Consider the following 99,105-nt stretch of genomic DNA (forward strand, 5'->3'; position numbering starts at 1 on the left):
TTGCCAATTGGTTCATCACCAGTCTGGTCCCCATAATCCCCAAATTGACTGTAGAGAAAAGACTCAAACAAAAGCCCCATCATCAAATACTTTACGACCTGTTCTATGCTTAAGTTAACGGATATGGTACAGCTGTCGGGAGCGAGTGGGCGAGGGGCTCTGCGGGGAGAAGCTTATTTTTGCCTTGACTTTTTTCGTTCTTTTTGTGTCAAAGCCTGCCCCGACCAGCGCAGCATATCGGGGACAAAAAGTACAGAAGAGTAAGAGGATAATTAAAAACAACCACTTACCCTAAAAGATAAGCAATCATTATCTCCCTGGTGTAGTAGGCGTTGTAACTCCGCCTTTCTATCCCTCTGAATTTGCAACTTCATTTTTCCAATTGTAAATTAAAAATACTATCAGGTAAATTACAGCTTAAATTCCAACACAAAATCCTCCATCCAATATCCCTGGCCGATGGGGATGTTTTCTTCTGCGACGGTTACAAAACCCGAACGATGGTAAAACCGGAGAGCCGCTTCATTGTAACGGTTCACATTGAGCACCAGAGAGCCGTTATTGGATTTCAATGCTTCCCCGCCGATATATTGGATGAGCGCTTTTCCCACGCCCTTTCCCTGGGCTTCCGGAAGGATGTAGATTTTATGGATTTTGGTTTTATCCGAATGCTGATGGTTGGTTTCAAAAGAGGCGAAACCCAGCGTCCTTGCGCCTTCCATGGCCAGGATAAATATGTGGTTTTTAGGCCCCATTTGTTTTTCCAGTGAAGGTGTGCTGTACATCATTTCCAGCATGTATGAAATCTGGACTTTGGAAAGGATATGGCCAAAGGTAGTGGGCCAGGTCTTCTGTGCGACTTCCTGGATAAGGGGGATGTGTTGGGTGCCGGCTTTGATGATGTCAACCACTTATTCGGTGAATTAAAAGCAGAGAAGGCCGTTTTCAACCTGACTTTGACATCGATAGGAAAACGGCCTGGAATGTGTTTCTTTACGTTATTATTTTCTGGCCTGCCTTTATTTTGATGGCGTAAGCACGATTTTTCTGAATTCCACCGCTCCGTGGTCTCCCTGAAGCATAAGGGGACCAGGTTCGCCTTCATTGCTGTCAAGTGCCCCCCCGGTGATGCCCGGAATGATCTGGTCACAGACAATGGTCTTGCCATTGGCCACGATGGTCACTCTTCTGCCGACAAGGGTAATCTCAAAAGTCTGCCATTCGCCCGGCTTTCCGGCCACCATTTCATTCGGCGTTACAAATCCGTACACGCCACCGAAATACACAGAAGAGGGAGGCGTGCCTTTATTGTCCTCAATTTGTACTTCATAGCGTCCCCTCAGGTATATCCCACTATTGCTTCCTTCGGGATAACGGAATTCTGCCTGAAGCTTGAAGTCTTCATATTTTTCATCCGTAATAAGGTTGGCCCCGGCTTTCGGATTGGTGAGAATCCCGTTTTTGACTACCCACTGGTTTTCAGCGGCATCAGGATGCCATCCGGAAAGATCTCTTCCGTTAAAAATCTCAATGGGTTCTCCCCAAGCAACTTCTTTTTCCCGTACCAAAGATGGCGCGGGTTCCCCTGTAAACTTGTATTTTTTGCCCATGGGGTGGTGGATGGTCCCTTCCAGCTTTCCCCCTTTTAAAGATCCTTCAAATCCCAGTTCGGTATCGGTGTCTTCCCACTGAGGAGGAATACGGAAAGATATTTTGCCGTTCTGGAAATTTATCTTTGAAACGGGACGGACACTTCCATTATCCCCCACATAATACCCTACGAGGGTACGGATACCGGACTGCTTTACTTCCAGCCAGGATGGAGCAGATTTACCGTCCATCTCCACCGTGAGGTTCCACCTACCAATAAGGTCATCGGTTGACTGGGCCTTTAGCGTACCCGGAACCAAAAGGAATGTACAGATTACCATAAACAGGGTCGATCTGCCCCATATCGTATTTGCCGAAAAGAAGGAATAACCAATATTTTTCATCATGTTTGATTTGTTGTTGAATAATTTTTAAAAATACAGGATTTTTGGGAGGAATGACAATGGATTTTCTAAAAGTTAATTTCGTTGTAAAGAAAATGGAATATTGGGAAACAGTTTTTATAAATAGTGTTTTTTTTAGGATGTTGGTGTTAACATAATGGATAAAAATTTGTAATATCGGTTAAAAGCAATAGGATTATGTTACACTTGGTTCAAATGTTTCTCTGTGCATTCGCGGTAGTGACGGGATTTGCATCAACAGAACTGCCAATATCTGTTCTGTTGATTACAGGGGGGCATGATTTTGAGAGGGAGCGTTTTTTCGAAATGATGGATGCTTTGGAGAATATCCAATATGTCGAGGTGAAGCATCCGAAGGCAAATGATCATTTTGTCGGTGAGGATATAGAAAAATATGATCTGATCCTGTTCTATGATATGGTGCAGGAGATTACCGCGGATCAAAAACAGGGATTGGAAAGATGGGTGGATAAAGGGATTGGACTGGTATTTCTCCACCATTCTATTGTATCTTACCAAAATTGGGATTATTACAGGGGATTGGTTGGCGGGCGATACCTGGAAAATGATTCAGGTTACCAACATGATGTCGCATTCAGGGCCCACATCATGGAGAAAGGACATCCCATTGTGAAAGGCCTGTCCAATTTCGAAGTCTATGATGAGATTTATAAAGACGTTGACATTTCGGATAATGTCCAGCCTTTAATTTCCACTGATCATCCCGAAAGCATGCCTCTGTTGGCCTGGTGTCAACAACTATCCCCTTCCACCAGAACCGTCTATATCCAACCTGGCCATGGTCCCGAGGTGTATGCCCTACCCGCATACAGAAAACTGCTGCAGCAGGCGATCCAGTGGGCTGCGGGCCGGTAGTTTCTTAAATGCTTCTCTGATTTTTTCGCTGGAAAAGTATTTTTTCTTTTACCTGCAGGTTTCCAGGAGGATATGCCATCTCCGGATATAAATGTCATCCGGACGGGTCTGTCCAATGAAAGCGTAAGTCCACTTGAACGAAATAATTTCGGGAAGACTTGTTCTGATTTCAGATTTTGGAACAGAAAATGTGCGTGATTATACCCTAAGTGAAGAAAGATAGGATTGAACAACCTTTTCTATTGACCTTCAGGATATTCAGTAATAACTCCAACCTTGAAAAGCAATGAATACAAAACTTGATAAAATCCAAGAATGGCTGGGCAAAGATGCCGGGTATCTCATGGATCACAAGAGCCAAACTTTCGACAAAAATCTGTTACATGCCCCCTCCCCGGATTTTGTGGACAAAGAATTTGTGCACAGCAACAGAAATTCACAATTCTTACGCAATATGGCCACATTATTCAACACCGGCAGGCTGGGAGGAACGGGATACCTTTCCATACTCCCCATTGATCAGGGGATAGAGCATTCAGCGGGGAGTGCATTTGCTCCTAATCCCATTTACTTTGATCCTGAGAATATCATCAAACTTGCCTTAGAGGCGGAATGCAATGCCGTGGCCACCACCATTGGGTCTTTTGGCATTCTTTCGAGAAAATACGCCCATAAAATACCTTTCATAGTTAAACTGAATCATAATGAACTGCTCTCCTATCCCAACAAACACAATCAGATCATGTTTGGGTCAGTAGACGATGCTTGGAATCTGGGGGCGATAGCTGTAGGGGCAACCATCTATTTCGGCTCGGAAGAATCCAACCGCCAGATCATTGAGGTTTCGGAGGCTTTTGAGCGTGCCCATGAATTGGGCATGGTCACCATTTTGTGGTGTTATGTAAGGAACAACGGTTTTCAAAAGGATGGTGTCAATTATGAAACCGCAGCGGACCTCACCGGGCAGGCCAACCATCTGGGGGTAACCATCCAGGCGGATATCATTAAACAGAAATTACCGACCAACAACGGTGGTTTTACCCGCATTGGCTTTGGCAAGTCCCACCCTGAAATGTACAATAAGCTCAGCAGCGACCATCCGATTGATTTATGCCGGTATCAGGTAGCCAACTGTTACATGGGCCGGATAGGACTGATCAATTCAGGAGGAGAATCCCAGGGAGAGGGGGATCTGGAAGAGGCCGTCAAAACCGCTGTGATCAACAAACGCGCAGGCGGAATGGGTTTAATCATGGGCAGAAAGGCCTTTCAAAGGCCTATGGAAGAAGGGGTTCAACTATTAAACCATATTCAGGATGTATACCTTAATCCGGAAATAGATCTGGCCTGAAAAATCCATCAGGGATGATGAATCAATGGGGCAACTGATTTGCAGTCATTGAATCCACACCTGTATAAATCCTGCCGTCGCCCTGCAAAAAGCCAGTTCCTCCATGTATCCGATGCCTCTGCGAGGAAGCATTTTTCAACCGCTGATCATGGGGTTTCAGAGGGATTCAAGGGCATATTCTTGCTTTTTTGGAGCGAAATTTTTTAAAGTACCCTGTTTACGGTGGGTTTCTGAAAATAATTATGTATTATAGGTTCCGTAAATAACATTTGGTCCAATATAAACCCCATTATGTATCTTTTTCTGGTTATCCTGTTGTCGCTCGCACTCATTATCATCGCCATCATCAAATTCGAAATCCACCCGTTTCTGGCCTTATTTGTAGTGGCCATTATCTATGGTTTGATTTCGGGCATGCCTGCTGAACTGATCATCCAATCGATTTCAGAGGGTTTTGGGGGCGTGTTGGGGAGGATAGGGCTGCTGATTTTGTTTGGGGTCATCATCGGGACCTTTCTGGAAAAGACGGGAGGAGCGTTTGTCATTGCGCAGAAGGTGCTTTCCTGGATAGGGAAAAAGGCCGTCATGCTCGGTATGATGGTTACAGGTGCCATTTTGTCGATCCCCGTGTTTGGAGACAGTGCATTCATCATGATGAATCCCATCAACAAGTCCCTCTCCTTTAAGGGGAAACTGCCTTTTGCCGCCACCACGGTGGCATTGACCCTAGGCATTACCGCCACCCATTCCCTGGTACCGCCTACTCCTGGACCGATAGCAGCCGCGGGGATTTTGGGCGCCGATCTGGGCATGATCATTTTTTGGGGCGCCATCATCAGCGTCGTGGCTTTGGTACCTTGTTACTTCTTTTGTAAACATATCGTTTCCAAAATACCTTTGACCCCGGACTTTGCGGAAATGGAAGCAGTGGGGGAAAAGAAGAAATACCCTTCTATTGGAAAATCATTTATGCCTATTTTCATTCCTTTGGGTCTGATTGTGCTGGCCTCAATAGCTGCCTATCCGACACGGCCATTTGGGGAGAACCTATTTACTTCCGTGATATTATTTGTAGGAAATCCCATCATTGCCCTTTTGTTAGGTGTGTTTTTGTCTTTTACGCTTCCCGAAAAATTGGACAGAAAACTTTTGTCATCCACCGGTTGGTTTGGTGAGGCTTTGTTGATCGCGGCTCCGGTGATCCTGATTACCGGGGCAGGAGGCGTGTTCGGGAAGATGCTGGAGAATTCCGGTGTGGCGGATCATGTAAGTGCCACACTGATGGTAGGAAATTACAGTTTGCTGCTGCCGTTTTTTATGGGTTTTGCGTTAAAATCGGCCCAGGGATCTTCCACCGTGGCCTTGGTTACCACGGCTTCCATCATGGTGCCTTTGATGGGTACATTGGGGCTGGATTCTGAGTCGATGAGGGTGATGACGGTATTGGCTACCGGTGCGGGAGCCATAGCCGTTTCCCATGCCAATGACAGTTTTTTCTGGGCCATGACGCAACTATCCGGCATGAATATCAAACAAGGCTACCAATCCCACAGCATAGGCACCGTGATCCTGTCCTTTACCGCGATGGGTTTGATTTTGATCATAGCCGGTTTTATGCGGTAAAGTTGATGTGGCCGCCGGCTTTTCCAACACCGGCTGTCCGTAATCTGCATGCCGGATCTTTCTTTGGGAAAAACACCTTTTTAATTTTGGTGCATTTTTTGCCGAAAATTTCCGTATGGGAAGATTCAAATTCAACCACATCAAACCGATCATGGTGGAAACGGCCAAGAGATGGATGAGGGCTGAACCGTTCAGGCAAAGTGCCACCATCTCCTACTATGCCATATTTTCCATCCCCGGTCTGTTGATCATCGTCATCTGGGCAGCCGGCATCTTTTTCGGACAGGAAGCTGTACAAGGGGAGATAAGTAATCAGATCGGTACCATGATGGGAGAAGAAACCGCAGAAAGTGTGGAAGACCTGATTTCCAACGCATACATCAGTTCCACGGGCTGGGTGATGAAAGCAATAGGTATCATCGCTTTGGTATTTGGGGCCACCACACTTTTTTTTCAGCTTCAAAAGTCCCTGAACTTTCTATGGGATGTAGAACCCGATCCCGAAAATAACCTCAAAAAAATGATCATTGACCGAGCCAGCTCCTTTGGGCTGATTTTGGTCATCGCCTTCCTGCTCCTGATTTCCCTGGTATTGAGTTCCATTTTATCCATTCTGAGTAATTGGATAGCGGGCCGCTTCGGCGAGGAAATCTATTATCTGACGGAGATTGTGGATTTCCTGCTGAGCTTTGGGATAATTACCCTTCTTTTTGCCATCATGTATAAGTTTCTACCGGATGTGGAGATCGGGTGGAAATCTGTTTGGGTGGGTGCCATGGTCACCGCGTTTCTTTTTACACTTGGTAAGACTTTATTGGGTCTGTATTTTGGAATGGCGGATCCCACCTCCGGATTTGGAGCTGCCGGAACCATCATTTTGGTGATGGTTTGGGTGAACTATACCTGCCTTATTCTTTTCTTCGGGGCCGAATTTACCCATGTGTTTGCCAAAAATTACGGCCATCAAATCCAGCCTTCCGAACATGCCAAATGGACCGCCGCTTATCTGCACCGGAAAGAGGAAGGAGAACACGAAGATCCCATTGAATCCAGAACAAGAGAATAATGTTTCAAGGATCAATTTTAGGCGTACTGAATTTATTGTCCACGCCGGCCCCGGACCCGGACGAAGAGATTCGGGAATTCCACGGATTGACGCGGATTTGATATGATTATAATTTTTGACTTGACAATGCCGGCTTATTTGGCCGTCCAGCCACCGTCTACGGTAAGCATAGCACCCACCATATAACTGGCCGCTTCGCTGGCCAGGAAAATGGCAGCGCCTTGGATTTCCCGCAACTCACCCCAGCGGGCCAGGGCAGTGGCTCCTACGATGAAATTTTTAGCCTCATCCGTATTGGCAATGGGAATGTTCATTTCGGTTAGAAATGGACCCGGACATATGGCATTGACGTTGATATTGAAAGGAGCCAGTTCCAGTCCCAAGGCCCTTGTCATTTGCACCACCGCTCCCTTGCTGGCCGTGTAAGGGGTCCTGTTGGCAAGCCCCACCAGCCCTAGGGTACTGGCCAAATTGATGATGCTTCCTCTTTTTTGTGCTTTCATATAAGGGGTGACCGCTCTGCAACAGAGCCAGGTACCGTTGACATTCACATCCATCACCTGGTCAAATTCCTCCGGCGTCACTTCATCTATAGGGCCCCGGATGTTGATCCCCGCGCTATTGATCAGGATATCTATCCGTCCAAAAGCCGCCATGGCATGCTTGGCCATGGCTTCTGTCTCCTCTTTTTTGGTGATGTCTGCCCCAAAAGAAATGGCTTCGGTTTTAAAATCGCTGGAAATCTCCTGGGCGGCTTTTGCTCCTTGAGCCGCGTTTCTATTTACCAGCATCACTTTGGCACCCGCAGAAGCCAAACCTGCGGCCATGGCCAGTCCCAAGCCTTTTGAACCGCCTGTAATGATGGCTGCTTTTCCGCTCAAATCAAATTGTTTTATTCCGGGTAGGATTTCTTTTATCATGAATCAAAATTTTTTTTAGTTAAAAATCAGTGTGTTTTTGCTGAAGTCCAAAGACAAGGTCACGTTTTTTTCCTCTTCTGCCAGCAATTCCTCCGCGTTCAGCTTGTCTATCCTGGGGAGCGTGGTCTTTTTCTCCCTGACCAATTTCAAAACAGGAGCCAATTCCATTCCGGAAACACCTTCAAAAGTGGTCCAATAACCATGGGTGAGACAAGGTATTTCCAGAGGATTACGGGTGATCATTTCGAGGTTAAAGGTGACTTTGGGATTATGCTGCCTGCACAAGCGGGCGATGGCCTGGAGATCCAATATACCTTGGCCCAGTGGAACTTCAGACAGGAGAAAACCTTTTTCATATTGGTCCACCGCCATGTCTTTGATATGGGTGCTGAAAACAAAGGGCGCCAGGGTGTTTGCGGTATACAACGGGTCTTCCAATAGCGCCAGGCTATTCCCGAAATCCAAAGTGACGCCTATCCATTCGCTGTCAACTTTTTTGAGGATGTCTACCAATTCCTGAGCCCGCCAGTCTTTATGGTTTTCCACGGCCAATCTCACCCGGTATTTTTTTAACACCGGTTCGACTAATTGCAAAGCTGTCAACGCATTATTTTGGAATTCCTGGAACTCATGGTAACTGTGGAGCGCCTCGTATCTCCTGGGCCCCAGACTCACGGTTCGAAGTACACTGGCACCGGCCTCCCTGGCGCTTTTTACCTCATGATCAAATGAAGCCACGTCCCCCTGCTTTTTGGGCAAGGCAATGGAGCCCTCCAAATAAAGCCCCAACCTCTCGCGGTGGTCCCGCACTTTTTTGGCAAAATCCTCCTTCCAGTCCCTTACACCCACCTGAATACCGCCAGCACCTATGGCATGGCAATGTTTCATAAAATCGATGGCATCCATAAAGGCGGGATATTTGTCGCTGGCCGTTTTGGATTGCCATCTGACGCCATAAGAATGTACCACTATGCCCATTTTTTCTTGTTTGAAAAAATCAGGTAAATGGGCGAAGCTCATTGCCAACGCGCCGAAGGACGCCGCTTTCAAAAACTTTCTCCTGTCCAGTGGGGGTGGGGTCGGGTTTGATGGGTTGCTGTTTGTCATTCCAAGGGTCAGATTAGTTGGAGGAAAGATTGCGTTTGTCTTCCAGTATGTATTTTTTAAGTTCCTCCGCTTTCCAGGGATAAACCCTGCCCTGCAGGGTGTTCCTGTTCAGCGCGATGTTCCTTCTGCTCACTGCGCCGGCATCATTTCCCCATTCATTGCGGATATAGGTCATGATGGCAGCGATGGTGGCATCATCCAGATTGGAATGGGCCGGCATCACAGGGAGTATTTCGGGTTCATCATAGAGCTTACCGCCCACTTCCACAGGACCTTCCATGCCATGCAATATGATCAGGGATAACTGCTTTTCATCACCAATGACCCATTCAGAATTGGCAAGGGGCGGACCCATGCGGTTCGAGCCGCTTCCGTCGGTCCCGTGACAACCCGAACAGGTACTCAGATAATACTGTCTTCCCAACCCAAACTGCTTGAATTGTTCTTCGATAAGCTCGTGTTTTTTGGTACTTGTCCATTGCTGGCCTTCATGGCCCGGCCATTCGAAAAGCACGGCAAGTGCTTGAAGTTTCCTTGGATCGATGTTCAGGTCATCCTGGGACAATAAACCCGGGGCCGAATCGAGCGTTACCGGTATGTGATCTTTGGTGATGCCATGCATAGACATCCCTGTTAAAATGGCTTGTTGTTGCCAGCCAAAGGATGCCTTATTCACATCCAGCGCAGCAAGAAGGCGCTTCAGTTCAGTGGGTTCCCCTTTTTTTGCCACGGCTGTGGAAATCATTTCGAGGAAAATCTCCTTTTCCGGAGAAAAACGCTTCCAGTCTTCCAATTTCAGGAGGTTTTGTAAAAAAGCATACTCTTTGTTTTCCAGGCTGCTTAAAACAGCATCACGGATCAGAGGAATGGATGCGTACCGGGTGGTAATACCTGTTAAAAGCTCATGGGCATAGTCGGTTTCCAGTACGCCTGCGGAAAGCGCTGTCTGAAGGACAAACTCAATCGGTGCGTCTTCCCACGCTTCAGATAACATTTGTCCTAATTTATTTTTCACAGCAGTTTCTTTTGCCGCAAAAGGTTCCAATAGCCGAAGGGAAGTCGCCCTTACCCCTGGGTCGGGATCAGATAAAGTGGTAAACAACAAGTCTGTATCCAGCATTCCAAGGCCTTCCAAAGTCCATAAGGCGTGGATTCTACCGTAGGGGTCTTTGCCGCGGGAGACGGCATTTCGTAAAAAAGATTGGCTTTCAGGATCACCCCTTTCTACCAGCAATCGCTGCGCCATGTCACGCTGCCATCCGTTTTCGTTGAATAATTCGCGGGCCAAGGCTTCTGGGGAAAATGCGGACAGCTTTTTGACTTTTGCCGGAGTCCAGCCTTTGGGAACAATCCTCCATATCCGTCCCATGTTGACCGGAAGCACCAGGTTTCTGCTCAGTGTTTGTTCTCTCAGGTAGGGTGAGATGTAGGCGCCGTGCTGAACAAGACCACGGTACATGTCCGCCATATAAAGGGCCCCGTCGGGTCCTGAGGCCAGGAAGACAGGTCTGAACCGTTCATCGGTTGAAGCAAGAAATTCCACACCGGGATGGGGATCCTCAGCGGTAAGATATAAGCCTTCGGCACTTACCACGTTCCTTTTGATGAGGTTTCCTGAAGGTTCACAAACAAAGACGTTTCCATAATACCTGGAAGGAAGGGTTTGGCTTCGGTAATAAAAGGGCGCACAGGCAGAGGTAAACTCCATTAGCCGTCCCTGTTCATCCAGAATGCCGGGGATATAGCCTCTGTTTACAGCCGGATTGGTGCGGATGGGATAAATTCTCCTGTCTACGGTAAGACCGTGGTCTATGCCTGTAGTAGGCGTATGATGTTTGTTTCGGGACAGGTAATTGGGAGGTACCAGGTCGCCGTGGAGCTGAGACCAGTTGTAATTATAAATCAAGCGGCCATAGTCATCATGGCTGATGCCCCATTGGCCGCGGTATTCGGTGCTGTCACGTATCCACTGGTCATCTGCCATCCGGTACCTGAAATTCGATTTGGCATTGTAGTACCAATTGTCCATTCCCCTCCAAAGCCCGTTTCCGGAGTGTTCGGGCAGGTTGCTTCCCGCATAGTCAGGGTCAATAAGGACTTTGGTGTCGGCTGTTAAGTCGCCATCCAGGTCCCGGGTCCACCATAATGCCATGTTTTCGACTACCAACGCCCCGTCCTTCACGACAGCCAGCGCCCTTGGCATGATGAGGCTATCCAGATAGATCGTACTCATGTCCATAATTCCGTCGCCGTCGGTGTCCTCCAGCACATTAATTCTGCCTACAGGCTCATTTTCTCCTTTCCCGTCAATATCAGGCATAAACCCGCGCATCTCCACTACCCAAAGCCTGCCATCTTCGTCAAAGCTGATAACGACAGGGTCTTGGACCAGGGGTTCCGAGGCCACAAGCTGAATATCCAGACCTTCTTCAATTTGAAAAGTTGCCCATTCCTCACCTGGTGATTTTGGGGGAGAGGGGTTCTTATCTGTTTGGGATTTAGATTTCATCATGTAAAACAGCAAGCCGAACAGACCTGCAGTCAGAAGTAATATCCAGCGTAAGTTTTTCAAAATGCATGAATTTGCTCCTTTTAAAAATAAAGGGATTTTTTTTGAAATGAAAGGTGGACTTGATAAATAACTTGAATTTGGGTTTTGTGGCGTTCTTATATACCAAGTTATGGGTTGAATGTAAGATTAAATTTGGTTAAACCGGTGGTGATTGGCAGGAGGCCTTTCCTGATCCGAGAACCACACTGCCGGAATTGCCACCAAAACCGGCTGCATTGACCATGATGGATTGGATTGGATTTTTTTGTTGAGCCATGGGGGTGGGATAGGGAAAGGAAGGGCAGCTTCCCAAGGCCAAAATATCCAGGGCATTTTGAATGCTCAACGCAGCGGAAGCCCCGAGGGTATGGCCAATCTGCCATTTGTTGGAATACAGATCGGGGGTATTGTCGGCAAAAACAGTATTTATTGCATGAAGTTCAGAAGCATCGCCCTTAGCAGTGCCAGGGGCATGAAGAAGAATAAGGTCAGGAGGGGAACAGCCTTGTAAAGCCATTTTCATGGATTTTTGAAAATGCTCTCCCCCGGAACTGATGTTGGTCAAACTATGAATGGCTTCATTGCCATATCCAAAACCTTTGATAATGGCCAGTACCTTTCTGGTCTCCAGTTCCTCTTCGGAGATCTTTTCCAACAGGAACAAAGAAGCGCCTTCCCCTAATACCATGCTGTTTTGGTTGGGGTGTCCGGCCGCAAGAGGCATACAGGGGAAATTCTGCATTCCCTCTGAGGCGTAGACATTCATGGATTGCATTTGGGCAATGGTGAAAGGAGTAAGCGGGGCTTCTGTGCCTCCGACAATAAACATGTCCGCCATATCCGCCTTTAGCCAAGCTATCCCATTGATGAGGGCCTGCATGGCCGTGCTGCAGGTGATGGAGTGACTGATGATGGGACCGTGTAACTCCAGGTGCTGCATGACCCAGCTTGAAAGATTCCCTAAAGTGGTTGTAGGTGAAGTATAGGCGGAGGTTTTCATCGTCTTGTCCGATGAGAAGCTGTCATAATCTTTTTCGAATAGACCTGTAGCCCCTCTTGACGAGCCGATGTTCACACCGATTCTGAGGTTTCTTTTTAATTCAATGTGCGGCTTCAACTCCTCGGCAGCCAGTAAGGCCAGCAGCACAGAGCGGTCGAGATGGGAAAATGCTTTCTTTTTCCCCTTTAGTTCTTCCATCCGTATTTCAGCCTCTTCCGGCAGGGCAGCAGCATATGCATTTCCGAAGCGTTCATGTTTTTTGATCCGTGTTTGGCCATCATACCAGCTTTCTCCCGTTCCGGAGGCGTGCAGACCCAAAGGGGAAACCGTACCTGAAGCGGTGATGGCGATATATTCCTTGCCGCTACGCATCTGACTGTAGTTGGTTTAAGAAGGCCTTGATTTCCGAATAGATGGTGTTGAGTTGTTCCGTTTCAATGCAATAGGGGGGCAGTAAATAAATCACATTTCCCAATGGCCGGATCAATATACCCTTCTCTATAAAAAAGCGGTAAGCCCGGTCTCTAATGCTGTTGAAATAGCTTGTGCCTGAGTCCGTGCTGATTTCAAAAGCGAGGATGGTTCCCCTTAGTCGGAGGTTGGCAACAAGCGGATGTAACCGGATCTCCTCCATAAATGTTTTATGGGCTTCCCCGATCCTTTCTATCCGCTGTTGTGTCTCTCCTGAACTCACAAGATCCAGACTTGCCAGCGCTGCGGCACATCCCAGGGGATTGGCCGTATAGGAGTGGCCATGGAAAAAAGTCTTCTTTTTGTCATCGGACAAAAACGCATCGTAGATTTTTGAACTGCAAGTGGTCACTCCCATGGCCATGGTGCCACCTGTCAGGCCTTTGGAAAGACAGATCACGTCCGGTTTGTGTACGCAATAATCGCTTGCAAAATGCTTTCCTGTTCTTCCAAAACCCGTCATGACTTCGTCGGCAATGGCAATGATGCCGTTTTTCAGGCAAATGGCGAGAAGCTTGTCGAGCACTTCAGGTTCATACATCACCATTCCGGCAGTTCCCAGAACCAGCGGTTCATAGATAAAGGCGGCTATCTGATGTTTATCCAGGGCATCCTGAAATTGGGCCAATGTCTCCTCTTCCTTGCCGGGAACGGGTGTGTCGATAAAGACCGTTTCAAATAAAAGAGGATGAAAGGGTTGGGTAAATGCCCCTCTCTCACTCACGGACATGGCACCGAAAGTATCGCCGTGATAGGAATTTTTGAAGGCGATGATCTTGTTCCGCGGCTTCCCTGTGTTGGCCCAAAACTGTATGGCCATTTTCAGCGCCACTTCCACGGCGGTGGAGCCGTTGTCTGAATAAAACACCTTTTCCTGTCCATCCGGAAGCACATCCAATAGACGGGAGGCCAGTTCTACCGCAGGTGGATGGGTGAAGCCGGCAAAGATCACATGTTCAAGTGTGCTCAGTTGCTTGCTTACTCTTTGGGCAATATGAGGGTGGGAATGGCCATGTAGATTCACCCACCAGGAAGAGATGGCATCAATATAGCGCTTCCCTTTGTCATCATACAACATGGCTTTTTCTCCCCTGACAATGGGTATGGCCAAATCCGCTGTTTGCATCTGCGTGTAGGGGTGCCAGACAAATTGTTTGTCTTTTCGCGCCAAATCAGTAACCATTCCCGGTGAAGGAACATCGGATCTTAAGGTGGCGGAATTTTTCAACAGCTCTTTTGCATACCGCTTGACAGTCGTTTTATCAACAACCTGTTCATGTTGGATATGCAAAAGTCTTTTGTACCCGCTGTGTTTTAAAATGATCTCTTCACCTTGGGGGTATGGATCCCCATTAAAAATAATGCCTTTTACTTCAATGTTGCGCGCTTTTAGGATTTCGCAGCTCATTAAGGTATGGTTGATGCTGCCTAAATAATTTTGGGAAACCAACACCACTTTTGCATCCAGATGATGGATCAGGTCTAAAATCAGGTCTGTATCATTAAGCGGTACCATCAGCCCTCCGGCCCCTTCGATGATGAGCGGGTTTTCGGTTTTGGGAGCTTGGATATTTTTAAGTTCAATTTGTGTGTGTTCCCTTTGGGCGGCATCATGGGGACTAAGGGGGGCCTTCAATTTATAGGCCTCCGGATGGAACCTGGAGACGGTATTGCTTATCAGTTGCTTCACCGTTTCGGTATCGGAACCTTCGACATCACCCGCCTGGACAGGTTTCCAGTAATCTGCCTGCAGGGCTTCTGTCAATATCGCCGCCGCCACGGTTTTGCCGATTTCAGTACCTATTCCTGTGACAAAGATTCTTTCCATTGTATTGTTTTTTCAAATTCTTTGATACCCGCAACCAGCGTATCCACTTCTTCCGCTGTGTTAAAAGCATGGAGACAGATACGGATTCTCTCCTGTCCGACGGGCACTGTGGGGCTTAGGATGGGTTTTACGTCAAAACCTTTGGCTGCGAGAAAGGAACTCGCTTCTCTTGCATTTTCATTTCCGGGTATTATCAAACAGTTTACGGGGCCGCTGCCCTGAAATTTAAACCTGGAATTCCCATTTAATTCCCTTTTGAGTTTCTGATGCAAAGCAAAAACACAGGTTCTCTCTTTTTCCATTTCGGGAAGGAGGTGGTAAGCGGTCTGGACGCAGACCGTCATCGGCGGCGCCATGGCTGTGGAATAGATAAACGAAGGGCAATAGTTTATCAAATATTCGCGGAGGATTTCCGGCCCCACGATGATGGCGCCCTGAAGTCCCAAGGCTTTTCCAAAGGTATGGAGGCGGGCAAACACATCATCCTCCAATCCCAACCCGCAAACCAAACCTTCTCCCTTCGCCCCATACAGGCCGGTGGTATGGGCTTCATCCACGATTAAATTGAAATGATGGTTTTTACAAAACACGGCCAACTCAGGCAAAGGGGCCATATCCCCGTCCATGGAAAACAGGGATTCGGTGATCACATAGACGTGGCCCTCACCAAGCCGGGCTTTTCGCTTCAAGTCATCCACGTCATTGTGCTTAAAAGAATAGGCCCTGGCATGGCTTAGCCGGATGCCGTATTTTATGGAAGCATGACACAGTTGATCATAAAAAATGGTGTCTCCTTTTTGAGGCAATGAAGAGATCAGGCCGATATTGGCGAGATACCCTGAACTAAAGATCAACCCGGCTTCGGCTTTGTGAAAGCGGGCAATCTGCCTTTCCGCCTCCTCAAGCCATTCATGGTTACCGCTCAACAACCGGGACCCCGTTGCCCCTAAAGGAAGCCCGCTCTTTGTAAACGCCTGTACAGCCAGTTCTTTCAGTTTTTCGCTTCTGGATAATCCCAAAAAATCATTGGAAGTAAAATCACAGAGGTGGTTGCTTTTTGGCAGGGTCCTGTATGTGCCTGATGTTTTCCGCTTATCGAGCAATTGTAAGATTTGGGATCTGACATCTACCATTGCTGTTTATTTTTATCGGTTTGTGGGCACAGGCTATTCAAGGTTGGCTTGCAAAGGGCTCAGCCCAAATGACTTTAGCATCTCCAGGTCTTCTTCAAAATTGGCTGTGGGGGTCGTCAACAGCTTTTCTCCCGAATGTATGGAATTTGCACCTGCCATGAAGCAGATGAATTGCTCGGCCGTGCTCATTTCCTTCCTTCCCGCCGATAGGCGGACCATGCTTTGCGGCATTAAGATGCGGGCCGTGGCCACCATCCTTACCATGGATTCCATGGGGACCTCTTCCTGATCTGCTAAGGGGGTGCCTTTGATCCTTACCAGTTTGTTGATGGGGACTGACTCGGGGTGTTTTTTTAAAGTGGCCAATGTGTGCAGGAGTCCGATTCTGTCTTCGTCTGTTTCTCCCATGCCAATGATGCCGCCGGAACAGACGGTGATACCGGCATCCATGACATGGTTCAAGGTATTTAACCGGTCATCATATTTTCTTGTGGAGATGATTTCTCCATAATAGTCTTCGGAGGTGTCGATGTTGTGGTTGTATGCTTTACAGCCCGCTTCTTTGAGTTTTCTGGCCTGTGAATCCGTCAGCATGCCCAAGGTGCAACATACCTCCATATCCATTTTTTTCACCTCGGTCACCATCTCGAGTACTTTGTCAAAATCGCGGTTGTCCCGCACTTCCCTCCAGGCAGCTCCCATGCAAAACCTGCTGGCGCCCGCCTCTTTGGCTTTTTGGGCTGCTCCAATTACTGTATCCAGGTCCAGGAGTTTATTTACGTCAACATCCGTTTGATAACGCGCCGCCTGAGGGCAATAGGCGCAATCTTCAGGGCATCCGCCGGTCTTTATGGAAAGCAAAGACGCTATCTGCACTTTTTGAGGGTTGTGGAACTTACGGTGAACGGTCGCCGCTTCAAATACCAATTCAATCAATGGCTTAAAATAAATTTCCCTGATTTCCTCAGGCGTCCAGTCGTTTTTGATTGCTGTCATAGTTGAAATTATTCCTTGTATTGACAAAGCTATATAATCCCACTGAAATTTGTACTTTTATTATGGATAAAAACGCCGGTGAAAAGCCAGAATGTGGGTGCAGGTCAAAACCGGCTTTCCAAAGGCGATGGGGTCAGGGTTGGCATTCCGCGGTGTTTGCCGCATCGCAGGAATGTTGAACATATCGGGGTTAATCAACGGATTTATCGTCCACGAATTTCACGGATTGACACGGATTTTATATAGGGGTTCAGATTGTTGAATCGTTTTTTGCAAATAACTAAGTGTAACCAAATTATTCTCATCCTCGGTGCTTATTCCCCGGTATTGGAGGGGGCGGACTTCCCGGACTTGGTTCTCTCCCATGGGTTGTACCCATGGTGACTGAGAGGTTTGACCACTTCGTGGGCGGGATGATGGTTTAACTGGTTTATAATCAGATTGTTGAGTCCATGGTTGTTGGGGATTTTGGCCACTTTGTGGTCATTCTTGAGATAAGCCTTTATCTCCCCCCTTTGACAGCGAAGCGGTCGAACTTCTCATTAACCCCCTGTGCAACAGTGGGTTAAAAACCACTGATAACCTCTCTGTCCCAACCCTGAAAGGGTGGAACTGAATGCTGTTTAAAATCAAACTAAGGTAGATGCCAATCATGCTACCTCTTCTTTTTGGGATGCCATTTTGATACTTTTGGGGATTGGGAAATAGCAGTTGTTTCATTGGATACTCCAAGGGTTGAACCTGGCCCGGAATCCCAGCAGTCTGTGGATTCGGAGGATTTCGTTCCATTTCACCATGCGTTCACTGTGACGGAAAGAACCTACCTTGAGCTGGCCCGCATTGGTGGCGACTGCCAAATGGCTGATGAACGCATCTTCGGTTTCCCCACTGCGGGCTGAGACAACGGCTCTCCAGTTGGCTGCCTGTGTGATGCGGATCGCTTCCAGGGTTTCTGTCACGGTGCCGATTTGATTCAGTTTGATCAAGACCGCGTTGGCCAAATTATTCGCTATTCCTTCCCGGATGCGGGAAGGGTTGGTGGTAAACAAATCGTCTCCGATGATCTGGATTTGGTTTCCATGGTGTTTCATTATGGTTTTCCAGCCTTCTATATCGGTGTCTGCCAAAGGATCTTCAAGGGAAATGATAGGGTATTGATCAATCCATGTACTCAATAGCGATATAAACTCAGCCGATGTAAATGTCCGGTCATCCAAGCGAAACCGGTAAGTATTTGTGGTTTCGTCATAAAGATCACTTGCCGCAACATCAAGGGCAATGGAAGCGTCCTTGCCCGGTACATATCCTGCCGCTTTGATGCCTTCGGTCAGGGTATCCAGAATCTGCTCATGGCTATCAAATTCCGGCCAAAACCCACCTTCATCGGCCGCACCATAATACCTGCCCATTTTCTTCAGGAGTTTGCCTGTAGCATTGAACACCCGGAAAGTGATCTCCAGGGTTTCCTCATAATTGGAGGCACCGTTGGCTATGAGCAGAAAATCCTGGACATCCACCCGCCATTCGGCATGGGCGCCGCCCCCGATGATCTGGATCTCAGGAAAGGGCAGCAGGTTTCCTTCCGCACCACCCAACTGCTCAAATAAGGGAACCTGACGGGAATTGGCCACGGCAGCCAACACAGCGGTGGATACGGCCAATATGGCGTTTGCCCCTAAATTGGACTTATTCGGGGTTCCATCCAGGTCGATCATGGTTTGGTCGACGGCCTGCTGGTTTTCCGGGTCTTTGCCCAGCAAGGCAGGGGCAATGATCCCATTGACGTGGCTGATGGCTTTGTCCACCGATTTGCCGTTGAAATGTTCGGGGTTGCCATCCCGTAATTCATGTGCTTCATATTGCCCGGTGGAAGCACCGGATGGGGCGACTCCCCGGCCCAAAGCCCCATTGCTCAGGGCCACTTCTACCTCAACTGTGGGATTTCCCCTGGAATCAAAAATGGTGTAGGCTTCAATTGATTTTATTTTCACGGTATTCCAATTTATCGATTTGGTAAAACCAAAGCCTTATCAGGCTTTGGAGGTCATCATGTTTTTCTTTTATATGTTTCAGTGCGAATGTACGGACAAACGCACGCCTTTCTTCATCCAGGTATTCCACCTGAGATTTACCGTCTACCCTGGCCAGCAAAAGCATCGGGAGCAAACGGCTGACACGATGCGCCAAACCGGCGTATGAGAAACCATTGGGCGTCCTTTGGTTTTGGTAGCCAGTCCAAAAAGTCTCCGCTAAAACCATAGGTCCGGTTTTTTCAGGCGCGTGATACAAGCCTTTCAGCAATAAATGGCATAGCAAAAAACCTATATCAAAAGCCGGATCTCCATAATAAGCCACTTCACTGTCCACAAGTACCATCCTGTTTGGAGCGATCAGGATGTTTTTTGGACTGAAATCTCCATGTATCAGACATTCCCTGCACCGGGTCAAACGTTCTGCTTCTTCAAGGATGGTGTCGGACACATCCGGATGTCTTTCGGCTGTATAATCGAGATAAGGCGATACCCTGAGTTCCCTAAAATTGGCAGTGCCATCAAACTGCCTGGCTGCAATAGGATCAGCAAATGAATGGTGGTGAATTTGACCTAGCAGGATTCCCGCATGCCGGGCATGATCGGGGTTGAAGTTCTTTTCCAGCAATAAGTGCTTCCAGTCGCTGAAGCCGTTCAGGAATTCCATGACGAAATACCCATCCCCCTCTCCCAATAGATGGGGTACGGATTGGCGCATGAATGCACCAACATAGCGGAGGAAGGCGGCTTCGTAGCGATTACGGGAAACATCAGCATACCAATCCGCTTTTACCTTGAGTTTTTTCAGCGCCCTTTTTACCACAAAGGTCCGTCCGTCATCATCAACTCTGTAGATTTCGCTGGACACGCCACCGGTAAGGGGGAAAACTCCGGGGGATTTCGAACGGAATACACCGTCTTTTCGGAGCAAACTCAAAAATGCATTGTCTATCATAGAAACTGGTCTGATCGTTAAAACAGATTCCGCTTCGCCGGAAGATGATAAAGGTACTCAACATTTCTGAATGGGTGAAATAACGATCATGGCCGTTATTGCCCACAGATGTATGGAAAGATTGTAAAGTACAATAATGTTGTTTATTTTCAGGAGGAATAATTTTCTAAATGCCATACTGATGAAACCACTTACCACGCTGTTTTTTTGCATTTTGCTTAATTCTAATCTAGTTGGTCAAGAAAACCATATACAGTTACCGCCCCAGCTCTTGAGCGGTCCGATGGTAGGCCATACCACCTCCTCTCTGGCAAATATCTGGCTGGAAACGGACAAGGCCGCTGATGTGAAGGTACACTATTGGGTGGAGTCAGGATCCAGTCCCATTGTCAAGGGAGTGGCCGGGGGCCGGACCAGCGAAGAAGCCCCTCACGTGGGTACCGTGATTTTGGATAATCTGCCCGCCCGTGGGATCCTGCATTATGAACTGGAAATTGATGGGCAGGCTGTTCGGCCGCAGACCGTACAGTCGTTTATGCTAATGCCGGAGCCGGAAACGACGGCTGATTTCAAAGTGGCATTTGCTTCATGCATCAACCCGATCAGGGTGCCGCTGCAGCCTATATGGACCCAAGTGGCCATTTTTAATCCGGATGCACTTTTGCTCATCGGGGACAATAACTACATGCCTATGCGGCCAGGGGCTTATGAAGCGCCGGAAAGCACCGTCAGTTTTGCATTGACCAGGTATCACCGGTACCTGCGGGACATTCCGGGGCTCAGAACCGTGCTGGCTACCACACCCACTTATGCCATTTGGGACGACCATGATTTTGGCCCCAACAACTCTGACAGGACATTCCGGTGGCGGAACCTTACCCTGGACCTCTTTAAGAAATATTGGCCTAATCCATCGGCAGGTACCCCTGAAACACCGGGGATTTTCTATTCATTCAAAATAGCGGACGTGGAATTCTTCATGCTGGATGACCGCTATCACCGTGATCCAAATGAAGCGCCCGACAGGGCCACCATGCTGGGGTCCGGCCAGCTTTCCTGGCTTAGAGAAAAGCTAAAAGCAAGCACAGCCACCTTTAAGGTGATTGTGAACGGGCATACGATGACCATTGACCGGCAGGATGCAGGGGAGTATTGGGCGAATTTTGGTTCCGAGCGCGATGACTTCCTGAATTGGATGTTTTCTGAGGGTATAAACGGGGTGTTTTTTATCTCTGGTGACTGGCATGTCGGCTCCCTGAGCCGGATTGATTTTTCAAAGGAAGGCTACCCTCTCTATGAGTTGATCAGCTCCAATGCAGCGGTGCATCCGGTGGAAGCCGATGACCACCTTTATAGGCAGAACAGGCAAACCTCCGGTCACAACAGGCGGTTTGACGGGCCCATCATCAATGATATTCTGGATTACAATTTTGGCCTTTTGGAATTTTCGGGCAAGGAGGGGGACCGCGCTGTCACCTTAAAACTTATCGACCATCGCGGCGAAGTGCGGGCCGCCCATGTGCTCAGAGAGAAGGACCTGACAAGATGAAAATTGGAGGACATGAGGAACGGGGCGTTTTCATTGCCTTGTGGTTGTCGTGATTGTCATGGTTGGGGAGTGGAATAGGGTTGCGTCTTAGGTTTTTGCGGAAGTCTACAGTTTCAGGACCAAATATTTGTCCACTAACATTGAATAAAAGTCGGGACAAGCTATCCCGACCTGCCGTGCGGGACAAATTGTGGCCGATAAAAAAGCAATTATAAACATATGAAACCACCATGTCGAGTCTTGACACACAGGAAGATGATTATCAGTGGTGGTTCTCCCGAATCAGTTCGGGACAAGCTATATGGCCGATAAAAAAACAAATTATAAACATATGAAATCGAGCATGCCGTAAGCGACACACAGAGGGATGATTATAAGGCATGCGAGATTCCATATGACCTTTGAAAAAACAATTATAATCATATGAGATACACGGCATTACTGAATATGAATAAGCAAGGGGTTTTCCTGATCGTGCTTCTGGGCTTAATGGCTACCATTCCCGGGTTTTCACAGCATTATTTTCCGGATAAGGGTGTCTGGGAGGAAAAAGAACCTTCCGAAATGAAGGTAAACCCCGAAAAGCTAAAGGCGGCCGTGGCGTTCGCCGTCCGGGAGGAAAGTGATTCGGATAAAAACTTGAAAATGGCCCATTATCTGGGAGGGTTTGGCAGGGAACCTTTTGGCTTTCCGGTTGGCCCTATGAGGGACAGGGGAGAGGCTACCGGCCTGATTGTGTACCAGGGGTATGTCATTGCCAAATGGGGAAATCCCGAACGGGTGGACCTTACCTTCAGCGTGGCCAAAAGTATCCTGTCCACCACCGTTGGCCTGGCGGTGGACCAGGGTTTAATCAGGAGTGAAAAGGACCTGGTTTATCCCTACATGGCGCCGATCATTCCGTATGAACCCCAACGTCCGGCGGTCAACAAATCCGATCACCTGGATCAGGAGGATGTCTTTGATCTTTTTGATACGGAACACAACCGCAAAATTACATGGGAGCACTTGCTGAGACAGACCTCTGATTGGGAAGGGACTTTGTGGGGAAAGCCCGATTGGGCAGACAGACCGGAGGGAAACAGTAACGAATGGCTGACAAGAACCCGCCATGAACCGGGTACCGTGTACAAATACAATGACACCCGGGTGAACGTGTTGGCCCTGGCCGCCTTGAATGTATGGAGAAAACCCCTTCCCGTGGTGCTTAAGGAGCATATCATGGACAGAATCGGAGCCAGCGACACCTGGCGCTGGACGGGATATGAAAATTCCTTTGTGATCTTGGACGGCCAAATCATGCAATCCGTCAGTGGAGGCTCACACTGGGGAGGCGGGATGTTTATCAATGCGTATGATCAGGCACGGTTTGGCTACCTCACCCTTCGCAAAGGCAAATGGAAGGATCAGCAGGTGATATCCGAAGAATGGATCAACAAATCCAGGACGCCTACTTCTGTCCAAACCAATTATGGGTTTATGAATTATTTCCTCAACACCGATAGAAAAGAGATTCCCGCCGCACCAGAAAGTGCCTTTTTCCATTTGGGAGCCGGGACGAACATGATCTATGTGGATGAAGAAAACGATCTGGTCATTGTCAGCCGGTGGATCAAAAACGAGCAAAAAGCCGAGTTGGTGAAGTTGGTTTTGGAGAGCCTTCCTTAACTTTTTCTTGATTTCGGGTTAAGCAATGAATTTTTTTGTCCACCAATCCCGAAGCAAGTTCCCCGAAATCAGTTCCCCGAAACCAGTTCGGGGCAGGCTAGGGCAGGCTGGGACAGGTCTCCATGGATTGTCATGGATTTTATGAATGGTTTGGGTTGCGGAAACCAAATTGCCTTCATTTTTCGTGTGAGTCGTCCTGAAAATGGTTGGCAAGCTGAGGTCGACTGACGTTACTGCTTATGTTTTTCAATTCCGTTGGGATTTTGTCATGGTTTTTGCTTGGTTCCCCGCAAAAACGCACGCCAAAATCTTGTCAAATTTGCCCATAGGTTCCGGGGACTGTCATGCCCGGGTACAATATTTTTCACCCGCTACGCGGGTTTTGCTACGGTTTGAAAGCTTCGATAGTTGGCTTCAACTCAGGTTGACATTTTTATTTTTCCACTACTTTGATCAGCATACCTTTGGTGAGGGGGGCATCCAGGTCCATGCCGTTTAAAATCGCCAGTTCTTCCAGGCGCTCTTCCGGCATGTTAAAACCGGTCAGGGCGGCCTGTAAAGTCATCGGCTTATCTATGGTTTTTACCCTTACCACTTCAGGTTGCCGGTTAAGTTTTTTGGGATCTTTTAGCTCTTTGAAGTTCCTCATCGTGGAGAGAAAGGCAGGTTGATATTTTGAAAAGTTGCGCACATCCGATATGCCCATAAAGCTGTATATGTTGTTTTCAAACTGGATCAGATAAGAAAGTACCCGGACGGTGGCGTTTTCCTGCTTTTGGTCGGCTACTGTCCTTAGGGCGGAGAGGCCATGGATGGTTTCCTGTTGGGATTCTACCAGTTCAAGGTTGTATTGTTCAAGGATGTTGTTGGCGGCTTCTTTGAGGGAATTGCCTTTGGTCAGGGAGAGCATCATGACAGCCTCGCCGTTTTTCGGAGCCATCTGTACCTGCTGAGGTGTGTTTTGAAGATTCCAGGCATCGGGTGTGGGGAATTCAAACTTTAATACCGGATGATAAAAAGTACCCCTTTCTACAAAACCCTGCTTGGGGTCTTCCCCGTAAATCAGTCCGTCAATTCGCCTTAAATAACTTTCCCTGTTGATTTCCGCATTGGAAAGGTTCAATTTCTGCTGCCATTCTTCGGCCAACTGTGCCACAGCCACATTCCGGTCAGCCGGGGAAGGGTGAGTGGACAAAAACTCCGGGACAGGGCTGCCTCCGGCCCTTGCCTGTTGCCTTTCCAAGGTCTTGAAAAAGCCGGCCATCTCTTTTGCGTCGTAGCGGATCTTGGAGGAATATTCCACCCCCAGCCTGTCGGATTGCCGTTCTGCCTCCCGGCCGAAACTCAGAAAGGCCAGCTGCATGCCCTGGGACAGGGGTTCTACAAACTCAGACAGCTCAGGGACCAAAACGATGCCCGCTATGATGCCGATTTGGCCAAGTAAGGCATTTCTTTGCTGGATGACCGAGTGCCGGGCGGTGATATGGCCGATTTCATGGCCGAGAACACCGGCAAATTCCGCTTCATTGTTGAAGTGGGCCATGATCCCCCTGGTAAAGTAGACAAAGCCACCGGGCACAGCGAAAGCATTGATCACCGGGGAATCCACAATTTTGAATTCATAGGCCAATTTGGGGCGGTGGGATATGGCGGCCATTTCCAGCCCCTTTTCGGTGATGAATTTTTGCAGTTCGGGGTCTTCATAGAGTCCAAAAAAAGCTACGATTTCAGGGTCGGCCTGCTTTCCCATATTGATTTCCTGGGCTTCCGACATCAGGACCAACTGTTTCCGGCCGGTAACCGGATTGCGGGCACATCCCCAGAGAAACAGAAATGCAAAAAATATACTTATCTGAACCATCAAGACAGGCTTTTTTATGCTAACCGGCGCGGTAGGTGTTCGATGCCCCTTCTTCTTCTTCGGATAGCGCGTTGTTATGAAAAGGGAATTTTTATTTTCTGGCATAATTGGGTATAGATGGATTGTTGCTGTAAAGGTTGATTTATCAAAAATCATACAAATACATCCTTTTTATATTATCTTTTACGGTCATGCCTGGATGACTGGAAATATTTTTTATTAAATTGACAGGAAATTTTATAAATAAAAACCATCTAACACCTTCTACTAACATGGAACCCATAAAAAAAGAAGATTTAAATCAGGAGATTTTTGACATATATGATGAATATGTGCACAGCAAAATAGACCGCAGGGTTTTTGTAAACCGCTTGTCTGCTTATGCCGTGGGCGGGTTGACGGTTTCGGCCATCATGGGGTTTTTATTGCCCAATTATGCTAAAACCAAGCGGTTTCACCTTGACGATCCGCGTCTGATTTCGGAATATGTGGCGTATGATTCTCCCAAAGGAGCGGGAAAAATGCGAGGCTTGTTAACCAGACCGGCTGATAAGACCGGGAAACTGCCCGGAATAATCGTGGTGCATGAAAACCGGGGACTCAATCCCTACATAGAGGACACTGCTCACCAGGCAGCCATGGAAGGGTTTGTGGCATTTGCGCCGGACGCCCTTACGCCTTTTGGAGGGTATCCCGGTACGGATGATGAAGGAAGGACCCTGCAGGCAAAGCGCGACCGGGAGGACATGTTGGAGGATTTTATCGCTGCCTATGAGATGCTTAAAGGACATGAAACCTGTACTGGAAAGGTTGGTGTGGTGGGTTTTTGTTTCGGTGCCTGGATCACCAATATGATGGCTGTCCGTATTCCTGATTTGCTTGCCGCTGTCCCTTTTTATGGAGGACAGGCCCCCGCTGAGGAAGTTCCCGCGATTAAGGCTCCGTTACAGCTTCATTTTGCAGAACTGGATACGCGGGTAAATGAGGGATGGCCAGCGTATGAAGCCGCTTTGAAAGCCAACAACAAGGAATTTGAAGTTTATTTCTATCCCCAGGTCAATCATGGTTTCCACAACCATTCCACCCCCCGATACGATGAAGCCGCTGCGGAATTGGCCTGGGGAAGAGCCGTTGCTTTTTTTAATAAAAAACTAAAGTGAGGGTTTAGGCTACGAGTTTAGATTTTAACAGCGTAGAGGTTTCTGAAAAAGAGCTGGGATATTTAAATTCCAACCGTGCGCTGGGCGTAGTTTGTAACTACGCCTTTTTATCTTTCTGAATTTGTAATTCAATTATTTGATGTCGCTTATGATTTTGGGGAAAGGGTGTATTATTGATAATTATTTGGGGATAATTCCACATCACATCCACTCTTGAGGGTTTAGAAAGCCGGCATTGCAAATGGCTCTGTACCATTTTTCAAAAGGGATAGGAAAGGTTGTTTTATTGAATGTAATTAAGACCCGCCGATATCTGTGTTTTCTTTTTTTGTATATTTATTCCTAAACCCAACAGTTTGTTACCATGAAGCACCCCATTTTATCAGCGGTTTTATTTTTTATTTCTTCCATGGCAATTTCCCAGACCGGGGAATATCACCAGGCATTTGTCGAGGATTTTTCGGATTCGACTTCTGCCTACTTTCGGTATGGTTCTACCGGGAACAAAACCGATTTTAAATACAAGCTCGGGGAGAATTCTTCAATTGAGGAAGGGACTAAAGTTCTTTCCTTTAAGATAGATCCTCTGGACAGTGCCGGTGCGGGCCGGGGACCGGAAATTATCTCAAAGCGCTTTACCCATTTTGGTACCTATGCCGCCCGGCTGAAAGTTCCTCAGGTGACTGAAATCCAGCCAAACGTAGGTGCGGTAGTAGGCTATTTCACCTACCATGTAGATAGCGTACCCGGGCTGAGTGAGATCGATTTTGAGTGGCTCCTTGCCGATCCCACCGTCATCTACGTAGGTACATGGACCGGTCAGCCCGGCGAACTTAAAAGGGTTGGCAGAACCATCAATTTGGCCAAGGGAATTATCTACAACACCACCTATAGAGAGGGGCATGGAGGGGAAAGAACGCCTTTAACCGGTATGCAAAATCAGCCGGATACCATCGCGGCCATTGCAGATTATGATGCTTCGGCCCAATTTTACACCTATGGTTTTGATTGGCATGCAGACCGCATCCGCTGGTGGATGATTCATCCCACGAGTAATGAAAAAATAGTGTTGTGGGATTATCAGGGAACCACAACGGGAATACCCCAACACCGAAGCCTTTACCGGATGAACTTTTGGCATACCAAAGACTGGTCCGTGGAAACAAATCCGCTTTCTACTGAAAAGCCGCTACACCCTTATGAATTGGAGGTGGATTGGATGTCCTATGAACCTTTCGAAAGTGGCTCTAAGTGAGGCTTTTTGCCCTCAAGAAGGAGAGGGGCGCAGCCGGACCTTCCGAATGGTTATTTTTTTCAGGTGATGTATCCGCCGGCCATACTTTGGGGTGAGAGGGGTGCAGATACAACCTACACCGGTAGGAGGCCGTTTTCAATATTTGGTCGAACAACCAGTTCCTAACAGGATCCCTAATTCCCTACGCTGCCAATTATTGATGCATCAATTTAATGATTTCTGTTCTGTTCTGGTATTTTATTTCGATGAAAACCAGTCCCTTGGGAAATAAACTTACGGTGCTGCTCAAATCCACCAGATTACCTTCTAAAGCAAAATAACCATGGTGGGCAGCACTGGCTGAATAAATCCGGATATAGACCCTTTCCCCGGAAAGTCTGGCATCCCCCAGGTATTTTAAAAACAGGCTTTTTTCCTTAAAAGGATTGGGAAATACAGCCCATTCCCGCTGGAAGGGGAGAGGGGGGATGTCCACCCTCATCGTTTCGCTGACCATGGCCGCCCCGTTTAAGCCTACTTCTTTAATCCTATAATAAAGTTTACCGCCGTTCCTTGGCAAATTCCTGTCTTCAAATTGGTAATAAGTGATCTCTTCGCTCCATCCTGCGCTCTGCACCTGCCCTACGCTTTCGAAATTCCCGGGATCGATCGTCCTTTCGATTTCGAAATGACCCGATTCCCATTCCTTATGCGTGGACCAGCTTATGGTTACCGCCATTTTGCCCGGTTCAAAACGGGCCCCCGTTTTATCCCAGGAAATGGGAAGGGGGTTGAGGTACATGATTTCAAATTCCAGGGTTTTGGAACAGTCCCCATTGGTAACGGTGACTTCATAGATACCGGGGGAGAGACCGGAGAGATTCTGTTGGTCGCTGGTAAATCCATCCGGACCCGTCCAACTGAAGAAATGGGTCCCGGAGGAGTATACATCCAGGTCGATGGACCCGTTGTGGTTTTCTTCATCCGTGGAGTGGGTCGCGGTGCCCTGCACATCGATCTCCTCGGGTACGTCAAAGTCTACAGAGTAGGTGTTGACGGTGCCGTTGCCATCGGTAACCTCAAGGGTGGCGGATCCCGACCCGGGATAGAAATCAACGGAGGGATTTGGAGAGGTGGAGTTTTCGATGGTGGCATTGATAAAAGTCCATTCATAGGAATAAGGCTCCCTGCCGCCATTGGTGGTGCTGGTAAATTCCACCAGCGCCGTGCCGTCTACAGGACATAGCGGTTCATCATAAGTGAACTGCACGGCGAGGGGGGCATCAACTACAATATTTGATGGGAACTGACATTGCCCACCTGGATAATCTTCACATGTATAGCTGGAGGAAAGGTTTTTTGAAGAGCTTGTGGTCCAGGCTATCATTGGATTCTCCAAGGTAACTTTTTCCCCACAGGTCCAATTCATAGGAAACTGAGACAAAGTCAATTTTTTTGACGCCGTAGTGGCGGAGGGAATATTCCCAAAATAATAATTCAAAAATTGAACCTCGTCCCCAATTTTCAGATTCGCAAGCAGCCGTCCATTATGGACATCACTGGTTGAGTTTGTTTTATATTCCAGGGTGATGTAGGTGGTCTGTTCCACTCCCGGAGTACAAGTTAGCAACTGATTGGTGATAGGATTACCGTTGACATCACTCAAATAGACCTTTTCTATTGTATAATTACTGCCCGTACAACTTTTTCCACAGTCTCTTAAATCATCAAGATGCGGCTGGTTCTGGGAATGGGCTAAACCTGCCATTCCCACCAGTGAAAATACAAAAATCATTATCCTCCATAGGAAAAGCATTTTTCTAGTATTAAATTTTGCAAATTCCATTTTTCAACGATTTTTGAAGTATGATATGTAAATATATAGAATTTTATTTTATATTTCATATATACCAGCGTTCCGGATCAGAAAAAAATGCCGTTTTTTTCTGATCACTTTCGCCGATTTCAAAACTGATGCTCAATAATTTAAAGGAACCAAGACGGGGATTCCGACGCAGATCATAAACGGAATGCGAACTTGAAAAGTAGGGACATAAAGGACCGGCTTTGATTTAGACAGAGGCGATAATAAGTATATTTTTTCCGGTGCAATTTCTGGATTTAGGGCATTTTCAAGTATAGAATTCTCCTTGATTTTTTTAATGGTTCATTAGAGGATTAATTTTATTTTTTTTAAGTTAAAAAAGGGATCATTTGCTTTTATTGTTATTTTTATATAATATTAATTGCCGATAAAAAAACCGACAGCGTTTATTTTGTTGGTGAGATATAGTATTCATCCGGTCAATACCTGAAATATATTTGGTATCCATCAATGGTGCAATGGGTAATATGGGTGGAAGGGATATGTCTTTAGCATGGATCTCATTTTAACTATACTGCGGCATTTAAACCTTGTCCGCCCATGGTAAAACATGGCTGTCAAGACGTCCGTCGCCTTTCGAAAATACAGGTTCGGTTGAACGATGATTGTTTTGGTCCAAAAAATTAACAAAAAACCCATTATGAGAAAAAATCTACCAACCCACTGTTTGTCATGGTTTTCCGCTTTATGCTTAACGGTGCTCCTTGTGGGCCATGCGGGCGATCTTTTGGCAGGATCCCATCTCAGCCCGGCCGGCGGTTCCCCGCACACTATCCATGAACTACCTGTCCCCGCTTCCCTGAAAGGCGCTGGACCATCTTTTGATGCGGACGCATTCGACGTGACCATTACGGGAAAGGTAGTCGATAAAAACGGCGATCCGATTCCCGGTGCCACGGTCTCCGTGCCCGGAACAAACCTGGGTACGGCTACCGATATTGAGGGAAATTATGCCATTACTGTACCTGAAGGTGTTTCATTGGTCTTTTCGTTTATCGGTTATGAAAGCCAGACCATTGAAGTGGGCAACCAACAGGTAATTAATGTGACGTTGACGGATAGTGCGCAGGCCTTGGAGGAGGTGGTTGTTGTAGGATACGGAACCCAGAAGAAGGCCAACCTCACCGGCTCTGTGGCCAGTGTGGGGAACCGGGAAATAGAAAACCGGCCCATTACCAGTGCGGCAACAGCCCTTCAAGGCACGGTGTCCGGAGTCCATATCAACCAGAACTCCGGGCAAGCGGGTCGTGACCAGGTCCAGGTAAACATCAGGGGGATCGGTACCCTGAACAATTCCAACCCCTTGATTTTGGTGGATGGCATCGAGGCACCGCTCAATAACATCAACCCGGACGATATAGAAACCATAACCGTTTTGAAAGATGCCGCCTCCGCCGCCATATATGGATCGCGTGCCGCAAATGGCGTGGTATTGGTGACTACAAAGAGAGGCGCAGCCCAAGGTGAAAAAGTAACTTTCAATTATAATGGCTTTATGGGAACCTCAGAAGCCATCCGGCTGCCGGAAATGGTCACCAACTCCGTACAGTTTGCTGAACTGTGGAACGAGGGGGCTACCAATTTTGGAAATCCTGTGAAATATACCGATGCAGATATTGAGGGTTTTAGACAAAGGGGCATCAACACGGACTGGATCGATGTTGTTTTTAGAAGAGGCATGATGCAGCAGCACAATTTCAGCGCCTCAGGTGGGACGGAGAAAACAAATTTCCGGTATTCCCTCGGTTACCTGGACCAGGACGGAACAATCCCCAACTCCAACTTCAAACGGTTTAATACCCGCCTTAATCTCGACACGTATGTGAATGACAAGGTGCGGGTAGGAACAAGTTTATCTTTAACGAGAGGGGACATGAATTCTCCCGGCAGCAATGTTTTGGGCGACGGAAATGTGGCGGGGCTTGCCATTCAAGGCTTGCCGTTTAACACGCCTTATGACAGTCAGGGCAGGTTTGCCTCCCCCTTGGGATTGGCAGGAAGGGCCAATCCTATGGCCGTCGCCGCTTCCAGGGAATTCAGGGAACTGGACACCCATATCCTCGGCAACACCTATATCAACTATGAGGTGATAGATGGACTGAATCTGCGGGGAACCGCCGCAGTCAACTACCGGACAATCAACCGGGCCTCCTTTAACAACATGGTGGAGCATTTTGATATCGTTACCGGGAACCCCACCCAAATGGCACCGCTCCGTGGTAGGGACCGCTATAACGAACAGTCGCTCAACGTCACTACATGGCTGCAGGCCTCCTATGAGAAAAGTTTCGGTTCACACTATTTAAATGTGCTGATAGGTTTCAATCAGGAAGAGCATAACAGCGACAATTTTTCAGCCTTTAGGGCCGGCCAGATTTCCAATACGGTGCATACCCTCTCCTCGGGGGATGCCTCAACGTCCACCAACGCTGAAGGCGGCACGACCTGGGCTTTACAGTCTTATTTTGGGAGGGTCAATTACAACTATATGGAAAGGTATCTCCTTGAAGCGAACATGAGGTACGATGGTACCTCGCGGTTTCTCAACGATAAATGGGGGGCTTTTCCGTCGTTCTCTGCCGGCTGGGTAATCTCTGAAGAGGATTTCATGAAGAACATCGGATTTCTCGACTTTATGAAAATACGGGCTTCCTGGGGGCTTCTCGGCAATCAGAATATCGGTGATTTCCGGTTTGCCAGAAGTCTTTCCCTTACCCAATCCTATTCTTTTGGAGGCACTTTAGTGCCGGGAGTGGCCGTTACCGACTTGGGCAATCCGGACCTCAGTTGGGAATCCACGGAAATGACCAACATCGGGATTGACCTTGGACTTTTTGAATCACGGCTTACTTTGGAAGCGGAATATTTTAACAGGTATACTTCAGGCATATTGTATGACCTTCCCTCAGAGATCACCACAGGTTTCAGCACCCAGATATCCAATGCCGCGGAAGTGAGAAACGAAGGTTGGGAGCTCAATCTGAATTATAACGATAATTTTGGGCAGGTACGGTTCTCTTTTGGGGGAAATCTCACGCATGTGAAAAGCACGGTGATGGAATTGAATCCCAATATTCCGAGTGAAGCGGACCGGGCCATTCAGGGAAGGATGATCATTCAGCCCGGTTCCCCCATCAACAGTTATTTTGGGTATCAGTCCCTGGGGATTTTCAGGACCCAGGAAGAATTTGACAGCGCACCCGACCATTCCCTTTTGGATCCCAATTATGGAGTGGGTGATGTGAGGTTGGCGGATATCAGCGGCCCTGACGGGGTACCCGACGGGATCATAGACCAAAACGACCGGGTCGTGATGGGTTGGCAAAACCCGGAATGGTTGTTTGGATTCAACACCAGGGTATCCTATAAAGGGTTTGACATCTTTGCGCTGTTTCAGGGCGCGGGCGGTTATCATGGTTATTCAAGCGAGGAACTGGCGGCTCCCTTCTTTAACACCGCGGGGTTGGTTGGTTTATGGGAAGACCGGTGGACGCCGGAAAATCCGGACGCCTCCATGCCCAGAATTTTTGTCTCCAACGGTCCCAGCAACAGTACCAACAACTCTTTCTGGCTATATGACCGGACCTTTTTACGGATGAAGAATCTCCAGATCGGATATACGATACCGCAGCCCTTGCTGGAAAGAACCTTCATACAGACCCTGAGGGTGTTTGTCAACGGGAGTAATTTATTCACCATCACGGAATTCCCCTATCTGGATCCGGAAAGGCCTCCTGGAGCGGACAGGGGGACAAATTCCTATCCAAACCTCAGGGTATTTACAGGGGGACTGAATATTAATTTTTAATAAAATGCAAACAACCATGATAAAAGATAAATTCTATAAATTAGGACTTACCTGTGTGCTTGTTCTCTTGATGGATGGATGCAGTGAAGAGATTTTACACAAAGATCCTGTCGGTTTTGCTTCGGCAGAGGGGTTTTTTCAGACGGAGAATGATATTATGACAGGTGTGAATGGGATTTATCCCATATTCCAGGGAGATATTTGGGGAGGTGCTTTTGTACATGTGCAGCCCCATTTTGATGCCGCTACTGACAATGCTGTGCTTTGCTGTGATTGGGAACATGGGTTTACCGCCATTGCCAGGGGTACCATGAGTCCGACTTCCGGGGGGATAATTTCCTGGAAATACAATTTTGGTTATCAGGGGCTGGCAAGGATCAATAACATCCTGGAAATCATCGAATCCAACACCATCAGTGACCTTACCGCAGAAAGGGCGGCCAAATGGATGGGTGAACTGAGATTTCTCAGGGCATTTATTTACTCGGAAATGGTAACCGTGTTTGGAGGGGTACCCATTGTGACCAAAGTCATTTCAAACCAGGAAGCGGAAGCCCTTACCCGGAGCAGCAAAGAGGAAGTAATCCAGCTTATCCTGGATGATTTGGATTATGCGGCAGCCAATCTGGACTATACACCCAATAATAATCAAAACGGCCGGCCTACAAAACAGTCCGCCTTGGCCCTTAAGGGAAAAATCCTGTTGTATAATGAAAGGTGGACCGAAGCTGCCGCTACTTTAAAGGAGATCATTGATGCGGAAGGGGCTGAAATACGTCTTGATGCTGATTATGAAAGTCTTTTCCGTGGCACCAATGAGGAAAGCAAAGAAATATTTTTTGCCATCCAGTATTTGACGGATGCCGGTGGAGAAGGAAGTTTTCTCCAGGTGCATTATGCACCCTCCAACATTGTCATAGGCGGTGGCTGGGGTTCTTTTACTTACACTAAAAACCTGCTTGATGCTTATTATATGACCGACGGCCTTCCCATAAATTCCTCCCCGCTATATGATCCAAATAACGAATTGGCCAACCGTGACCCCCGTTTGCGGTGGACTTTCTTCTTTCCGGGAGACACCTATAGGGGCGAGGTGCTGGAGCACCCCACACATTTCCTTGTTAATGGTTCGGCCGTGACCAGTCCGGATGCAGCGGTGATGAGAAGTAAGAAATGGGTTTCCGAGACAGGCAATACCGGGGACAGCAACAGCCCGGTAAACCTGGTCCTTATGAGGTATGCAGATGTGCTGCTCATGTATGCTGAGGCACAGAATGAGGCAGTCGGGCCGGATGCCACGGTTTACGAAGCTGTCAACAAAGTAAGGAACAGGGCGAATATGCCTGATTTTCCCCCTGGATTGAGCCAATCCGAAATGAGGGAGGAAATCCGGCATGAACGCAGGATAGAGTTCGCCATGGAAGGCACCAGGTATTTTGACCTGCTTAGGTGGAAAACTGCACAAGATGTGATACCCTCCTTACCCTCATTGGAAAACCGGCAGTTTGATCCTTCCCGGAACTATCTGTGGCCCATTCCCCAGTCTGCCATAGATGGGTTTTCGGATATTGAACAAAACCCCGGTTATTAAGGTGTTGTGTATATAGACACCCGGTCGAAAGCCACGGAAAAAGGGGTTGACCTATGTGGTTGGGAGATTGCCAGGCAACATCCCTTTTCTAACCCATGGAGATGCCGGACCAACGGCCTTGATTAAACAGAATTTAGGTTGATAATATGCGAAATGTTCTTCTCCTTTTGATCATGTGGCTGATTGTGTTTGAAATATTTGCCCAGCGGCAATTCACAGATGTAACGGAAGAAGCCGGTATAGATCATTATTTTGAGGTGTTTCAAGGGATCTTTGGAGGGGGAGTGGCGGTATTGGATTACAATAATGATGGATGGGAAGACGTATTTATTACCGGTGGCCTTGGAAAAGATGCCCTGTACAGAAACAATGGGGACGGGACGTTTACCAACATTATTGATGAGGCGGGCTTTTCTGAATTAAAAAACGTAGTCACACAGGGCGTGGTTTGCGCCGATGTGAATAAGGACGGATTTGTCGATATCTTTATTACCACCATCGCAGCCATAGAAGGTGATCAATTCACGGCTTCTGCCAACTTTCTCTTTATCAATACGGGCGCTGGAAAATTCACCAATAAAACGAAAAGTTATGGGTTGGACCAAGTCACTTTTTCAACCGGGGCAGCTTTTGGAGATGTGAACAATGACGGTTTTCCCGATTTGTACGTGAGTAATTTTTTTAACCGGTTCAGTGGCCGATTGGATGACTACCTAGGGGTGATCGCGGAAGGCGACAGGGCTCCGGCGGTTGACTTGTTGTACATCAATAACGGGGGAGGCAGCTTTACAGAATCGGGAGCGCATTACGGCATGACCCATACGGGATTTGGTTTTGGGGGTGTATTTACAGACTTCGACAATGACGGTGATCTGGATCTGATGGTGATCAATGATTTCGGTTACCAAGCCACTCCCAACCTCCTTTATAGAAATGAATACCCGGATAATACCTTTACGGATATAAGCAAGAAAATGGGGTTCGACCAGGCAATCAACGCAATGGGGATAGGCATAGGTGACTATAATTTGGACGGCTGGTTGGATTACTTTATCTCCAATATATCGACAAGCCCTTTTTTGGAAAACCAGGGAAAGAAGGACATGCCTTTTGTCGAGAAAACACGGCAAATAGGAACTTCGCATCCCATTCTTTTTACAGAAGAAGGGCAGGAAGTAGTTGCCATCAGTTGGGGAGCCAACTTTTTTGATTATGACAATGACATGGATTTGGATCTCTTCGTGGCCAATGGCTGTCTCAATCCCAGCGTTTTACCCAATCCCAACGTTATTTTGGAAAATTTCAACGGTCAATTTGTCCTCAACGGTCCTTCCATGGGATTGTCGGACCCGTCTATTGGTAGGGGATCCGTCACTTTTGATTTTGATAATGACGGTAACCTGGATCTTTTGGTGGTCAATCAGACCCAGATTCCTCCCGGGGATGAAACATTTGAAAATAGAAGTGTGAGGCTTTATCGGAATGAGGGGTTTGGCAACAACTGGTTGAAGGTAAAATTGTATGGAGAAATGGCTGATAAAAACGGTATTGGTTCCAGGATAGAAGCATATGTGAATGGAAAGAAATTGATCCGGGAAATTGATGGGGGATCGAGCCACATCTCCCAGAACAGCACCATCGCTCACTTCGGGCTGGCCCAGGCCGCTGTTGTGGATTCTCTCATAGTACGGTGGATGGGAGGGGGTGAGGAAAAACGGTACGGATTGGATGCGAACCAACAGCTGGATATATACCAGGAAGCGCTGGTTACCGGTATACCAGAGCATACAGTGGCGGCTAAGGTTACTGTTTTCCCCAACCCTGCACAGAACCTGATCAACATACAGGTCGGTCAAATGAATGTTGCCAACGGCGTAGAACTTGAAATTTTTAACGCCATGGGAAAATCAGTGGCCAAAAGCGGGGTAAATAAGGAAAATGTCACCTATCAGATCATATCCTATGAGCTCCCGGTTCTTTTAGAACCGGGTATTTATCTTCTGAAGATAACAACCGGAACTTCAGTTGTGTCCATCAAATTCATGAAAGAATAGCATGCGGTAAAATGTTCAGCAAATCCATACTTGTGGTACTTCTGTTGGTGGCCAGCGAACTGGCCATGGGACAGCAAACTGCGGCACGCCACTGGAATGAAGCTTTGCTTAAAGCCATCCGAAATGACTTTGCAAGGCCCACCATACATGCCCGCAACCTCTTTCACATCGCTGCCGGGGTCTACGATGCCTGGGCGGTTTACTCCCCTGTCGCGTCCACCTATTTTCTGGGAAACGGGCATGGTGCCTATACCTTTGATTTTGAGGGTGTCGATCTGCCGTCTGAGGTGCAGGCGGCCAGAGAAGAGGCCATCAGTTATGTCAGCTACCGTCTTATCAGGTTCAGGTTTAGGAACAGTCCGGGCTGGGAAGATACCTATGCCCATATAGACAGCCTGATGGAGGCGTTGGGATATGATGCTGGATATTTGAGTGAAGATTATAAAAACGGCCCTCCTGCCGCCTTGGGCAACTATATAGCGGCCCGGATCATTGATTATGGACTCCAGGATGGGGCGAATGAGGGCGGCGTTTTTCAGAACCTGGCGTACGTACCGGTAAACAGTCCCTTGGTTTTGAGCAAGCCGGGAGACTTTTTTCTGGAAGATCCAAACCATTGGCAGCCTTTGACTTTTGAAACTTTTATCGATCAGTCCGGAAATGAGGTGTCCGCAGGTACTCCGCCGTTTTTGAGCGCCGAATGGGGTAAAGTCATTCCGTTTGCCTTGAAAGAAGAACAGCTTTCCATTAAAGAAGCTGATGGAAGAGAATGGTGGGTGTACCATGATCCGGGGGACCCCTGTTACCTGGACGCAGAGGAAGGTGAAGGGACCGGTGATTATCAGTGGAATTTCGGTTTGGTCGTTAACTGGTCATCCCATCTTGACCCCACGGACGGGGTTTTCTGGGATATTTCTCCCGGGGCTATGGGGAATTTGAACATTGAAAACCTTCCAAATGGTTTTGAAGAATTGAGGTCCTTTTATAAAAAGCTGGAAGGAGGTGATCCGGGGACGGGGTATACGGTAAATCCCAAATCCCAGCAACCCTATGAACCGCAGGTTGTCCCCAGAGGTGATTATACACGGGTGCTGGCAGAGTTCTGGGCAGATGGTCCCGATTCGGAAACACCCCCGGGCCATTGGTTTTTCATTTTGAACTATGTAACCGATCATCCCTTTTTTGAGAGAAAATTTGAGGGTAAAGGGGAGGAGATGGATCTATTGGAATGGGAGGTGAAAAGCTATTTTGCACTTGGCGGGGCGATGCATGACGCAGCGGTCACTGCTTGGGGCATCAAAGGATACTACGACTATGTAAGGCCCATTTCTGCCGTCCGCTTTATGGCAGCTAAAGGACAGTCCACAGATGAATCCCTTCCCAACTATCACCTCCACGGCCTGCAATTAGAGAATGGGTACGTGGAATTGGTAAATGAAGACGATCCACTGGCGGGTGCCGATGGAGAAAACGTGGGCAAAATTAAAGTATTTGCGTGGAGAGGGCATGATTATATCACCACTTCAGCCGACGTAGCCGGTGTGGGGTGGATTTTGGCGGAAAACTGGTGGCCGTACCAAAGACCCACCTTTGTAACTCCTCCTTTTGCAGGATATATTTCGGGCCATTCCACTTTTTCCAGGGCAGCCGCAAAAGTGCTTACACGCCTTACCGGCGATGAATATTTTCCAGGGGGCATGGCTGAGTTCGTGGCCAAAAAAAATGAGTTTCTGGTATTTGAAGAAGGCCCGAGCATGGACGTGGTGCTACAATGGGCCAGGTATTCCGACGCGTCCGACCAATGCAGTTTATCCAGGATATGGGGCGGTATACACCCTCCGGTAGATGATATTCCCGGCAGGGTGATTGGGGAGAAGGTAGGGGAGGAAGCTTTTCGGTTGGCAAAGAAATACTTCAAAAACATTGTCCTTGGAATACCAAAGAATGGTGAAACCGGGTCAGTTTCCGTTTTTCCCAACCCTGTGAAGACAGGGAATCCGCTGAGGATAAGGCTACCCGCTGACCGGCAGCATCTGACCGTCAGTCTCCGGTCCATGAGCGGAGCCTTGATACTGGAAGAGAAAGGCTTGGCCACGGAAAACAGGGAGGTAATTTTGGAAACATCCTTATTGCAACCCGGCGTCTATATTGTCTCGATTGAGGATAAGACATCATTTATCTCCAAAGTCATATTTGTCAAGTAGCGTTTAAATATTTCTTTAAAACCTTCGTGCCGAAACCCTATAAAACCCGCCTATGGGATTCCCGGATTTCCATCCTTGGGTACGTCATCTTGCCGCTGTTTAAAATTTCTAAAATTATCGTCAAGTTCAGGTTTAAAATAACATGAGATCGGAGTAAGAACGTCTAAAAAAGCCGTCTATCGTCACCGTCTATCGTCACGAGGCTTAACATTTAGAAAATGCACCAATCGGAATGACGGTGTAAACACGTCATCGGTAGGAGGGACAGCCTGTCCCGGTTGTCGGGAACGAAACAGTCTCTAAGATTTACGGTTCCGGCAAGAGATCGCGTCGTCGCGGATAAGGTCTCCGTCAATTAAACCGATAAGTTGCCGCTCCTCGCGAAGACGGGAAAGTTCGTCATCGGTATCCGCCGCGGCGGAAATGGCTGCTTTCCCCTTCATTTCCCCGGTCAATCATGGGGATGGAAAAAAATTATGGTTAAAAAAGAATTTTTTTTCCATTATCCCGAATGGATTTTTGAGGCAAAATACAAATTCTGTTCAATGACTTGCATTAATCCGATGGTATAAAAAATAAGGTGTTAATTATCTCATTTTCAGATAGTTTTATCGGCATAATCAAAGTTTGAATTTTAATTTTTTTGTTTCATCTTCGTGGGGAATTAAGGGAGTGGGTGCTGCGGCACCGGTTCCGTTATCATTCATTTTATCAAAAAATCTTTTATTAAGCAGTATGAAAAAAAGTACAAAATTGATTGTAGCCAACCTGTTTGCGCTGGTTGCTGTTGGTGTAATCCTTGGCGCCACCACTGGGCTGGGAATTGACCTTAAAGGCGGTTCGGAGGCAATCGTTGCCAAGGTTTTATTGGTATGCCTTCCCCAGGCAGGATTTGTTTACCTGTTATTGAAGTCTCTTCGACTTGAAAATCAAAAAGTACCTGCCTAATGGTATTTTGTTTTTTCCGTGTTATCTGTCTAACAGCATTTAAGCGCTTCTTTTAAAATAGAGGAATAAAACGAAAAAAAGAGCCATTGCCATGCCGCCTGCAATTATCCAAAAATGTAAGCTTTTGGCTGGCTCTTCCTGAATTACCAGTTTTTGGTTGGCCCGTTGGTTGAGCAATACCTGTTCGCTGCCGCCCAACCATCTTATCTTGACCGTATCCACCTGCGTGGCTGCACCTAGTCCGAAGTGGGCGATCACGGAGTTTTGGGAAAGGTGACTGCTTCCTCCGTCTATTTCCCGGATCATGGTGAGGTTGCCCATTGAGACCTCAACACGGGAGCCTATGCCATTGAGATCTGCTTTTACCCCCTTCAACTCCACCTTCAGCCAGTTGCCTGCTGCTGAGTCATTTCTAAACAATAAGGTAGGTGAGATTTCAGGCAAGCCGTCATTAACAGGACTTTGATTTACTACCAGAAGGTCCAAGTCCCCGTCATTATCATAATCAAAGACAACGGAACCGCGACTTAGTCCCCTGTCTCCAACGCCTTTTTGGGAGGCTTTATTGACATATTGGCCGTCGACTAGGTCAAAATAATAATTGGGCAGGGGAAATACTTCCGGATTCAGCGCCCCGTTGGCTACAAAAAGTTCCAGATCGGTATCGTGGTCAAAGTCGGCAAAATTTGCCCCCCAGCTGATCGGCAAATTGGGACGCCCTTCTTCTCTGATCATGTTGATTTTGATTCCCAGTTCCTCGTTTTTGTTTAAAAAAGGCTTTCCCGGCCCTTGGTTGACCATAAAGGGATTGGCCCTGATGTTGGTGAAATAATAATCCAGATAACCGTCGTTGTTATAATCCCCCACGGCTACGCCCATGCCATTGATAGGTAAATCCATATCCAGAGAATCCCCTATCTCCTGAAGGCGCGCTTTTGGATATTGATTATCCAACAACTGATTCGGGGTTGATTTGTATCCGAAGTCATGATTGACAAGGATGTCCAGATCTCCGTCGTTGTCATAATCGGTCAACACGCCACCAAAACCGAAACCTTTAAAATCCAGCCCATAGCTTGTATACCGGTCTTCAAATGATTTTCCTTTGTTGTTGATCAGCAATAGCCCTTCCGCCATTTGATTGGAGCCGACGATGATGGCATCGTTCATGATATGTAGTTTGCCATCAAACATTTTAAAATAATTTCCCACAAAAATATCAGGAAAGCCGTCTTGGTTCACATCCCCAAACATGGCCCCGGTGCTGAAAGTCAGGTGTTTGTCGAGCCCATATTCGGCAGTGGCGTCGCGAAATGTGCCGTCGCCATTGTTGATATACAGTAAGTTGGCGGCCCGTGGGATGGGGTCTTTGCTGTCTTTTAATTTGATTGTCGTTACAAACAGGTCCCGCCATCCATCCCTGTTTACGTCTGCGGATATGGCCCCTTGGGTAACGTATTTTTCTTTCGTCCTTAAACCGGATTTATCATAGACGTTTTCGAAAGTCCCATCGCCTTTGTTCATATAAAGTTGGTCATCTTCTATACCGCCGGTGATAAAGACATCCTCCCATCCGTCATTGTTATAATCGAAGACCACCGCGCCCCCTCCGAATGTGCCCTCAAAAACTTCAAAAATATGATTGATCCCTGCCTGCTCGGTCACATCCACAAAAGCGGTCTGGGCATGTAGCCCGCCCCCGAAAACCAAAGTAGAAGCGACAAGTAAACATAGTCTGAAAAACAGCTTATGGTTAAATCCGTTCAGTCTGTCTGCATGTTCCATTTAAGGTCGTTTATATGATTCCCGACTTTCATGCCTTCTTTAAGTCCCACCGCGTTGTCATAACGGGAATGTATGCCTCCCAGAAAACGCGAATAGGCGGTTTCTTCCGCTACCTCCCAAAATGAGGTGAAACGCCGCACTTTATATTCCACATTCCTTAATTTATCCCTTTTTCTTCCGGCGTGTGTATCATCCGTAAAGTGTATCTCTTCGCCAAAAAGATCCGCCAAGGCAGTAGCCACCGCGGCAGCCTGGGTGGCATGACCTGAAGGAAAGGCAGGGAAAGGCGGATCCGGCCAAAAAGGTTCCCATTCGTCATCGATGTTCTCAAAGACATAGGTTGAGGGTCTTTCCGTAAAATAATGATACTTCATTTTCCAGCACACAATGAAAGCATCGGCCACGGAAAGCCCTGCCCTGGCATAGGCTTCCGCCGCGGTAATCAGATCCGGCTTTTTTTCCTTCAATACGATACTCACCAAGTTATAGGAATGACCGGGAGGGGTGAATGTATCACCCGGATCATCGTTCCACCACATGGCAATCTCTTTTTGTTCCTGCGTCAGCTTTAAATTGCTTTCATATACGGCATGGAACTCCCGGTAATATTCAGAGTTTGTGTCGGAGTCGTAGGAAAGGAACGCCGGAATTTTCCAATCCGAGTTGGCTTTCAGGAAAGTCCTGTTTTCGCCCCATTGGGGGTGGAGGGGTAATCGGCTTATCGTTTGTGCAAAAAAAGGCGGTCTCCAGTAACCTCTTCCGGATTTTTGTGTCATGCCGGCATCGAAATTTTTCAAATAGCCCCTGTGCCCCCCGTCACTTTTGGACCATTCGAAAATTTGGGCAGCTATTCTTCTGCCGAACGTTATAGAACGTGTCACCACTTCGTTGTCAGGTTCCCTTTTCGAAAGGATTACTTCCATACTTTTTTCAAGGGAATCGATTTTCATTTTGTTTTCGTCGGAAGTCTGTTGGTAAATGTTTTTGATGATATAGGCTTGGGCGGCATTTAATGAGAGTGTCCAGTCATATAGCTCCCCTTTATTGGGTTCTGGGAGCGGCAGCATTTGGTTCAGCTGACCGGCGATTGAAAGTTTGTTTTCATATCCCTTTACGACGGACTCATACATGGTAAGGCCAAAATACCCAAAAGCGCGGCTGGCGAAGGTAGGCGAATTGGCGGGGGTGGTTTGGGTGATATACAAAGCCATATCGGCCCATAATAGGGGCAATTCAAATTCGGCGAGTTCGGGAGTTTCAGGTTCGTCCAGCGGCATTTTACGCTCATCGTACCGGCATCCCCATACCGCTGCCAGCATCCATAATGCCATTAAGGAAGGATAAACCGGAGTATTTTTAAGGGACATTTCCGAAGTTTTGAATCATTCAGATTGGCTGATATTGTTTTTATCTGTCAAAAGAGAACCCGATAATGTAACTTAATGGAGGATATCTTCTCTTTTAAATCGGGAAGTACCGATGAAGCAAACCCATTATGGTAAAAATAACAAAATTTTAATACAGCCTGTAACCGGCGGCTGGTTTTCTTTATTTGCCGAATGGTCTAGGGACGTGTTTTCTGATGATTCCGGTTGGGGATTTTGTCATGGTTTTTGCTTGGCTCCCCGCAAAAAACCACGCCAAAATCCTATAACATTCCTCCACAGGGTCCGGGGATTTCCGTCCCCGGGTACAGTAGTTCCACCCGCTATGCGGGTTTTATGCCGTTTAAATTTTTGATAATTTAGCGCTGAACCCAGGTTTCCACGTTTGAAAATAGCGGGCGGGCTTAATTCAGCCTTGCTGAAATCTTCTGCAAGGTCGCCACTACCTGTTGAAGATCGATCGGTTTTGAAATATAGTAATCCATACCCGCCTCAAAGCACGCTTGCTTGTCTTCAGCCATCGCGCTTGCGGTCATCGCTACAATGATGGGCTGATGCTTTTTCTCAGAACGGATGAGACGGGTGGCTTCCAGCCCATCCATTTCCGGCATCTGTACATCCATCAGGACCACATTGATGGAGCCCGTTTCCAATAAAGATAGCACCTCCGCGCCGTTATTTGCCACCAGCGGTTGGTAGCCCAATTTGGTGAGGACCATTAGAATAAGTTTTTGGTTGATGGGAGTGTCTTCCGCCACGAGTATCTTGAGGGGGTTTTGTGCGGCAAACCCATCATTGAGAATTTTTGCTGGTTTTGTCGTCTCCCTTTTTATATCCTGGCCTTGATTTATTCCGGAATAGACGATGTCCAACAGGTGTTTGTATTTTACCGGTTTGTTTAGAACCGAGAAAAACAGCCCTGGAAATTTACTTTTGGATTCATCACCTACGGAACTCAGCAATGCAATCGGAATCTGCGGATATTTTTCCTTTATGGTGCGGCTTAAAGCGATCCCGTTCATTTTAGGCATGTCCAAGTCGGAAATAATGAGATCAAACCCCGGGTTATCAGAAAGCAGATTCAAAGCCATGGCCCCGGAGGAAGCCAAAACCGGCTTTAACTTCAATTGTTTTAATTGAAGATTTAATATTTTGAGATTGGTGGCATTGTCGTCAACGATTAAGACCCTTTTGTTGACAAGCGTATTTAGATCCAGCTGGGACTCTTGCTGATACGTCTTATGGCTCACTTCACAGGGAAGGAAAAAATAGAAAGTTGTTCCGGAACCATAGACGCTCGAAACCCCCATACTGCCTCCCATAAGGGTAACCAGACGGTCACATATCGCCAACCCTAGGCCGGTACCGCCATACTTGCGGGTGGTGGAGACATCCACTTGGGAAAAGGATTTGAACAGCCTGGATATTTTGTCCTCAGGAATACCGATACCTGTGTCTCTTACTTCAAAATAAAGTTCTAGAGCATCTTTTTCCCCGTTTTCAACCGTTACCTTGACAAATACTTCCCCTTTTTGGGTAAATTTAAGGGCATTTCCCACCAAATTGATCAGCACCTGTCGCAAACGCATGCCATCGGCTATGATCATATCGGGAATCTGATTGTCTATTTGGTAGATGAGGTCTATGCCAATGTTCGCTGCTTTGCTGGAAAATAGATCAAGCACGTCTTCGATGCAGTTGCGAAGACTGAAATCGTGGGGGTCTATTTCAAGATCACCGGATTCCAGCCGGGAAAAATCAAGGATATCATTGATCACATTGAGCAGGGCCTCGCCGCTTACACAAATCGTTTCTGTGTACTCACGTTGCTCGGCATTGAGGTCCGTCTGGTTAAGTAACCCCGCCATCCCCAAGACACCGTTCATGGGTGTCCTGATTTCATGACTCATGATCGCCAGGAAGGTGCTTTTTGCCTGATTGGCCAAATCGGCCTCTTCTCTGGCTTTACGTTCTTGCTGTTTTTGTACCTCCAGCGCTCTATTTACTTCCTGTAATTCGCCTGTCTGCCTTATGAATGTTTTTGATTGCTTCTTAAGTTTTGAAATGACGTTTTTTAAGGCCTCGCCAATCAGATAAAGGGCAATGGCAATAAAAATAAAGAGATACGCCAATACCGTGGCAAAAACCAAGTCCCCGCCTTGATAACCAAAATAAAACAGATCACTAAATTCATTACTGTCATTATACAGTAGGCTGATGACAATGGGAACGCTGCTTAACAGCGAGTAAATCAACATCCAACGATGATTCAGAATAAAAATGCTAAAGATCAGGATATGGGAAAATGCGCCGACGTCCAAAATGATCAATTCCCGGTCTTGCATAAAAAGGCAGTTCAACCAAATAGGCGCCAGTAACAACCAAATTTTCACATGGGTAAGCGCACTTAGCCATTTTTTGTATACCAGCAAAAAAAACAGCAGCAAATGGAGAACGATATAAGGAATAAACTGATAGGTGAGGTCCTGTACCTCTCCTACAAAAAGCAAGAGAACAACGGAATGAAGGGTGCATAAGGCAATGGATAGAAACCCCCACGCAAGCAGGGTCATTCTGGCTTGAAAAATCGGGTCGTGCTCAAGATCCAATTTACGGAAAAAAAGTATTTGGTATAGTTTGTCTAAAGTCATGGCAAACATGTTAGATCAGGGACACTTGCCTGTATATCAACAGACAATAATACCATTGATCGACCTATTTACAAAGTATGTGATGAGAATTATCCGCGGCGGTATGAGGTTTTGGCATCACAATACGCGGTTTTTATCCTCGGTTTTCAGCCACTCTTCGCAAGGATATTACAAAATTTATGGTAGGAAGTCCACATAAGTATCGACAAGATGCTCATCGCTTAAAAAAATCATCTTTGAAAATTTTCAGTCTATGTCTTTAAAATTCATTCCCTCTTTTTTAATAAAAAAGGCCGGCTGGTATGTTTTTTTACTGAACGCCAAAATATTTGCCCTTAGGGCTGTTCCTTGGGAACAGGCCACGGATGGCCCCCGCCACATCAATAGGGAGATCCGATTCCAATACGTCCGCGCCGTCTTCAAAAACTTTTGTATAAGCCTTTATCCTTTCTTCATTGTTTTCCAACTTGTCGTATGAAGATGCCGCTGACACCATGACCATCACCCCTCTTTCATGGAGCATATCGTACAATTCCCGGTTTTCAGGTTTACTCAGCGGCCCTACATAGGCCATAACCTGCTTCCAGGGAATCTTTTCGCTCTCATAAGCCTCAAACTCTTCTTTGGACCTTATAAAAGCCGAAAACATAAAATCCTTGTTCCTGTTCAAATAGTACCTGGCCTCTGAGGGATGGTGTACCGTCAGCATTACGTGGGACAGCGCGTCGGTTTTCTCCAGCAAATCCGCCGTCATGTCCAATGGGACATCCTTTTTGTCCAAATTGAGAATGGTCTTTCCCCTGGCCCACTCGATAACCTGTTCGAGGCTTGGGATTTTATAGGTTGTTGCCTTCCCTTTGTGATCCACCAGGTTGAATTGTTGCACTTCTTTCCAGGTATAGTCAGCCAATTTACCCTCAGCATTGGTGGTCCTGTTCAGGGTGGCGTCATGCATAAGCACAATCACGCTGTCTTTGGTCAACCGGGGATCTATCTCAAAAAATGCAGGGGTATGACGCAAAGTGTTTTCCAAAGTTTCGATGCTGTTTTCAGGAAATCCTTCAACAATACCACCCCGGTGCCCGCTGATCACCGGGATGTTGTTTTCCCTGTGTTCAAAAAAATCATGAAGCTCCTGGGGAGAGGTTACTTTGATGACATGAATGTCCTGGGAAAGTACATTTACGGGAAGTGAACAGCAACCCACCATGAGTACGCCAACAATCCCAATAGTTTTGCGAATAGCTCCAACTGTATATATCATTGATCAAAACAGGGTTTATTTATTCGGGGTATTCTCCTCTATAATTTAACTTCATCAAGGAGAAACCTTCTTTGTCATTCCAATTTACGAGGGTCAAAGCACAGTTTTCCTGTACTATCCTCCGGTAATTTTTCAGTTCCATGCCCAGGTTCCAACACAAAAACAGCCGGTTGACGGTATTATGGGCCACCACCAAAATGTTACCGGATGTATGTTTTTCCCTGATTCCGGAAAAAAAATCCGCCACCCTCAGCACAACTTCCCTGGCTGTTTCCCCGGTACCGCCGGCACGGATATCGTCCGGTGCCGAGGACCATTTGGCCCAGAGATCGGGGTCTTCGGCTACAAATTCTTCACGGGTCTTGCCTTCCCACATTCCGAAATCCACTTCAATAAGCCTGTCGTCCGTTTGCACTTCCGCTTCCGGACTCACCATGCCGGCGGTTTCTGCCGCCCTCATCAATGGGGAGGCATACACACCGTCAAATTTGATTTTTTTAAGCATTCCGGACAGTTGCTTGGCCTGGTTCTTTCCTTTATCTGTCAATGCTGCGTCTGTTCTGCCACAATATCGGTTGCCATCCGCATTGAATGTGGTTTCTCCATGTCTTAACAGGAAGATTTTCAAATCAGCCATTTTTCTGAATATATCCTTTTTGGAGAAGTAATTCTATAAATTCTTGGTAACAATCCTCGTATCGATCTGTCAAGGCAGCTTCCGGAAAGATCTCCTCATCCGTCTGGATAAGCCCTTCCCCGGCTTCTGTCAAGTTAGTAAAATGGGTCTGGGATGCGGCCAATACCGCCGCCCCATAGGCGCCTGAGGTATGTTTCATTTTGTAAATAGGCAACCCCATGACATTGCTTCTTATTTTCAGCCAGCTCTTGTTTTGGCTTCCGCCTCCCGCCGTATAGACGGCGTTGACTTTTTCCCCCGAGAGTTGTGCCATCAGCTCAAAAGCGTATCTTTCCAAGTAAGCCACACCTTCCATATTGGAAACAAAGCGTTCCCGGAGGTCAAGCCCTTCAGGTTCAAAACCGGTCGCATCCGGTGAAATAAAGGGGAAGCGTTCGCCTTTTTGTCTCAATGGATAACTCAGATGGCCCGAAGGAACCCGCTTCATTGCTTCTTGTTCCAGTTGGTCCACCTTACCGCCAAAATCCTGGGTCACCCAGTCCGCTCCTGTGTTGCTGGCACCGCCGGGCATCCAATAGCCCTGCGGATGTCTGTGACTATAAACCCGGTTTTGACGGTCGATGATCTGACCTGTTGTCACCCCTTTTATCACCATCGTGGTGCCTATGGTGGTGTTCCAATCCCCAGGTTTTATGGCCCCCGACGCTATTTGGGAAGCACAACCATCTGTCATACCCAGCACTACCTTGGTAGCTGTGGACAGTCCGATATCCTCAGCAAGGGCACTTCTTATATGCCCGATCACCTTTCCCGAGGGATGCACCTGCGGCATCCAAGCCCTGTCCAAAGGCAACCTTTCAAACAGGTAACCGGGCCAGGTGCCCGTATGGACATCATATCCGGACTTCAATGCATTGGTATAGTCCGTCAAGCCCCATGTTCCGGATAACATACCGCTAATATAATCTGCGGCATGAATCCATTTGGCTATTTTTTCAGCCTTTTCAGGAAAGTTTTCCACAAACCAAACCATCTTGGAAAGTCCGCTTGATGAATTGAAGCCTTTGTACCCCTCATAGCCGGAAGCATCCACTTCCTTCATGATCCGCTCGGAAACTTCAGCGGAGCGCTTGTCACTGTACATCAATGCCGGATGCAAGGGCTGGTGGGATGCATCCATGGGAATAACCGTGCCGGATGTTGAAGTGACGGCTATGCCTTTGATTTTAGACGGGTGAAACTCCCCGTTTACCTGTCCAATCACCTTGGAAAGCACCTTTTTGCTGGCCTGCCACCAAGTATGGGGAGACTGTTCTTCCCTCATGTCTTCGTTCAAGGGAAAGTTCTCCTCAGCGTGCCCCAAGACATCACCCCTGGAATCCATCAAAACGGCCCTGGTTCCCTGGGTTCCCACATCCAATCCCAAAAAAAATACCTTGTCCATACGCACCCTAAATTTCTATTTGCCTCAAGTTTTTTCTCCACCGTTTCCAGGCCTCATATTGCTGCCCATCTCCGGTACCGGATTCTATTTCGACCACATTTTCATGGTCTTCAGGGGTGGGCGTGATGCCTAGCGCTTCATTACACACCAATGCCGCCCCGGTGACAGATGCCTGACTGAAATTTTCCCTTATCCTGATCTTTTTCTGAAGCAGCTCCCCTAAATAGGAAGAGAGCGTATGGCTTTGAAATCCACCCCCGCATCCCCAAACATAATCCCTGTCATAATCTTCTATTTCCACCAAAACATTATAATTCTCTTTGATGCTGCAGGCCATATCCCATAACGCAGCTTGAATAAAAGCAGCCCTACCTAAGTCTTGTCCAACCGGAACCTTGAAAAAGAAACCACCCGTGGTCAGGGGAGCGTCGCCCGCAATGAGTGAGCCTAAGGACGCCAGGCAATTATTTCCTTGATAAGCTTTTAATTCATTTTCTATTACCTCATACCCCTCATTGGGGTAAAATATTTCTTTTAGCCGTTGAAAGTTTAGCCCTGTAACACCTGCATTCGTTTCCAAGATAAACTGTCCACGCTCGATATGCCGGCCGGTCCACGACCGTTGCCTTTTGTCGAGCCGGTAGTGGTCCACAACCTTGACCACCGGCGTGGTGGTTCCCGACACCAATACAATATCCCCCGGCATGGGTCTGGTGCTTTTAATGGCCAATTGGGTATCTGCACCGCCTACCACCACAGGAACATTGTCATTCAAATCCCACTCGCTGGCCATTTGAGCGTTCAGTGTACCAAGGATTTCTCCTGAGTGGTGCAATGGCGGCATCATCCGAAGGTTTATGCCGAATATGCCGGCCAACTCATCCGACCAGACCATTTTTTCGACATCATATAGAAGTGTTTCGGAAGCCTGTGAATGTTCATAGCCCATCACCCCGCTTAGCTGGAATTGCACCCAATCACTTATGCTCAACACCTGGCTTACTTTGGAATATAGCCCTTGATACTTCTCCCGGGTTCCGATAAGCTTGAATGCTGAAAACAGCGATGAGGGGAAACGGCCTGTAAGCTCATATATCCTCTCCTTTTCTTTTACCGTATCTTCCCAGGCCCTCCCTCTGTGATCATGGTTAGGCAGACCAAGCAGCGAATTGCCGTCCTTGTCCATCAGCACGATACCCTCTCTCTGGCTGGAGGCGGTAATGGCCTTGATTTCCACTTGTCCGGCCGCCTTTTCCAAAACGAGCTTCACCATATTGCCGATCTTTTCCCAAAGTTCGCCGGGATTGAAATAGAAAGAGCTTTCAAATGCTTCATCACTTAGATAGCTCATACTCCTTCTTTCAAAGCTCAAGATCTTTCCGAGACGGTCTGTAATGGCAACCCGTACATTGCCGGTTCCCACATCCACCACGATGTATCCAGGTATTAAAGGCATGGTTCAGGGTTTTTGGGATAGATTGTTTTCTTCTACAAAATGGTCAAAGAGGACCTTGTTCATGATTTCCACATGGTGGTTTTCCACCTCATGCGTAGCACCGGCAATGTGTGGCGTGGCCAGGACACTGGGCAGGCGTATCAGTTCATAATCCAGTTCGTCAGGGGGTTCGTGGTCAAATACATCCAGTATCGCTCCCCTGATTTGTTTGGATTTGAGCGTTTCGAGCAGGTCTTCCCTTTTCACGACCACGGCTCTGGACATGTTCACAAAAACAGCGTCTTTTTTCATAAGATCAAACAGCTTTCGGTCAATCATTCCCCGGGTGCTTTCCACAGCAGGGAGGTTAATGGATACAATGTCACTTTTGGAAAAAACCTCTTCCAAGCCAACGCTTTTGTACAATTGCTGTTTTTCAATATACGGGTCAAAATAGATCACCTGGCAGGGGAAATGCCTGATGAGGTTGGCCATTCTCTGCCCGACAGCCCCGAATCCTACCATACCCACGGTTTTTCCGGCCAGTTCATTTCCCTTAAACTGGAGGTATGAAGTGTGGGAACCTTCGGCCCATCTGCCTTCTTCCAGCCACCCCATGGCAGCGGAAGTATTTCTTAAAAGCATGATCACATTTGAAACAAACAGTTCGGCGACCGCTTGGGCGTTTCTGGCGGGGGTGTTGAAAACAGGGATGCCATATTTTTTGGTCGTTTCTAAAGAAACATTGGATGGGGTGCCTCTGCAGACACCGATGAACTTCAAATGGGAGTTGTTTTCCACCACCCTTTGGCTGACCTCATCATGTTCTGTTATCAGCGCTTCTGCATCAGTTTCCCGCAATAAACGGATCAATTCGTCTTCATTGAACGCTCTTCCATGGGGCTTCCATGATTTGTACACTACTTCACCAAAGTAAGTTTCCAAATCTTTAAGGCCTTCCCTATGGTATGGAGCGGTAACTAATATTTTCATACTCTTTTTTATTCTTAATATTTCCCTTGCCTTCATTTCTATATCACATACCAAGCTATGGTATCCTGTTTGCCTTGGCAGTATCAAGTTTCTCCCCCAACGGGAGGATGTTTTTACTTTCCTTATCCAACGTAATAAAGCCGGTCATCATGGCGCTGATCAAATAAAGGATGGACAGTACCCATACCACTCCTTCATTTCCTAAAGTACCGATGAAGCCCCATACGATTGCGGGTCCCGCGAAGACCGCCAATCCCGCTCCAAAGTTCAACACCGCCATTGCCGCTCCCTTGTCGGTTTTTACCAATGACGGTACCAACGCTGACAAAGGCACATAGCCTGCCAAAAACGCTCCCCAAAGCACACCGCAGAGCATCACTACCCAATAATTCCCGTTAAACACCAAAGGGGAATAGTAAAACAAAAGGGTAGATAGGCTACATCCCACGCCCCCAAACCACATCACGGTATTTCTCCATCCCAATTTGTCTCCTACAAATCCAAAAATCAGGTTGAAGATAATGTTGGCCATAAAGATGGTCCCCCAGATCTGGAGCCAGGCTGTTGTGTCCAGTCCATAAGCAGCCATATAGACAGGCAGGAAAACGGGAAACGCAAATTGCGCCGTGGTGTTAATGACCCTTACAATTCCTCCCAACAGTACTTTGGGTTTGGTTTTCATGATGGTCAACCCTTTGAGCAATTCTTCCATTTTAGAGGCATTCCCCTTTGTGACGATCCGGTAGGCTCCTTTTTTGGTAAGGACCAGGGCAAAGAAAGCGCCCACCAATATCCAAAAAACCGCACTCCAGAGGGTATTGGTGTATCCGATCGCATGGATGGCCCAGGTGCTGTAATAGGCGCCCAAGACGTTCAATCCGCCTGTGAATACAAACCAAAACCACCCCACGGCTCTTCCCAATTTTTGTTTTGGACTTATATAGGTAAGCCAGACCAGAAAGGAATAGGCAAAAAGCGGATAACCGAAACCCCTTAAGGCATAGGTAGCGAGCATTACAGGATAATCCAATGTCTCAATGCCATAACCCACAAATCCGATGGTGCCCAGAATATACAAAAACGTCCCCATCAACATGGTTTTCCGGGGGCCGAAGCCCTCCGCCAACACGCCCGAAAACCAGGAAGAGATAGCGATCGTCACCCCATACACCGTAAAGAGTGTAGCGGACTGCTCCATGGTCATCCCCCTGTCAAGCAGATAGGGGCTTAGCCAGCCCTGTTCTATCCCATCTCCCATCATAAAAACAAGGACCCCCAGATACCCGAACACCGTTCCGTTGGGAATTCCGAGTTCTGAAAGCTTTTTCTTTTGTATTTGCATGTCAATTGGCCCTAAATGCGGACATCACTGGTGTACGAATGAGATATGCCAGTTTGGCAGGGGCAGGAATGTAATTGTAAGCCCATGGACGATACGAAGAAATACCAAGAAAACGGAATTGCATGATTAAATCGGGTAAATTATCCAATGAGGTAAAATTAAATCAAAATGAAATAAAATAAAACTTTTCGAAACTTATTTTAAATATATTGATAAGTACACCATACCTTTGAAATCAGGATTTTGGTATTCACATGGGTTTAAGAAGGCCCTCCCCCATAAGCAGGGGAGCAGCCTTAGTTATGAAACAAGTTATTGATCCGGTTTTCATTAAGCCCGTTTGTCGATAGAGCCAAGATGTCTATTCCCATCCGGGATTTTGTTCCAGATTGGGATTGAGGACAATTTCATCGAAGGGTATAGGATAGAAATATTGATGGTCTTCAAATCTTCTCACAAAATTATCCATGGCGATGATTTTGCCGTTGGACTGGCCGGTCAGCTTGTGTTGATTTCCGTCAATGATGAAATAATAAACACCTTCCGCAGGATTCTGTGGGGTTTGGGTGACAAACGCCACGTCCGGGTTGCCATCGCTATTCAGGTCATAAGCCGTATCCATTTCCGGTACATACATGCCGTCATGGGGCATTTCAAGCAACTCTCCTTTTCTCCACCGGACGAGGTCGTCAAAACGAAAGCCCTCAAGGCATAATTCAATGCCGCGTTCCCGTCTGACTTCCAATAAGAGCGGGTCACTGATCTCCGGAAAATAAGTTCCCATCAAATAGTTATCGGCAGAAGACGGCATTCCGGTGTCGGTTAACCCGGCCCTTTCCCTGAGCTTGCCTATCGTGAGTTCCCAAGCGGCCTGGGTAAGCGTGCCCAATTCAGCCCGGGCTTCTGCATAGTTCAGCAAAACCTCCGCATACCTCATAATGGGGAGGGAATTGTTGTTTTCTGCCACGCCGTCCGTGCGTCTTGAGTCCAACGTGAATTTCAGGGGGTGATAACCGGTATAAGTATAGGTGAAACTGGGCGGCGTGGGCACACCTTCTCTTTCATAGCCCCTCATTCTGATCACCTGTTGCAGCCTCAGGTCCCTGTCTTCCACTTCTTCCCAGAATGGCATTTCGTCATATCCACCCCGATCGGTAAACCTCGATCCATCCCTCATCAAAAAAGTGTTGATGAAGGATTTGATAAAGCTGTACCTGCCTCCATAGGTGGCGCTGGTCCAGTACCAATTGGCGTCATTGAACACCCTCAGGTCAAGGCTGTTTACTGCAGCCAACATTATTTCAGTGGTATTGGGGGTTTCGTGGATGAACAGGTTGCGATAGCTCAGCTCCAAGGGCCCCTGCATATTAAGTTGGTATTGCCCGTTTTCTATCACTTCCTGTGCTGCTTCAGCGGCTTGTTCCAGCCAGAAATCGGCTGTTTCCTGCAAGCCCAGTTCAGGATGGTACTTTCGAAGGGTTCCCTCAAACAGACATACCCTTGACTTGAACCCCAAAGCCACCCATTTGTTCACAAAAGAAGCGGTGTTGTCCTTATTGGGCCGGATATGTGTGCCAGCAAAATCGAGGTCGGCCAAAACCTGCTCCATTACCATTGACCTCGGATCTCTTGGTTTATAAAGGTCTTCATCCGCCACATCCAGTACCGTATCGTACCAGGGTACATCCCCAAATTGTTTGACTTTGTCATAGTAAAACCATGCCCTGAAAAACCTCGCCATACCTTCATAATGGTTCAATTCCTCTTCAGGAATTTCTGCCTTCCTGAAATGTTCCAGAAAGTAATTGATGTTGCGAAGTGCGCCCCATCCCCATCCGGTCGCCTGGGCCGCGTTAAAGGTGCCTGTTAGGTACTGACTGGGGCTTCTTCCCACTAAGTAATCACTTAAGGCGTCCCCTCTTACGATGGTGTTGCCGGTGGGCAGGTTGTTGTAAAACGAATTCACATACAATTGTAGATCGTCAGCGGTATTGAAAGCCGTTGCCGGTGACAGTCTATCCGGCGGATACAACTCAAAGGCATCCTGACAGCTTATGCATGTCATGATGGTCAGTAAAGTTAAAAGCCTTTTCATTTGATAAATATTTTATGGTTGATTCATTTTATAAATTGTCTCTCTCTGGGTTAGAAAGTAATGTTCAGCCCCAACGTGAAGGTTTTGAGCATGGGATAAGCCATGCCTTGGCCACGGTTTGATGCCAGTTCCGGGTCAGAGCGCTCTATGTTTTCCGGGTCCAGATTTCTTGTATATTTAAACATGGGGGACCATACCCACAGGTTTTGGCCGGTGAAATAGACTTTCACATCTGATATCTTCAATTTTGAAATCAGGGGTTTAGGCACATTATAGCCAAATGTCAGGTTCTTCAGCCGGATATAGGCAGCATTTTGCAAATACCGGGTCTGGTTAAAGGTAAGCTGTGCTCTCGAGTTCAAAGCCGTGTATCCTCTTAGCCTGGGATAATAGGCATCAGGGTTTTCTTCAGACCACATGTTGTCCACGACATCGTGGGGGTGCCAGCTGTAAGGCCGATTATAAGGCCCCCAGAAGAGGGCATTGTCTGCCGTGGGCATCCAGTCCCTGCTCCCGACACCCTGAAAGAAAACACCCAGATAAAAATTGTTCCAATCCGCATTGGCATTGAATCCAAACTGGTGCCTCAGGGAAGAATTTCCGATGATGGTCCGGTCTCCGGGATCATCCAAGGTGCTGTTGCCATAGTCAATTACGCCGTCTCCATTCAGGTCGGCAAATTTGATGTCACCGGGCAGGATGGTATTGGAGGCAGATACGCGTATCCAGCTTTGATCGGCATGATTGGCGATATCTTCCTCATTTAAGAAGAACCCTTCCGTGACGAAACCCCAAATCTCACCCACTTCCATCCCTTCATAATAGGTGTCAATCAATCCGAGCGGGTTATTGAAGCGGGTAATATGGGACCTGCTGTCGGACAGGATAAACCTCAGATCATACCGAAAAGGCTTCAGGCCGCCCGTCTGGTCTCTCCATGTCAAAGTGAATTCCCAGCCTTTGGTGCTGAGGTCAGCGTAATTTCCCCTGGGTACTGAGGCCCCGAAGGCACCCGGCAAGGGCAGTCCCACTGTAAACATATCCACGGTATTCCTCACATACCAATCAAATTCCGAGGTAAGTTTGTTATCAAAAAAGGCAACATCCGCCCCCACATTGAAGGTTGTCGCTTTTTCCCAGGTCAGGCCATCGGGAATCACATTGGGCTGTTGGGTAAAATTAGGCCTGATTCCACCCAGCACCCGTCCAGACCGGCTCACACCCATGGTTTCTAAAAACTGGTAAGGTGAAATATTCCCATTCCCCAAACTTCCATAAGAGGCCCTTAGCTTAAAGTCGCTCACCGTTCCCTGCACCCCTTCCCAGAAAGGCTCCTGGGAAAGTCTCCACCCGGCGGATGCGGAAGGAAAAAAACCAAACTGTTGTCCCTGTGGAAATTTGGAGCTGCCATCATATCGGCCGTTGATTTCCAGGAGGTACTTGCTGTCATAATTATAGTTCATCCTAAAAAAGCCGCCCATGGTGAGCCATTCATTTCCCCCACCTCTTAATTGGAAATTCATCCCATCGATGAGTGAGAAGTCAGGCAAAGCAGGATTGATCAGCCCATCGCGCTCCATAAACCTGCGGGAAAGCAATGAGCGCTCATAGTTATACCCCAAAAGCCCTGTGAAATGATGTTTGTCAATGTCCCCCGTATATTCCCCGTATACGTTCAATGCGGTATAACTGCTTTCATCTCTCAGCTCATTCATCCTGCTTTCTCCCCGTTGTGAAAACTCCCCGGGGCGGGCGCTGAATGGCACCGGGGTATACAATTTGGTTTCCGTATCGAGGATATTGTCAAAAGTAAAATCCGCATTTACCTTCAGGCGCCCGTCTAAGAAGTTGGTAAAAACCCTGGATGTATTCCTGGTCTGCCTTCTTCTTTCGTCCATGTGGTTGTTGCCTGATATGAAGCTTCCGAACACGATGGATGCGTTCTGGGTCAATGTTCCATCTGGGTTGCGCAGCATCGCGATGGGAAAAGCTTCGTCCGAAATCCTTCTCCATACCGGCGTGTCACTGGGGTGGTTTAGGATGGGGAAAAAATAATCCATCTGGGAGATCATGGTTTCGTTTTCCACCCTCAGCCAGTCAAGAGGTTGTATGGACCCTCTTGCCCGGATATTGTACATATCATAGCCGTCCGGATTGTGTCTGAAAATCCCGCCCTGATTCATGTAACGGCCGGAAATATAATAAGATGATTTGTCCCCGCTGCCCGAGACGCTGACCTGTTGTTCCATCGAGGGGGTGTTGTCTGCATAAAGTTCCCTCAGCCAATCCGTATTTCCGTAATACACATAATTTCCATTGGAGGGGTTGATGTCTGTGGATGGCACGTTTCCGGACTCATGTCTCCTTCTCAATTCTTCCAAATAATCCTGGGAAAAGGGAAAAACACTGTTTACGTTTTGGGGAAAGGCATTGTAGTCATTCCATGAGCTGAATGACTCATTAAAAACCTTGGCCCAGGGATAACCTTCCGTGACCAATTTGGGATAAACGGTATGCCTGTTGAGGGAATACGCGGAGGTATAGTTCACCACCGTCCGCTCTTGCTGCGGCCTTTTTGTGGTGATCAGCACCACGCCGAAACTCCCTCTGGCGCCATAAATAGCCGCTGAGGAGGCATCTTTCAGTACAGACACGCTTTCAATGTCATTGGGATTAAGTAGATCCGGGTCACCGGGGACGCCGTCTATCAATACCAAAGCCTGTCCTCCCGCTCCAATAGAAGTGGTTCCCCTCACGTTATAAGAGGAACCACGCGTAGGTTTTCCGTCTGTCATGCGTATATTAAGATTCGGGATGGTACCCTGCAGGCCTCTGGTCACATTCGGCATCGGCCTGTCTTCAAAGACTTCACTGCCTACCTGGGAAACTGCCCCCGTCAGGTTGACCTTTTTTTGTGTGCCGTAACCGACCACAATCACTTCGTCCAGTGATGAGGCATCTTCTTGAAGGAATACTTCAATAACCGCCCTTTCACCTATGGAAACACGCTGGGTTTGAAAACCCAGGTAAGAAACTACGAGGGTGGTGGCGTTCTCGGGTACCGTTAGAGAGAATTGCCCGTCCATGTCCGTAACCGTGCCTATCGATGTGCCTTCTACCAGCACAGAGGCGCCCGGAAGTGCATCATTGGCTCCTTCAATGTACACGGCGCCGCGTATTTCCCTTTCCCTATCCTGGCTTCCACTATAGCGGTCAAATTCTTCATGATGGAGAAAACCTCTTTCTTTTGAAAAACGGGGCTCACTTATCCGGTCCGTTCCGGCAGCGGAAACTTCCATCCATAGCGGCACACCATGCAGCAGTAAGCAAATCAAAGCCACCTGTGGGACGCGGCTCCTTCCTTTACAGTGTAATGATTTTTTCATGATCCACTTTTTTTAAGTTGTTTTTTGGTAAATAAGAACGGTATCGATAACAAAAGTAAACTTAATGAAAGTTTATGAAATAAAATAAAATGCAAAAAATAATTAATCAATAAGTAATCTGTTTCTGATATAAAAAATGAAAATTTAACAAGTATTTAATATAAAATTAATAATAAATTGAATTTATCAATCGAAAATTAGCCGATAAAATGTTGATATATTAAAACAAATATAATTTTACTAATAGACCTTTGGAAAATCATTATGTCTATAAATGTCTTAATATCAGGGGATTTTAGGGGTGAAAGTTTGAATAAAGCACCATTATGTTTCAAATGTTTTGAAATATATTGAAACTTGAACTCACGGATTAAAATTACTAATTTTAGCTTGTATTCCGTTTCAAAGTGAAACAGGGAACAGGTCCACAATTTAACAGCTATCAAATTGGGAATATCAGAAAGACATCAGTCCATACTAAAAAAGCTCAAAGAAGAGGGAAAGGTCAACATACAGGAGCTCAGTGACGAAATGCAAGTGTCAAGTGTCACGATCAGAAAAGACCTGAAATTTCTGGAGGAAATGAACCTTCTTTACAGGACCAGGGGAGGGGGATCCCTCACAAATCCCTACATCATGGAGAGATCCATCCATGAAAAGGCCCTCATCAACGCCGATGAAAAGCAAAAAATCGCGAAAAAAGCGTTGACGTTTGTCCATAACCATGATTCCATCATCATCGGGTCGGGGACAACAGCTTTTGAATTGGCCAGACAGCTTAGCCCTTCTCATCACGTTACGGTCATTACTCCCGCGGCCAAAGTGACCCTGGAGCTGAGCAATAAGCCCAACATAGAGGTCTTCCAGTTGGGTGGGCTGATAAGATCCAAATCATCATCGGTAATCGGAACAGTAGCCGAACATACACTGGAAGGAATATCCTGTGAATTGCTTTTTATGGGTGTGGACGGGATCGATATGGAATTTGGCTTTTCCACCACGAATATAAATGAAGCAAGTCTCGGGCTGAAAATGATAGAATCTGCCCAAACGGTATTTGTACTTGCTGACAGCACCAAATTCAATAAAAGGGGATTGGGGAAAATATGCAACCTGGAACAGGTTCAGTATTTGATCACCGACGACAAAGTTTCCCCGAAAGATATAAAATTTCTGGAAGAGCGGGGAGTTCAGGTTATCGTCGCGAAATGATATTTGATGGAAAAAATCCAATCAAAACATGAAAAAAACAGCAAAGCAAGTTGGCCTGACAAAAGATGTGGGATGGCAGTTTGGACTTCGGAAAACATTTCCTTATCCCCAGGAATGGCTGTGGGACTTTATGTTTTCAGATAAAGGTCTGGCAATATGGCTGGGCAGGCTCGAAGGGAAATTAGAAGTTAAAAAGAAGTATCGGACAAAAGAAGGGATAGAAGGCCTGGTGAGGGTATTCACACCGTATTCCCACATCAGGATGACCTGGAAAGAGAAAAATTGGGACAATACATCAACGGTTCAGGTCAGGGTGATGGGCAACCAGGAAAAAGCAACCGTTAGTTTTCATCAGGAAAAGCTTGTAGACAATGGGCAAAGGGAAGAGATGAAAACATATTGGAACAAAAAAATGAAAGGAATTGAGAAAGAATTGACAAAATAATCATTCAAAAGGAAAATATTATAGAGGATTTTTTTAACTTGAAGAGCGGAATCGCAGGTGAAATCCTTCAAAAGTTCTCAAATTACCGGGTGCGGTTAGCTATCGCAGGAGAATTCAGCCAGTATAAGGGGAAAGGCATGGAAGATTTCATTCTTGAAAGCAACAAAACAGGACATATCAGTTTTGTGAACTCGATCTCAGAAGCATTGATAAAATTTTCACCAATGGACAAAAACTAAATGTGTAGTCAACGATTGAGAGCGAAACTGCCCACTGGGCCTTTGAACAGGGAATACTACCATAGGCGTTTAACCGAGTGGGTTTGTAACAATGCTGATGAGGTATTGACGCTTATTGAGGATGATGACGACCAAGCACCTGCAAAAAATGAGAAGGACATTTTTATTGACAATTACTTCCTTACTTTCATTCATATACATTAGCCGGGTTCCTCAGGCCTCCTGATATTTTTCCACCCATTCTCCGCACTTTCAATTTCCTCCCTTTCTTTTTGTTTTTTTTCATTTTATTGATCCAGATGAAGTCGCCAAAACCAGGTTGATCGAAACCGACGATAAACTTGTGGACATCGCCGGGGATCTGGGGTATAGACACGCCACTCATTTTTCCGCGGCTTTCAAGAAGTACCACGGCAAATTGCCCAAAGATTTCCGCTGATGGGGCAGTTTTTTTGGATGGTAAACGGGCTTTTCTTTCTCCGAAGCCGGCATATCATCGCCCCACGGGGCCTTTTTCCAAAAACCGGGCCTCCGGTATCTTTTCCGCATTTAAAGTTTAAATTTAATACCCCCATTAATTAAAAAACCATCGAGCGGAGCGTAAATGTCTCTGAATTCAGGATTCGTAATTGTTCCGGTGTAAATCGTGTCAAATCTGGTTTGCCGTGCGTCGAGGAAGTTTTCAAAGTTGATATAAAGCGAAAATTCATCCCAAAGCTTTTCAGCCATAAAACCGCATAAGACATAGGGTTTTCCCGTAGCTCCGTCGCTTAGCTTTTGGCTGCTGAAATAGTAGGTCTCCAGACCTATTTTCCATTGTTCTTCAATCTCATACATCAATACTGAATTGATCCTGTGTTTGGGCGTCAACGGATTCTCTGTGATCAAACTGTTTTGATGCATTTGGGTATCTGTATAAGTATATCCCAGAAGCCATTTAAAATCATCATAACCGATTTTGATGTTTGTTTCCGTGCCCCTGGTGTCAATATGTCCTGATGAATTGATAAACTGATAAAAATTATCCGGCTGCAGCTCAAGCAGAAGCGGATTATTCAAATAGGTATAAAAAAACAGTTGGTTGATGGTGAACGTTATTTCTTCGCCGATGGTGGTACGGTAATTAAAATCAATGTTACCTCCGTAACTGCGTTCCAATTGGTTGGTGATTTTATCAATGGGCAGCACATGCTGATATTGTATTCTCTCACTTTCTTCAGTGAAAATGGTTGGTGCTTTGTATCCGAATCCACCTCCGATCCGTGATGAGAGCCGGTCAGTGAATTTAAACAAAGCGGAAAGTCTAGGTAGAAAAGTGATCCCATAATCCATCACATAATCGGTTCTCAGACCTGTCTCAAGGTTCAGCCGTTTGGTGGCTTCCCAAGTATTCTGAACGAATGCGCCAAAAATGATTTGATCATAATCCCTGAGTGGGAACGTGTCTAAATTTTTTTCCTGAAAATCGTCTGTCCACAGATTTATTCCTACAACCCATTCCGATTTCTCTTTGCTGTTGGTGTAGCTTGCCTCAGTAAAGGTTGCTTTCTGCGTTCCGTCAAAAATGTAGCCGGGTATGGATATTCTCCGACTAAACAGTGTGTAGCTGTTTTTTATGTTGAAAAAACTGTTGTCATTTATCCGATGATCAAAAGCCAATTGTGTCGAATAGCGTTGGGTTTTGTTTTCCTCAAAAAAGCTGTGAACGCTGTCCCCTTTGCCTTCGATAAAATGGATATCGCCGCCCAACCGGTTTTCTATGGCCGTATTGACGCCTACCTCCAATGTTGTACGGTCATCGAAGTACACAAACAGTTTCGGATTAAAAACATACCGGTCGAATTTTGGAATGGCGGACAAGTCAATTCCCGCCGGGTCATAAGCCCAATTGCGGTTGTGCGAGGCAAAAATGGTCGTCCCGATTTTGTTGAAACGCTGCCCATAGAAACCGTTCAGGTCAAATCCCCCGCCTGAACTTCCGTTTAAATGAAACCGCAAATCCTTTTCCTTTGTAGGTGTCTTGGAAATCAGGTTGACAAGTCCCGCTATGGCACCGCCGCCGTAAAGCGTGGATGCTGAACCTTTGATCACTTCCACTTGCTTTAGATCAAGCGGGGGTGTCTGTAATAAACCCAGTCCGCTCGCCGCACCGGCAAAAAGCGGGAAGCCATCTTTGAGGACTTGGGTATAACGGCCGTCAAGCCCTTGGATACGGATGGAAGCATTCGCCGATGTTGCCGAGGTCTGTTGGGTTTGGATGCCTGTGCTTTCGCTCAAAAGCATGCGGATGTCCCCAGGCTTCATGTTGCTTTTTTCTTCCAGCTCTTCGCCTGCAATGAACTCAACCCTTGTGGGAATGTCCTGAATGGTTCTTGTACTCCGTGTAGAGGAGATAACTACTTCATCTAATTGTCCTTCTTCAGAATTGAGAAGCAGTTCAACAGGTTCCCGGCTTGTAAGGGGGAAATTAAAGGTGCCGGTTCTCGGTTTATAGCCTATGTAGTGAAATTCTATTGTTTGTTTTCCATCCGGAATTTCAGAGAGGGTTACCAGACCGTTGACATCAGATGTTGCGCCAATGGTTGTTCCTTTAAGTATCGCCGTAGCGCCGACTAAAGGCTCTTTGGTGTCGCTGTCTTTGATGATGGCTTCAAATATGTTCTGCCCGGACACATCGTGTATGTTCAAGGCTACGCATAGTAGCAAAATGATTTTGACTTTCATTTGGAGAATGATGGTTAATGTCTATTGGTGATGATTAGTGAGGTGGGGCACCGCCATTAACAAATCGGGGCGAAGCCGCTATAAACATTAATTTGTTTTAGGCGGTTGCCAGATGGATGCGTGAAATTCAGAAACAAAGGTTTCCTCATACAGAGAAATTTGCAAATCTGAATAAGTGAAAAAGGGTGGGGCTGAAAAGAAAGTAAAAAAGAGCGTAAATCCATTGCAAGTGTGACAGCTTCTGAATGGTGAACAACAGTCGCTGCAATCTGTTTCATCATGAAGGGGCTGGCCCTGTTCTGTGGTTTGCTCTTGCCCAAACCGGTACTCCGGAAGATTGGGTATTGCCGATAATAACAGAACATAGGCGGCCAATATGAAAGAAAAATATTTCACAGGATAAAGGTAAAAAGAAGCGTGGGAAAAATGAACACATTTGCTTGCATTTGTCCACCCATCATGCCTCTTAGATATCAGCCGGGATAGGTTACCGGTTGATTTTCGACGACCTGCCCCACCCATCCTGAGTCGCTCTTCATCAATAGGTTTTATTTCAGACGCCCGAAATAAACGTTTCAAAAGTCCCCGGTTTCCCTGAATAAAAAGCAAAAACGATCGAAATCCAACACGTTGGGAGAGCTGGGTGCAAAATATTGATTATTCTCACAATGTATCAAGTTTTAACTGGGAAATTGGATTTTTTATAGTACATCATTGCTTACGGGTCGTACCCATGTCTACGGCGTATCCTGCCTGCGGTCGCATAATTGGAAAACAGGTATTTTATTGGCATTGCCAAGGGTTTTTTCCAGAAGATCGCCTAATGATGTAAACCGCAGGTATATATATGGTATAGGAAGTGAAAAAATAAAAATTTCTGCACTATCATTCATTGCTTTTCGCACCACATGCGGACGGCAAGCTGTCCATCTCCCGCAGTGTTTTCGCTCAGAAATGAAGGTAAAAGCTACCAAATAATATTTGTGATTTGATCGGATCATCGATTAAAATGAGTTTCCCCATGCCTTTTGGTAATTTATATTGATAATCAGTTATTTAATTATAAATAAAAATTATTTTGATTTTAAAAATTTATATTTTATGTTTATGGTAACGTACACGCTATTTGGAAATCTTGCCCCGAATAAGCCTTTTGTTTTAACCACAAACATTTAAACCATGAAGAAAAATTACAGATCATCCACCTGCCACACCCCTAAGTGGCGGGAGAAACTGCTATGGAAAGAACAGCATCGTTTTTCAGTTTACATTATCATTTGGATATTCTTGATGAATGGCCTGCCGATTTTCCCGGCAGTCTCTCAGGAGGAAAAGCGGGTGATAACGGGACAGGTCTTGGATGCCACTTCCAAGGAAAGTCTGCCGGGAGTAAATATCCTGGTTAAAGGGACTTCCATGGGTACCATTACCGATGTGGACGGAACATACAGCGTGTCGGTGCCCAACGAGGATGCTGTCCTGATATTTTCTTTTGTGGGATACCTCGCACAGGAAATTAAAATCGGGAGCCAAACCATAATCGATGTGGATTTGGTGGCAGACCAGGCCCAGTTGGACGAAGTAGTGGTGGTAGGCTACGGTACCGTCAAGAAAAGCGACCTCACCGGCTCTGTAGTCCGGGTCAATGCGGAGACTTTTAAAAACCAGAGCAATGTACAGCTGACCGATATGCTGGCAGGAACGGTGGCGGGCTTTAATGCCAGCCAGGCTACTTCAGCGGCAGGGGGCAGTTCTTTGGAGATCAGGGGGCCGACCTCTCTGGGTGCGGGGACGGAACCTTTAGTGGTTTTGGACGGCGTGATTTTTAATGGCAGCATCAGGGACATCAACCCTAATGACATCGAAACGCTGGACATACTGAAGGATGCCAGTTCATCCGCTGTATTTGGGGCTAGGGCAGCCAATGGCGTCATCCTGGTGACCACCACCAGAGGCAAGACAGGCAAACCCTCCTTTAATTTCACCACCAAATTGGGAGTGGCGGGTCCTACGCGGGACGATTTTGCCGTCAGAAGCCCACAGGGATACCTTGATTTCAGAAGGGACTATTACAGGACGCTGGGCTTGGCACAGCCTGACTACCACTGGTTTAATCCCAACGAGCTTCCCGAAGGAGTCACTTTGGAGCAATGGCGGGCGTCCAATAATAATCCCCATCCCGATGATACCCGCGAATGGCTCGCCAGAATGAACTTTTTCCCCGTTGAGATTGAGACTTATTTGGCAGGTGAAACCATCAACTGGAGGGATGAAGTGATGAAGCCGGGAGTCAGGCAAGAATATGACCTCAGCATAGGAGGGGGTACCGAGCAGATGAAGTATTATTGGTCGCTTGGATATGTGGATAATGAGGGTATCATCACGGGCGACAAATTTTCAACCCTAAGATCCAGGCTTAACCTTGATTTTGAAGTCACCGATTGGCTCAACCTGGGTTTGAACACCCAGTTTTCTTCCCGGGATGAAAGCGTGGTCCAGGCCAATTTGACAGGGATGTACCAGACCAGTCCCTTTTCCCGCATGTACGACGAAGATGGCTCCATCAGGTGGTTTCCCCATGGTTATATAGGGGGAGAAAATCCTTTGATCAACTATTTGGGACAGGACAGGTTCCATAAAATCAACAGTTTGTTCAATACCCTCTATGCGGAGGTCAAGCTGCCATTTGGCATTACATTCAGGTCTTCCTTTCAGCCTCGGATGCAAAGCATAAGAGATTATAATTATTGGTCTCCGGAAACCATCATGGGTGGACCGACCTATGCGCAGGGACGGGCTACCAGGCGGGAATCGTCCTTGTTTGAATGGATGGTGGACAATCTCTTAAAATGGAACAAAGAGATCGGCGTGCATAATTTTGACGTGACCTTTTTGTATAACCTGGAAAGGAACAGGATCTATGAGTCCATCATGGAAAACCAGACTTTTGATCCCAGTCCTATCCTGGGCTACCACGGCATGCAGTTTGGTAACGACCCTACCATTTCTACCAATGATATCACTTATTCCGGGGAGGGGTTGATGGGCCGGTTGAATTATACCTTTTGTTTACCGGATCCATTCGCCGGGACGGGTTTAGTGCCTTTGGCCGTGAGAACCCCAGAGCCGTCTTTCCGGCCGTGGCTTTTGCCTGGCAGGTATCTGATGAAAGCTTTTATAATTCGGGGCTGATTGATCAGTTAAAAATGCGCCTGTCCTGGGGGGTAAACGGGAACCGTGACATAGGGCCTTATTCGGCTTTTGCCCAAATGGGCAGCAACCTGTATTATGATGGTTCCCAGGTACAGATGGGTATTTTTACTTCACGCCTGTCCAATCCCTTGCTTTCCTGGGAAGAGACCGAATCTTATAACATAGGCTTTGACATAGGAATATGGGAAAACCGGTTCAACCTTACCCTGGATTACTATGACATGTCTACCCGCAATCTCCTGGTGGAGCGCTCATTGCCCAGGGTAACCGGTTTTGAAAATGTGACCACGAACATCGGGAAACTGGCCAACAAAGGGTTTGAGGTGACATTGGGCGGTGTCAACGTGAACAGGGCCAATTTTAACTGGCGGACGAATATCAATTATTCCATGAACCGTAACAAAATCATCTCTTTGTTTGGAGAAACAGGAGATTATACCTTACAGGGGCAGTTGCTTACAGGGGAGATACCGGATTTTGAAAACAGGTGGTTCATTGGCCAGCCTATCGATGTGGTCTGGGATTATGATATCCTTGGTATCTGGCAGGTCGAAGAGGCTGCTGAGGCCGCCGAGTATAACCTGAGCCCGGGTGACTTTAAAGCCAACGATCTCGACGGTAACGGCGCTTACGAAGCCCTGCAGGATAAAAAATTTATCGGCTTCAGCCAACCCCGGCACCGTCTGGGACTGAGAAATGATTTCGACTTCCTGCGCAATTTCACGGCATCGGTTTTTATTCGGGCTGACCTTGGACACATCAATCATTTTTCTCCTTCCGTAGCGGGGTGGTCTACCTTTGATAGAAGGAGTACCGCGAATTATCCGTATTGGACACCGGACAACCGCACCAATGATTTTCCCAGGCTGAATATCAATGATTCTCCCTATGGGGGCGGAATCATGCCGTATAAATCCGCCTCTTTTGTGCGGATACAGGATATCTCGCTTTCCTATAATTTCCCCCCTCCCGTGGCAAAAAGGCTGAGGCTGCAAAATGCCCGGGTTTTTGGCTCCGTTAGGAACCTCTACAGTTTTGACAATTGGCCGGGATGGGATCCCGAATCAGGGCATCTCCCAATGCCCCGGATTGTCACGATGGGATTCAGTTTGTCATTATAAACAAAACGCCGAAAACAATGAAACGATATATAAAATTTCCGATAGCCGCATGCCTGCTGTTCCTTCTGGCCGGAGCTTGTTCCGAAGATTTTCTGGAACCCCAACCCTTATCCTTTTTCACGCCGGAAAAGGTATTTGTGGACAAAGGGGGCTTTGAAGCACTCCTGGTGACCATGAGAAAAGACCTCACCCGGGAGCAAACCGCTCAGAAAAACTTCATGGCGCACCAGTGGGCCGCATCAGAAGCAGGGGTGCCTTGGCTTCAAATGGATTATACCAATCTTACCCCGAACTCTGACCGGTATCAACAATTTGTCACGCAAATCAATGACATCTTTGAGATGGTAAAAAATGCGAATGTAGCCATCAGCAGGATTGACGATATAGAATGGGAGGATGAAAACGATAGAAACCGGATATTGGCCGAAGCATACTGGCACCGGTCCTATTGGTACTACAGGCTAATAGGCAATTACGGTGACCTCCCCTTTATCAACGAAGAGATTCAGGGAGTGAGACTCGATTTTCGGTCTCATAGCAGGTGGGCCATTTTGGACAAGATACAGGCTGATATGGAGTTTGCGGTGGAACATATGCCGGTATCGGCCGCTCCCGGAATACCTACCAAAGGTGCAGGCGATCATTTGCTGACGAAGATTTATTTGGCAAACATGGAATTTGACAAAGCCATTGAAGCAGCTTCCCGGGTAATTGATGGGCCCTATGCCCTGATGACGGGCAGATTCGGGCAAGATGCGGACGATCCCGCCAAAAACGTGATCTGGGACCTGCACCGCCATGCCAACAAGAGCTTGTCGCAGAATACGGAAACCATCCTGGTATTCGTGGACAGGTGGCAGGCACCGCCGACCGCCAGGACCCCGGGTCTGTTTACCATGAGGGTCTATCACCCTTCCTGGTGGCACAATGCAACGGGCAAAGACAGGGAAGGTAATCTGGGTATGATCGATGCCGGCCCTTTGTATGATTCGCTGGGGAGAGGCAACCCGGATGTCGCGCTGAGCGATTGGCATAGTTACGACATTTGGGAAGACGCTGATTTTGATTACAAGACGACTCCTGATCTCAGGAGGGCAGGCATCAATTGGTACGATAGAGAAGATTATTTTTATAACAATCCGGCCTCCGTTCAATATGGGGAACCCTTTGATCCAAATAACATGGATATACCCTCGGAATATTGGGCCAGGATGTACCCGGTGCCGTTTTATAAAACTTATGCCCCTAATTTTCCCGACCAGACAGGCATACCGATGGGAAGTAACGGTGACTGGTACATTTTCAGGTTGGCGGAAACATACCTCCTCAGAGCGGAGGCCTATTATTGGAAAAACGACCTGGCAAATGCCGCAATAGACATCAACACCGTCCGACAAAGGGCAAATGCCCCGCTCATCGGCCCTGCGGATGTGACCATAGATTTTATCTTCGACGAGCGGGCAAGGGAATTATTCGCGGAAGAACCCCGGCAAAATGAATTGAACCGGGTATCCTATATCCTGGCGGCCAGGAATGAACGCGGCTACAGCTTGTCCAACCTTCATGAGAACAATTGGTTCTATGATAGGGTGAGAAACCTGAACCCGTTTTATGACAGAGCTGATGAGGTGGTTATTCTGGGTGCAAGACCCCGAATCATGCCTTATCACTTTCAATGGCCCATTGACGACGATATCATCAATTCGAATACTTTGGGAAGGATCAACCAGAATCTGGGTTATACAGGGTCTTCCAATAATGTCCCGCCCCTTGAAGCGGTGGAGTGATGATAAAAAAGCATCCCCTTCCTTCGCGTAAAATTTGATATATTTAAAGAAGAAAAGATGGAGGGGGATACTCCAATCTTCCGGTCCGGTGGAGGTGCAGAACCCCATTGTATCCACAAAACCAAATTGAAAATTCACCATGAAAGTTTTATCCGTCAAACGGTGATACAACCATATCACAGAACCATGAAAAGAACAGTTTTCTATCTCCCGTTGCTGACACTTCTGACAATGGCTTTAGCCCCTAGCACTTCGGGCTGTCCGCAACAACAAACGGCTTCCTGGAAAGCCGGCGTGGCCAAAGTGGATATTACCCCGAGGGGACCCATCTGGATGGCGGGTTATGCTGCCCGGGATCACCCCTCTGAAGGCATCAGGCACCCCATCTGGGCCAAAGCCCTTTTTCTTGAGGATGCAGAAGGAAAAAGCGCCGTCTTGGTGACTTCCGACCTGATAGGCTTTAGGCAAGAGCTTTCCAGGCGCATTCGTGACCGCTTAACAAAACAATATGGTCTATCCAGAGATCAGGTGATTTTGAACAGTTCTCATACACACACGGGGCCGGAGACAGACAATAGCAGGTATAAATTTCAACTGGATGCCGGTGAATTGGACAAGATTGAAAACTATGCACGGGCATTGGAAGACCAGATTGTGGAATTGGTAGGACAGGCGCAGCGCTCCATGGAGCCGGTTAACCTGTATGCCCAAAATGGTGTTACCCGTTTTCAGGTGAACAGAAGAAATAATAAAGAGGCTACTTTGATCCATCAAGTTGAGTTGAAAGGCCCTAATGACTATGCAGTGCCCGTATTAAAGGTGGAGACCCTGGATGGCAAGATGAAAGCGGTGGTGTTTGGTTATGCCTGCCATCCTACCGTGTTGCCTGATTATCAAATTTCAGGCGACTACGTCGGTTTTGCCCAGATTGAACTGGAAAAAGTATATCCGGGCACCATGGCGATGTTTTTCCAAGGCGCCGGCGGTGATCAGAATCCTTTGCCCAGACGTTCCGTAGCATTGGCGCAGCAATATGGAAAAGAGCTGACAGCAGCCGTGGAAAGGGTAATTCATGAGGATATGCCCAAATTAGAAGGAAAATTAACCACCGCTTATTCTGAAATTGATCTGACTTTTGCCAAGCCATCACCCAGCAGGGATGAATTGGTAGCCATCACGGGGCCCCAATCGGAATATCCTGAATACCTTAAAGAAAATGCGAAGGTACTCATAGACAAACTTGATAAGGGAGAAACCCTCATCACTTCATACCCTTATCCTGTCCAGGTCTGGAAACTTGGAAGCTTGCCGGTTTTTAGCCTGGGAGGGGAACTGTTGACGGGCTACGCCATAGCATTCAAGAAGATTTTCGGCCACGAGATATTCGTCATGGGATATTCCAATGATGTAATGGCTTATATCCCTACCTTGAAGGTATTGGAGGAAGGGGGATATGAAGGCTCCAGGTCCCCCATTTTCACCACCCCCTGGGCGCCCGATATCGAAGATAGGATAATCGCTGAGGTGGTGAAACTGGCAAAGGAGGCAGGGATTCAACCGGCCGAAGGTCCGGTGACCGATCGTTGAATAGAACTTGCCCATTAAAAAAGAATGCAGATATGAGAAATAGGATTAACCGTAGAGAGTTTTTTTCAGATACAGCCAAATCTGTCTCAGGCCTGTATTTGGGGATCAACCTCACGGGCTTTTCCATGCAGGAAGAGTATATGTTTGCTCCGAATGATCTGATGAAGGAGGTAATGAAGTACCGGAAAATCGACGCTCACGCCCATGTCTTTTTTACCGATGACAGCCCTGAAACGCAAATATCATTTGCGGATCGCCTTGGGATAGAGAAACTCGTGATTTCGAGGCCCATGGCACCGGGCAGCGAGGGACTTCCGGAGGAATTCATTAATTGTAACGATCTGATCATAAAATCGGTGTCCAGGTATCCGGACAGGTTTATCGGCCAACCCACCATCAATCCTGCGTTTCCCAAGGAATCCATGGAAGAACTGAAACGTTGCTTGGACCACGGCATGGTAGGATTGAAACTGTACAACCATGTAAAACTGAGCGATCCTTTGTTTTATCCTTTTATAGAAAAATTCATAGACCTGAAAATGATCATTCTCATGCATATGGGAATTGGAAAATCCAGGGTGGAATATGACCCAAGGGAACCTGCAAATGTATCCACTCCGGAGGACTTTGTCATCGCGGCAGAGCGGTATCCTGAGGCGATGTTCCAACTTGCCCATCTCGGAGGCGGGGGAGATTGGCTGGATGCCTGCAAGGCTGTCCGGCCTTATCCAAACATATATGTGGATGTTTCCGGAAGTAACAATGAGGCGGATATCATCTCATTTGCGATGGAACAACTGGGAGAGGACCGGATATTTTTCGGCTGTGACAACAGCTTTTATCAGGGGGTAGGCCATATGCTTGCCGCGGATCTGACAGAAGTACAAAGGGAAAAAATATTTTTCCGGAATTACAACGACATTCTCAGAAAGGCAGGTAGACATGTGGATTGACAGCAATACTTATATAGGCCACTGGCCGTTCCGTCAACTTAAAAACAACACCTGCAAAGACATTCTGGAAAGGATGGACAGGCACCAGGTGGAAGCTTCGGTGGTCAGCAACCTGAACGGCATATTTTATAAGGATACCCAACCTGCCAATCAGGAACTTCATGAAGACATAAGATCCAATAAGAGATACCAGGATAGATTGGTGCCGTTTGCAGTCATTAATCCCATTTATTCCGGCTGGAAAGATGATCTCAAAAAATCCATATCAAAGCTCGGGATGAAAGGGGTAAGGCTGTATCCTAAATACCATGGCTATACCCTGAAAAATCCTTCCTGCGTGGAACTCGTTAAAAAAGTCAGAGACCTGGGTTTACCGGTTGCTCTTTCTTTAAGAATGGTGGACAGCAGGCCCAGTTCATGGCTGGACATCAACCAGGAATGGACACTCAAAGACGTAGTTCCCATCATAGAGGCCGTGCCTGATGCCAAGTTTATGATACTGAACATTGCCAACAATACCCTGTTGGAACCGGATCAATTAGACCTGTTTAAGAAATCAAACCTATTTATGGACACTTCAGGCAGGAACATCACCAACCTGGGGAAGCTCATTGATACTTTCGGAAAAGAGAAATTTGGTTTCGGCACACATGCACCCATACTGGATTACCGGACCGGCGCATTGAGAATTGAGTCCCTGAATGAAGATGAGGCAGATGAAAAAACAAAACAGCAGTTGAGGTACTATAATATAAAACACCTGCTTCAATTGTGATAAACCATCCGTTCCCGTGGTTTATCCGCATTGTATTCCCTGATGTTGCTAGAGTAATTTACACTACATAAAATCTTAAAGACATGAAAACCAATAACAACTTGAATTCCAGAAGAAGGTTTATAAAAACCAATGCGCTTTTAGGGGCGGCTGCGGCTTTATCCTGGGGCACTGCTTCTGATGCTTTGGGAAGCGTAATTCTGAAAAGCCAAAAACCTGCTCTTATGGGAGGTGATCCGGTAAGGACAGCACCATGGCCTAAATGGCCTGTTTGGAAAAGTGAAACGGACGAAAAACGGATATTGGAAGTTTTAAGGAGCGGTGTCTGGTCCCGGGCGGATGTCGTTGCTGAATTTGAAGAAAAATGGGCAGAAACCGTGGGTGCCAAACGGTGTGTGACGGTAGTAAATGGGACCAATGCATTGGTTACAGCTTTGACCCAACTCGATATCGGAGGGGGAGATGAAGTACTCGTACCGCCTTATACCTTTGTCGCTTCCGTGACGGCCATCTTAGCTACAGGCGCCATGCCGGTTTTTGTGGATACAGATAGGGAAACTTTCCAGATTGACCCGGATAAAATTGAAGATAAAATCACGCCCCGTACCAAAGCCATATTGCCTGTGCATGTATGCGGTTTGCCCGCAGATATGACCAGGATCATGAAAATCGCGAAAAAACACAACCTGCTTGTGGTGGAGGATGCCTGCCAGGCTTGGACAGCTGAAATCCATCACAAACAGGTAGGTACATTTGGAGACGCTGGCTGCTACAGTTTTCAAAATTCCAAAAATATTCCCATTGGAGAAGGCGGTGCCGTTGTCAGTGACAACGATGAATTCATAGACCGATGTTTTTCGTACCAGAATTTCGGCAATCCTTTTGGCTCTGTCGTAGGTGCCGTCAATTCCGGAACCCTGATGATGGGCACCAAACTGCGTTGGACAGAATACCAGGCTGCCATTGGATTGGCACAGCTTGAAAGATTTGCGGAACAGAACGAAATAAGAAGTAAAAACGCAGTATATCTTAGAAACCGGATAAAGGACATTCCGGGAATAAGACCTTACCGGCTTTATGATGAGGTTACAAAAGCTGCATACCATCTGTTTCCGTTTCGTTTTATTACAGAGGATTTTCAGGGACTGAGCCGTGACGCCTTTATCAAGGCGCTGCGGGCTGAAGGGATTCCCTGTTCCAACGGATACGCCACGCTGAACACCATGCCCTTCTTGGAAAACACTTTCAAAACCAAAAACTTTAAGAAAATGTATTCCAAAGAGGACCTGGACTACAAAAGGTATATGGAGAATAACCAATGTCCGGAAAACGATAAACTTTGCAATGAAGAGGCGGTATGGTTTACCCAAAACATGCTGCTTGGCTCCCATACAGACATGGATGACATCATCAAGGCGATAGAGAAAATAAAAAACAATGCGGAGACCATCAAAAATGCCGAAAAATCATGAAACAATTTCTAGCCCCTAAGCCAGAAAAGCGGGTGTCGCCTCATTTGATTATATCTTAAATGAATAAAACCGTTTGAAATAATTTTCCATGAAAGTATTTGAAGGAGAACATCAACATTCCTATTCCGCCTACGGGGAGAGAAGCGGGACCAACAAACATTTGGAAGCGCGACGTTATTATTCAGGATTTGAAATGGCGCATGATACCTATAATGCCCTGTCCTGCGCAAGTGACGGTAACATTTATTATGTTCTTTCTTCTGAATCCCCTCATACGGGTGGAAAGTTTTTCGTTTACAAACCGGAGCATGACAGGGTGGAGTTTATTGCTGATCTTACAGAAATATGTGGTGAAGACGGACTGAATGCCATTCCACAGGGCAAAAGCCATGTCCGATTTTACGAAAGAAAGGGGAAACTGTATTTTTCAACCCATGTGGGATATTATGAAATGATTGATGGAATGGACCGGCTTCCAAAGAATCCTCCCGATGGTCGCCAAAAGTATCCGGGTGGGCATTTTCTGGCCTATGATCTGAAAACAAAGAAAACCGAAGATTTGGCCATGGTGGGAGGTGGTGAGGGGATTGTTTCCATGACCATGGATACGGACAGGGGTCACATATATGGGATCACCTGGCCAACAGGGCATTTTGTGCATTATGATTTGGAAAAAAACAGCCTTTATGATCTCGGGCCGGTGTCAGCTATGGGGGAAGCTGGTGTACCGGGGGAGGATTTCAGGTCGCTGTGCCGCGCTCTCTTTGTCGACCCGGCAGATGGTAAGGTTTATTTCAGCACAGCTGAAGGGGATATATTCCATTATTGCCCGGTGTCGGGAAAAATGGAACTGGAAAAGGAGATTGATCTGCGCCTGGATTATTTTGGGCAATATGATCCCACCGTTCCGGGCAGCATGGCTTACAACTGGAGAATGGTATGCTGGCATGAGCCTGAAGCGGTAGCCTATGGGGTACATGGGAATTCCGGGTATTTATTCCGGTTTGACCCCCGTCGGAAACAGATAGAAATCGTGCAAAGAATAACTTCTCTGCCTTCCCAGCGGAGTGGAATGTTTGACCAGTTCAGCTACGGTTATCTGGGATTCGGGATAGCGCCCCATACCCATACGGTTTATTATCTGACAGGCGGCCCCATATATGAAAATGGCAAAAGGGTCGGCGGTGTGGAAAGGATAGCCAAAGGTGCGGCAAGAGGCATGGAGAACCTGCATTTGGTTACTTTTGATCTTTTAAACCGTCATTATATTGATCATGGCCCTATCCGCTATACTGACGGCAGCATCCCTACTTATGTGAACTCCATTGCGATCGGCCAGGATGGGTATGTCTATGCTTTGGCAAGGTTTGCACACAAGGGAAAGGTCATCCAGGATTTGATCAGCATCCCGGATCCTTTGAAAGACTGATTGAGCTGGAGCCTGTCTATGGATGATGAAAGGGGTAGTTCCCAAAAGAAGTGAATTACAGGAAGATCGAACTGTTCGAAAAATTCGAACAGCTGTCGAGGGCCCAGGGCCGCAATATCTCGGGACTCAAAAAATGATAGAAAAATGACCAACCGCTATCGCAACAAATACCGTATCGCCTCCGCCCGCCATCCTGCTTGGGATTATGGATGGAATGCCGCGTATTTTGTAACAATATGCACCAAAGACAGGGTTTGTTGGTTTGGTGACGTAGTAAATGGTGAAATGCGGCCGTCACAAATAGGGGAAATTGTCCAGTCCGAATGGGTCAAAACACCAAAAATTCGGCCGGATATGAATTTGGAATTAGGGGCATTTGTGGTGATGCCCAATCATTTTCATGGGATTATCATTATTGGTGAAAATGAATATAATGATCAGGGTAGAGACGCAATGCAGGGTAGAGACACAATGCATTGCGTCTCTACCCAACCCGCCGATAAACCCAGAAACAAATTTGGACCGCAATCCAAAAACCTGGCATCTATTATAAGGGGTTTTAAAATCGGTGTAACCAAAAATGCCCGAATAAACACCCAAGAATTTGCCTGGCAGTCGAGATACCATGATCATATCATTAGAAATGAAAAATCCTTTCATACCATTTCAAATTACATCATGGATAATCCAATGAAATGGACGGAAGATAAATTCTATGCCCCGCGGCACGACTAACTGAAAATAAAATTTAGGAATTCGGCATAGCTGCAAGAGCGTCCGGGCTTCTAATTCATTTATGGACCCAAACCAGCAAAGGGGAAACAGGGTATAGCCGGGATGCCCAATTCCCGGAGAAACTCTTCAATCCTGCACCCCTTTTTTCCTTGCTATGTAACTTTATCTTTTCTTAGTTTAAAAAATAGAAGGTTTTTATAATACTGATAATCAGATATTTATGTGTTATGTTTTTTTCATTAATCAAATATTAACGATTTATTCACCTCCTGTCGGTTAAGTTGGGACTCTATGAAAACTGGTTCAACAATAGTTGGCGGGACCTTTTTCTTCAAGTTTTATCTAAACCCAAAATAGCTTTATGAAAACATTTATTTTCCTGCTGGTAATTTTTCCTGTTATCTTTTCTGTTGCTGACCCTCATTGTTATGGCACACCCAATAAGAGCATCAGGGAATTCAATGTATTACCCGAAAATCCTGCTGCTGTAAATACAGAAAACCTGCAAAAAGCGATTGACTGGGCTTCCGGTTATGGCGCGGCATTGTACGTAGACCCTACCGATGAACCCTACGCTTTAAACAGCGGGTTGGTTTTGAAACAGAATGTATCGCTGATAGGCGTCCATGGCCCGACTCCCCGAGGCACCAAGCATGCCTCAAAAAACATCCCCGTGGGCAGTGTTTTCAAAATTGAAGATGCAGAACACGCCTTCATTACCGTTGAATCGGCCACTCAGATCAGAGGGATACAATTTTGGTACGGGAACCAGGAACTCGACGATCCGGAGAAAATAATTAAATATCCCCCGACCATCCAGACCAGCAAGACATCCAGCACCCAAGGTGTGACCTTATCAAATCTCACCTTTTACGGAGAATATGTGGCCATGGATTTTAACGCATCAAAAGAATTCATATGCGAGCTGATCCTCATAGAACACTGCTATGGATATCCTTTAAGCGGCGAATTTATAAGAATTGATTATTGCTATGACATTCCCAGGTTTCTTCACACCCATGTGAACCCGGCCATCATGCGAAAGATCGGGCTTAGGTTTTCCAAAGCGGTGATTGACCGGGTAGTAGCCAGGAAGACGTTTGCCTACTCCATCAACCATACGGACAATGCCCAACTGATAGATGTGTTCACTTTTGGTACCTGGGGAGGCATTCATCTTGGGGACGAGAGCTATGGCCAATTGACCAACTTTAATTTGGATTGTGTAGCGGTAGGCATTTTCAAGCAGGGAAACAACACCAAAAACCGCAATTGGATGATTGGCCAAGGGTCCATAATTGCGAATGCCGGGGAGACCGTGGAGGAAACACATCCCATTATAATTGAAGGTGAAGGACACACTGCCTTTGTGAATGTCGAGGCCTTTTCAGGCGGCAATGGGGCACTGACAAACGTCGGACGATCATTTGATTTTATGCTGATAAGAGGGGAAAAAAAATTAACGGTTTCCCTGATCGGATCCCGGATGCGCAATTATGAATCCGCCAACCCGATAACGCTAAAAAATCCGTTGGCGGTAATTCAGGCAGTAGCCTGTTTGGATAAAGATGAAAACCTGTTTAATAAAATTATTGGCAATGAATAGGCATAAGCTTTATTTCAGCACCGGAATGTACAGTCAATGGGCTTACATAAGCCAGTATGTTATGTATTATTCTATTCCGCCTTGATCATTTCTTCTCCTATCCATCATTTCACACAAATTGTAATAATTAAAAATTAATGTATTCATATGAAATCGAGCATGACGAGGTCGTCACAAACTGGGATGCCCCGATAGCCCCGATAGCTATCGGGGGGGGAAAACATGCGAGATTCCATATGACCGCTAAAAAACAATTATAAACATATGAAAATAATTTACTTATTATCCATTATGCTCATTTGCCCACTTTTCCTGTTTGCTCAGGAAAGAATCATTAGTGGGACGGTGACCGACTCATCAGACGGGAACACCCTGCCAGGGGTCAATGTCGTTGTCAACAGGAACGGGGAAAGAGTCGGAGGGACGATAACCGACATCAACGGGGAGTATTCCCTCAGTGCTCCTTCCGGCGCCACTGATTTGGTGTTTGTTTTTCTTGGGATGGAATCAGTGACCGAAGAGATTGATGGCAGAAATATCATTGATGTAGCCATGGTTACTGACCAAAAAGAACTGGAAGAATTTGTGGTAGTGGGGTACGGATTTGCGGAAAAGGCTACCTTGACAGGGTCTGTCAGCGCCATTGATAACAAGGAAATCCAAACGACCACCCATTCCAGTTTGGCCCAAAAACTTCAGGGCAAAGTGGCAGGGCTCAACATCCGCCAAAATTCAGGTCAACCGGGATCATTTGACAATTCAATTAACATTCGCGGTTTTGGTACGCCCATGTTTGTGATTGACGGCATCATCCGAAATGATCCGGGGGCGTTCCAAAGAATCAATCCTGAAGATATTGAAAGCATTTCGGTCTTAAAGGATGCCTCTGCGGCAGTTTATGGAATCGGGGCCGCAAATGGGGTCATCATCGTAACTACCAAACAGGGAAACCGGGGAAAGACGGCCTTTACCTATAATGCTGTCACGGGAATTACCCGGCCGACCGGCATTCCCGTGATGGCATCTACGCCCCAGTTTGCGCAAATGCGCAATGATGCGAATATCTATGGACCGGGGGCGGGTATCCCTTATTACACCCGGGATGAACTCCAAAAATACATGGAAGGTACTTTACCGGGCTATACCAATGTAGACTGGTATGACGCCACCATGAAAGAATATGCCCGTCAAACCCAACACAACTTGTCGGTCAATGGGGGAGGTGAAAAAGTACTGTATTATTTAGGATTGGAGTACGTCGAGGACGGCGGATTGCTGAGAAGCAATGACATGGATTACAGCAGGGTAAACCTAAGAAGCAATATTACAGCTGATCTTACCGACAACCTGAGGGCTAGGGTGATGATTTCCGGCAGGTATGATAAACAAACTGAACCGGGCGACAACTTCTTCAACATATTCAAGACCACCCGGGTGACACTTCCCACGGAGAGACCTTTTGCCAATGACAACCCCCAATATCCGGGTTTTGTTTCTTCAGGATTCCAAACGCCAACGGTATTGGCAGACAGAGACCTCTCAGGTTATACAGAGGTGGAAAACAGGGCAATTCAAACCATGGCGGAGCTTAGGTATGCCGTTCCGTTTGTAAAAAATCTGTTCATTACAGGTACGGGAGCTTTCGATACAGGCACAAGGTTGCACAAAAACCTATACAAAGGCTTTACCACATATACCTATACGCCGGCAACGGACACCTACAATCCCCTTATCCAAAGGGCTGACCAAAACATAAATGCCAGGACCGATGTAGGCAATACGTATACCCTCCGGTTATCAGCTGATTACAAAACACAAATCGGCCAAGTCCATGACATTTCGGGCATGTTGGTGGCAGAGCAAATCAAAGGCTGGAGCCGGTGGCAGTCAGCAAGGCGGTACTACGGCGATTTTTATACAAGTGACCAGATCCGGTTTGCCGGACAAACAAACCTCCAGAATGATGGTCAAGACGATGTCAATTCCAGGATCAGCTATATAGGAAGGGTGAATTACGGGTACTCCCAAAAATACCTGATTGAAGGTGCTTTCAACTACAACGGATCCTTCCGTTATCATCCCGAAAGACGATTCGGGTTTTTTCCAGTGGTGTCTGTTGGGTGGAGAATTTCGGAGGAAAACTTCATATTGAATAATACTCCAGCTATCAATGAGCTGAAAATACGTGGATCATACGGTGTAATCGGATCTGATGAAGGCGTGCCGTTTCAATACTTGCCCGGGTTTACATTCGGGGGTGTCAGTACCTGGGAATTCACCAACAATAATTTAACAAACGGCCTGGCCTCTCCTGAGATAACCAACAGATTCCTGACATGGTCCACCAATCACCTGTCGGACATTGGCTTTGACCTCACCTTATGGAACGGCAAGTTGGAGGTAATCGCCGACGTGTACAACAGGGAAAGAAGGGGGCAATTGGCAAGACGTAATATTTCACTTCCCAATACCTTCGGGGGTACCCTGCCGGAAGAAAACCTGAACAGCAGCAGGCAGGTCGGTTTTGAATTTTCGCTGGGTCACACCCATAACATCAATGATTTCCAATATACGGTCAGGGGTAATTTCAATTTCAGTCGATACATGACCTTGTATCAGGAGCGGGCACCGTTTCAGAGCCAACGTGACCGGTGGTTGCACGGAGAGGAAAATAGGTGGGGAAACAGGCAAACCGGCTACGTAGTCGTCGGACAATTTCAGAGCCAGGAAGAAGTATGGCATGGCCCGGTATACGGAGGAGCACTCGGAGGTATGAGAGAGCTTCCCGGTGATTTCAAATACGAAGATGTAAATAACGACGGGATCATCAATGAAGAAGATGCCAGAACCCCTTTGAATTACGGCCCCACCCCACTAATCAATTTTGGAGCCACATTCGGTGCGCAATGGAAGGGTTTCGACCTGAATTTGCATTTTCAAGGTGCGGGGGGATATACCATGCGGTTCAGTGAGGTATACGGCGAAATGTTCGCATTCAGAGGCAATTTACCTGCATATTTCTTCGACAGGTGGCATCAGGAGGACCCATACAATCTGGACAGCGACTGGATACCCGGTGAGTGGCCTGCATCCCGCTTTATTGGAGACGTAGGAATGTTATATGCAGAAAGTTCTGTCTGGAGACGGAATTCTTCCTTTGTGAGATTGAAAAGCATGGAGTTGGGATACACCTTCAATCCAGCGCTGCTGACAAAGTTAGGGATGGAACGCCTGAGAGTTTACACGAACGGATTCAACCTGATCACCTTTGCTAAAGATCCGTTTATGAAGCAGTTTGACCCGGAAAGGGTAGAGGGGGCATTTAACGCAGGTTATACATATCCCCTGAGCAAGAGCTACAACTTAGGCCTGAGTTTAAATTTTTAAATGAGTTGCTATAAATAAATTCGAAACAATGAAGATCCTAACATATATATCAACAGTAATTTTCGCTGCTTCTGCGATCATGGTATCCAGCTGCACTGAAGTGCTTGATTTGGAACCCCAGGATAAGCTACCGGTAGAGACGGTCTTTTCCTCACCTGCGGGTGTAAAGCTGTATATGGCCAACCTGTATTATCAGTTACCCACAGAAGATTTTCTTTTCTTCAATTCAGGATTCAACCAGAACCAGGGAGGCCCAAACAACGGGGGGCAAACCAGAGCACAGTCTACGGATGAAGCTGTACATTCTGAGGCCGGGGGCCTTAATAATGGGCCAAACGGGAACGGTGACAACATGAACAATTATTGGATTTCCGGCTATTCCCTGATTAGAGACGTTAACTTGCTCATCGATGCCATTCCGACATTGGACATCCGTGATGAAGATAAGGAAAGGCTGAATGGCGAAGCGGCGTTTGTAAGGGCTTTTGCCTACTTCGGAATAGCCATCCGGTATGGTGGTTTACCGCTGATCAAGCAAAGCCAGGAATATCTTGGAGACGCCGAATCCCTGAAGGTGCAGAGAAGCACGGAAAAGGAAACCTTTGATTACATTCTGTCGGAGCTGGATATTGCCGCCGCAAATCTTCCCGAATCATGGAACGGGGAGCGCAGGGCGACAAAATGGGTGGCACTTGCCCTCAAGTCCAGGGCAGCACTCCATGCAGCCTCATTAGCCAAATTCTGGCATAAGGCTCCATTAACAGGCGACGCTGTAGACCGCGGGTATGTGGGGATGTCAGCCAATGATGCCGATGACTATTACAGGCAGTGCATTGAGGCATCCGCGGAGATTATGGATTCAGGGGTATTCTCCCTTTACCAAGCTACCCCCGCTACGCCGGCCGAAGCTGCGGAAAACTACAGAAGGATGTTCCAGGATCCCAATGTCGCATTAGACGAAGCGATCTTTATAAAGGGCCATACCATTCCAGGTGACAGAAGGGGCCATAATTACGATATTTGGTTTACGCCTGCCCAGCTGGCGAACGGCTGGCCACATCCCGGCCGTATGAATCCCACTTTGGATTTGGTTGATCTGTATGAGGACTACTCAGACCCCGGCAAATCTGCCCCCATTGTAACCACCACAGACGGTGATATCAACAATTATAACGGGTATGATGCCAACAAATCATACCTTCGGTTTGACAATCCGACCGATCCGTTTACCAACAAAGACGCCCGTTTGCATGCGACAGTGGTAGTTCCCGGAAGTAGCATGAAAGGGGTGGAGATAGTCATCCAAGCCGGCTATATTTTGCCTGACGGTACTCCCCGGATCCGCACTGGAGGTTCGGTGGAAATCGATGGCGTGACCTATTACAATTATGGAGGTCCTACTCCAAATGATTATTCCGGGTTTGACGGTTTTGGAGGGAACAATACAAAAACCGGTTTTTCTTTTAGAAAATTCATGAAGGATGACCCCATTACGCCGGGATGGAACCAAAGTACTTCAGACTGGATGGAATTCAGGTATGCCGAAATCCTGCTGAATTATGCAGAAGCTGTCGCGGAAAGCGGGCTGGGTGATGAAGCCAGGGCAGCACAAGCCCTAAATGACATTCGGAGACGGGCGGGTCATACGGTCGAAATTCCCTTAACCGTTGCCAACGTGATGCGGGAAAGGACAGTGGAATTGGCCTTTGAGAACAAACGTTGGTGGGACCTGATCAGAAGAAGGGAGCGTCATGAGATATTTGAGGCGCAAATATCGCATGCGCTCCTACCCGTATTGGACCTGAGAGTCAGCCCGGCAAAGTATATTTTTATTCGGGCAAATGTCCATAACATGAATCCCCGGACCTTTTTGGTAAGGGACTATTATCTGGCCATTCCCGGGGTAGGAGCAAGTGGTGTTGTACAGAACCCGACGGGCTAATCATTTAACCTCAGCCAATTAAAAATCTTTCAAAATTTGTCAAAGTAATTAGTTATGAAAAAGATCAATTCTATATTTTATCTGCTCGCTGTGGCCATGAATTTGTCTTGTGAGATTGATAATTATGACCAGCCGAATGCGGAGTTGTACGGTACTTTTATTGATGAGGGCACGAACCAACCTCTTGCCCAGGATATTGTGAATGGGACGGTAATTGAACTTATTGAGCTCGGCTGGGTGGAAAACCCGACCAATGTCACCCAGACCCTGGTCAGCATGGGGGACGGTACTTACAGAAATAGCCAAATATTCTCAGGGGAATATCTTGTGCGGGCGGTGAGGGGAAATTTTCACGAAATACCGGCCATAGAGAGCATGGAGATCAAAGGCAGGACAAAACTTGACTTTCTGGTCACACCGTACCTCAGGATCGTCGACCCTGTTATTGAAAGGGTGGGGTCCACCGTTACCGCAACCTTCAGGATTGAGCAGACTTCCACACAGGATGTTGCCAGGATCGGATTGTATGTTCATCCCAACCCCAATGTGGGCAACCCTATGACGCTTACCTCAAGGGTGGAAAGCAATATCAACCGCCTGACAGACCCTGAGGAGAACTTTACGCTAAGCATAGATCTTGATGCAAATTCCAATACCCTACAACAGGGGAAGCCGTACTATTTCCGGATTGGCGCATTGAGCAGTGCCGGGTCGGCCAAGTTTAATTATGGCCCCGCTGTGAGGATAACAATTTAATTTTCAGGTATAACAATCCTCACATTTATCTTAAGATCAGTGGGGATTGTTACCTTCATCCCATCTCATTTTTAAAACATTACGATTATGCAACAATTACACCTCTTGTTTTTCCTTTGTTCCTTGGTTATAGGCTGTGTCAGCAATGAGGGAGCATCCGTTTCGGAAGATCCTGACCAGCCTCCCGAGGAGATACCTGAGGCGGTATATGATGAAACCGGGTTACGCTATACCTCGCTGAATCAACTTGTGATGGCAGGTTACCAGGGATGGTTTGCCGCTGAGGGAGATGGTTCCGACAGAGGCTGGTATCATTATCAACGCGCCGGCAGATTTGAACCTGGATTTTCTACAATAGATTTTTGGCCGGATGTAGCGGAGTACGGCAAAAAATACAAAACCGCCTTCCAACATAAAGACGGTTCTCCTGCCTATGTCTATAGCCCCTACGACGAAGAAAGTATTGATCTCCATTTTAAGTGGATGAAAGAATACGGCATCGACGGCGTGCATATGCAGCGGTTTGTCGTGGAAATCAAAGAAGGGAATGTAAAAGGAAGGCGTCACTTCAATCAGGTGCTTTCCCACGCTTTAAAGGCGGCAAAAAAATACGGAAGAGCCATCAGCGTGATGTATGATCTCAGCGGTTGCGGTCCTGAAGATGTGGCTTACCTAAAACAGGACTGGGAAGCCCTGCAAACTACGTTCAAATTGTTTGACAATAATGAAAATCCCACCTACGTGAGACACAATGGGAAACCGCTATTGACCATCTGGGGAGTGGGATTCAATGACAACAGAAAATATGCCACCGCAGATGTGGACCGGTTGGTGGATCAATTGAAGGGACCGGATAATAAGGTTTCGGTCATGCTTGGGGTGCCCTATTACTGGAGAACACTGGACAGAGACACAGAAGCCTCAGCAGCCCTACATGCGCTGATCAAAAAAGTAGATGTGATCATGCCCTGGGCGGTGGGCAGATACAACAGTGAGAGTTATGGTAACATCTCCGGAGGGGTGTTATCTGCAGACATTCACTGGTGCAAAACCAACAATGTGGATTATATCCCGCTTGCTTTTCCGGGTTTTACCTGGGGCAATATGCGGTCAGATCCCGCCTTGTATGACCAAATTCCACGGAAAGAAGGCGAATTTTTCTGGAAACAGGTAGCGGGGGCAAAGCTTGCAGGGGCCCAGTCTCTGTATGTAGCGATGTTTGATGAAATAGATGAAGGTACGGCCATCTTTAAATGTCTTAATGAAACCGAGGTTCCGCTGAATGGAAGCGGTAAATTCATGGGAATAGAAGATGGCCTGGATTCAGACTATTACCTTTGGTTGACAGGTCAGGCCACTCAATGGTTTCATGGTAAGGACAGTTTTGGCCCAGAGAAACCAAATAGGCCATAGTCATTGCTCTGATTCCTTAATTCTTACCCGGGTCAAAAGTATAGAATGTATACTCGTTGTGGTAATTCACTGCTTCGCCGGGTAAGAGTTTTAACCGGATATAGGGCTCAGCACAATAAGTTGATGGATTGGCCCAAAAAACCAATTTCTCCAATTCCCGGTCTCCGCTTACGGTCACGCCGGCACCGGTTTTGGTGTTTTCCAGCGAAAATTGATTGTCTTCCGTGCTGCTGCCGAATCCCTCCAACCCGCTACTGTATACCTGTTCCCCTTTATTAAACTTTCTCTCAAACCTGATAGCCCTGTCTTTTATGTGGGCCAATGTGCCAAATCCCCGCATGCTCCCGTCTCCTTTGTCGGGGACCCTGACATCATAAGGAAAAGTCAATTTAATATTTGGGCCGGTAGGTTCACCATCCAGAACAAAGAAATTATGGTTATACACGTTGGTACTGATGATTTTCTGGCCGGTGTTTTCTAAGCTGTATGAGATCAGCATCTTCGGTTTCCCTTCCACCAGCTCAACTGTTTTGGTATAAATGTAGGAATAGCCTGCAGCATCTTGAAGTTCATGGATGAATGCTATCCGGTCTTTATGAGGCTTTACCGTCCATTTTCCCGGATTGGTGATGTCGTAGGTAAACATAAATCTATATCCTTTCTCCTCTACTTTGCGCAGCGCACCAACCCCTATTTTCACAAAGCTCTCCCCGGGTTTAGCCTCTGCATATCCCAAGGGGCCATATTCATCCACCGGCCCCATGATGGCATCATTTATTTTCGGATCATATTTTTCAAACCATTGGCCAAAATATTCATGCCCGTCGTATTTCAAACTTGAGATTACACCTGACCAGTCAAAGCGCGAGGCCCGGTAATAACCTATTTCCCGGTCCGGCAGGTAAAGATGCACATCCAGGAGACCGTTCGTAATCTCAGCTTGCGGAGGATCGTTTTTCGAAGTAAAACCGATCCACAACGGTCCAAGGATCAGAAACAGCATGCTGCAAATTTTTAGATTTTCACCCATCTGGAATCCATTTAATTAGGTTGTTTTAAGGCGAAAGCGATATAACTGCCGCCCATTTTCTGCTGTCTCCCACCTCCTGCTGCGATGACGACAAATTGCCTGCCGTCAACCTCATAGGTAATCGGTGTGGCAAACCCCCCGGCGGGAAGCTGGAATTCCCACAGGATTTCACCGGATCTTTTATCAAAAGCCCGGATTTTTTCGTCTTTGGTGCCGGCGATGAAAACCAAGCCACCGGCAGTCACTAAGGGACCGCCATAGGATGCTGTGCCTGTGGGCGGGATGCCCCTTGCGGTCAGTTCCGGATATTCCCCCAACGGTACCCGCCAAAGGTATTCCCCGGTATTCAGGTCAATGGCATTCAGGGTGCCCCAAGGCGGTTTAATCCCCGGGTAACCCTCCTGGTCGGTAAACCTCCTCCAAGGGTTACTCACATAGGCGGGAACATAGGGAAATCCCGGATTGGTTTCCGGTACATTATCATTTCCAGCGTACTGATCGGGCTGAACCATTATGGTATCGGCTGCTGACTCAGTAATGAATCCCAGGATGCTGCCCCGGTCTTCGGCAGAAAGGTGCTGGAATGAAGGCATCCTGCTTCCGCCGTATTGGATCAGGTCATTGATTTCAGTCAGGGATCTCTTTTTTTCAATACCCATAAGGCTTGGCAATTCAGGGCCGCTCCCCCGGCGGTCCTTTCCATGGCATGAAGCACAATGAGCTAAATATAAGGCATTTCCCTGAGATATTTTTCTACCGCCACCCTTGTTTGCTGTCATAGATTTCCTTTCTGACATCACCAGTTCCCAGGGTTCCTCGTTGGAATTCTGATATAGGATCCCATCAGGATCTATCGCATTTCCTCCCCACTGTGCACCGCCGCTATATCCGAAAAGCAGGGTTCCTTCCGTACTTGGAGGAGCAAATTTATTATCGGTCTTCATTTCGAGAAAACGTTCCTTTACAAAGGCATGGGCTTCGGGAGACAAGTCGGTAATATCATTTTCCGTAAACACCTGCCGGGCGAAAGGCGCTGGTTTAAGCGGGTATTTCTGGGTAGGATAGGGGTGTTCCCCGGGAAGCCCGTCGGTGGGTACCGGCCGTTCTTCCACGGGGAACAATGAGCTGCCATTGTCTCTGTCCAGGACATACACCAGACCGTCTTTTGTGGCTTGAACCACCACATCGACGGCCTCTCCGTTGTGCGTAATGGTAGTAAGATTAGGGGGACAGGAATGGTCCCGGTCCCAGAGATCATGGTGGATGGTTTGATAGTACCATTTCATTTCCCCGGTAAGGGCATCCAGCGCCATGATACAGTTGGCGAAAAGGTTTGCCCCTTTACGGTCTGCACCATAGAAATCAGAAGCGGGTGAACCGGTCCCAAAAAAAACCAGCCCCCGCTTTTCGTCCAACGTCATGCCACTCCAGCTGTTTGCGGCCCCTATCTTTTTATAGGCATCTTTTGGCCATGTATCGTAACCAAATTCACCGGGTTGGGGAATGGTGTGGAAAACCCATTCCAGGCTGCCGGTTTTCACATCAAAGGCCCGGATATGACCGGGAGCCGCATCTCCTCCCTCTGACACAGCGGATCCAATAATCAATGTGTTTTTATAAATCATACCTGGGCTTGTGGCGTTTACGGAGAGGGCGCTTACCTCATGGTCCATGTTTGTTTGCAGTCCTTGCTTTAAGTCTGCCCTCCCGTCTTCGCCAAAATCATTCACTATTTCACCCGTTATGGCATTCACGGCATATAAACCGGCCCCTACGGTGTAAAGGATGCGTTTATCTCTTCCACTTTCCCAATACATAACCCCCCTGCTCTGATGGGGTTTATCTTTCTTGAAGGGTGAAAATTTCCAAATCTGTTCGCCGGTTCCGGCATCCAAAGCAAACAAATTTAACTCGGGCGTGGTGCCATAAAGTATGCCGTTGACCACTATGGGTTGGCACTGGATTTCTCCCTCCCTGGTAGCGGCGGCATTATACATCCACGCGATTTCCAGATCCCTGACATTTTCAGTATGGATTTGATCTAACGGGGAATATCGGTTGCCTAATTTGTTGCCGCCATATGTGGGCCAGTCTTTTCCGGTAACCAAAGGTGCCGGTGTTTCTCTCAAGAAATAGGCAATACAACATCCCAAAATCAGGATGCCGGAAATCAAAAATGCAGATTGCTTCATCGAATTGTTTTTAGTTAATCATCATCATGGCAATTTCTTTCATTTACCCGAGTGATCGGATAAAAAAAAGAGGGAAATCATCCTGTTCCAACTGCCACTCTTGGGATGAATGACATATTTTTTTAGGGTTTGATGATGGTCCCATCCCCTTTGCGAAGTGTCCCCATACCATTATGCCGGATCGGGTACTTAGCAGCCTCCTTTTCATTAATGTCAATTCCCAGGCCATGCTGTTCAGTAACCGTAAAATATCCGTTTTTCATCAGGGGGGTACCGGGAAACACCTCCTGGACCTTGTTGTTGAAAAATTGACCCTCTTGGATACCAAAATTATATACCGCAAGGTTGATGTGGTTGTTTGCCTGATGTCCGACAGGGGAGGTATCCCCGGGGCCATGCCAGGCAGTCCTCACATTAAACCACTCACCTAATCTAGCTATTTTCATTGCCGGAGTAATGCCCCCAATTTGGGAAATATGACAACGGATAAAGTCGAACATTTGATTGATCATAGGCTCCCTGAATTCATTGATGTTGTTGAAAAGTTCTCCCATGGCGAGGGGGACGCTGGTAGTGGCGCGAAGTTGCTTAAACCACCCCATGTTTTCGGGAGAAAAGGGGTCTTCAATAAAAAAGGGGCGATAACTTTCCAACTCCTTTATCATATTAATCGCCTGTATGGGTTCTACCTGCTCATGCATGTCATGCAAAAGTTCTACTCTCTCCCCACATTTTTTTCGAATATATTCAAACATTTTTGGTACGCGTCTCAAATATTCCCCCTGGTCAGAGTATCCGTCTGTATCTCTTCCGTAACCCGCGGCTTTAAAATCAGGAACCACATTTCCAAAAGTGCCGGTACCTCCATACCCACCTTGCTGGATCCGAACGTGTCTCCATCCCCTGTCCATAAACTCCTGTACCTTATCCGCTATTTCTTCAACCGTACTTCCACTCGCATGAATATAGGTATCCACATCAATTCTGCTTCTGCCTCCCAAGAGTTGATACACAGGCATTTGGGCCCTTTTGCCCTTGATGTCCCATAAAGCCTGATCCAACCCGGATAAGGCATTGTTCAGCACCGGTCCATTCCTCCAATAGGAGCTTACATAAGCAGACATCCAGAGGTCTTCGATATTGTCCACATCCTTTCCACGGCAGAAATCATTGAGGTATATATCTATGGCGGGAACAACAACCGCAGCCCTTTGTGTAAAGGTGGCACAACCCAATCCATAGAGGCCCGGTTCCGAAGTCTCGACCTTTACGATGACCAGGTTGGATCCGCCCGGTGCCGTTGTGATCGCCCGGACGCTGGTTATTGTGACGGGTGCTGCCCCTTTTTGGTAAGCCGGAGTGGTATGATTGGCAGCGCGGACTTCTGGACTGTCGAATAGTCCAAAAAATCCGGCGGTGGAACCCATTGCAAGCATTTTTAACACATTTCTGCGTTTTGAGGGAGAGGTTGGGGTTGATTTTTTCATGTGAGATTTAGGTTTATTTTAAAATTGTTGTCAGTGACAGCAGGCATTTTTCTAAGAGAATGATAGAAGAATTGGAGCTATATATCACTTTAATCCTGTCTTCGTGCAATAATAGTCTCATGCATTAAAAAAACATTAATGGAAGATTAACGGTGGATGAGGGTTCTGGATTTTTTGTTTTTTCCAGCTGCTTTTTATATTGCCGAATGCCGGCCAGGTAGGGATTTTACCGGTGATCTCCTTTGATGAAAGCGTGCAAAGAATAAAAGAAAATGAAAAAAAATATTTATTAACTTGTACCAAAATGTTGTTATTCGCCGTCAGCAACGCAATCTGGTATCATGACATCAAGGCGATGACCCGCATATGGTTCTTCTGATTGAGGGAGCTGGCTCTGGTGGTAAAACGGAGAGCTGATTGGCTGGTGATATTGTAGCTGAATGAGATAGTAGTGTTGGCGTTTTGCCGGGTTGCATAACAAATGCCTCAATTGATTTAAATAATGAAATCCTGGTTTAAGAAATACCTGATTCCGATATGTTGCCTCTTGAGTATTTCCAGTTCCGTTTCAGGTCAGTTCTACGGTCTGTCTTTTTCAGGCAGCGAGACGGTTCAGGACAAAAGGACCGGGCTGGATCTGAGCCCGGACAATACCCTCTGCCTTGATAAAAGTTTTCGCTTGTCATTTGATATCTCATTTCAGCCGGATCAGCTGGAGTACTTCGGATATGTTTTCCGGATCATCGACGGGGAAAACCGCAACATAGACCTGATCAGCAACCTGCATTCCCCTGATGCCAGTCATTTTGTAGTGATCAATGAAGGCAACTCAACGCCCCATTCCTTTGATTTGCAAAACACCGGTATTTTTTCTGACTGGAACAGGTTTGTCTTTGATTTTGATTATGAAAATCAGGAAGTCAGGTATTCCTTTCTGGGAATATCCAATGTTCAAAGCATGTCTTTCGAGCCTGGGAGTTGTTTTAAAATATTATTCGGAGCCAATGATTACCCGAAATTTAAGACTACGGATGTGCCGCCTATGAATATCAGGGACATTGAAATCGTGGAAGGGGGAGTAGAAAGGAACAAATGGCTTTTGGATCAACATCACGGTAATTCTGCGCAGGAGAAAATTTCCGGTCAGAACGGACATGTCCGGCATCCATTATGGATAAGGAAAATGCGGATGGAGTGGAAGCTGCTCAAAAATTTTACCACAGAGGGCCCAATAAGTGTGGGCTTTAATCCCAATGATGAGCTTTTGTATTTTATAGGACTGGATTCGCTGCTTTCGTTTTCCTGTGCCAATAACAGATTGACCAGAGTGCCCTATGAATCCGGGAGACTCCACCTTTTACGTGGGAATCAATCCTTTTTTGATCAACATCAGAAACAACTGCACAACATTTACCTCGACCAGGAGACCATATCTACCTACGACGAGGAATCCCAAACCTGGAACAAAAATTTTGAACCGCCGTCGCGGCTTACTGACAACTGGCAATACAATAAATTCTACTCGCCGGTTGACAGTGCCATTTATATACTTGGAGGATACGGTCATTTCATCTATAAAAATAAAGTAAGGAGGTACCACCTGCCCACTGAAACCTGGGACTCGATCATTCCCCCTGCCGATGCATTTACACCCCGCTACTTGGCTGCTTTAGGGGCCGTGGATGAGGGGGCTTATGTGCTGGGAGGATATGGAACCTTTTCCGGCCAGCAGATCCATAACCCCACCAATCTCTATGACCTCGTTTATTTTGATGTAAAAGAAAGAACATTTAAAAAATTATTCGATCTGAAGGTGAAGGAGGAAGAATTTGTATTTGCTAATTCGCTGGTGATCGATGAACAGAACCGGAGCTACTACGGACTGATCTTTTCAAAACATCAGTACAACTCCAATTTGCAGCTCATAAAAGGGTCGCTGGATTCGGCTGTGTATATAGAGGTTGGAAACAAGATGCCCTTTAAATTTTATGACATCAATTCATTTGCCGACCTGTACTATGCGCCAAAACTGGACCGCTTTTTTGCGGTTACGCTCTTTCATAATACTGAAAACCAGACAGAAGCCGCTATATTTTCCATTGCTGCCCCGCCGATCCCTGTAGAAGAAGAGAACCATCCGGAAACATATCCAGGCTACGTCATCATCTTACTCATAGGCGGCACTCTCCTGTTGGGAAGTGTGGCATACTATTTCAAAAAGCGGAATACAACCGTTCCAGACTCCCATACCCTTGCCAGGGTCCCGCAGAAAAGCCAGAAGCCGATAATTCCGGGGCAGCCTGCTGAAAATCCTCACAGGAATGACATCTACCTTTTTGGAGTATTCCAACTGTTCGACGATAAGGGCGATGACATCACCAAAAACTTCACTCCCCTTATCAGGGAATTATTCTTGGTCATTCTGCTTTACACCATCAGATGGGAAAGGGGTATCAGTTCGGAGAAGCTCAAAGATCTGCTCTGGCACGATAAGTCGGCGGAAAGCGCGAGGAACAACCGTTCGGTTAATATTGCGAAGTTAAAAACCATACTTGCTGAGGTTAAAGGATGCCAGATCTCCAAAGAAACCGGTTATTGGAAGGTGAACCTTGATCCTTCCCAGATAAACGTGGATTACCAGGACTACAACAACATTATTCAGGACAAGAAATTTCTAAGCAAAAACAGGATTCAACAATTGATAGCTATTGTTCAAAGGGGCAGTTTCCTTTCCAACCTCGAGTACGAATGGCTTGACGTATTTAAATCTGAAATCAGTAATGAAGTGATCGATATTTATATCAATTACACCAATTCGATCGATATTTCAGAGGATCCGGAATTTATAATAGAGATCGCCAACTATATATTCTATTTTGACATGGTGAATGAGGAAGCGATGATGTTGAAATGTAAAGCACTGGTACACCTTGGAAAACATTCCTTGGCAAAAGGTGTTTTCGAAAATTTCAAAAAGGAATATAAAAACATTTATGACGAGGATTTCAGCAAAGATTTCCAAACTATTTTGGAGTGAATCAATCCCTTAGGGTTACCGGAGTGGCTCTCGGGGAGTTTGATTTTCAGTAATTGCGGCAAATACGGAGAATTGACTACAACAAAAACAGATCGGACTACACCTGTTTTTTAGATGTTGATAAAATTTACAGCAATATGGGAGAAAAACCATTTAATGACGACCAAACTATGGCCATAATAACGCTAAGCCGTTTTTAATAGTATTAAACGCTGTCCTAAGTCCATTGGAAACGCAAGGAAAGGAGGTAACCCCATGAAAATAGCAATCATTGGCGCCACCCGTGGCATTGGCTTGGAGCTGGTAAAAGCCGCTCTGGCTGATGGCCATGAGGTAACTGCGCTCGTCCGTAATCCAGCCCACATGCCGGTTAGCGACAAACACCTGCGGATTGTCGAAGGAGATGCATTAGATCCCAACGCAATCGTTAAGGTAGTGGAGGGACAGGATGTCGTTTGTGTCTGTCTGGGCACGACCAAGATAACGCAAACGATAACCCTGTTCTCCCGTTGTGCGGAAAACCTTTCGAAAACCCTTAAACCCGAACAATTGCTCATCGCCGTTACCGGTATCGGTGCCGGAGATAGCAAAGGACACGGAGGTTTTTTATATGATTATATGTTTATGCCAATTGTATTGCGCAGGATGTATGCCGATAAAGATCGCCAGGAAAGCATTATCAACAGCAAAATTTCTCGCTGGATCATTGTTCGACCCGGCTTTCTGAACAATGGACTGCGAACAGGGCATTATCGTGCACTTACCGATTTGCGCGGCATCCATGGAGGAAGAATTTCACGCGCAGACGTAGCCGACTTCATGCTATCCCAAGCCAAGTCCCCTCAGTTTATCGGCCAGACGCCCCTGCTGATTTATTGAAGCCTCTATAAAACACACAAAAAAGCTTTATGGCCGGAGTAATGAATGTTTCCCCTCTAAGGTTCTTGTTCCGGTTGGCGATAAAGCCTTAATGAGGCCATAGGGATAAAAGATGTACAAGAATTGGATTGGTGGGAAGGTGTATGGGTTAATCCCGACACAAGAATCGCATTTTCCCCGGCGCAGCATTCATCCGCACGCGTTTTCTTTGATAAGGACCTTGGTGATGGCAAGCTTGTCTGGAATACATTGGTTAGATCGCAACGAAAAAAGGGGCCATCAAAGCCCCTTCCCATAGTTTGATAATCATTTAGGAAGTGATATCAGAAAAAACTTACTCATAACTTCCTTCCCTTCCCTGAACGAAAATTGCCTAACTTTTTCTCATTATTTACTCTTTCACAGGTATTAAAGTCAATGCTTTCAGGTCCATTAACGCGCCTTTTTCAAATGCATCTTTGGATTTGACCATTAATTGATTGAGATCGTTTTTCAAGTGAATTTTCCCAACCTTTAACGTTTTGAAGGTTTCCCACTATCCGGACTTGCCTACCGTACCGGTAATTTTTTGATCACCAACTGAGATCACGTAATCTTTTCCGGATTCTTCATCGGATACAGACCATTCCATCCATACTTCATAATCGCCACCCTGGGGCAATTCGATGTCCCATACCACTTGGTCCTTGGCGGTAAACCAGCCAAAAGCATTCCATTCGGGCATGTATTGAATATTAGGGCCTATGCCTTTACCGTTTTCTGCCGTCAATAATATTTCATTGTCTGTCGAAGGTCTTGCGATTTCGGGTATGTTCAGATTCCCCTTCATTTCGTTTCTTTTTTTATCCACATATTCAGCCACTGTTCCAATGGGTCTATCCAGATTTCATTGTCTGGATCAGTAGCAAAGCGACAGAGCTCTCTGAGGGCGTTGAGATAGGTTGTTTGGTTCCCCTTTTCGTCGGTTTCATGCCCAGCCAGCACAAGCCACTGACCGTTTTTTTTGGCATTTTCAATGATAGGCAGGAGTTCATCAAATGTCATGTTGTCCATTTTCATACCCGTGAGCTGGGCCATGTCCACATATATCGGGTCAGAGGGGATCTCATCCAGCCAGCCTCTACCCACCCTGAACAATTCGGACACCAGTGGGACAAAACTTTTAGTATATGCGCCTTTGCCTATAAAGGTCATACCACAGGGGTATGCATAAACTTTTGGGGTAACCCCAAGTAGGGATTCAATTTGAGAATTGGCATCCAGTGGTTCAGCACGCATCCGTTCGAGGGTATAGTCTTCCAGCGTCCGATTACGGGACCACGGAAAATTTCCCGAACAAGGATGATTGACGGAATGGTTCCCCATTTCATGGCCGCTTTTTACGGCCATTTGCCATCCTTCTACATTTTTTCCACGTTGGACGGCACAATAAAGAACGTTGCCTTGACATCATATTCATTCAGAAGCGGCACGCCTAAGGTTGGGTTGCTGGCCCGCGCATCGTCAAAACTTAGGCTAATGGCCATCCTCTTCCCGTCCGGCCACGGAAAAGGTGGATCCTGGGCTTGGGTAAGAGAATAACTTCCGAAAAACAGCAGAAGCAAAAGCGGATAGTTCATCATGTTTGTTGTCATTTGTTTATAATTGTTTTTTTAACGGACACATGCTTGCGTGCCGTAATACCCTTCAGCATGCAGGCATGGAACCTCGAATGTCCCCGCCCCCTGGCGAGGGTCCCTTCCGATTTTCCAGTTCCGCAGCGCAGGAGGAACTTAGACTCATTTGGAGTGGGATTTTTCGTTGTTAATGAGCTTGGCAATTCCTTGAGATGAAAAGATCCTGGACTAAATCCTCGGCAATAATTTTATCACCGACTTTTTTAATAGCAAAGAGAAGGGAGTTTTTTCGAATATCTGTTATAGATTTCGTCAAACGTTCTGTTGCCGTCTTTTAAAAGGTCAGTGAGATCGTCATCGGTTTAGGTTGGGGCTGTTTTGATGGCCAATTTCTGTAGAAGAATGAAATATATCCTTCGAAATTTATTAAGGTTATTTACATTTCCAAATGTATTAGATCTAAACGGGATAATAATGTTCGGGGAAAGCGTGCAAAAATAGGGATTATGCTTCTTTTCCACTTCCACCACAGTTTGTAGTTCTCTAAAAATTGGGTCGCTTTAGCAGAGAATATGGGTTCAGGGTTCATTTTTGGGCATACCCATTGTCCTTCAGTTATTGCAGATTGCCTGAATCTGACCTCGGTGCAAAAAAGAATAAAATCCTTGTGTAAGATTTTCTCACACGTTTTATGAGGCCCAATGAAGATAAGTTATTGGACCTCATAATTAGAATATTGGCTTCCATTCATCTCCATTTCACAGAATTCAATACCACCTAAAATGTCGCTGTAGGTCCTGGCTAAGTCAGTAACGGGAATCTCAATTCTGTTAATTATTTTCATTTCAATAGCTTTTTAAGTTTCTTTTTGGAAACAAATATAATCAGCTTCATGTCTTCCATCGGCGCTCTTCCATTATTTTCAATAAGCCACATTTTACTAATGTATCCTTTGAGTTGGGCATGAACTTCAATATGTTGAAGCCGCATTTACATGTAGCATGTCGTTATAAATTCTGAAATCAGGAGTAAGTTTTAACTTTCGGATACTGCGCTTAATTCCTTTGTCAGTTCGTCTACCATCTCGGGTCTTCCGTGGAATTGTGCCGGGGTATTCTGAAAAAGGGCTATTTTCCACACCCCATTTTGTTTTACAGTGGTTATAGTTTGAATAGCATTCGCTGCTGGATTAATGTCCCTTTTTCCGGGCGGTATCATCCCTACAACAGCCCGAAGAATGGCGACTCCTGAATGTAAAAAACGAACTTCTCTGACCTTCCAAACATAATCGGCGGTTTGATGATGCTCAAATATTTTTCCTATTTCAGTTTCAATTTCGCTTTTTCCATGATATTGACTGCCATCAAATCCTATTGATGTTCCGGAGTCGGTAAACAGTGAAGCCATTTCCATTGCGTCCTGTTTATTCCATGCGGTAAGCAAATCAGCGTAGGTTTTTTCAACTTCGGTTTGTTCATAATCCCTTTGATAAAGATGTTCCACATTTTCTGATCCGCGTTCATGTTTTGTCTTCTCGGCCAGTTCCTTTATCCTTCTAAAAGCTTTTGGAGTAGCTTTTTCAAACATTACTTTATGTTCCAAAGGAACATCCTGATCTAAAGTCAGGATTGTGGAACCGTCCTTTTCTATGAGTTTATATTGCTCCATCCGGTCACCGTCTTTGTAGGGGTGTTCCACACCTTCAGTTAGTTCTCCCCGGTGTCTTAATAAAAGCAGTTCATTTGGCACAAGCTTTTCAATAATCCCGTAGCTGCCGAAAGCCGACTCAAAAAACTCGAACCTACTTCCCTCATTCCAGTCGCTTCTAATGTATGAACCTTCCGATTCTTCAGAGAACATACTTGTCCAGTCCCGAAAGGATTCCTTGTTCCAGAGTACGTCCCATACCCTTTCTTTGGGAGCCTTTATGTCGATTGAAAAATGGATTTTTTTCATCATAGCGATATAATTAAGTTTGTTTTCATGCAAAATTATGGAAAGCTCAAATAATAAAATTGTAAAAAAGTAGCATGTCAGGTTATTGGGGTATCATGAAATGCTCAACCCTGCCATATCGTGAAACAAGATTGGAAAGCTGTTTGGGCGTGGATCCAGTGAGATTTTTTATATCCTTGATAAAATGAGATTGGTCACTATAATTCATAGAATAAGCCACTTCAGTCAGGTTTTGAAAGTTCCCTTTTTCTAGCAGTTCAATTGCTTTTCTAAGCCTGTATACCCTCAAATAAAATTTTGGCAATATCCCCGTTGCCGTTAAAAAGCGTCTCTCGAATTGGTGCTTGGATAATCCTGAAAGTTTTACCAGACTATCTACCGTCAGGTTCGAAGAGTCGGTGTTGAGACTGTGAATGATATCAATACTAGATCGAATTATCGAATCGGGCTCATGTGTTTTACAAAGGTCAACTCTTTCCATCAAAAAATCGACAAGTGTTTCAATCCAAGTTGCCGGATGAGCCGTGTCCAGTACTCGGTTTACCACATCTTTTTTCGAAAACTCATTCAAGGAAATCATCCGGTCGGTAAATTCACAGGAACTGGTTTTAAATAACAGAGGCAGTGCCTGGTATTTGAATACCAATCCAGTTAGTGTAATGGCTTGATCAGAAATTGTAACAGAGGGTATTGTATATGGGCCATAGACAAATGCTGTGGGAAGTCTCTCCCCATCTTTGACAAAAGAACTTTTTCCATTGTTGTGTTGAACGATAATGCCAGTAGAACAATCGCTCAGCGATTGGATTCTAATAACCTGATCATCTTTATTTTTCATGATCCAAAAGTATTTGACAAATTCTCTTAGGAAACGTGGTGGATTTATTGTCTGGAACATAATTATGTCTATTTTTTCTGTTTCTTGTTATACTTGTACGACCTTTTTCAGGTTTAATTTAACTTTTGCCATTGTATGGTTTGCAGCCAAACCCTATGAATATTGCGTTATCTTTGAATAATGATACCATCTTAGCGGCACCTTTTTTACTTCCAATGCCATTAATTCGGTGTGTAGCCTTAATTATTTCAGTTTCATTCATTTTCTTTTTGATAAAAAAAGTTAAAGGGGTGTTTCCCTCCATTTCAATCACCGCACAAGGATGGCTGCAAACTCTCTTTTTGTGCAGTTGCAGGACTTTGAGGTACAGATTCGTCCCAGGTGATCGAACGTTAGACGAAGGCAAAAAATGAACCTTACGCTTTACTCCGCTCTTACATAAACAGTTGGTGTCTTCCAGTTGTTTCAAGTATGTTTTCATCTTTCACCGGCAAGGAAGATTTTTCTGTCAATAAACCCGAAAACACCTTCCACGGTATTAACAATCTTGGTAGTGTTCGCTACCAAGGACATGATGTTATTACGTTCGTAGCGGCAAATCACAAGCCATGAAGCGCCGATTTTCTCATCATGGGGATTCTTGTAAAATATGTGTAGCCGGTTAAAATATGCGGATGTTGAATAGCCGGATTTTCAGATTCCTCAAATATGCCCGATTTTTAAAGCCAGACAACTCCTTTTTCTGTACAGGTCCATCTGTGATTTAATTTTATTTCAGTTAAAGTCATGTTACACTTCGAGAAAAACCTACTTATTTCAGACCCAAAGTATTGTATTTTTATCTTAAAAATCAATTCAGCACCAGTTCATCCACCATGAGCCAAGCTTTGGCACCCGCGCCTCCGTGCCATGGGGGCAGGGAGCTTACCGGGGTGGCCACCAGCCTCATTTTCTCCACGCCCTCGGCCGAAAA

General features: G+C 46.6%; 68 protein-coding genes. 34 read left to right on the forward strand and 34 right to left on the reverse strand.

Annotation, left to right across the window (positions count from 1 at the left end):
• Window positions 1-410: 410 nt before the first annotated feature.
• Both ACFPFU_RS23405 and ACFPFU_RS23410 read right to left on the reverse strand, forming a co-directional pair.
• Complete coding sequence (locus tag ACFPFU_RS23405) at window positions 411-911, reverse strand: GNAT family N-acetyltransferase (protein ID WP_377068750.1); 501 nt, start codon at window positions 909-911, stop codon at window positions 411-413.
• 108 nt (window positions 912-1,019) lie between these two features.
• Window positions 1,020-1,931, reverse strand: a complete 912-nt coding sequence (locus ACFPFU_RS23410) for a 3-keto-disaccharide hydrolase (RefSeq protein WP_377068878.1) — start codon at window positions 1,929-1,931, stop codon at window positions 1,020-1,022.
• A gap of 261 nt (window positions 1,932-2,192) precedes the next feature.
• On the opposite strand from ACFPFU_RS23410, the gene ACFPFU_RS23415 reads away from it, so the two are divergent.
• From ACFPFU_RS23415 to ACFPFU_RS23430, 4 genes are all read left to right on the forward strand, one after another.
• Window positions 2,193-2,891, forward strand: a complete 699-nt coding sequence (locus tag ACFPFU_RS23415) for a ThuA domain-containing protein (protein WP_377068752.1) — start codon at window positions 2,193-2,195, stop codon at window positions 2,889-2,891.
• Between the two features lie 286 nt (window positions 2,892-3,177).
• Window positions 3,178-4,242: a class I fructose-bisphosphate aldolase gene (locus ACFPFU_RS23420; protein ID WP_377068754.1), complete on the forward strand. Its 1,065-nt coding sequence runs from the start codon at window positions 3,178-3,180 to the stop codon at window positions 4,240-4,242.
• 291 nt (window positions 4,243-4,533) lie between these two features.
• Window positions 4,534-5,865, forward strand: a complete 1,332-nt coding sequence (locus ACFPFU_RS23425) for a GntP family permease (RefSeq protein ID WP_377068756.1) — start codon at window positions 4,534-4,536, stop codon at window positions 5,863-5,865.
• A gap of 115 nt (window positions 5,866-5,980) precedes the next feature.
• Window positions 5,981-6,931 carry a YihY/virulence factor BrkB family protein gene (locus tag ACFPFU_RS23430; RefSeq protein WP_377068758.1) on the forward strand — a complete coding sequence of 317 codons (951 nt, stop codon included), beginning with the start codon at window positions 5,981-5,983 and terminating at the stop codon, window positions 6,929-6,931.
• A gap of 134 nt (window positions 6,932-7,065) precedes the next feature.
• On the opposite strand, the gene ACFPFU_RS23435 is transcribed toward ACFPFU_RS23430, so the two are convergent.
• The 10 genes from ACFPFU_RS23435 to ACFPFU_RS23480 all read right to left on the reverse strand — a co-directional run bounded on the left by ACFPFU_RS23435 (window position 7,066) and on the right by ACFPFU_RS23480 (window position 19,922).
• On the reverse strand, window positions 7,066-7,851 hold the full coding sequence (locus ACFPFU_RS23435; protein WP_377068760.1) for an SDR family NAD(P)-dependent oxidoreductase: 786 nt from the start codon (window positions 7,849-7,851) through the stop codon (window positions 7,066-7,068).
• 15 nt (window positions 7,852-7,866) lie between these two features.
• Window positions 7,867-8,958, reverse strand: coding sequence for a sugar phosphate isomerase/epimerase family protein (locus ACFPFU_RS23440; protein WP_377068762.1), 1,092 nt, complete (start codon window positions 8,956-8,958; stop codon window positions 7,867-7,869).
• A gap of 13 nt (window positions 8,959-8,971) precedes the next feature.
• Window positions 8,972-11,470, reverse strand: a complete 2,499-nt coding sequence (locus ACFPFU_RS23445; protein ID WP_377068764.1) for a DUF7133 domain-containing protein — start codon at window positions 11,468-11,470, stop codon at window positions 8,972-8,974.
• Between the two features lie 196 nt (window positions 11,471-11,666).
• The gene (locus ACFPFU_RS23450; RefSeq protein ID WP_377068766.1) at window positions 11,667-12,881 is read right to left on the reverse strand and encodes a beta-ketoacyl synthase N-terminal-like domain-containing protein; all 1,215 of its coding nucleotides are present in this window, start codon (window positions 12,879-12,881) and stop codon (window positions 11,667-11,669) included.
• The gene (gene bioA / locus ACFPFU_RS23455; protein WP_377068768.1) at window positions 12,874-14,808 is read right to left on the reverse strand and encodes an adenosylmethionine--8-amino-7-oxononanoate transaminase; all 1,935 of its coding nucleotides are present in this window, start codon (window positions 14,806-14,808) and stop codon (window positions 12,874-12,876) included. The genes ACFPFU_RS23450 and bioA overlap by 8 nt, the downstream gene beginning before the upstream one ends.
• Complete coding sequence (locus ACFPFU_RS23460; protein WP_377068770.1) at window positions 14,781-15,941, reverse strand: aminotransferase class I/II-fold pyridoxal phosphate-dependent enzyme; 1,161 nt, start codon at window positions 15,939-15,941, stop codon at window positions 14,781-14,783. Before ACFPFU_RS23460 ends, bioA begins: the two co-directional genes overlap by 28 nt.
• 33 nt (window positions 15,942-15,974) lie before the next feature.
• Window positions 15,975-16,937: a biotin synthase BioB gene (gene bioB, locus ACFPFU_RS23465; protein ID WP_377068772.1), complete on the reverse strand. Its 963-nt coding sequence runs from the start codon at window positions 16,935-16,937 to the stop codon at window positions 15,975-15,977.
• A 314-nt stretch (window positions 16,938-17,251) separates the two neighbouring features.
• A complete protein-coding gene (locus tag ACFPFU_RS23470) occupies window positions 17,252-17,413 on the reverse strand; it encodes a hypothetical protein (RefSeq protein ID WP_377068774.1) in 162 nt (53 codons plus the stop codon).
• Window positions 17,414-17,653: 240 nt separating this feature from the next.
• Window positions 17,654-18,928 (reverse strand): phosphopyruvate hydratase, encoded by a 1,275-nt coding sequence (gene eno / locus ACFPFU_RS23475; protein WP_377068776.1) that lies wholly within the window; start codon window positions 18,926-18,928, stop codon window positions 17,654-17,656.
• Window positions 18,909-19,922, reverse strand: coding sequence for a phosphotransferase family protein (locus ACFPFU_RS23480; RefSeq protein ID WP_377068778.1), 1,014 nt, complete (start codon window positions 19,920-19,922; stop codon window positions 18,909-18,911). The genes eno and ACFPFU_RS23480 overlap by 20 nt, the downstream gene beginning before the upstream one ends.
• 181 nt (window positions 19,923-20,103) lie before the next feature.
• Here ACFPFU_RS23480 and ACFPFU_RS23485 point away from each other — a divergent pair, with 181 nt between their 5' ends.
• Window positions 20,104-21,471, forward strand: a complete 1,368-nt coding sequence (locus ACFPFU_RS23485; RefSeq protein WP_377068780.1) for an alkaline phosphatase D family protein — start codon at window positions 20,104-20,106, stop codon at window positions 21,469-21,471.
• Window positions 21,472-21,960: 489 nt separating this feature from the next.
• Window positions 21,961-23,139: a serine hydrolase domain-containing protein gene (locus tag ACFPFU_RS23490; protein WP_377068880.1), complete on the forward strand. Its 1,179-nt coding sequence runs from the start codon at window positions 21,961-21,963 to the stop codon at window positions 23,137-23,139.
• 433 nt (window positions 23,140-23,572) lie between these two features.
• Here ACFPFU_RS23490 and ACFPFU_RS23495 read toward each other — a convergent pair whose 3' ends face one another.
• Complete coding sequence (locus ACFPFU_RS23495) at window positions 23,573-25,000, reverse strand: M48 family metalloprotease (RefSeq protein ID WP_377068782.1); 1,428 nt, start codon at window positions 24,998-25,000, stop codon at window positions 23,573-23,575.
• A gap of 272 nt (window positions 25,001-25,272) precedes the next feature.
• On the opposite strand from ACFPFU_RS23495, the gene ACFPFU_RS23500 reads away from it, so the two are divergent.
• On the forward strand, window positions 25,273-26,160 hold the full coding sequence (locus ACFPFU_RS23500) for a dienelactone hydrolase family protein (RefSeq protein WP_377068783.1): 888 nt from the start codon (window positions 25,273-25,275) through the stop codon (window positions 26,158-26,160).
• 364 nt (window positions 26,161-26,524) lie between these two features.
• A complete protein-coding gene (locus tag ACFPFU_RS23505) occupies window positions 26,525-27,415 on the forward strand; it encodes a glycoside hydrolase family 16 protein (protein ID WP_377068785.1) in 891 nt (296 codons plus the stop codon).
• A 193-nt stretch (window positions 27,416-27,608) separates the two neighbouring features.
• On the opposite strand, the gene ACFPFU_RS23510 is transcribed toward ACFPFU_RS23505, so the two are convergent.
• Entirely contained in the window at window positions 27,609-29,240 is a 1,632-nt protein-coding gene (locus tag ACFPFU_RS23510; protein WP_377068787.1) for a hypothetical protein, read from the reverse strand.
• Between the two features lie 679 nt (window positions 29,241-29,919).
• Here ACFPFU_RS23510 and ACFPFU_RS23515 point away from each other — a divergent pair.
• The 5 genes from ACFPFU_RS23515 (at window position 29,920) to ACFPFU_RS23535 (ending at window position 39,884) form a co-directional block, all read left to right on the forward strand.
• Window positions 29,920-33,087, forward strand: a complete 3,168-nt coding sequence (locus ACFPFU_RS23515) for a SusC/RagA family TonB-linked outer membrane protein (RefSeq protein WP_377068789.1) — start codon at window positions 29,920-29,922, stop codon at window positions 33,085-33,087.
• Window positions 33,088-33,103: 16 nt separating this feature from the next.
• Window positions 33,104-34,678: a RagB/SusD family nutrient uptake outer membrane protein gene (locus ACFPFU_RS23520; protein WP_377068791.1), complete on the forward strand. Its 1,575-nt coding sequence runs from the start codon at window positions 33,104-33,106 to the stop codon at window positions 34,676-34,678.
• 146 nt (window positions 34,679-34,824) lie between these two features.
• Window positions 34,825-36,732 carry a T9SS type A sorting domain-containing protein gene (locus ACFPFU_RS23525; RefSeq protein ID WP_377068793.1) on the forward strand — a complete coding sequence of 636 codons (1,908 nt, stop codon included), beginning with the start codon at window positions 34,825-34,827 and terminating at the stop codon, window positions 36,730-36,732.
• 11 nt (window positions 36,733-36,743) lie between these two features.
• The gene (locus tag ACFPFU_RS23530; protein ID WP_377068795.1) at window positions 36,744-38,936 is read left to right on the forward strand and encodes a DUF6851 domain-containing protein; all 2,193 of its coding nucleotides are present in this window, start codon (window positions 36,744-36,746) and stop codon (window positions 38,934-38,936) included.
• Window positions 38,937-39,671: 735 nt separating this feature from the next.
• Entirely contained in the window at window positions 39,672-39,884 is a 213-nt protein-coding gene (locus ACFPFU_RS23535) for a hypothetical protein (protein ID WP_377068797.1), read from the forward strand.
• Window positions 39,885-39,923: 39 nt separating this feature from the next.
• Here ACFPFU_RS23535 and ACFPFU_RS23540 read toward each other — a convergent pair whose 3' ends face one another.
• The 11 genes from ACFPFU_RS23540 to ACFPFU_RS23590 form a co-directional block, all read right to left on the reverse strand.
• Window positions 39,924-41,669, reverse strand: a complete 1,746-nt coding sequence (locus tag ACFPFU_RS23540) for a CRTAC1 family protein (RefSeq protein WP_377068799.1) — start codon at window positions 41,667-41,669, stop codon at window positions 39,924-39,926.
• The gene (locus ACFPFU_RS23545) at window positions 41,648-43,036 is read right to left on the reverse strand and encodes a vanadium-dependent haloperoxidase (RefSeq protein ID WP_377068801.1); all 1,389 of its coding nucleotides are present in this window, start codon (window positions 43,034-43,036) and stop codon (window positions 41,648-41,650) included. The genes ACFPFU_RS23540 and ACFPFU_RS23545 overlap by 22 nt, the downstream gene beginning before the upstream one ends.
• A 422-nt stretch (window positions 43,037-43,458) precedes the next feature.
• Window positions 43,459-45,705: a response regulator gene (locus ACFPFU_RS23550; protein WP_377068803.1), complete on the reverse strand. Its 2,247-nt coding sequence runs from the start codon at window positions 45,703-45,705 to the stop codon at window positions 43,459-43,461.
• Window positions 45,706-46,015: 310 nt separating this feature from the next.
• Window positions 46,016-46,969, reverse strand: a complete 954-nt coding sequence (locus ACFPFU_RS23555) for a glycerophosphodiester phosphodiesterase family protein (RefSeq protein ID WP_377068805.1) — start codon at window positions 46,967-46,969, stop codon at window positions 46,016-46,018.
• 19 nt (window positions 46,970-46,988) lie between these two features.
• Entirely contained in the window at window positions 46,989-47,606 is a 618-nt protein-coding gene (locus ACFPFU_RS23560; RefSeq protein ID WP_377068807.1) for a histidine phosphatase family protein, read from the reverse strand.
• Window positions 47,599-49,050 (reverse strand): FGGY-family carbohydrate kinase, encoded by a 1,452-nt coding sequence (locus tag ACFPFU_RS23565; RefSeq protein ID WP_377068809.1) that lies wholly within the window; start codon window positions 49,048-49,050, stop codon window positions 47,599-47,601. Before ACFPFU_RS23565 ends, ACFPFU_RS23560 begins: the two co-directional genes overlap by 8 nt.
• 7 nt (window positions 49,051-49,057) lie before the next feature.
• Entirely contained in the window at window positions 49,058-50,506 is a 1,449-nt protein-coding gene (locus ACFPFU_RS23570; RefSeq protein WP_377068810.1) for an FGGY-family carbohydrate kinase, read from the reverse strand.
• A 3-nt stretch (window positions 50,507-50,509) separates the two neighbouring features.
• Window positions 50,510-51,478, reverse strand: a complete 969-nt coding sequence (locus ACFPFU_RS23575) for an NAD(P)-dependent oxidoreductase (protein WP_377068812.1) — start codon at window positions 51,476-51,478, stop codon at window positions 50,510-50,512.
• A 55-nt stretch (window positions 51,479-51,533) separates the two neighbouring features.
• Window positions 51,534-52,820 (reverse strand): MFS transporter, encoded by a 1,287-nt coding sequence (locus tag ACFPFU_RS23580; RefSeq protein ID WP_377068814.1) that lies wholly within the window; start codon window positions 52,818-52,820, stop codon window positions 51,534-51,536.
• A gap of 361 nt (window positions 52,821-53,181) precedes the next feature.
• The gene (locus ACFPFU_RS23585; RefSeq protein WP_377068816.1) at window positions 53,182-54,915 is read right to left on the reverse strand and encodes a RagB/SusD family nutrient uptake outer membrane protein; all 1,734 of its coding nucleotides are present in this window, start codon (window positions 54,913-54,915) and stop codon (window positions 53,182-53,184) included.
• Window positions 54,916-54,965: 50 nt separating this feature from the next.
• Complete coding sequence (locus tag ACFPFU_RS23590; protein ID WP_377068818.1) at window positions 54,966-58,301, reverse strand: SusC/RagA family TonB-linked outer membrane protein; 3,336 nt, start codon at window positions 58,299-58,301, stop codon at window positions 54,966-54,968.
• Between the two features lie 447 nt (window positions 58,302-58,748).
• Between ACFPFU_RS23590 and ACFPFU_RS23595 the strand changes: the two genes are divergently transcribed.
• The 5 genes from ACFPFU_RS23595 (at window position 58,749) to ACFPFU_RS23615 (ending at window position 60,636) form a co-directional block, all read left to right on the forward strand.
• Entirely contained in the window at window positions 58,749-59,513 is a 765-nt protein-coding gene (locus tag ACFPFU_RS23595) for a DeoR/GlpR family DNA-binding transcription regulator (protein ID WP_377068820.1), read from the forward strand.
• 28 nt (window positions 59,514-59,541) lie between these two features.
• Entirely contained in the window at window positions 59,542-59,958 is a 417-nt protein-coding gene (locus ACFPFU_RS23600; RefSeq protein ID WP_377068822.1) for an SRPBCC domain-containing protein, read from the forward strand.
• Between the two features lie 38 nt (window positions 59,959-59,996).
• Complete coding sequence (locus ACFPFU_RS23605) at window positions 59,997-60,197, forward strand: DUF4180 domain-containing protein (protein ID WP_377068824.1); 201 nt, start codon at window positions 59,997-59,999, stop codon at window positions 60,195-60,197.
• A 15-nt stretch (window positions 60,198-60,212) separates the two neighbouring features.
• Window positions 60,213-60,401 (forward strand): hypothetical protein, encoded by a 189-nt coding sequence (locus ACFPFU_RS23610; protein ID WP_377068826.1) that lies wholly within the window; start codon window positions 60,213-60,215, stop codon window positions 60,399-60,401.
• Window positions 60,402-60,486: 85 nt separating this feature from the next.
• Window positions 60,487-60,636 carry a helix-turn-helix domain-containing protein gene (locus ACFPFU_RS23615; protein ID WP_377068882.1) on the forward strand — a complete coding sequence of 50 codons (150 nt, stop codon included), beginning with the start codon at window positions 60,487-60,489 and terminating at the stop codon, window positions 60,634-60,636.
• 110 nt (window positions 60,637-60,746) lie between these two features.
• Here ACFPFU_RS23615 and ACFPFU_RS23620 read toward each other — a convergent pair whose 3' ends face one another.
• Window positions 60,747-62,921 (reverse strand): TonB-dependent receptor, encoded by a 2,175-nt coding sequence (locus tag ACFPFU_RS23620; protein WP_377068828.1) that lies wholly within the window; start codon window positions 62,919-62,921, stop codon window positions 60,747-60,749.
• A 1,179-nt stretch (window positions 62,922-64,100) separates the two neighbouring features.
• Here ACFPFU_RS23620 and ACFPFU_RS23625 point away from each other — a divergent pair.
• From ACFPFU_RS23625 to ACFPFU_RS23690, 14 genes are all read left to right on the forward strand, one after another.
• Complete coding sequence (locus ACFPFU_RS23625) at window positions 64,101-66,113, forward strand: SusC/RagA family TonB-linked outer membrane protein (RefSeq protein WP_377068830.1); 2,013 nt, start codon at window positions 64,101-64,103, stop codon at window positions 66,111-66,113.
• A 14-nt stretch (window positions 66,114-66,127) separates the two neighbouring features.
• Complete coding sequence (locus ACFPFU_RS23630) at window positions 66,128-67,255, forward strand: SusC/RagA family TonB-linked outer membrane protein (protein WP_377068832.1); 1,128 nt, start codon at window positions 66,128-66,130, stop codon at window positions 67,253-67,255.
• A 17-nt stretch (window positions 67,256-67,272) separates the two neighbouring features.
• The gene (locus ACFPFU_RS23635; protein ID WP_377068834.1) at window positions 67,273-69,042 is read left to right on the forward strand and encodes a RagB/SusD family nutrient uptake outer membrane protein; all 1,770 of its coding nucleotides are present in this window, start codon (window positions 67,273-67,275) and stop codon (window positions 69,040-69,042) included.
• A 186-nt stretch (window positions 69,043-69,228) separates the two neighbouring features.
• Entirely contained in the window at window positions 69,229-70,629 is a 1,401-nt protein-coding gene (locus tag ACFPFU_RS23640; protein WP_377068836.1) for a neutral/alkaline non-lysosomal ceramidase N-terminal domain-containing protein, read from the forward strand.
• Window positions 70,630-70,661: 32 nt separating this feature from the next.
• On the forward strand, window positions 70,662-71,582 hold the full coding sequence (locus tag ACFPFU_RS23645) for an amidohydrolase family protein (protein WP_377068838.1): 921 nt from the start codon (window positions 70,662-70,664) through the stop codon (window positions 71,580-71,582).
• Window positions 71,572-72,357 carry an amidohydrolase family protein gene (locus tag ACFPFU_RS23650; protein ID WP_377068840.1) on the forward strand — a complete coding sequence of 262 codons (786 nt, stop codon included), beginning with the start codon at window positions 71,572-71,574 and terminating at the stop codon, window positions 72,355-72,357. Before ACFPFU_RS23645 ends, ACFPFU_RS23650 begins: the two co-directional genes overlap by 11 nt.
• 83 nt (window positions 72,358-72,440) lie before the next feature.
• A complete protein-coding gene (locus tag ACFPFU_RS23655; protein ID WP_377068842.1) occupies window positions 72,441-73,829 on the forward strand; it encodes a DegT/DnrJ/EryC1/StrS family aminotransferase in 1,389 nt (462 codons plus the stop codon).
• 88 nt (window positions 73,830-73,917) lie between these two features.
• Window positions 73,918-75,258 carry a hypothetical protein gene (locus ACFPFU_RS23660; RefSeq protein WP_377068844.1) on the forward strand — a complete coding sequence of 447 codons (1,341 nt, stop codon included), beginning with the start codon at window positions 73,918-73,920 and terminating at the stop codon, window positions 75,256-75,258.
• Between the two features lie 144 nt (window positions 75,259-75,402).
• Window positions 75,403-75,993, forward strand: coding sequence for a transposase (locus ACFPFU_RS23665; protein WP_377068846.1), 591 nt, complete (start codon window positions 75,403-75,405; stop codon window positions 75,991-75,993).
• Window positions 75,994-76,354: 361 nt separating this feature from the next.
• Window positions 76,355-77,599 carry a hypothetical protein gene (locus ACFPFU_RS23670; RefSeq protein ID WP_377068848.1) on the forward strand — a complete coding sequence of 415 codons (1,245 nt, stop codon included), beginning with the start codon at window positions 76,355-76,357 and terminating at the stop codon, window positions 77,597-77,599.
• Between the two features lie 264 nt (window positions 77,600-77,863).
• Window positions 77,864-80,986 (forward strand): SusC/RagA family TonB-linked outer membrane protein, encoded by a 3,123-nt coding sequence (locus ACFPFU_RS23675; protein ID WP_377068850.1) that lies wholly within the window; start codon window positions 77,864-77,866, stop codon window positions 80,984-80,986.
• A 28-nt stretch (window positions 80,987-81,014) separates the two neighbouring features.
• The gene (locus ACFPFU_RS23680; RefSeq protein ID WP_377068852.1) at window positions 81,015-82,928 is read left to right on the forward strand and encodes a RagB/SusD family nutrient uptake outer membrane protein; all 1,914 of its coding nucleotides are present in this window, start codon (window positions 81,015-81,017) and stop codon (window positions 82,926-82,928) included.
• Between the two features lie 54 nt (window positions 82,929-82,982).
• The gene (locus ACFPFU_RS23685; protein ID WP_377068854.1) at window positions 82,983-83,684 is read left to right on the forward strand and encodes a DUF3823 domain-containing protein; all 702 of its coding nucleotides are present in this window, start codon (window positions 82,983-82,985) and stop codon (window positions 83,682-83,684) included.
• Window positions 83,685-83,771: 87 nt separating this feature from the next.
• The gene (locus tag ACFPFU_RS23690; protein ID WP_377068856.1) at window positions 83,772-85,097 is read left to right on the forward strand and encodes a glycoside hydrolase family 99 protein; all 1,326 of its coding nucleotides are present in this window, start codon (window positions 83,772-83,774) and stop codon (window positions 85,095-85,097) included.
• A gap of 16 nt (window positions 85,098-85,113) precedes the next feature.
• Here ACFPFU_RS23690 and ACFPFU_RS23695 read toward each other — a convergent pair whose 3' ends face one another.
• From ACFPFU_RS23695 to ACFPFU_RS23705, 3 genes are all read right to left on the reverse strand, one after another.
• On the reverse strand, window positions 85,114-86,127 hold the full coding sequence (locus ACFPFU_RS23695) for a hypothetical protein (RefSeq protein WP_377068858.1): 1,014 nt from the start codon (window positions 86,125-86,127) through the stop codon (window positions 85,114-85,116).
• Window positions 86,128-86,138: 11 nt separating this feature from the next.
• A complete protein-coding gene (locus ACFPFU_RS23700; RefSeq protein WP_377068860.1) occupies window positions 86,139-88,319 on the reverse strand; it encodes an outer membrane protein assembly factor BamB family protein in 2,181 nt (726 codons plus the stop codon).
• Window positions 88,320-88,441: 122 nt separating this feature from the next.
• Window positions 88,442-89,806, reverse strand: a complete 1,365-nt coding sequence (locus ACFPFU_RS23705) for an enolase C-terminal domain-like protein (RefSeq protein ID WP_377068862.1) — start codon at window positions 89,804-89,806, stop codon at window positions 88,442-88,444.
• Between the two features lie 502 nt (window positions 89,807-90,308).
• Here ACFPFU_RS23705 and ACFPFU_RS23710 point away from each other — a divergent pair.
• Complete coding sequence (locus ACFPFU_RS23710; RefSeq protein ID WP_377068864.1) at window positions 90,309-92,843, forward strand: Kelch repeat-containing protein; 2,535 nt, start codon at window positions 90,309-90,311, stop codon at window positions 92,841-92,843.
• Window positions 92,844-93,098: 255 nt separating this feature from the next.
• Complete coding sequence (locus ACFPFU_RS23715; protein ID WP_377068866.1) at window positions 93,099-93,722, forward strand: NAD(P)-dependent oxidoreductase; 624 nt, start codon at window positions 93,099-93,101, stop codon at window positions 93,720-93,722.
• A gap of 535 nt (window positions 93,723-94,257) precedes the next feature.
• Here the strand turns inward: ACFPFU_RS23715 and ACFPFU_RS23720 are convergent.
• The 5 genes from ACFPFU_RS23720 to ACFPFU_RS23740 form a co-directional block, all read right to left on the reverse strand.
• Window positions 94,258-94,551 (reverse strand): hypothetical protein, encoded by a 294-nt coding sequence (locus tag ACFPFU_RS23720; RefSeq protein WP_377068868.1) that lies wholly within the window; start codon window positions 94,549-94,551, stop codon window positions 94,258-94,260.
• On the reverse strand, window positions 94,548-95,111 hold the full coding sequence (locus ACFPFU_RS23725; protein ID WP_377068870.1) for a polysaccharide deacetylase family protein: 564 nt from the start codon (window positions 95,109-95,111) through the stop codon (window positions 94,548-94,550). The genes ACFPFU_RS23720 and ACFPFU_RS23725 overlap by 4 nt, the downstream gene beginning before the upstream one ends.
• Window positions 95,112-95,122: 11 nt before the next feature.
• A complete protein-coding gene (locus ACFPFU_RS23730; RefSeq protein ID WP_377068872.1) occupies window positions 95,123-95,356 on the reverse strand; it encodes a polysaccharide deacetylase family protein in 234 nt (77 codons plus the stop codon).
• A gap of 1,017 nt (window positions 95,357-96,373) precedes the next feature.
• Window positions 96,374-97,297 (reverse strand): SgcJ/EcaC family oxidoreductase, encoded by a 924-nt coding sequence (locus ACFPFU_RS23735; RefSeq protein WP_377068874.1) that lies wholly within the window; start codon window positions 97,295-97,297, stop codon window positions 96,374-96,376.
• Between the two features lie 79 nt (window positions 97,298-97,376).
• Complete coding sequence (locus tag ACFPFU_RS23740) at window positions 97,377-98,192, reverse strand: helix-turn-helix domain-containing protein (RefSeq protein ID WP_377068876.1); 816 nt, start codon at window positions 98,190-98,192, stop codon at window positions 97,377-97,379.
• Window positions 98,193-99,105 lie beyond the last annotated feature (913 nt).

It is taken from the genome of Negadavirga shengliensis (assembly GCF_042652345.1).
Classification (GTDB): Bacteria; Bacteroidota; Bacteroidia; order Cytophagales; family Cyclobacteriaceae; genus Negadavirga; species Negadavirga shengliensis.

Excerpts from the sequence above, each read along its gene's own strand:
- ACFPFU_RS23410 (WP_377068878.1), bottom strand. The coding sequence starts at position 1,931 with ATGGTAATCTGTACATTCCTTTTGGTTCCGGGTACGCTAAAGGCCCAG.
- ACFPFU_RS23415 (WP_377068752.1), top strand. The coding sequence starts at position 2,193 with ATGTTACACTTGGTTCAAATGTTTCTCTGTGCATTCGCGGTAGTGACG.
- ACFPFU_RS23420 (WP_377068754.1), top strand. The coding sequence starts at position 3,178 with ATGAATACAAAACTTGATAAAATCCAAGAATGGCTGGGCAAAGATGCC.
- ACFPFU_RS23425 (WP_377068756.1), top strand. The coding sequence starts at position 4,534 with ATGTATCTTTTTCTGGTTATCCTGTTGTCGCTCGCACTCATTATCATC.
- ACFPFU_RS23430 (WP_377068758.1), top strand. The coding sequence starts at position 5,981 with ATGGGAAGATTCAAATTCAACCACATCAAACCGATCATGGTGGAAACG.
- ACFPFU_RS23435 (WP_377068760.1), bottom strand. The coding sequence starts at position 7,851 with ATGATAAAAGAAATCCTACCCGGAATAAAACAATTTGATTTGAGCGGA.
- ACFPFU_RS23440 (WP_377068762.1), bottom strand. The coding sequence starts at position 8,958 with ATGACAAACAGCAACCCATCAAACCCGACCCCACCCCCACTGGACAGG.
- ACFPFU_RS23445 (WP_377068764.1), bottom strand. The coding sequence starts at position 11,470 with ATGATGAAATCTAAATCCCAAACAGATAAGAACCCCTCTCCCCCAAAA.
- ACFPFU_RS23450 (WP_377068766.1), bottom strand. The coding sequence starts at position 12,881 with ATGCGTAGCGGCAAGGAATATATCGCCATCACCGCTTCAGGTACGGTT.
- bioA (WP_377068768.1), bottom strand. The coding sequence starts at position 14,808 with ATGGAAAGAATCTTTGTCACAGGAATAGGTACTGAAATCGGCAAAACC.
- ACFPFU_RS23460 (WP_377068770.1), bottom strand. The coding sequence starts at position 15,941 with ATGGTAGATGTCAGATCCCAAATCTTACAATTGCTCGATAAGCGGAAA.
- bioB (WP_377068772.1), bottom strand. The coding sequence starts at position 16,937 with ATGACAGCAATCAAAAACGACTGGACGCCTGAGGAAATCAGGGAAATT.
- ACFPFU_RS23480 (WP_377068778.1), bottom strand. The coding sequence starts at position 19,922 with ATGATAGACAATGCATTTTTGAGTTTGCTCCGAAAAGACGGTGTATTC.
- ACFPFU_RS23485 (WP_377068780.1), top strand. The coding sequence starts at position 20,104 with ATGAAACCACTTACCACGCTGTTTTTTTGCATTTTGCTTAATTCTAAT.
- ACFPFU_RS23490 (WP_377068880.1), top strand. The coding sequence starts at position 21,961 with ATGGCTACCATTCCCGGGTTTTCACAGCATTATTTTCCGGATAAGGGT.
- ACFPFU_RS23495 (WP_377068782.1), bottom strand. The coding sequence starts at position 25,000 with ATGGTTCAGATAAGTATATTTTTTGCATTTCTGTTTCTCTGGGGATGT.
- ACFPFU_RS23500 (WP_377068783.1), top strand. The coding sequence starts at position 25,273 with ATGGAACCCATAAAAAAAGAAGATTTAAATCAGGAGATTTTTGACATA.
- ACFPFU_RS23505 (WP_377068785.1), top strand. The coding sequence starts at position 26,525 with ATGAAGCACCCCATTTTATCAGCGGTTTTATTTTTTATTTCTTCCATG.
- ACFPFU_RS23510 (WP_377068787.1), bottom strand. The coding sequence starts at position 29,240 with ATGGAATTTGCAAAATTTAATACTAGAAAAATGCTTTTCCTATGGAGG.
- ACFPFU_RS23515 (WP_377068789.1), top strand. The coding sequence starts at position 29,920 with ATGAGAAAAAATCTACCAACCCACTGTTTGTCATGGTTTTCCGCTTTA.
- ACFPFU_RS23520 (WP_377068791.1), top strand. The coding sequence starts at position 33,104 with ATGATAAAAGATAAATTCTATAAATTAGGACTTACCTGTGTGCTTGTT.
- ACFPFU_RS23525 (WP_377068793.1), top strand. The coding sequence starts at position 34,825 with ATGCGAAATGTTCTTCTCCTTTTGATCATGTGGCTGATTGTGTTTGAA.
- ACFPFU_RS23530 (WP_377068795.1), top strand. The coding sequence starts at position 36,744 with ATGTTCAGCAAATCCATACTTGTGGTACTTCTGTTGGTGGCCAGCGAA.
- ACFPFU_RS23535 (WP_377068797.1), top strand. The coding sequence starts at position 39,672 with ATGAAAAAAAGTACAAAATTGATTGTAGCCAACCTGTTTGCGCTGGTT.
- ACFPFU_RS23540 (WP_377068799.1), bottom strand. The coding sequence starts at position 41,669 with ATGGAACATGCAGACAGACTGAACGGATTTAACCATAAGCTGTTTTTC.
- ACFPFU_RS23545 (WP_377068801.1), bottom strand. The coding sequence starts at position 43,036 with ATGTCCCTTAAAAATACTCCGGTTTATCCTTCCTTAATGGCATTATGG.
- ACFPFU_RS23550 (WP_377068803.1), bottom strand. The coding sequence starts at position 45,705 with ATGACTTTAGACAAACTATACCAAATACTTTTTTTCCGTAAATTGGAT.
- ACFPFU_RS23555 (WP_377068805.1), bottom strand. The coding sequence starts at position 46,969 with ATGATATATACAGTTGGAGCTATTCGCAAAACTATTGGGATTGTTGGC.
- ACFPFU_RS23560 (WP_377068807.1), bottom strand. The coding sequence starts at position 47,606 with ATGGCTGATTTGAAAATCTTCCTGTTAAGACATGGAGAAACCACATTC.
- ACFPFU_RS23565 (WP_377068809.1), bottom strand. The coding sequence starts at position 49,050 with ATGGACAAGGTATTTTTTTTGGGATTGGATGTGGGAACCCAGGGAACC.
- ACFPFU_RS23570 (WP_377068810.1), bottom strand. The coding sequence starts at position 50,506 with ATGCCTTTAATACCTGGATACATCGTGGTGGATGTGGGAACCGGCAAT.
- ACFPFU_RS23575 (WP_377068812.1), bottom strand. The coding sequence starts at position 51,478 with ATGAAAATATTAGTTACCGCTCCATACCATAGGGAAGGCCTTAAAGAT.
- ACFPFU_RS23580 (WP_377068814.1), bottom strand. The coding sequence starts at position 52,820 with ATGCAAATACAAAAGAAAAAGCTTTCAGAACTCGGAATTCCCAACGGA.
- ACFPFU_RS23585 (WP_377068816.1), bottom strand. The coding sequence starts at position 54,915 with ATGAAAAGGCTTTTAACTTTACTGACCATCATGACATGCATAAGCTGT.
- ACFPFU_RS23590 (WP_377068818.1), bottom strand. The coding sequence starts at position 58,301 with ATGAAAAAATCATTACACTGTAAAGGAAGGAGCCGCGTCCCACAGGTG.
- ACFPFU_RS23600 (WP_377068822.1), top strand. The coding sequence starts at position 59,542 with ATGAAAAAAACAGCAAAGCAAGTTGGCCTGACAAAAGATGTGGGATGG.
- ACFPFU_RS23620 (WP_377068828.1), bottom strand. The coding sequence starts at position 62,921 with ATGAAAGTCAAAATCATTTTGCTACTATGCGTAGCCTTGAACATACAC.
- ACFPFU_RS23625 (WP_377068830.1), top strand. The coding sequence starts at position 64,101 with ATGAAGAAAAATTACAGATCATCCACCTGCCACACCCCTAAGTGGCGG.
- ACFPFU_RS23630 (WP_377068832.1), top strand. The coding sequence starts at position 66,128 with ATGCGCCTGTCCTGGGGGGTAAACGGGAACCGTGACATAGGGCCTTAT.
- ACFPFU_RS23635 (WP_377068834.1), top strand. The coding sequence starts at position 67,273 with ATGAAACGATATATAAAATTTCCGATAGCCGCATGCCTGCTGTTCCTT.
- ACFPFU_RS23640 (WP_377068836.1), top strand. The coding sequence starts at position 69,229 with ATGAAAAGAACAGTTTTCTATCTCCCGTTGCTGACACTTCTGACAATG.
- ACFPFU_RS23645 (WP_377068838.1), top strand. The coding sequence starts at position 70,662 with ATGAGAAATAGGATTAACCGTAGAGAGTTTTTTTCAGATACAGCCAAA.
- ACFPFU_RS23650 (WP_377068840.1), top strand. The coding sequence starts at position 71,572 with ATGTGGATTGACAGCAATACTTATATAGGCCACTGGCCGTTCCGTCAA.
- ACFPFU_RS23655 (WP_377068842.1), top strand. The coding sequence starts at position 72,441 with ATGAAAACCAATAACAACTTGAATTCCAGAAGAAGGTTTATAAAAACC.
- ACFPFU_RS23660 (WP_377068844.1), top strand. The coding sequence starts at position 73,918 with ATGAAAGTATTTGAAGGAGAACATCAACATTCCTATTCCGCCTACGGG.
- ACFPFU_RS23665 (WP_377068846.1), top strand. The coding sequence starts at position 75,403 with ATGACCAACCGCTATCGCAACAAATACCGTATCGCCTCCGCCCGCCAT.
- ACFPFU_RS23670 (WP_377068848.1), top strand. The coding sequence starts at position 76,355 with ATGAAAACATTTATTTTCCTGCTGGTAATTTTTCCTGTTATCTTTTCT.
- ACFPFU_RS23675 (WP_377068850.1), top strand. The coding sequence starts at position 77,864 with ATGAAAATAATTTACTTATTATCCATTATGCTCATTTGCCCACTTTTC.
- ACFPFU_RS23680 (WP_377068852.1), top strand. The coding sequence starts at position 81,015 with ATGAAGATCCTAACATATATATCAACAGTAATTTTCGCTGCTTCTGCG.
- ACFPFU_RS23685 (WP_377068854.1), top strand. The coding sequence starts at position 82,983 with ATGAAAAAGATCAATTCTATATTTTATCTGCTCGCTGTGGCCATGAAT.
- ACFPFU_RS23690 (WP_377068856.1), top strand. The coding sequence starts at position 83,772 with ATGCAACAATTACACCTCTTGTTTTTCCTTTGTTCCTTGGTTATAGGC.
- ACFPFU_RS23695 (WP_377068858.1), bottom strand. The coding sequence starts at position 86,127 with ATGGGTGAAAATCTAAAAATTTGCAGCATGCTGTTTCTGATCCTTGGA.
- ACFPFU_RS23700 (WP_377068860.1), bottom strand. The coding sequence starts at position 88,319 with ATGAAGCAATCTGCATTTTTGATTTCCGGCATCCTGATTTTGGGATGT.
- ACFPFU_RS23705 (WP_377068862.1), bottom strand. The coding sequence starts at position 89,806 with ATGAAAAAATCAACCCCAACCTCTCCCTCAAAACGCAGAAATGTGTTA.
- ACFPFU_RS23710 (WP_377068864.1), top strand. The coding sequence starts at position 90,309 with ATGAAATCCTGGTTTAAGAAATACCTGATTCCGATATGTTGCCTCTTG.
- ACFPFU_RS23715 (WP_377068866.1), top strand. The coding sequence starts at position 93,099 with ATGAAAATAGCAATCATTGGCGCCACCCGTGGCATTGGCTTGGAGCTG.
- ACFPFU_RS23720 (WP_377068868.1), bottom strand. The coding sequence starts at position 94,551 with ATGAAGGGGAATCTGAACATACCCGAAATCGCAAGACCTTCGACAGAC.
- ACFPFU_RS23725 (WP_377068870.1), bottom strand. The coding sequence starts at position 95,111 with ATGGCCGTAAAAAGCGGCCATGAAATGGGGAACCATTCCGTCAATCAT.
- ACFPFU_RS23730 (WP_377068872.1), bottom strand. The coding sequence starts at position 95,356 with ATGACAACAAACATGATGAACTATCCGCTTTTGCTTCTGCTGTTTTTC.
- ACFPFU_RS23735 (WP_377068874.1), bottom strand. The coding sequence starts at position 97,297 with ATGATGAAAAAAATCCATTTTTCAATCGACATAAAGGCTCCCAAAGAA.
- ACFPFU_RS23740 (WP_377068876.1), bottom strand. The coding sequence starts at position 98,192 with ATGTTCCAGACAATAAATCCACCACGTTTCCTAAGAGAATTTGTCAAA.